The sequence below is a fragment of the Paraburkholderia strydomiana genome, assembly GCF_031456815.1.
Lineage (GTDB): Bacteria > Pseudomonadota > Gammaproteobacteria > Burkholderiales > Burkholderiaceae > Paraburkholderia > Paraburkholderia caledonica.
Genome location: NZ_JAVDVL010000020.1, coordinates 1 through 97,285 on the forward strand (window position 1 = coordinate 1; position 97,285 = coordinate 97,285).

Annotated in this window: 87 protein-coding genes and 5 pseudogenes; 45 read left to right on the forward strand and 47 right to left on the reverse strand. The window is 58.6% G+C overall.

Going from position 1 to position 97,285, the window contains the following annotated elements; genetic code table 11:
- Positions 1–157: 157 nt before the first annotated feature.
- From J2W46_RS31890 to J2W46_RS34455, 4 genes are all read right to left on the reverse strand, one after another.
- Positions 158–697, reverse strand: a complete 540-nt coding sequence (locus J2W46_RS31890; RefSeq protein WP_310359716.1) for an isochorismatase family protein — start codon at positions 695–697, stop codon at positions 158–160.
- Positions 630–1,055 (reverse strand): hypothetical protein, encoded by a 426-nt coding sequence (locus J2W46_RS31895; RefSeq protein ID WP_310359731.1) that lies wholly within the window; start codon positions 1,053–1,055, stop codon positions 630–632. Before J2W46_RS31895 ends, J2W46_RS31890 begins: the two co-directional genes overlap by 68 nt.
- A 78-nt stretch (positions 1,056–1,133) precedes the next feature.
- Positions 1,134–1,460, reverse strand: coding sequence for a TniB family NTP-binding protein (locus tag J2W46_RS31900; protein WP_310359512.1), 327 nt, complete (start codon positions 1,458–1,460; stop codon positions 1,134–1,136).
- Between the two features lie 29 nt (positions 1,461–1,489).
- Positions 1,490–1,555: a hypothetical protein gene (locus J2W46_RS34455; protein WP_374726905.1), complete on the reverse strand. Its 66-nt coding sequence runs from the start codon at positions 1,553–1,555 to the stop codon at positions 1,490–1,492.
- A 266-nt stretch (positions 1,556–1,821) separates the two neighbouring features.
- On the opposite strand from J2W46_RS34455, the gene J2W46_RS31905 reads away from it, so the two are divergent.
- Positions 1,822–2,217 carry an acyl-CoA thioesterase gene (locus J2W46_RS31905; protein WP_310359515.1) on the forward strand — a complete coding sequence of 132 codons (396 nt, stop codon included), beginning with the start codon at positions 1,822–1,824 and terminating at the stop codon, positions 2,215–2,217.
- Positions 2,211–2,474, forward strand: coding sequence for a hypothetical protein (locus tag J2W46_RS31910; RefSeq protein WP_310359517.1), 264 nt, complete (start codon positions 2,211–2,213; stop codon positions 2,472–2,474). The genes J2W46_RS31905 and J2W46_RS31910 overlap by 7 nt, the downstream gene beginning before the upstream one ends.
- Here the strand turns inward: J2W46_RS31910 and J2W46_RS31915 are convergent.
- Positions 2,455–2,985, reverse strand: a complete 531-nt coding sequence (locus tag J2W46_RS31915; RefSeq protein WP_310359520.1) for a hypothetical protein — start codon at positions 2,983–2,985, stop codon at positions 2,455–2,457. The genes J2W46_RS31910 and J2W46_RS31915 overlap by 20 nt on opposite strands.
- Here J2W46_RS31915 and J2W46_RS31920 point away from each other — a divergent pair.
- The gene (locus J2W46_RS31920) at positions 2,984–3,310 is read left to right on the forward strand and encodes an SH3 domain-containing protein (RefSeq protein WP_310359521.1); all 327 of its coding nucleotides are present in this window, start codon (positions 2,984–2,986) and stop codon (positions 3,308–3,310) included. The genes J2W46_RS31915 and J2W46_RS31920 overlap by 2 nt on opposite strands.
- Positions 3,311–3,367: 57 nt before the next feature.
- On the opposite strand, the gene J2W46_RS31925 is transcribed toward J2W46_RS31920, so the two are convergent.
- Complete coding sequence (locus J2W46_RS31925; protein WP_310359523.1) at positions 3,368–3,919, reverse strand: hypothetical protein; 552 nt, start codon at positions 3,917–3,919, stop codon at positions 3,368–3,370.
- 395 nt (positions 3,920–4,314) lie between these two features.
- Positions 4,315–4,593, reverse strand: coding sequence for an HU family DNA-binding protein (locus J2W46_RS31930; protein ID WP_310359525.1), 279 nt, complete (start codon positions 4,591–4,593; stop codon positions 4,315–4,317).
- Positions 4,594–5,015: 422 nt separating this feature from the next.
- Between J2W46_RS31930 and J2W46_RS31935 the strand changes: the two genes are divergently transcribed.
- Positions 5,016–5,189, forward strand: a complete 174-nt coding sequence (locus J2W46_RS31935) for a hypothetical protein (RefSeq protein WP_310359527.1) — start codon at positions 5,016–5,018, stop codon at positions 5,187–5,189.
- 257 nt (positions 5,190–5,446) lie between these two features.
- Here the strand turns inward: J2W46_RS31935 and J2W46_RS31940 are convergent, their stop codons facing one another.
- Together J2W46_RS31940 and J2W46_RS34460 are read right to left on the reverse strand one after the other, a co-directional pair.
- Positions 5,447–5,725, reverse strand: a complete 279-nt coding sequence (locus J2W46_RS31940) for an HU family DNA-binding protein (protein ID WP_310359534.1) — start codon at positions 5,723–5,725, stop codon at positions 5,447–5,449.
- A gap of 431 nt (positions 5,726–6,156) precedes the next feature.
- Positions 6,157–6,387, reverse strand: coding sequence for an SET domain-containing protein-lysine N-methyltransferase (locus J2W46_RS34460; protein ID WP_374726906.1), 231 nt, complete (start codon positions 6,385–6,387; stop codon positions 6,157–6,159).
- A 1,070-nt stretch (positions 6,388–7,457) separates the two neighbouring features.
- Between J2W46_RS34460 and J2W46_RS31945 the strand changes: the two genes are divergently transcribed.
- Positions 7,458–7,616 carry a hypothetical protein gene (locus tag J2W46_RS31945; protein WP_310359537.1) on the forward strand — a complete coding sequence of 53 codons (159 nt, stop codon included), beginning with the start codon at positions 7,458–7,460 and terminating at the stop codon, positions 7,614–7,616.
- Positions 7,617–9,094: 1,478 nt separating this feature from the next.
- Here J2W46_RS31945 and J2W46_RS31950 read toward each other — a convergent pair.
- Positions 9,095–10,075, reverse strand: a complete 981-nt coding sequence (locus tag J2W46_RS31950) for a ParB/RepB/Spo0J family partition protein (RefSeq protein WP_310359540.1) — start codon at positions 10,073–10,075, stop codon at positions 9,095–9,097.
- The gene (locus J2W46_RS31955; protein WP_310359542.1) at positions 10,072–11,280 is read right to left on the reverse strand and encodes a ParA family protein; all 1,209 of its coding nucleotides are present in this window, start codon (positions 11,278–11,280) and stop codon (positions 10,072–10,074) included. Before J2W46_RS31955 ends, J2W46_RS31950 begins: the two co-directional genes overlap by 4 nt.
- 803 nt (positions 11,281–12,083) lie before the next feature.
- On the opposite strand from J2W46_RS31955, the gene J2W46_RS31960 reads away from it, so the two are divergent.
- The 3 genes and pseudogenes from J2W46_RS31960 to J2W46_RS34465 all read left to right on the forward strand — a co-directional run.
- Entirely contained in the window at positions 12,084–13,460 is a 1,377-nt protein-coding gene (locus J2W46_RS31960; protein ID WP_310359543.1) for a replication initiation protein, read from the forward strand.
- 271 nt (positions 13,461–13,731) lie between these two features.
- A complete protein-coding gene (locus J2W46_RS31965; protein WP_310359544.1) occupies positions 13,732–14,340 on the forward strand; it encodes a replication initiation protein in 609 nt (202 codons plus the stop codon).
- A gap of 42 nt (positions 14,341–14,382) precedes the next feature.
- Positions 14,383–14,457 (forward strand): annotated as a pseudogene (locus tag J2W46_RS34465) (transposase domain-containing protein); the annotation flags it as partial.
- Between the two features lie 185 nt (positions 14,458–14,642).
- Here J2W46_RS34465 and J2W46_RS31975 read toward each other — a convergent pair.
- Positions 14,643–15,182: a hypothetical protein gene (locus tag J2W46_RS31975; RefSeq protein ID WP_310359546.1), complete on the reverse strand. Its 540-nt coding sequence runs from the start codon at positions 15,180–15,182 to the stop codon at positions 14,643–14,645.
- 274 nt (positions 15,183–15,456) lie between these two features.
- Here J2W46_RS31975 and J2W46_RS31980 point away from each other — a divergent pair, with 274 nt between their 5' ends.
- Entirely contained in the window at positions 15,457–16,482 is a 1,026-nt protein-coding gene (locus J2W46_RS31980; protein WP_310359549.1) for a hypothetical protein, read from the forward strand.
- 90 nt (positions 16,483–16,572) lie between these two features.
- On the opposite strand, the gene J2W46_RS31985 is transcribed toward J2W46_RS31980, so the two are convergent.
- Complete coding sequence (locus tag J2W46_RS31985; protein ID WP_310359551.1) at positions 16,573–18,816, reverse strand: two-partner secretion domain-containing protein; 2,244 nt, start codon at positions 18,814–18,816, stop codon at positions 16,573–16,575.
- A gap of 465 nt (positions 18,817–19,281) precedes the next feature.
- Between J2W46_RS31985 and J2W46_RS31990 the strand changes: the two genes are divergently transcribed.
- Positions 19,282–19,926, forward strand: coding sequence for a hypothetical protein (locus J2W46_RS31990; protein WP_310359554.1), 645 nt, complete (start codon positions 19,282–19,284; stop codon positions 19,924–19,926).
- Between the two features lie 76 nt (positions 19,927–20,002).
- Here the strand turns inward: J2W46_RS31990 and J2W46_RS31995 are convergent, their stop codons facing one another.
- The 3 genes from J2W46_RS31995 to J2W46_RS32005 form a co-directional block, all read right to left on the reverse strand.
- On the reverse strand, positions 20,003–20,269 hold the full coding sequence (locus J2W46_RS31995) for a hypothetical protein (protein WP_310359557.1): 267 nt from the start codon (positions 20,267–20,269) through the stop codon (positions 20,003–20,005).
- A 404-nt stretch (positions 20,270–20,673) separates the two neighbouring features.
- Positions 20,674–20,982 (reverse strand): 4-fold beta flower protein, encoded by a 309-nt coding sequence (locus J2W46_RS32000; protein ID WP_310359559.1) that lies wholly within the window; start codon positions 20,980–20,982, stop codon positions 20,674–20,676.
- A 23-nt stretch (positions 20,983–21,005) separates the two neighbouring features.
- On the reverse strand, positions 21,006–21,521 hold the full coding sequence (locus tag J2W46_RS32005) for a hypothetical protein (RefSeq protein WP_310359562.1): 516 nt from the start codon (positions 21,519–21,521) through the stop codon (positions 21,006–21,008).
- A 514-nt stretch (positions 21,522–22,035) separates the two neighbouring features.
- On the opposite strand from J2W46_RS32005, the gene J2W46_RS32010 reads away from it, so the two are divergent.
- Both J2W46_RS32010 and J2W46_RS32015 read left to right on the forward strand, forming a co-directional pair.
- Complete coding sequence (locus J2W46_RS32010) at positions 22,036–22,536, forward strand: hypothetical protein (protein ID WP_310359565.1); 501 nt, start codon at positions 22,036–22,038, stop codon at positions 22,534–22,536.
- 112 nt (positions 22,537–22,648) lie between these two features.
- Positions 22,649–22,996, forward strand: a complete 348-nt coding sequence (locus tag J2W46_RS32015; RefSeq protein WP_310359567.1) for a hypothetical protein — start codon at positions 22,649–22,651, stop codon at positions 22,994–22,996.
- Positions 22,997–23,233: 237 nt separating this feature from the next.
- On the opposite strand, the gene J2W46_RS32020 is transcribed toward J2W46_RS32015, so the two are convergent.
- The 5 genes from J2W46_RS32020 to imuA all read right to left on the reverse strand — a co-directional run bounded on the left by J2W46_RS32020 (position 23,234) and on the right by imuA (position 29,134).
- On the reverse strand, positions 23,234–23,377 hold the full coding sequence (locus J2W46_RS32020) for a hypothetical protein (protein WP_310359569.1): 144 nt from the start codon (positions 23,375–23,377) through the stop codon (positions 23,234–23,236).
- Positions 23,378–23,564: 187 nt separating this feature from the next.
- Positions 23,565–23,864, reverse strand: a complete 300-nt coding sequence (locus tag J2W46_RS32025; RefSeq protein ID WP_310359571.1) for a DUF2471 family protein — start codon at positions 23,862–23,864, stop codon at positions 23,565–23,567.
- Positions 23,865–23,883: 19 nt separating this feature from the next.
- Positions 23,884–27,027 carry an error-prone DNA polymerase gene (locus J2W46_RS32030; protein ID WP_310359573.1) on the reverse strand — a complete coding sequence of 1,048 codons (3,144 nt, stop codon included), beginning with the start codon at positions 27,025–27,027 and terminating at the stop codon, positions 23,884–23,886.
- 3 nt (positions 27,028–27,030) lie between these two features.
- Positions 27,031–28,509: a Y-family DNA polymerase gene (locus J2W46_RS32035; RefSeq protein WP_310359576.1), complete on the reverse strand. Its 1,479-nt coding sequence runs from the start codon at positions 28,507–28,509 to the stop codon at positions 27,031–27,033.
- Positions 28,439–29,134: a translesion DNA synthesis-associated protein ImuA gene (imuA, locus tag J2W46_RS32040; protein WP_310359723.1), complete on the reverse strand. Its 696-nt coding sequence runs from the start codon at positions 29,132–29,134 to the stop codon at positions 28,439–28,441. Before imuA ends, J2W46_RS32035 begins: the two co-directional genes overlap by 71 nt.
- Before the next feature lie 1,002 nt (positions 29,135–30,136).
- Here imuA and J2W46_RS32045 point away from each other — a divergent pair.
- Entirely contained in the window at positions 30,137–30,655 is a 519-nt protein-coding gene (locus tag J2W46_RS32045) for an alpha/beta fold hydrolase (protein ID WP_310359579.1), read from the forward strand.
- Positions 30,656–30,958: 303 nt separating this feature from the next.
- The gene (locus J2W46_RS32050) at positions 30,959–31,498 is read left to right on the forward strand and encodes a hypothetical protein (RefSeq protein ID WP_310359581.1); all 540 of its coding nucleotides are present in this window, start codon (positions 30,959–30,961) and stop codon (positions 31,496–31,498) included.
- A 301-nt stretch (positions 31,499–31,799) separates the two neighbouring features.
- Here J2W46_RS32050 and J2W46_RS32055 read toward each other — a convergent pair.
- From J2W46_RS32055 to J2W46_RS32075, 5 genes and pseudogenes are all read right to left on the reverse strand, one after another.
- Positions 31,800–31,940, reverse strand: a pseudogene (locus tag J2W46_RS32055) (phage integrase family protein); the annotation flags it as partial.
- Between the two features lie 769 nt (positions 31,941–32,709).
- Positions 32,710–33,012, reverse strand: coding sequence for a hypothetical protein (locus tag J2W46_RS32060; protein ID WP_310359584.1), 303 nt, complete (start codon positions 33,010–33,012; stop codon positions 32,710–32,712).
- Between the two features lie 285 nt (positions 33,013–33,297).
- Positions 33,298–34,557, reverse strand: coding sequence for an MFS transporter (locus J2W46_RS32065; protein WP_310359587.1), 1,260 nt, complete (start codon positions 34,555–34,557; stop codon positions 33,298–33,300).
- On the reverse strand, positions 34,558–35,151 hold the full coding sequence (locus J2W46_RS32070) for a porin (protein WP_310359590.1): 594 nt from the start codon (positions 35,149–35,151) through the stop codon (positions 34,558–34,560).
- A 26-nt stretch (positions 35,152–35,177) separates the two neighbouring features.
- Positions 35,178–35,771, reverse strand: coding sequence for a porin (locus J2W46_RS32075; protein ID WP_310359594.1), 594 nt, complete (start codon positions 35,769–35,771; stop codon positions 35,178–35,180).
- 726 nt (positions 35,772–36,497) lie between these two features.
- Between J2W46_RS32075 and J2W46_RS34470 the strand changes: the two genes are divergently transcribed.
- Positions 36,498–37,082 carry a GMC oxidoreductase gene (locus tag J2W46_RS34470; RefSeq protein ID WP_374726899.1) on the forward strand — a complete coding sequence of 195 codons (585 nt, stop codon included), beginning with the start codon at positions 36,498–36,500 and terminating at the stop codon, positions 37,080–37,082.
- Between the two features lie 489 nt (positions 37,083–37,571).
- Here the strand turns inward: J2W46_RS34470 and J2W46_RS32085 are convergent, their stop codons facing one another.
- Together J2W46_RS32085 and J2W46_RS32090 are read right to left on the reverse strand one after the other, a co-directional pair.
- A complete protein-coding gene (locus tag J2W46_RS32085) occupies positions 37,572–37,952 on the reverse strand; it encodes a BON domain-containing protein (RefSeq protein WP_310359597.1) in 381 nt (126 codons plus the stop codon).
- 100 nt (positions 37,953–38,052) lie between these two features.
- A complete protein-coding gene (locus J2W46_RS32090) occupies positions 38,053–39,309 on the reverse strand; it encodes a porin (protein WP_310359600.1) in 1,257 nt (418 codons plus the stop codon).
- A gap of 292 nt (positions 39,310–39,601) precedes the next feature.
- Between J2W46_RS32090 and J2W46_RS32095 the strand changes: the two genes are divergently transcribed.
- From J2W46_RS32095 to J2W46_RS32120, 6 genes are all read left to right on the forward strand, one after another.
- Complete coding sequence (locus tag J2W46_RS32095; RefSeq protein WP_374726900.1) at positions 39,602–40,834, forward strand: MFS transporter; 1,233 nt, start codon at positions 39,602–39,604, stop codon at positions 40,832–40,834.
- A 10-nt stretch (positions 40,835–40,844) separates the two neighbouring features.
- Positions 40,845–42,389: an amidase gene (locus J2W46_RS32100; RefSeq protein WP_310359606.1), complete on the forward strand. Its 1,545-nt coding sequence runs from the start codon at positions 40,845–40,847 to the stop codon at positions 42,387–42,389.
- Between the two features lie 48 nt (positions 42,390–42,437).
- The gene (locus J2W46_RS32105; protein ID WP_310359608.1) at positions 42,438–43,730 is read left to right on the forward strand and encodes a D-amino acid dehydrogenase; all 1,293 of its coding nucleotides are present in this window, start codon (positions 42,438–42,440) and stop codon (positions 43,728–43,730) included.
- Positions 43,727–45,199 (forward strand): M81 family metallopeptidase, encoded by a 1,473-nt coding sequence (locus J2W46_RS32110; protein ID WP_310359611.1) that lies wholly within the window; start codon positions 43,727–43,729, stop codon positions 45,197–45,199. Before J2W46_RS32105 ends, J2W46_RS32110 begins: the two co-directional genes overlap by 4 nt.
- 76 nt (positions 45,200–45,275) lie before the next feature.
- Positions 45,276–46,160: a LysR family transcriptional regulator gene (locus tag J2W46_RS32115; protein ID WP_310359613.1), complete on the forward strand. Its 885-nt coding sequence runs from the start codon at positions 45,276–45,278 to the stop codon at positions 46,158–46,160.
- Between the two features lie 237 nt (positions 46,161–46,397).
- Positions 46,398–47,852: a CapA family protein gene (locus tag J2W46_RS32120; protein WP_310359616.1), complete on the forward strand. Its 1,455-nt coding sequence runs from the start codon at positions 46,398–46,400 to the stop codon at positions 47,850–47,852.
- Positions 47,853–48,018: 166 nt separating this feature from the next.
- Here J2W46_RS32120 and J2W46_RS32125 read toward each other — a convergent pair whose 3' ends face one another.
- On the reverse strand, positions 48,019–48,636 hold the full coding sequence (locus J2W46_RS32125) for a hypothetical protein (RefSeq protein ID WP_310359618.1): 618 nt from the start codon (positions 48,634–48,636) through the stop codon (positions 48,019–48,021).
- 142 nt (positions 48,637–48,778) lie between these two features.
- Between J2W46_RS32125 and J2W46_RS32130 the strand changes: the two genes are divergently transcribed.
- The 7 genes from J2W46_RS32130 to J2W46_RS32160 all read left to right on the forward strand — a co-directional run bounded on the left by J2W46_RS32130 (position 48,779) and on the right by J2W46_RS32160 (position 55,958).
- The gene (locus J2W46_RS32130) at positions 48,779–49,066 is read left to right on the forward strand and encodes a YciI family protein (protein ID WP_310359621.1); all 288 of its coding nucleotides are present in this window, start codon (positions 48,779–48,781) and stop codon (positions 49,064–49,066) included.
- A gap of 96 nt (positions 49,067–49,162) precedes the next feature.
- The gene (locus J2W46_RS32135; RefSeq protein ID WP_310359623.1) at positions 49,163–50,041 is read left to right on the forward strand and encodes an NAD(P)-dependent oxidoreductase; all 879 of its coding nucleotides are present in this window, start codon (positions 49,163–49,165) and stop codon (positions 50,039–50,041) included.
- A gap of 96 nt (positions 50,042–50,137) precedes the next feature.
- Positions 50,138–51,319 (forward strand): alpha/beta hydrolase family protein, encoded by a 1,182-nt coding sequence (locus J2W46_RS32140; RefSeq protein WP_310359625.1) that lies wholly within the window; start codon positions 50,138–50,140, stop codon positions 51,317–51,319.
- Between the two features lie 191 nt (positions 51,320–51,510).
- Positions 51,511–51,834 (forward strand): Dabb family protein, encoded by a 324-nt coding sequence (locus J2W46_RS32145; protein ID WP_310359725.1) that lies wholly within the window; start codon positions 51,511–51,513, stop codon positions 51,832–51,834.
- Between the two features lie 1,001 nt (positions 51,835–52,835).
- Complete coding sequence (locus J2W46_RS32150; protein ID WP_310359629.1) at positions 52,836–53,894, forward strand: maleylacetate reductase; 1,059 nt, start codon at positions 52,836–52,838, stop codon at positions 53,892–53,894.
- Between the two features lie 41 nt (positions 53,895–53,935).
- On the forward strand, positions 53,936–54,778 hold the full coding sequence (locus tag J2W46_RS32155; protein ID WP_310359632.1) for an intradiol ring-cleavage dioxygenase: 843 nt from the start codon (positions 53,936–53,938) through the stop codon (positions 54,776–54,778).
- Between the two features lie 154 nt (positions 54,779–54,932).
- Positions 54,933–55,958 carry an isopenicillin N synthase family dioxygenase gene (locus tag J2W46_RS32160; protein WP_310359728.1) on the forward strand — a complete coding sequence of 342 codons (1,026 nt, stop codon included), beginning with the start codon at positions 54,933–54,935 and terminating at the stop codon, positions 55,956–55,958.
- Between the two features lie 120 nt (positions 55,959–56,078).
- Here J2W46_RS32160 and J2W46_RS34580 read toward each other — a convergent pair.
- The 3 genes and pseudogenes from J2W46_RS34580 to J2W46_RS32175 form a co-directional block, all read right to left on the reverse strand.
- Positions 56,079–56,213, reverse strand: a pseudogene (locus tag J2W46_RS34580) (transposase domain-containing protein); the annotation flags it as partial.
- Between the two features lie 165 nt (positions 56,214–56,378).
- Entirely contained in the window at positions 56,379–57,341 is a 963-nt protein-coding gene (locus tag J2W46_RS32170; RefSeq protein WP_310359635.1) for a hypothetical protein, read from the reverse strand.
- A gap of 160 nt (positions 57,342–57,501) precedes the next feature.
- A complete protein-coding gene (locus J2W46_RS32175) occupies positions 57,502–58,137 on the reverse strand; it encodes a TetR/AcrR family transcriptional regulator (protein WP_310359638.1) in 636 nt (211 codons plus the stop codon).
- A gap of 226 nt (positions 58,138–58,363) precedes the next feature.
- Here J2W46_RS32175 and J2W46_RS32180 point away from each other — a divergent pair, with 226 nt between their 5' ends.
- The 7 genes from J2W46_RS32180 (at position 58,364) to J2W46_RS32205 (ending at position 67,684) form a co-directional block, all read left to right on the forward strand.
- Positions 58,364–60,064 (forward strand): extracellular solute-binding protein, encoded by a 1,701-nt coding sequence (locus tag J2W46_RS32180; RefSeq protein ID WP_310359641.1) that lies wholly within the window; start codon positions 58,364–58,366, stop codon positions 60,062–60,064.
- Positions 60,065–60,590: 526 nt separating this feature from the next.
- Positions 60,591–61,589, forward strand: a complete 999-nt coding sequence (locus J2W46_RS32185; RefSeq protein WP_310359644.1) for a Gfo/Idh/MocA family protein — start codon at positions 60,591–60,593, stop codon at positions 61,587–61,589.
- Between the two features lie 194 nt (positions 61,590–61,783).
- The gene (locus J2W46_RS32190) at positions 61,784–63,049 is read left to right on the forward strand and encodes an MFS transporter (protein ID WP_310359647.1); all 1,266 of its coding nucleotides are present in this window, start codon (positions 61,784–61,786) and stop codon (positions 63,047–63,049) included.
- A gap of 493 nt (positions 63,050–63,542) precedes the next feature.
- On the forward strand, positions 63,543–63,971 hold the full coding sequence (locus J2W46_RS32195; RefSeq protein ID WP_310359650.1) for a transposase: 429 nt from the start codon (positions 63,543–63,545) through the stop codon (positions 63,969–63,971).
- Positions 63,972–64,097: 126 nt separating this feature from the next.
- Positions 64,098–64,238, forward strand: a complete 141-nt coding sequence (gene tnpB, locus J2W46_RS34480) for an IS66 family insertion sequence element accessory protein TnpB (protein ID WP_374726907.1) — start codon at positions 64,098–64,100, stop codon at positions 64,236–64,238.
- Between the two features lie 165 nt (positions 64,239–64,403).
- Positions 64,404–66,764 (forward strand): hybrid sensor histidine kinase/response regulator, encoded by a 2,361-nt coding sequence (locus J2W46_RS32200; protein WP_310359652.1) that lies wholly within the window; start codon positions 64,404–64,406, stop codon positions 66,762–66,764.
- A 320-nt stretch (positions 66,765–67,084) separates the two neighbouring features.
- Entirely contained in the window at positions 67,085–67,684 is a 600-nt protein-coding gene (locus J2W46_RS32205; RefSeq protein ID WP_310359654.1) for a hypothetical protein, read from the forward strand.
- An 8-nt stretch (positions 67,685–67,692) separates the two neighbouring features.
- On the opposite strand, the gene J2W46_RS32210 is transcribed toward J2W46_RS32205, so the two are convergent.
- Complete coding sequence (locus tag J2W46_RS32210; protein WP_310359660.1) at positions 67,693–68,217, reverse strand: hypothetical protein; 525 nt, start codon at positions 68,215–68,217, stop codon at positions 67,693–67,695.
- Positions 68,218–68,664: 447 nt separating this feature from the next.
- On the opposite strand from J2W46_RS32210, the gene J2W46_RS32215 reads away from it, so the two are divergent.
- Positions 68,665–69,132, forward strand: a complete 468-nt coding sequence (locus J2W46_RS32215; protein ID WP_310359663.1) for a hypothetical protein — start codon at positions 68,665–68,667, stop codon at positions 69,130–69,132.
- 1,040 nt (positions 69,133–70,172) lie between these two features.
- On the opposite strand, the gene J2W46_RS32220 is transcribed toward J2W46_RS32215, so the two are convergent.
- From J2W46_RS32220 to J2W46_RS32230, 3 genes are all read right to left on the reverse strand, one after another.
- Positions 70,173–71,615 carry an MATE family efflux transporter gene (locus J2W46_RS32220; RefSeq protein ID WP_310359665.1) on the reverse strand — a complete coding sequence of 481 codons (1,443 nt, stop codon included), beginning with the start codon at positions 71,613–71,615 and terminating at the stop codon, positions 70,173–70,175.
- Positions 71,616–71,864: 249 nt separating this feature from the next.
- Positions 71,865–73,196 (reverse strand): protein kinase domain-containing protein, encoded by a 1,332-nt coding sequence (locus tag J2W46_RS32225; RefSeq protein ID WP_310359668.1) that lies wholly within the window; start codon positions 73,194–73,196, stop codon positions 71,865–71,867.
- Between the two features lie 594 nt (positions 73,197–73,790).
- Positions 73,791–74,483, reverse strand: a complete 693-nt coding sequence (locus J2W46_RS32230) for an alpha/beta hydrolase family protein (RefSeq protein ID WP_310359671.1) — start codon at positions 74,481–74,483, stop codon at positions 73,791–73,793.
- A gap of 563 nt (positions 74,484–75,046) precedes the next feature.
- Between J2W46_RS32230 and J2W46_RS32235 the strand changes: the two genes are divergently transcribed.
- The gene (locus J2W46_RS32235; RefSeq protein WP_310359674.1) at positions 75,047–75,472 is read left to right on the forward strand and encodes a response regulator transcription factor; all 426 of its coding nucleotides are present in this window, start codon (positions 75,047–75,049) and stop codon (positions 75,470–75,472) included.
- Between the two features lie 151 nt (positions 75,473–75,623).
- Here J2W46_RS32235 and J2W46_RS32240 read toward each other — a convergent pair whose 3' ends face one another.
- Positions 75,624–75,812, reverse strand: coding sequence for a hypothetical protein (locus J2W46_RS32240; RefSeq protein ID WP_310359677.1), 189 nt, complete (start codon positions 75,810–75,812; stop codon positions 75,624–75,626).
- 491 nt (positions 75,813–76,303) lie between these two features.
- On the opposite strand from J2W46_RS32240, the gene J2W46_RS32245 reads away from it, so the two are divergent.
- Positions 76,304–76,672: a hypothetical protein gene (locus J2W46_RS32245; protein ID WP_310359680.1), complete on the forward strand. Its 369-nt coding sequence runs from the start codon at positions 76,304–76,306 to the stop codon at positions 76,670–76,672.
- Between the two features lie 577 nt (positions 76,673–77,249).
- Here the strand turns inward: J2W46_RS32245 and J2W46_RS32250 are convergent.
- Entirely contained in the window at positions 77,250–79,049 is a 1,800-nt protein-coding gene (locus J2W46_RS32250) for a hypothetical protein (protein ID WP_310359683.1), read from the reverse strand.
- A gap of 1,205 nt (positions 79,050–80,254) precedes the next feature.
- Here J2W46_RS32250 and J2W46_RS34485 point away from each other — a divergent pair.
- Positions 80,255–80,359, forward strand: a complete 105-nt coding sequence (locus J2W46_RS34485; protein ID WP_374726902.1) for a TraB/GumN family protein — start codon at positions 80,255–80,257, stop codon at positions 80,357–80,359.
- Positions 80,360–80,612: 253 nt separating this feature from the next.
- On the opposite strand, the gene J2W46_RS32255 is transcribed toward J2W46_RS34485, so the two are convergent.
- Both J2W46_RS32255 and J2W46_RS32260 read right to left on the reverse strand, forming a co-directional pair.
- Complete coding sequence (locus J2W46_RS32255) at positions 80,613–81,344, reverse strand: RES domain-containing protein (protein WP_310359686.1); 732 nt, start codon at positions 81,342–81,344, stop codon at positions 80,613–80,615.
- Positions 81,341–82,021: a hypothetical protein gene (locus J2W46_RS32260; protein ID WP_310359689.1), complete on the reverse strand. Its 681-nt coding sequence runs from the start codon at positions 82,019–82,021 to the stop codon at positions 81,341–81,343. Before J2W46_RS32260 ends, J2W46_RS32255 begins: the two co-directional genes overlap by 4 nt.
- Positions 82,022–82,630: 609 nt before the next feature.
- On the opposite strand from J2W46_RS32260, the gene J2W46_RS32265 reads away from it, so the two are divergent.
- Positions 82,631–82,924: a hypothetical protein gene (locus tag J2W46_RS32265; protein ID WP_310359692.1), complete on the forward strand. Its 294-nt coding sequence runs from the start codon at positions 82,631–82,633 to the stop codon at positions 82,922–82,924.
- A gap of 689 nt (positions 82,925–83,613) precedes the next feature.
- On the opposite strand, the gene J2W46_RS32270 is transcribed toward J2W46_RS32265, so the two are convergent.
- Positions 83,614–83,847 carry a hypothetical protein gene (locus tag J2W46_RS32270; protein WP_310359695.1) on the reverse strand — a complete coding sequence of 78 codons (234 nt, stop codon included), beginning with the start codon at positions 83,845–83,847 and terminating at the stop codon, positions 83,614–83,616.
- 667 nt (positions 83,848–84,514) lie between these two features.
- Here J2W46_RS32270 and J2W46_RS32275 point away from each other — a divergent pair.
- Positions 84,515–85,867 carry a dicarboxylate/amino acid:cation symporter gene (locus J2W46_RS32275; protein WP_310359698.1) on the forward strand — a complete coding sequence of 451 codons (1,353 nt, stop codon included), beginning with the start codon at positions 84,515–84,517 and terminating at the stop codon, positions 85,865–85,867.
- Here J2W46_RS32275 and J2W46_RS34490 read toward each other — a convergent pair.
- From J2W46_RS34490 to J2W46_RS34500, 3 genes are all read right to left on the reverse strand, one after another.
- Positions 85,836–86,318, reverse strand: a complete 483-nt coding sequence (locus tag J2W46_RS34490) for a universal stress protein (RefSeq protein WP_374726908.1) — start codon at positions 86,316–86,318, stop codon at positions 85,836–85,838. The genes J2W46_RS32275 and J2W46_RS34490 overlap by 32 nt on opposite strands.
- A 106-nt stretch (positions 86,319–86,424) precedes the next feature.
- Positions 86,425–86,727 (reverse strand): hypothetical protein, encoded by a 303-nt coding sequence (locus tag J2W46_RS34495; RefSeq protein WP_374726903.1) that lies wholly within the window; start codon positions 86,725–86,727, stop codon positions 86,425–86,427.
- 16 nt (positions 86,728–86,743) lie between these two features.
- Complete coding sequence (locus J2W46_RS34500; RefSeq protein ID WP_374726904.1) at positions 86,744–87,112, reverse strand: alpha/beta fold hydrolase; 369 nt, start codon at positions 87,110–87,112, stop codon at positions 86,744–86,746.
- 1,405 nt (positions 87,113–88,517) lie between these two features.
- Between J2W46_RS34500 and J2W46_RS32285 the strand changes: the two genes are divergently transcribed.
- Positions 88,518–90,332 carry an L-lactate permease gene (locus J2W46_RS32285; protein WP_310359704.1) on the forward strand — a complete coding sequence of 605 codons (1,815 nt, stop codon included), beginning with the start codon at positions 88,518–88,520 and terminating at the stop codon, positions 90,330–90,332.
- Positions 90,333–90,866: 534 nt separating this feature from the next.
- Here J2W46_RS32285 and J2W46_RS32290 read toward each other — a convergent pair.
- Positions 90,867–91,975: pseudogene (locus J2W46_RS32290) on the reverse strand (IS110 family RNA-guided transposase).
- Positions 91,976–92,380: 405 nt separating this feature from the next.
- Positions 92,381–92,662: a YbdD/YjiX family protein gene (locus J2W46_RS32295; protein WP_310359707.1), complete on the reverse strand. Its 282-nt coding sequence runs from the start codon at positions 92,660–92,662 to the stop codon at positions 92,381–92,383.
- A gap of 196 nt (positions 92,663–92,858) precedes the next feature.
- Here J2W46_RS32295 and J2W46_RS32300 point away from each other — a divergent pair, with 196 nt between their 5' ends.
- The 3 genes and pseudogenes from J2W46_RS32300 (at position 92,859) to J2W46_RS32310 (ending at position 95,214) form a co-directional block, all read left to right on the forward strand.
- A complete protein-coding gene (locus J2W46_RS32300) occupies positions 92,859–94,517 on the forward strand; it encodes a methyl-accepting chemotaxis protein (RefSeq protein ID WP_310359710.1) in 1,659 nt (552 codons plus the stop codon).
- A 103-nt stretch (positions 94,518–94,620) separates the two neighbouring features.
- Positions 94,621–95,025: pseudogene (locus tag J2W46_RS32305) on the forward strand (hypothetical protein).
- Positions 95,026–95,046: 21 nt separating this feature from the next.
- On the forward strand, positions 95,047–95,214 hold the full coding sequence (locus J2W46_RS32310; protein WP_310359713.1) for a hypothetical protein: 168 nt from the start codon (positions 95,047–95,049) through the stop codon (positions 95,212–95,214).
- A 585-nt stretch (positions 95,215–95,799) separates the two neighbouring features.
- Here the strand turns inward: J2W46_RS32310 and J2W46_RS32315 are convergent.
- Positions 95,800–96,930, reverse strand: a complete 1,131-nt coding sequence (locus tag J2W46_RS32315; protein WP_310359714.1) for a sensor histidine kinase — start codon at positions 96,928–96,930, stop codon at positions 95,800–95,802.
- Between the last annotated feature and the right edge of the window lie 355 nt (positions 96,931–97,285).

The following is a 97,285-nucleotide window of genomic DNA, read 5'->3' on the forward strand; positions in this document are numbered from 1 at the left end:
ATCAAGGGCTCGCTTGGCTATCTCAGCCCCATCGAGTACCGTGAAAGCCTCGGGCTAACGACGTAAATCAGTCCAGGATTTTGTCCGCATCCCCACTGGGTCAGTTTCGCGCGGAAATCAACAGGCCATGTAAGCGGAGCCTCTACGCGATGCTTCATCATGCTGATTGGAACTCCGTTTGCAGAACGTCCGCAAGCGGGAGCACTCTGACACGTCTACCAGACATCGACGAATTCGCCCAAACGAAGTTCTGGTGTCCCACGATTTTGTCGGCGGCTAGATGCGGCTTGTCATGGGTTCTGTGAAGGTCGGACACTACCGTGGTGCGCAGGGCAAGGAGTTCCGCCCGACGAGCTGTGGCGTTGACGCAGAACTCCGATGCATACCCACATAGGAGCACGCTATCAATGTCCTTTCGCCTGAGTTGCTCCGCAAGCGAGGTGTTCTGAAACGAATCGCCGACAGTCTTGAAGATAGTCCCGTCGTTCTGCTCGCGGACCAAGCCGGCGGGTGATTGCCACGCGTCGCTGCCGTGCGCCAGTGGCCCATTCGCATCGCTCTCGTGCTGTTGGCGCCCACAACTAACGCTAGCAGTGTTCACATAGGCGCTAGCAAGTTCAGTAACGCTGCTAGCGTAGCCGAATGTTTCCGGTAAATCGGGGAGTTCGATAGCAGGACATCGCCCGGAGCGCCGCACCGAAGTTGGCGGATTCTTCAAATATTGATGCAGGGACAGTTTGCAGCAGGCTGTGATGCGCCGTGCAGTATTCGGCTTCGGGATTGAGCCATTCCCTTTTCCAGCGTGGGGCCGACACGTCGGCATCGTTGAGCACGAGACATCTGAAGCAATAAACAAGGTAACGTCGGTCGACCATCCATTCGGGTGGCATCTGAATCGCTGCCAACCTCCCCTCACCCACTCGAGCCAAGCTGGAGACTTGATGCAGCGCCGATGCGCAGACTGGAGGAAATAAAATCCATCCCGTTTTTCCAAGATTCGGCAGATCCAGCCCCGTGCTCGTTTCCCACAGCGTGCCCACGCTGATCTGTAACACGTCGCCACCCGACCTAGCCAACTGCCAAATGCCTCTTCGAAAAACGGTCGCGGCGCAACAGGCCATGGCTTCCCAAGATCAGGCATGTTCGCGAGCGACGCGCTGGAGATGTGAGATGCCGATAAATTCGTCGCTGTTTCGGATAGAAAGCTCCGCTGCATCGTTTAGGATTGTCGAAATGGCGCCGGTCAGCCCACCGCTCGCTTTCAACACGTACTGGACAATCTCACGCCGGGAAAGATCGGACGGTTTCCTCAGCGGTAACACCCTTTCGAATGCGGCGAGAAGCCGCCGAAGCCTATCGCTCTCCCTCCACCGCGGTATCTTGAATGGCCGGTATCGGCTCACCATCTGCGGATCGGTTTGAAGCGCAAGAACTACGTCTCGCGTGCCCACGAGGACCATGCTGATCTGCAGATCGTTTGCAAGGAACTTCAGCAGATTAAGTGAAGCACCTGCTCACGATACGTTCCCGCAAGTAGGTGATGCGCCTCATCCACGATCAAGATCTGCGGCGACAGCCTCCTTTGCAATTCAGCGCCATGAAGCTACCAGCGGCTGAGATGCTCGAACCATACGGTGCGAGTCCGGCGACGTGGCAAGACCGTCGCTATTGAGCAGCGCTAATGGCAGCGGCTCTCACTCCCACGGAACCTGTCGATTCCGGACAACGTGGGGAGCCGCGCCAGCCCTCCGCACTTCCCCGCCAAAATTGCTAAAAGGTGCATGATGACAGAACCGCTTCACCTTCCTCCTGAAATCATGCGTGCTGCGAGTACCGCTTCCTGCAGACGCGAACTTTTACGGAGATGTCTTCGGCGGCTGGATCATGTCGCAGGTGTGTATAGCCGGCTCGGTGCCAGCATGCCGTCGCGCAAACGGTCGTGTCGTAACAGTCGCCGTCAACTCGTTCGTGTTCACGCAGCCTGTGTTCGTTGGTGATCTGCTGAGCTTCTACGCCAGCATTGCGAAAACAGGGAATAGTTCGGTTACCGTGTCAGTTGAGGTCTACGCACAGCGCATGCGCTATGCGGCGGAAGTAGTGAAGGTGACCGACGCGGTGCTAACCTATGTCGCTACCGACGACAATCCGCGTCCGCGGCCACTGCCGCCCATCGCTAACTTGCAGACTGGCACCGCGGCGCAAGAAGCCGTATGTTGAAAGGTGTCACTTCAGAGCCTGAGGATTCCTTTGGTCAAGTGTATGGTGCTTTGCCGTCTTCCAAGAAGCCGCGATTTATTGCGTCTGCCACTGCGACTGTATTTGCAGCAACGCGACTGCCACAAAACGTCTTTGATCCGATCCGCAGCCTGTTCAGCGACCAAAGCATGGGCGAATCCAGTGTGCTTACCAGACGAGTCATTTTCTTCGCCGCCGTCACTTTGTTGGTGGCAGCCGTTACGGTTTTCGCAATTTGACGTAGAGGTTCGGCTCGTCACCCTTGTGCTTGATTGAAAACGCTTCCGCCGAGGACGCCAGGAGCATGCTGCTATCCTCCTCGGCACGCATCTGTATCTCGCCCTGCTGTCCGCACGCTTGGGATTGCGCTGTCGGTGTCATTGCCGCCCAGAAACCGTCCGTGCCCAGGGCCGCCAAGTTAGGGATCGGTATATGCCATTGTTGCGGTCCGGCCCACAGAACCTCCAAACGACTCCATACCGGAGAAATCATGAAAAGACAGGTAATAATCGCACTTGCTATGCTACCGCTGTCGGTGTGGGCGCAAGCAAGTGGGCCGACACTAGGGGCAACGCAGGCAAATCTCGCGCGAGATTTGGAGGACTTGCAGAAGTCGATAGAGGCTGTCCAGAGCTCCACAACTACTTCCACACCGACAAAGGACGGGGTGTCCGGCATCACAAGCGTGGACATTACCAAGTCAGAAGCGCCGGTGAAAGCCGGAGCTTCTAAGTCGGCGGAAACAATCATGACCGTTTCCAAGGGAGGCAAGTACCGTGTTGTCGATAAAGTGGGAGATTGGTATGCGGTCGAGCTCAACGGGCCGCTGGCCCGCGTCAACACCGGTTGGGTTAACGCGGCAGACGTCTCGCCGATTAAAATGGCAGCGGGGATCGATGTCCCAGTGAACTCACCGGCTGCGCCTTCAACAGCAGCGGTGTATGACGTCATCGTTCAAAAGGCTTCACAATTGAAAGAGAAGTATCGAAACAACCCGTATCTTTCGGTAACTGGCTTTACGGTCAACGTTGGGATCCCGCCATCAGTGGGGATGAATTTTGAGTTTAGGAAGTGACATGCGGCAGAAAGCCTTCGATCGCTCGGGCGTCCACGAAAGTAGGCGCGGCGATACCTATCGCCCTACTCCGCGAGGCGAAAAAACCCACCAAGAAGGCATAGCGAGACATTCGGTCCAGCCCGTGGCGGTATCTGTCATCACGAAGCTATGTACAAAGTCACCGTCAATCTTGGTGCCCCCGCAATGCTCAACGAAATCTACCTCCAGATAACCGGGTAGCCGGTTGTTCCGATCGGTGAACGTCCGAATGGGCACTGCGCGGCGAATCGCATTGCCGATTCCACCAGCTCGGCGGCGCTGGTCGCTGAAAGCTGCTCGCGCACATCCACGCAGAAGCCGATCAATGGTAGCGGCGCTGATCTGCTCGAGCCGCTGGCGCAGGTCCTTCGATAGCGACAGATGACCATGTCGTGTCATCGAGTCGATCAGCGTTGGGATGAGCGCCTTCAGGCGCCTGCCGCAGATCCGGTCGGCGGCCTCCCATAGCACGATCAGCGCGGCATGAACGTCATCGTCATAGCGTCGCTGTGGGCCCGACTTCGCCTTCACCGGCTGCTGCTCCCGGCAAAGCACTCGAATTGCGTGCTTACGATGATAGCCCGTCAATTCAAAAAGTTCGTCTTAGATCTGCCGCTTGCCGTTCTGTTCAGAACACCGGTACCACTCGCCGACTGCCTCGATCAATTCCCGTCTTGTTGTCATGCTGAGCCGCCTCGTCATAAGTCGCCCTCGCCAGCTGTCTGACAGGTAGCAAAATACTTGAGGCAACGAGCCTAGCTCGCGTAGAGCGAAGTAAAGTTGTCACCGGAAACGAAGTAATCTTGTCAACATCTGCTTTTTGCGTATTTTCCGGACTAGCTTAAGCGCATCGCAGCTTTTCGCTCACGACGTATTCGCCTTGCCCATGTGACTAGACTCAGACTGATATCATCCTTCCCCGAGCCGAAAGCTGGCCGACGTTGCATGGAGATCTAGGAACCCGGTGCGCCCTCTGCAAAACTTCAGGCGCCGTTCACCGCATCTTTGAATGCTTTGCCCGCAGCGAACTTGACTGTCTTCGCCGCAGCGATATGAATCTCGGCTCCCGTCGCAGGGTTACGGCCGGTCCGCGCGGCTCGTTGGCCTTTTGAAAATGAGCCGAAGCCGATCAGCTGCACCGTGTCGCCTTGCGTAACGACGGTGGTGATGGTGCCAATCAGTGCATCCAGCGCTTCGGCGGTCTTGGCCTTCGTCGAGCCCGTCTTCGAGGCGACGGCATCGATCAAATCCTGCTTGTTCATTGGCTTGCCCGTGAGGAGTGAATTGGAAGTTGCCACCCTAACCGATCCACAGGCATCCGCGCAATCGGTGGGTACGGAACCGGAGCCGGGACTGTTTCCGTGGACCGGCGCCTCGTTCGCAAGTGCACGCGGACGACCGCTTCCGGTAATCACTGCCGGGCTCAGTGGAACAGATCAGCCCGCCTCCAAACGTTGCTTCCAAACGCCGCCGGCCCCCGCACCAGCGGGTCGGCTACGGTCGCGTCGAGGAAACCCCTGCCCCAGCCGCAGCAATAGAGCTACGGGAAGCTAACAAGTGACCTGAAATGAAGGTCGGCAAGCCACAACTATCCGCTCCTCCACTGCCGGCCAGTTCTCCTCGCTTGTCTCGCTGAGCCGCCTATATTGCTAAAAGACGCCGTCCGTCACCTTAGGAGCCCAGTATGTCTACCGATCCTTCCCATACCGTCCCCGATCCCGCACGGCCATCGCCCGGCGCGACGGGCGAAGCGCCACCCAGCACTGCACCCGCATCTTCTGACGACCACGTTCCCGACGCCGACGCCGCCGAGCCCGCTCCGCACGAGCACCTTCCGCCCCGGTCGGACGATAACTGACCGCCCTCTAAGCCAGCGAGGGGCATCCTGCAAAACCAGTGAGCAACACTGATCGGGCGCGCCTAGCTGCCGCTTGCACGAAGGCCCACACGGTGCCCCCTCTTAAAAAGCATCTGTCTGGAAATGGAGGGCTTGAAAGCCACAACTCTGTTTCCTCCATTTTCGCCCAGCTGCTAGCGACAGTCCGCGTTGACTCGTTCTCGTGCCTCATGTGGCGCTATGGACCCGCATGAAGATCCAGCGCGATCCCGAACTTGTCACCTCGCGTTCACCGCATCCTTGAATGCCTTGCCCGCGGTGAACTTGACGGTTTTCGCCGCGGGGATCTGGATCTCGGCGCCGGTAGAAGGATTACGTCCCACGCGCGCAGCGCGTGCCCCCGTCGAAAACGAGCCAAAGCCGACCAGCTGAACGGCGTCCCCTTTCGTGACCACCTTCGTCACGGTCCCGATGAAGGCGTCGATCGCCTCCAACGCGGCCGCCTTGCTCTGTCCCGTTGCGGCGGCGACGGCGTCCACCAGTTCCTGCTTGTTCATGTTTCGTCCTTTTCCTAGTTTGCGATGCCGCCACCCTACCCCATCGGTCCATCGGCGTGCAACCCGAACGGCATCCGGCTGCGTCCGGTGCAAACGCGCAGGACGTCGCGGCCGGTGCCGGTAGTGGTCGCCAGGAAGACAGAGAGCGAGGCTGCCGCCTTCCAGTGTTGATAACTGTTATTGTCATCACTATGTTTAATGCCTTAAATCGGGGTCCTCGTACGTAATCACAGACCACGTGGGTCCTCCAGTCACTTGTCTCCGCTTTCTATTGCCGCATGGCCAACCGGTCGCGAGCTACCATCCTCACTGGCGTCTAAAGCAGCACCGTGCATTGAAGGAAAAGTAGCAGCGGTACGGAAGTAAAAGTAGAACCGGCTATCGTGAACGCATCCGGAAGGGCGCTTGCTATTCGCCCACTAACGCCGGCATCAAACCGGTACACCACTTCGTTCCACAGCGGCATGAATAACCAGCGGCCAATTCCGCCGTAACCGCCCATCGACAGTCAGTCGGTAGGCGGTGGAAAGCTCGTCGCCCCGCACCACGTCCCTGAGCATTCCGATGAAACCCCGTCGCCGCTCGTCGTCGATCGCCTGCCTGTTCGGCCGGCAAAAGTGGTTTAGCCAGCGGGCGCTGTTGCCTCCGACGCTGCCGTCAATCGCACGCCGTCAGCAAGCCCGAACGGAATCTGTGGCCCGGCACTTTCGATCGTCGGTATGGGGCTGAGGCCCGTCGCCACGCGCCCAAAGGCCAGTAACCGGGTTAGCTCGACTCCGTATTGTTTGATACGATTTACGTATCTGCCAATACAAACAACGTCAGTCGGTCCGGGAGGAGCCTGCTTCAAGCAGAAAATATGCTTCCGAAACGCTTCTCGTCGGCGAAGTGCCCTTATTCTCGTGAAACATTCCCTTTTTAATTTCCCGTAATCCTTACTGCGCACGGGTTCTCGACCGAACCAGATTCAGCGCCAGATGTTTCACGGCAGCCTTCTGCCTGCGCCGCTAGAGGGTCATAGCCAAAGTTTGATTCAAGATCGGCAGCGTGGCTGCGGATCCGCCATCACCGACGTTTCCGGCAATTAATTCAGTTGTCCGAATGAATGCGGAAGGATCGAGCAGCGAACGCCGAGAATTCAGGAGTTGGGTCTCAGGCGGTACTGTCATTTTTGCCTCAGTAGACGTCTGTCAATTATGAGCGCTACCGCTGCCAGGCTAGGGACGATCGTCGATGCGCGTGCTGCGAGCGAACGGTTAAGCCCCACAGGAGGTCAGCGATGCCGATGCCTTTTGCCCGCTTGGCCCGTCTGCTAGTGGGCGGCATGCGCGATTTGCGTGGTAGCCCCGCCCCTGAATCGTCTCTTGTGTCCTTGGATAACAGGCAATAGCCAATTGGCCACAGAAACCCGTCCGAACGCGAGCTTACATACCTATTTGACATCGTCGCGTTGCGCGCATACGTGCAGCGCGTGTCAGCCGCCACGATCGCGCGGCTCTATTTCACAGAGGACGAGAACTGGTGGGTGCTCGGTCCGGGTAGGGCTGAGGCAAAAAACCTTTGCCGGTGGCGGCCGACCTAATGAGCCTCGCCATCGAGCACGGCTCGGCCGTCCTCACCGATCATCTGAGGGCCTCAGCTAAGGCGGGTAGTAGCGCGCGCCTCGGTGGCTTCCGTCGGGCTGAAAGCTGCTCGCAAGAGCGGTCGCTGGCAGCCGCTTGCGGCAGAGTACATGAATTCGAATGGTCGGAAATATGCGGTCAGCGTGTTGCTGCAGCCGTCAGGCGTCCGGTATCTGCCGGGTCAGCCATGGCAGGCCGTAAATGATGCTGTTGTCGTCGAGCCCGCCGATGACCCGCAGATCGATCCCGCGTTACCGCTTACCTTCTGAAGCAAAGTCCGCCCTCCGTCGACACCCGATGCGAGCGGGCAGACGGAATCTACTGGCGCGCCGTGCGCGTTGTGCCGTTGCAACTCGGGTTTGCGGCGCGCGACGGCCGGTGCAAGCCCGTCGCGAAAAAGCGCTCCGCAGTCCGTTTCGACCACGGCAGACTGCGTGGCAGCTTAAGGTGCTAGGAAAGCGGAACGGCAGCGTTTCGTATCTGTCAGTCTCGCTACTGGTTGTTGCGTTTAAAGTTCACAGGCGCGATCGCGGCCTCGACCTTCGAGAGTACCGACGGACCGCTATCGGCCGCGCCTCGCCCTCCAACAGGAGGGGCGCTAAAAAAGCATTGGCGAAGGCACTCCCCTCGCCTACCATTGTGACGTCATAAATTCGGTGGTTGAATGGGCAATGGAAGGTCCCATTGCAGGAATGCCGGGATAGCGCCGGAGGAATGAAGATCTTGGCTGGCATGTCGTAGCACGGGCTTAGACGCATGCTCGCCCCGCAGGTGGTGGCCGAGGGAGTACCACTCGATATTGCCCAGCGAATTTTGCGCCATGCTCCCCAGCAAAACCCGATGGCCGGACCGGCAGAGAGGCAACGAATGTTGCGCGAAGCCTCCAGTCTTACGGGAAGCCGAAATGACTCTCTAGGGTAACTGGGCTCGCCCGCAACTTGGCTGCCAGGACTTGCCCCTCCGCAGCGGCGAGCGAGAAGCGCTTGGTCGGGCGGCTGTCGACCGCCAGTTGATCCAACGTCCCGAGAGTCGCGTCGCCGCCGCCCACCTACCGGCTGATGAGACTTTGTGCGTTTGCACGGCTCAGGCGTCGTCGCACGCCGCCTTGCTCGCCGGTCGAAGCTTGCGCCTAGGGAGGCCCTTTCATCGTGAAAGCAAACTACCGCGACAGCGAATATGGAAGCTAGGGGAGGTTCAGTATATAAGCTCGCTAGCCAGACGTCCCGATTCAGATAGTGTCCCCATTGGGGACACTATCTGAATGCAGTATTCACTGTGCCACGCGACCGCGTTGCGGCGTCGGACGGTCGACGTCCAAAACCGACGATCACCTCTTAGGGAAGCTGATGGCAGAGTCATATGAATAACGAGGAGGGGGCGCCCTTTCTCATCGAATCGACACAGGCAAGGAGCACACCTGACGCGATGATCAGACGGTGTCGAGCGGCGGCAAAGCGCGTTTTACTCCCGTTGATCTGACGCACGTACGTAAGAAAAACGCTGGTCGAGAGACTTCCGTACTGGGATGCTGATGGCGCGCGGGCGCATCATGAGAGGCATATCGATGCCTCTGTGCCCAGCCACTAGAACTTCGAGGAACTCGGCATGCGGGTCGAGCGGGAAGTACGGACAAGGGCAGGGGCATGGTAAGCGCGTCGCCTGAGGTCGCTCCTACCGGTGTCTCGTGTCCCCATTGGGGACACGCCGATACCAAGCGCCTATGATGCCCGCCGAGACACCAACCGTTTCAGTGGGAGTCGCTTTGACCACTCGAAAACAGTTCCGCAATCAGAGTTCGGATGCGGTGCTCCTTGTCAGGAGAGAGCATCCCGGCTTTAATCTTCACTGTAAAACCGACCGCGTCTTTAGTGATTGAGCCAGCCTGGTTTTTGCCCGCGAAAATCTTCTCGATGCTCCGATCACTGACAGCTGTGACTTCGGAACCGTCCCCTTCAATGGCTACTTTGAGCGCTCGAGCCAGTTTCGTCTGGTCAAGCTCGCCGCTTACCACCTTTTTCCATAGGCTCCTTGCGATCTCAAACGCACGTGAATTCTTGTCTCGGAGCACCGATACAACCGCCTCTGCGGCGTGCGACCCGATAAGGCGTGGCTGCACATCCAGGTCTTCAATCACAAAATCTGGCAACTCTCCAAACGCTAAGAATCGGTACAGTTCGGAACGAGACATTCCCAAAGCCTCAGCCATCCGCTTCCTGTTTGGAAATTCCTTTTCCGCACGACGTATGGAACGCGCCACCTCATAGTCCGACAAGTCCTCTCTAGCAACGTTTTCGACCAAAGCTAACATTGCCATCTCTTCATCCGATAGCTCAATGACGACGACCTTGATCACCTCCTTGCCAATCATTCGATGCGCCCGCCAGCGGCGCTCGCCAGCAACGATTTGGTAACCAGATTCGGCGCGACGAACAACAATGGGCTGGACTAGCCCTGCCTCCCGTATCGATTCGGCGAGCTGTCCGAGTTTTGCCTCGTTGAACACCTGCCTCGGCTGCCACGGATTGGGCACAATGTCCTTGACCGGCAACTCCGAAGGTGACCCCGATTTCTCCAGCTCAACTATTCGTTGCTGCGCAGCGGCCAGCGCGCCCGCCATTCCGGGCGCAGTACGGGGGCTAGACGGTTTCTCTTGCGGTTCAATAGTGATGTCCTTTGCCGCCCGGACGTCAGCCGTCTTACTCATCATGCGGTCGCGTAAACTGCTCATTGTCCGGCCCTCCATTGAGCTACATATTGGTCGTCGATCCACTTGCAATAATCCATTAGCGGGGACTTCACTCGTGCGAGAGTTTTGGCCACAGAATCAGCCCGTGACAAGTCGAACACGGTGGAAAATGCCAATGCGCCGTTGCTCATGACCGAACTTGCAGGTACCTCAGTCGTGTGCAACCAATCTCCGTATGCGCGCTGCGCCCACGAGCGCACCACCGGCGCCGACGATGTGGTCCCGTAGTCCACGCGGGAAAGGAGTACAGAAACGAAGTCATACGTTTTATCGACTTCGTGCTCGACAAACCCGTTCGCTACTTCAGCGAATAGCGACCAGAAAGACACTGACGAAATGAAATCAAGGCTTTCAGGCACCAAAGGCATCACCATTGAGTCAGCAGCCATCAGCCCGTTCAGCGTCATATACGAAAGTGATGGGGCGGTGTCTAAGACTATGTAGTCATACTGAGATCGCAGCGGCTCAATTCCTTTTCGTAGCACGGACCAAAACTCGAACCCCGGGTTGCTTTTCTGCGCGGTAGGAAGATGGAATTCTGCGTCATGCAGATAATTGTGCGCTGGGATGACATCGAGTCCGTCCCAGTAAGTGCTCTGAACTTTAGTAGCGAGTCCTCCTTCGATCGCCGGGTCGTAGATGTAGGGAAGAACCGTGTCCTCCCAGGTAACGTCCTTTTCTGCATATAGACCACAGAGTTCCGAAAGTGACGCTTGGGGATCCAAGTCGATCACCAACACCCTTCGGCCACGCAAGCTGAGGCCTTGCGCGATGCACATTGTTGTCGTGGTCTTGCACGAACCTCCCTTGAAGTTCGCCGTTATGAGGACCCGGCCTCTATGCTCACGAGTACCGGTGACCAATGGCGTCTGATAGATATCAGATACCTGCTGCACCCAGGTACGTACCTCTTTGAGGGAGAAAATCCGAGCGCGCCCTGTGCCGTGCACTTCGCCCGAGGGTAGATCGCCACGATCCTTTGTCGCGAGATAGTTGATCTTCTGACGATCGATTCCACACAATTCCGACAGCTCACCAATTGTGAATACTGGAGGCGTTTTTCGTGGCCGGGGAGCTAATATCTGGTCGCGCAGTTCATTGGTCATTACCGACAGACGTTCGGCAAACTCCCCGAGGTCGGAAAGCTTGACGCTTCGGTCAATGCTGGGCAACTCGCTCAGTTTCATCTAGTTTCCTTTTGGTGGGAGGTGAGCTTCTTTCTTCACACTCAACCCTTGATTCTACGGTTTCGTACAGACATATTGACAAAGCGTAGAATACCGTCAGTCCCGAAGAATAGCTATTGAATCGCAAGCCGTCCCAACGGGATCCCCACAAAAAATCTGGCGCTAATTCAACTACGTAGGCTGACTTCCTCGGTGCTCACGCTAGACCAAGCGCGATCTGCGGGAAGCGGACTGCTTCTGCAATCACAGAAAACCTCACCATTGCGGCCCAGAAAAGGCACCATCCCGCGTCCCTTTCTTCCACTTGCACAATTTACCTCACCACCAATCTCGTCCTGAAGCTACGTCTTTCGCCCTCGCAGTGCGCGGTTGCGCGAAAAGTGGGGCTGTCACAAGCGGCTTTCACATTTACCCCCAGCGCGATCACGAGCGCCTCAAATCAAAGAACGTCCTCTGTGTGGTTGGTGTTTTAAATAGACAAAAACTAACCCACTACAAACGAAGACACGTCTTGTTGCGGAAAATCAATGGGTTACGTCAGCAAGGTGAAGCGTTGTGTGTCAAAGGTGCTGTGAATTGAGAAGTTTGGTGAGGTACTCTGGGCCTCGAAGTGAGGTCGATTGGATGCAATGGTGAAGTTCCCAGATAGCCCGAGGTGAGGAGAAATGTGCAGCGACCCGCATTAGGTGAGGCCTTTTGTGAAGGGCGGACTCGTAAGGTGAGGTAGTCTGTGTTGACATGGCACCTTCGCGCCCGGTAGCGTACCGAACCGTCGGAACCATGTACACGAAAGGGGAGGCCGCATGGCGACAGCAGGACACGTGGCCACGTCCAGGCAACTGGCATTGGCATTATTCGAAGATGCAAACGCTCAAGACCTGCCACTCAACGCTGCACCGTCGGACATCGGATTCGCACGAAAGAACGTCCTCATTCGTATCATCGACCTCGGCGTAGCCGCGCGCCGTCTAATAGACGCAGCGTATTTCATTGTTGCGCAAGAAGAACAACCTCGCGATCTTTACGACGTGGAGTTGGACTATTTCAAATGGCTGATGCGGTATTCAAGCCGGAACAACGCACACCTTGAGCAGGTGATCACCGAGGCACAACGAGCTCTTATCCAAGCTACTACGACGCCTGACGCGGACGGGGACAAGCCGTTCGGATCAGTGCAACTGATTGGGCGAATTTCTTATCAGGGCGGACGCTTCCAGTTCCGTGTCCCGCCAGACCTTATTGGGATCATTAGAGGCCCGGGCAAGTCGCACTGGCTGAGCTTGCGCGTAACTTCATTATTTACGCTCAGTTACGCTAGGGTAATGTACGACCACCTCCTGCCGTACGCTGATGACGGGATCACTGACTGGTTTGACTTGGCCGAGCTGCGCTCATGGCAGGGCACAATGGGCGCGAAGGCGCAAGAGTTCAAATATTTCAAGCGGGACTGGCTGGCACCAGCTGTGCAGCAGATCAACGAAGTTTCTGATCTAAAGATTTCGTTCGAGACTCGCAACGAATCAGGGTCTCGCAAGATCGGTCGCCTACGTTTCCGTCTCGAAAGAAAAGAGCTGGCCGAGCGCGTTTTGCACACCCATGAGCAAGCTCAGGCACTGTATAGGACCCTGAAGCAAGAGTTCGGGCTATCTAGCGCACAACTGAATCAGATCGCGGCGGACCGCGATCAATACACTGATGAGCGTCTTGAGCAGGCCATTGAGCGGACCCGTTTCAGCCTTAAACTCGGCAACATCTCGAAAAGCCCAGCCGGTTTTTTTATGAAAGCGCTGAAGGAACAGTGGATCGTTTCAGACGCTGAACGCCAGATGGTTCAAATACAGGAGAAACTTGCGCAGACAGAGAGACGGGAGTTGGAACATAACCAGCAGGTTCAAACACGTATAGCTTTGCGAGTTGCTGCTCAAGACGTCCACGCACAAGACCGAATGGTGGAGGAACTTCGCCGAGGATGGGAGGCATATGAAGCAGCCACAGCCAAACAGCGGGACGACTGGCGACGGACGTACAAAGGGACGCCGGCGGGAAAACTGACGTTGCGGCGGTTAGGTATCGACCCCGGCGCGGAACTCTCGGAAGCGATGGTCCAGAAATACCCCGATCTCAAAGACGGGTTCGCGGGATTTGTCTTTCATAAGTCAAAGAGCGGCAAAGGGCGCTAGCCCAATCGTGCACCTAGTGCCGCAGAAGTGACTTGTTCACCGCTGACCCCGCATCTGCCGTGAGAGCGCGCAATCCTGCTCTCAAATGCGCTTAGTGACTATGAGATCAATCGATGAGCGATCGCCAGGCCACGGCGCCTGGATACACCGCCCAACGAGCGCATCTGTCAAACGTCCGACAAGATCCGAGCCTGTCGCTACCGAAATGCCGCAACCGGCGCGGCGAAACCGTCTAGCAAGGTAAAAGTACATCAGCCCCAGGCGAACTCTCATGCTCGAGCGCAAGATTGTCAACGCGTTCCTGCTGAACGTATACGGAGCTCTTCACAAAGAAACGCCATACATCGTCGGTAGGAATCCTACATACGATGCTGGGCTTCGACGCAAAAATTACGACACATTGAAGCGCGACTTGCTAAAAGTCATGTCGACGCCAATCTCGTCCGACCTTCTTCTCGACGGCGGAAAAACAGACCGGGAGGCCTCTTCGCTTATCGCCTATGCGAGTATAAAAAGGGGCACTTGTGCCTACGAATACAGTGACTGGCTCGCCGAGAAACTCGCAAACCCTGACATCTACACGCTCATAAACATCAACGTTCAGAGACAGTTTAGCGGCGGCTATGCGTTCGCGTTGTACGAAAACTGCCTGCGCTTCAAACGAACGGGATCAACTGGCTGGATTTCAGTAGAAACTTGGCGACGACTTCTTGGTGCCGACGCGAGCATGTACGATGAGTTCAAGCATTTCTCAAGTGAAGTCATCAAGAAAGCGGTCAAAGAGATAAACCAAGCCTCTAATATCATCGTCACCCTATGCAGGCTCCGCGCACCGCAATTGAGAGTGTGCGGGTGGTTGCTCGAAAACCACTCGCCGTAGTTCGATACACGGCATAAACGCCAAACTGAATCGCCTTCATCCGAGGCCTACCTGCGCCACGTCATCGCTCGCATCGCCGAGCATCCCGTCAATCGCGTCGACGAACTGTTGCCATGAGTCGGTGGCGCCGTGGTGAAGCTGATCGGCGACGTGTCGGAGCCGTATCACGATGAGTAAGCGACTCGCCACGAACCTCTCGGCGGGCCCCCCGTACTGGTCGCGCGGATCGCGCCCGCCTCGACGATTACCCAGCTCATCCTTTGAGCTTGGCCGGAGCTATTCCAGCGTCACCGCCGCGCGGGTCATCGGATCGCCAACAGTGCATTCACGAGCAATTCGATCTCGCGAACGCGCGAGGCAACGCTCGCGAAGTCTGGCGTGTCAATGCGGAGGTAGTGTTTGCCTCCTTTCTTGCCTGTTGCAACGCTGATGCTCACGGCCCTACGCGGAGGACATTGTCCCGTGGTCAGAAAGGCGAAGATGTCCGCCGTCGTGCTTCCAGGCGGAAGACTTGCGGCGCGCTCCGAGATCAGCTTCTCTCCGACCTGCCGCATGAGCGTGTGGAGTGTGGCCACTTGTGCGGCAGACAACGGCTTGTCGGCGATTGCCTCCAACAGGACTTCGGGCAGTCGCGCGACGGCCAACATCCGTGATGTGTGAGCCGTCGAAACGCCGAGTCCAGCGGCCAACTCCTTTTGCGTTACCCAAAGACCGCGCTCAATCATTGCCGAATAGAACCGACCCATAACCACCACGGGCGCCTTCGCGGCACGGAGCCGATTGTGCATGGAGACCGCGGTCAGCCGGTTGGGAATCTGACGCACACTAAAGTCGTACTGCATTTTCGAGGCCTCATGTATCCGTTCTTTACGTCCAGATCTTATCGTGCCGATAGTTCTGTCATGTCAAGGCCGCAATGGCTTGCGAAGCTCGTTACGGAAGGCGCTGAGCGGCTCCGCTGTCAACTGGCCAGTCTGCTCCTTACAGGGTCCGAGCGAAAAATCCTAGCGGCAATTGACAAGGTTGATAGCGGTCATTTGGCTTGAGAACCAAGCGCGCGTACTTGCGGCGGGGAGTAGCTCAAGAACGGTCGAGCGCAACGCGGAGCTTTTTGCCATGCGCTACGGCATCAACGCGCAGGGCCGGACTCTGGCGTCGGTCGCCACGCAGCATGGCATTACCGAGGGCCGTGCGTGCCAGATTCTTAAGTTGATGCGGACGCAAGCCCCTGCTTTGCCGCCCGAATTCCGGGGCGTCTTTCATACGATTGACGCAACCGCGAAGCAACACCTGCCGTGCACACCGGCGCGCCTCGAAGCAGTCCTGCGTCCGCTCTTGGGCGAGGGGCCCAGCATTGAGGACGCCTGGCGCTTCGCGCGAGACCTTCTTGCTACGCATCTTCTCTCGCTCGAAGCATATCTGTTCAATCCGCCTGCCCGGTCGGGCGCCGGGGATGAGCGCGTCAAGGCGGTACACGAGATGGCGCTAGCGATGATCAGTGCTGTCGGGGCGGCTCACGTGGGTGTGCTTATGGGCTATGCCATTGAACTCGGCTGGGAGCTTGACGCCGTCAGATCGATTCGCGAGGTCGTGCAAACCGGTCATGGCTTCGAATGGCTCGATCGACCGGCGAGAGCAGCGCAGGAGTGGTTCTGGTACGGTGAGTCAGCGCGACAAAACCCGATCATCCAGGCGCTTCGGCGAGTCTTCTCAATTACCGACTCGGCTATCTCGCCCGACATGGCGCTAGGGGCAGTGGAGCGCCTGAGGGAGCAGCGACTCAGCCGTGAAGAGCGTTGCTCCACTCAGTATCCGGTTCCACCCGCTTTTGTCACGATCGCTGTCCTGTCCCGCCTCAAGTTCATCGCGGGTGCGCACGGGCGCTATCGGCCGGCAATTCGCCTCGACCCTGAGCGGGAGCTTACCGAGCAGGAGCACCGGCTATTTTTGGTGTTCCGGCGGCTCGGCCCGATCGTGACGTGGAACGTGCTCGCATCGGAGCTGGTGCATACGGGCCAGATGAGTGACTTGACACTTCGAGCGCTCGTCTCGCGCTCGCCGATCCTCTGCACCCAGTCGCCGGGCTCGTGGATATTGCGGGGCGCACGGCTGACGAGTGCAGAACAGCTTGAAGAGGTATGAACTGATCGGCAGAAACGGCCCTTGATCTGCGCTACCTAAGGTCAGTGAGTGTTTCGCGTACCGATCCAATCCCACAGCAACGTGTCCCGCTCAATGCTCAACCTGCCAGCGCAGTACCGGATGCGTGGCGCCAGCCGGCATCGCCCACGCGCCATCGCTGCCGAAGTTCCAGCCCACGAAGCTCTTGGGGTCACTCATCTGCGCAGTGGTTAGTCCGTTCAAAGCGGGCAGATTGCCACCGCTTTCCGCCTGTCCTGTCGTTTCCTTATTCCAGTACACGTCGGGGCTGAGTCCAGTGCAATACACGCAGACCCCACCGTGGCTCTGGGATCCGAAGACGCTGCCTGTTGCGAACGACTCGGAGACGGTCCCGGTGTTGTGATAGATGAGTCCTCCCGACGAGCCGCGCGACGCAACCGAGTACACCGTGCCGGTCGCGTACGACTGCAATATCGTTCCCTGATTGTCATAGACCAGACCGCCACCTCCGCTGCCGTGATAGACCGTGGCACTGCTGCCGGAACGCCCGATCGTTCCATAATTGGTGCCGACGAGGCCGCCCATCGATGTGGTCGAGAAATTAGACTTCGGTCCGATGAAGCCCGACGTAAACGTATTCATGATCTTGCCGTGATTGCTCATGGCAAGAATGCCGGCGAACAGTCCGGACGGTAGCGAATATCCCGCCGACGCAGTGAGGAGACTGACGTCGCGCACTACGGCGTTTGCGGCAATATCACTGATGAACGAGATGTCAGGTTTCAGATACGACACGCTATGCCACATGCCGTCGAACTGTCCGGTGAACGAGGTTTTGCTCGCGAAGCCGAGCGTCTTGAACGCGTAACCCGTCGCGTCGATGTCGTGGCCGAGCGCGTAGTTGCCGCTCATATCGCTCTCGATGTTCTGCAGATCCTGCACCGTATTGACCAGCTTGTAGTCTGTGATCTGCGTAACCAGTCCACTGTAGTCGGGCGCCACCCACGCACTGTTCGCGAGCAGGGCGCCGGGCGAATAACTGCCGTTCATGTCGTAAAGCGCGCTGACCGTGCCGGTGCTCTGCGACCAGTCGATCGTGCCATTGTTCGTGATGCTGCCGCCGTTGTTCACGCTCGCTGCGTCCGCGCGCAGTGTCAGCGCGCCGGTGCCCTGGTTGCTCAACGTGACGCCCGGACTGACCGTCAGGCTATGCGCTGCGTTCAGCGCGAGCGATGCGCCACCGGTCCACTGAATGCTCTGATCCGCAACGAGGTCGCCGCTCTGGCCGCTGGCGCCGGTGGTCGTCATCGAAATGGATGTGCCGTCGTTGAGGCTGCGCGTGAAAGAACGCGACGCGCCGTTGTCGAACGTGTAGGTGGGCAGCCTGACGTTCCACTGGCCCGCGACGACCTTCGCGAAGTCGCCCCAGAACGTGAAGAGACCCGTGTCCATATCGACGGTGCCGCCTTTGCCGTCGGCGTTTTTCGCGGCGATGTTGCCTGCGAGAATCACCTGTCCTTTCGGACCCGCGACGAGCCACACGTGGCCGTCGCGCACCGCGGTGCCGGTCGCGCGTAGCACGTCGGCGTTGCCGGCCAACGCATAGATGTTGCCGTCGACGGCCTGCAGATTCACCTGTGCCGCTTCGATCGCGCCCGTGTTGACGATCGCGCCACCGCTCGCGGTCTGCACGAACATCTGCTGGGAGCTGGACGAGTCCTGCAACAGCACCTTGTTGCCCACCGCGATCTCGGCGGTGCCGTTCGGCGCGCTGATGTTGCCGTAGTTGTCGACTTCACTCGCGGCGATCAGCAGTACGTCGCCGTTCGTCGAGCCGATGTTGCCGAGATTCACCACGCGTTGCGTCGACTGGCCGGAAAACGTGAGCGGGCCGCCGGCCATGAACGACGCGTTGTCGGTGTCGAGTGTGGAGGCAACGAAGCGACCGCCCGTCGTGACCACGCCTTGCGGTCCGACCACTATGCCTTGCGGATTGATCAGGTAGACGCTGCCGGTTGCGTTCAGCTTGCCGAGGATCATCGAGGGCGTGCCGCCTGTCACGCGATTGAGCGTCGCGCCGTTGCCGTTGTCGATGTTGACGGTGTTGTTCCGGCCAATCGAAAAGCGGTTCCAGTCGATCACTCCGCGCGTTGAGCCCGGCTGGGTGACAGTGAGCGTATCGCCGGACGTGGCAATGGAGCCGTTGCCGCTCACATAGGCGCCGCCTTGCGGCAGGATGCCAGCTGCGACCACCGGCGCGGCGCACGAAAGACCGAGAAGGGAGACGATGACGGACACAGCAGGTAGCCTGCGCGCATAGTGCGGCGCGCGCAGTGACAATGTATTGAGCGACATCGTTTCCTCTCCTGTAAAAGGATTGGGATGCCACTCGGCACAGCAGGGTGTTTCCGGTGTGGCCTTCAAAGCATAGACATAAGTGGACCACTTAACTAACAAAAAACCTTCAGCGTTTCGCGACGGCATTCACTTCTTTCGCGCCGTCGCGAAAAACGTTAGGGTCGGGCGATGCGCAGTGCATGGCACTGCCTAGCCCCAGCCTGTCGTGACGTCGGGCGCTGATCGGCCGGCCAACCGGAGACGTTCAGTCTGATGCGACACATGGCCGCTTTGGCGGGCAGTCACTCGATCGAGCGTATAGTGCGCTCACTTGAACGCCCCTATCGCTCTCACTACCACAAAGGAAGCCTTGCATGAGCGATAGGGTCGTGAGTACATTCAATCGCACGTGAGAGGAAGTGGCGCTGATTTTAGGTCACCAGGGGTGGGCGTTAGCGAGACAACTTCGCTGCAGAGAGACCAATGAAGAAAGGAAAGACAAAACTTACCCGCCATGATGCAGAGCGCCTTTTCGAGGGTCTGCCCGACGGCCAGGCCAAAGTGTCGAGCCGGCCCGAAAACCCGTTCGAAGCAGGGGTGTTCGACGTGGTCAAGCGCGTCGACGACGAAACGAAACTCTGGAAAGACAACCTCATTACTCTTCCGATGTCGATCGTGTTGCCGGCCGGCTACGAGTCGGTCTCTCGCATGCGCGAGGCGATGGCGCGGGCATGGCGCGTGAAGTGGGTCAGGGAGGGTAATAACGAGGTTGTCGCGGAGTTTCCAGAAGGATGGACCGCCGTTCGCCCAGAAAGCGGCCCCATAGAGTTGCGAGATCCGTCCGGCGTGGTCCGCGCCTTATACGGGTGGGCCAAGGATGCTGAACTGAGGATTCTGCCACGGTATTTTGTTGAGTCACAGGCGAACAGTACAAGCGGACTAGGCAGCTTGCTTGTCCGTGATCGCGGGAACGGGCAAATTCTTGAGAGGTCGTCGACCTGGTCTGCCAGAACTGGTACTAGCCATCCGGACTGGACCAGACTGTCAGCGTGGCTGAGCTTACGCTATCCACAACACGACGACCCGCTGAGATACTGGGAAGATTGCGAAAAAAACATCCAGGACTGAGCCGTACATGTACTCCGTCAGGTTAGCGATGCTGATTTCCTTCGGTGCGATGGTCGCCCTGGCTGTCCTGCCGTTGTTACTGCTTGACCTCGCCCGTTCGGCCCGGCCCGGACGCTCCCTGCGGCGACAGCGCGTTCGCGCGTTTATCCATCAGCGTCCCTGGTTTGTTGCCGGGCCCGCCCAGCGCCGCGGGCTCCTCGACGGTGCGCCCGGCCTGTCCGGGCTGCGCCTGGGTGCCGCTTTGCGTGCCGCTGGTCGCCGGCGCGTTACCGCTTTGTTGCGCATAGACCGTGCTGCTCACGCACAGCACTAACGCGACACCTGCCACTTTAAACGTATTCATGACTGTCTCCGGATTTCACGGCGCTTGCCGTTTCAAAGGAATCGAGCATGGAGTGTGCCGCAACCCGATTTGCACAGGCACGCCGAACTTGGCAGCGGCGACAAATAGCAGGCTCGCGCCCTCCGCTGTCCATGCGAATCGATTACGGCCCTCCCGGCAACCCGACGGAACAACTGTAGGTGGTCTATAACGGCTAGGGGCGCGCCGGGGAGGTCATCATGTGGATATGCAGCGATTGCCGGATGCTGGTGATCTTGGAGATAGCGGAGCCCGAGATGGGCGATGCAGGGCTTTGCTTTGTATGTCCGGTCTGCCGCTGCCGCAACCCGTTGACCGTGCTGCCGCGTAAGAGCCCTGACGACCCATTGGAACTGGAGCAGGTCCGCGACCCGGCATGAGCTCCGTCAGCCACCGATGTTTTCCGGGGCCGGGAAGTCCTCGAAGCCGTCGTCCATTGGGTAAGCGCTGTAGTCGTACCGCGTGGTGGTGATGGGGCGCGACGCTCGTGGCACAAAGCCGTCGCGCACAAGCCCGATTTTCTTTTGCGAAGTAACGAGGCGGCTGGTGCCCATCATTTCGCCAAGGTACCTGCCGTTCCTGTCAAACACTTCATTGCCGACGAAGCGGCCAACATGGCGGCCGTCATGAGTCCATAAATCGTCACCATCCCGATATCCGAGACTCCTTCCACCGCACGTCCACAGCCTGTCCACGCTGCCATCCCCGATCGATTAACTCAGTTCAAGGGTTTGTCCGTTATTGGACTTTCGAGCCACTCAAGTAGCGACGGGCGATAAGAAAAGGCGGGATGCGCCAGCCACTGTGCGATCGCTGTCCGAGCGGCGGGCAGAAGGTCCTCAAGCTCAACCGGAAGTCCGAGGCCATCTGGCTCGTCATCGGACAGGCTTGCGCCTTGGAGTTTTCCCGCGTCCCAATACAGCACCGCGGCGCGCGAGATGTCGGCGGTCGTGCCGGGCGGGGGGTCGCGAAGCAGCATGCCGATATCTGCGCATGCGTTCTGGAGTTCGAGGTCCAGTCCAGCACTCTTGTACTCGCGACGGCTCAGGCCTGCCGTCACATACGCCAGCCTCACGAACGCAAACGCACGCGAGCCAAGCTCCGCCTCATTGCAGCCTGTTGTGGCGCAGAAATGCTCGAAATCGTCGAGCGGCGTGTGGCCGAGATCATTCTTAGGAAGGGCGTGCCTGCCGATGACAAGCTGCAGGAGTTCGTCGGGATTTCCGTAGCACATGACCTTTCTCCGTTAGCGACAATGAACGCTCAGCAAGGGGGGTTCCAGCCCGCTTGTCGCGTTCCTAACCGGACACTCCAGTCGGGGGATTTACGATAGGGATTTGCGACCGTGTGGCCTGGGCCGACGTGGGTCCAACGGGTAGACGTCGGACGAGCCACTAGGCAGAAGGTTAGGGGCGTGGTGCAATGCGAGTGGGACTGGCGTACCGCCGGCGCCCGGGGTTTGAATGTGAACTTCCGCACTGCACTCGTGGGAGGGCTGCGCCGTAACGGTGGGCTTGCAACTTAGCGCGGACGCCCGACGCGCGGCGAGCCGGGCGGCGTCCGCATCGCGCCGAGCTTGATCAATGTTGAGCCGCGCCCGGCGCGATCGCCTCGGACGGCCTGTCTTCGGCGGCTGATCAAGAGCCTTACCCGTTCCGGACTGGCGATGCGTAGCTCGGTTACCTTAATTGGATTAGCTGTCAGCACCGATCTTCAAGTACTGCAATCGCAGGATGGCCATTTTCGCGATGAACTTGCAACTCTTTTCCCGGACACAAATTTTGGTGAAAAATCGATGGATTGGCGTGGTCTTCGCGCTCTGCAGCGTTAATGCCTGGGCGCAATTTGACGGCGGGAACATAAATGATATTGTGACCGTCTCGGGCCCTTTGCAAATCGTCAAGCTTGCGCGCGCTACGCCGGACGGCGCGAACTTCAGAGCGACTTTGAACGGTGCCCCGTTCGACCAGCTTTACGGTCTCCGCTTCATTTACTACACCGATTCGCCTGCGGAAGGCAAGCCCGCCTCGCGCGTCGTCGTTGAAGACTTTATGAATGGCTTTTCAGACGCGCCGTCGGTCACCCTATACGACTTCCAAAAGAAACCAGCTACCGCGTTGCCCATCAGTGACAGGCTCGATGTCGACGATGTTCGGTGGACCAAAAATTCCGTTGAGCTGAGTGCAAACGGCCAGTGGTTTGCATTCTCAGGCCACAAGTTGATCCGGATTCGCCCTATAGACAAATGACAATGACGCCCGAAGATTTTCGATTCTCGTTTTCTCCGCATGGAGGCCGTATCAGATACGGCCTCCAGCCGATATCAGGGCGCTAATGAGTGGATCCAAAAGACGACCGTACATGAAAATAGCGATCAAGCACATGGCGCGCGCCGTCGGGGCCTGCCTCTTGTTTCTTACAGCTGCGTGGCTTTTCATATCGACCGATATACCTCGCGCGCCAAGTGTGCCGCCCGGGAGCCGTGAGTGGATCGCCTACGTTAGTGACCATTATTTCGACATTTCGGACGGGGAAGGACACGGCCCCGATCCGGGGAGCGAGGAATGGCTGCACAGCGTGGAGAGGCAAGCGAAACTTCAAGACCACAACGATCTTCCATTTATGGAAGGCTGCAAGATGGTCCAACAGCAGCTCGTGCGCCATGTTTTTATCCTCAACCGGCCGCTGGGCTGGATTTTCATGCTTTGAAAGAGACCGATGGAATGGGGTAAGCCGCCGCGAGGCAAAGACTGGAGCCTTTCAGTCTCACGCTCGTCGGCAGGACACTCTCCGCTGGTACGCGACTCGCCGCGCGGGAGAGTGCCGTTTAGCCAGTCATTCAGCGTGGTGGGCCGTGTTTTCGGGCGCGAGACTGCAGCCAATTTCGGGCAGCTTGGGCTCGTCTCCGCGAACAAGCTGTCTCTCGCCCTGACGTGGAACTGGAACTTAGCGCGGACGCCACACGCGCGGCGAGACGAGCGGCGTCACCCGCCACAATTCGCCATCCTGACTAGCCGTCGCGTACGGCGTCCGCATCGCGCCGAGCTTGACCAGTGTTGAGCCGCCCGTGCTCGTTTTCTGGAAGCCCATCCGCGCTAGCGCCTCCCGGCAAAACCGGCGGCGAAGGGTGGCGTAAATCCTGGGTTGTCTGCGATGCATCATTGCCGCCTCTCAGTCTGTGCGTGTTGGTGTATCTCTTGTAACGCAGGCAAACCTCGTGTCAAGGATAGGGCTCTGCGCGGCAGACGGTACCGCAGGCGCACGCTTGGACTCGCCATTAGTGGACCTGCCGCCAGGCCCGCTCCAGCGCGCCAAAGATAATCGGCACAAAATCGTGCCCCTCAAACGACGCGGGCCGGTCGTCGTTCGGATACTCCAGCACAGCAGGCGCACAGATCATCTGCAGCAACCGGTCGCTGAACTTTCCGCCAGCCGTTACCTCGGCCAGCACCTCCTCTTCCATCTGATGAAGCAGCTTCCAGGTGAGGACGCCTTTCGAGCGATGACGCTCGACAACGCGCGGTATGACTTCCTCAGCGGCCGCCTGTGCATCGAACAGAACGTTGTAGTTCGCCATCGTTGCTTTCCTCCGTTTTTCAGTGAAAATTCCGGCTCGCGGTCGGCAGTTCGCCCAGCAGATGCGACATGTCGACGAGCCGTTGCGCGACAAGGTGGGTCACGTCGCCCTCGCGTTGCCACACGCCATACACAGCGAGCAGAGACGCGCCGAGCGCCTCGCGACGTTGCCGCTCGAGCACCGACTGCCAGACGATGACATTGACCGACCCGGTCTCGTCCTCCAGCGTCATGAACATCACGCCGTTCGCGGTGCCGGGGCGCTGCCGCACGGTCACAATCCCGCATCCGCGCGCGAGCTGTCCATTGCGATAACGCATCAGCGCTTCGGCAGGCATCAGCCGCATGGACAGCAGCTTTTCGCGTAGCAACGCAATCGGGTGACGGCCGAGCGTGAGGCCGGTCGAGCGGTAGTCCGCGATCAGGTCCTGTCCTTCGGTTGGCGCCGTCAGTTCCGGTGCTTCTTCCTCGCGTGTCGTTGCGCGTAATAGATCCTTGTCAGGCACCGCGGCCACTGCCGCCCACAGAGCCTGCCGGCGGTCACCGGAGAGCGGCTTCAGCGCGTTCGCGGCCGCCAGCACCTGCAGGTCGTGGCGGTCGAGCTGTGCGCGGTTGGCAAGATCGGCGACGTCGCGAAACGGCCTGACCGCGCGTGCCGCCTCACAATGCGCCGGGCCGTTTCCTCGCGCATGCCGCGAACGACGGACATGCCGAGCCGCACGGGCGCCATACTGCCATCGCCCTCCATAGCCGCAGCCGCTGATGGTCACATCGACCGGCAGCACGCCAACGCCGTGGCGCTTCGCGTCCTGCACAAGCTGTGAAGGCGAGTAGAAGCCCATCGGCTGGCTGTTGAGCATTGCGCAAAGGAACGCCGCAGGTTCGTGACGCTTGAGCCAGCAGCTTGCGTAGACGAGAAGGGCGAAGCTTGCCGCGTGACTTTCAGGGAAGCCGTACTCGCCGAAGCCCTGAATCTGGGCAAAGATGGACTCGGCGAATTCGCGGTCGTAGCCGCGCTGAAGCATGCCTTCGACTATCCGGTCGTGGTAGTGTTGCAGGCCGCCCTTGCGCTTCCATGCCGCCATTGCGCGGCGCAGCTGATCGGCTTCGCCGGCGCTGAAACCCGCCGCGAGCATCGCGACCTGCATGACCTGCTCCTGAAAGATCGGCACGCCGAGAGTGCGTTTCAGCGCCTGCTCGACGTCGGGGCTCGGGTACGAGACGGGTTCAATGCCCTGCCTACGCCGCAGATACGGATGAACCATGCCGCCCTGGACAGGTCCTGGTCTGACGATAGCGACCTCGATCACGAGATCGTAGAACTCGCGCGGCTTCAGGCGCGGCAGCATGCTCATCTGCGCGCGCGACTCAATCTGGAACACACCGACCGTATCAGCCGCGCAGATCATGTCGTAAGTCGCTTCGTCCTCGGGCGGGATGTCCTGCATTTCGAACGGCTCGCCGCGCTGCTGCGATACGAGCTCGAGCGCGCGGCGGATCGCCGACAGCATGCCAAGTGCGAGCACGTCGATCTTCAGCAGGCCGAGCGCTTCCAGATCGTCCTTGTCCCACTGGATCACGGTGCGATCTGGCATCGACGCGTTCTCGACCGGCACGAGACGGGACAACTTGCCGCGCGCGATCACGAACCCGCCCGTGTGCTGCGACAGATGACGCGGAAAGCCGAGCAGCTGCGCGGCAAGCGTTGCCCACTGCTGGATCATCGGCGTTTCGGGGTCGAGGCCGCTGTCCACGAATCGCCGTATCAAATCCGCGCTCGAATCGAACCAGTGATGTTCCTTCGCGACGCGGTCAACGATGACGGGGTCGATGCCCAGCGCCTTGCCTGAATCGCGGATCGCGGAGCGGGGCCGGTAGGTCGTCACCGCGGCCGCGAGCGCCGCACGGGTGCGGGAGTACTTCCGGTAGATGTACTGGATGACCTCTTCGCGGCGCTGGTGCTCGAAGTCCACGTCGATGTCCGGTGGTTCGCCCCGCTCCTTTGAGATGAACCGCTCGAACAGCATGCTGCTGCGGGCAGGGTCGACCTCGGTGACGCCAAGGCAATAGCACACGGCGGAATTGGCAGCGGATCCACGCCCCTGGCACAGGATGCCCTCGTTGCGCGCGAAGCGCACGATGTCATACACCGTCAGGAAATACGGCTCGTATTTCAGGTCCGAAATCAGCGCGAGTTCGTGTTCGATCTGCACTTGCACGCTGTGGGGAATGCCACGTGGATAGCGGCGCTGCGCCCCCAGGTAGGTTTCCCCGCGAAGGTAGGCGGTTGGCGTCGTGCCAGGCGGCACCAGTTCGTCCGGGTATTCATAGCGCAGTTCGTCCAGCACGAACGAGCACCGCGCGGCGATGTTCAGCGTCTGTGCGAGCGCCTCCGCTGGATAGACATTGGCAAGCCGCAAACGCGAGCGCAGATGCTGTTCGGCGTTGGGCGCGAGTTCAAAGCCGCATTCAGTGACCGGGCGGTTAAGCCGGATGGCTGTGAGCGTATCCTGCAGAGGCTTGCGCGATCGCACGTGGATGAGTACCTGACCTGTCGCGACGACATTCAGACCATGTCGATCGGCGACGTCGAGCACGACATTGCGGTGAATGTCATCCAGCGCCCGCGCGTGCAAGGTCAGGCCCATCCAGCAGCGATTTTCGCCAAACGTGCGTGCTGCCCATTCGGCCTGCGCGTCGAGGCGTGCTTCCTTCGCCGGGAATTCGGGCGTCAGGATGATCAGGCAGTCGGGCAGGGCGCGCAGGTGCGAATACGGCGGGTCCGGATGGTCGAGATCGTGCGGATAGAGCAGGTACGTGCCCTTGGCCGTGCGCGTGCGCGCGAGCGTAATCAGTTCGGACAGGTTGCCGTACCCGTCGCGATTCTGTGCGATCGCCGTGAAGGCAAGGGCAGGGGAGCCGTCCGAGTTGATCAGCCGGAAATGCGCGCCGACCAGCAGCTTGATGCCCGCCTCTTTCGCCGCGACGTGCGCGCGCACGATGCCAGCGAGCGAGCATTCGTCGGTGACAGCGATCGCCTCATAACCGAGTTGCGCCGCGCGCGCGGCCAGTTCCTCGGCATGTGACGCGCCGTGAAGGAACGTGAAGTTGGAGAAGCACTGCAACTCGGCGTAGCCGGGCAGGCCGAACGACGGATACGACATGGCTTATCCGAAGAGACCATGGAGATACCAGCGCGGCTCATCCTCGTCGACCGCGCCTATGCGTTCCCGGAAGATCCAGTAGCAGATGTGATCGTCGGCTTCCGCGACGAAGTAGTCACGTGTGACGGGCTCGCCCTGGAACCATCCCGCTTCAACGCGCTCGCCGGACGACACGGTGCGCAGGGGCGTGCCATAGAAGGGTCGTTCGCCCCGCATCAGGAGCTTCAGCGGCTGTTCCAGCAACCATGCCGGGCGCGGCGTATCGCTCGCCGGCGGCACGTACTTTGTTTTGTTGTCCGTCACGGACACCCAGCGTGCGGCGACTTCCGGCCGGTGGTCAGCAACCGGCGCCGGGCGCAGTACGTTTTCGGGCCCAAGGCGCGCAACCAGCAGTTCGAGCAGCCGAGCGTGATCGGACGCGGTACCGCCCGGCTCTGGAAAGAGCGAATCGGACGCCGCTTCCGCCTCCTTCACCTCCTGTACAACCAGTTGCAGGGCAATGACGGCCGCCGAGAGCTCCGCGCGCGCAAGCCGTTCCTTCAGCAGGCGCACAAGGTGATCCTCGCGCCACGTCGGCTCCGCGAGCGAGACTTCGATGGCGGTCGGCTCGATTGCATCGCGACCGCGCTCGTGCTCGAGCAGCAGAACGATGCGCGTCACGGCAAGCTGCTTCTGCGACAGCCAGCCTGTCAGTTGGACCACGAGCCGGCGCGCCGCGAACAGGCAGGCCTCGGCGTGCTCGATGCGATCCGGCAGTTCCACGCGCGCCTGAAAGGTCGGCGGCGTCTCAAACCATTCATACACTTCGGGTGCATCTCCATTGGCGCGGTCGAGCACATCCCGCAACGCTGTCCCGCAACGCTTCTTCAAACCTGCGCGCGGCAGTCGCATCAGTTGTCCAACCGTTTCGCAGCCAATGCCAGTAAGCCAGTCCATATGGCGACGCGCGGGTGGCGGCAGGCCCACCGGTAATCCGGCCAGCATGCGGTGGAGAGAATCGTGCGACAGCGCCACAGCGCCGCGAGCGCGCGCGAGCAGCCATGCCGCCTGTCCCGTTGGTGCAACGCTGACCGTCGCGGTCACGCCGATAGCATCCGCGACCCGGCGCGCCATGCGGCGCAACGAGCGGATGCCGCCAAAGAGCCGCAGGCTTGCTGACACGTCGACGAGCACAGTACTTTCCTCCGCAATGACCACTTGCGGCGAAAGATTCAACAGGCCTGTGGCGACCTCGCGCACCGTGTTGACCTCGGCCGCGCTGTCGCGCTCATGCATGACAGTAGCGGGGGCGAGGGTGAGTACGCCGCCGCGGCGCATGCCCATACAGATGCCTGCCTCGCGCGCCGGCGCGTCCATGGCGATGACGCGCTCTTTCTCGAGCACGGCAATACCGCTGGCTGGGTCCAAGGTTTCACGCGACCACTTCGGCCGGAACACTTCGAGGCACAGCGCCGGGAGATGGACGCCTAACCACAGTTGCATTGCGTTTTACGTTGAGAATCGGGGAGGGCGTCAGCGGGACGAAGAGGGGCTCATCGCGTGCGGGGCCGCGGCGTTTGATGAAGTGGATATCGACGCCGTCCTTCGCGGCCCGGATCGCAAGCCGAAGCGGCGCCGGCGAGGCGTCGCGCGTCGTCGCAAGCGGTCGCAACATGAAAAAGAGCGACTCGGACGCCTGTGCAGCCAGATGCAGTCGACGCAGCGATTCAGGCCGCACGTGGTTCTGCCAGAAAAGCAGAGCACCGCATGTGCCTGCGCGCAGAACCTGCTCCGCGGCCCACAGCGCGTCAGCCGTGCGGGGCGCCTTGACCGTCATGACATTCGAAGGATCGAGTCCCCACCAGGCGAGAGCCGTCGGTTGAAGGTCATGAGGCGGCTGCAGCATGACAACGGGCCTGGACGACAACTGCCAGAACGCAGGACGAAGCAGCCGTAATTCGCCGCAGCCTGTCTGCTGCACAAGCAGATCAGTCAGTGTGCCGCGTGGCCAGCCGCCGCCAGGCAATTCCCGCGCGAGGTTCTCGTCGCCGCAATCAACGACGCGCGACCGAGCGTGCGCCAGTTGATTGCCGCGCCACAGATTTATTCCCCCTGCCTCCGAATACATAGTTGAGTCGAGGACAGCATCGATGGAGTCCGCCCGTTCATCCGGGGCACGTATCTGCTGAGCGGCGCTGCGAGTGCGATTCAAGATTAAGCTCCAAAAAATACTGTATAAATATACAGTAATTCTGGCGCCAAGATTTCAATTGCGGGTGAGCCCGCCAAGATCCGTCACCATGCGGTGGGGCAACGGTCGGGAGTCAGTCCACAGGCTGGCAAGAGAATCTGGGGAGGTGGCAGTCCGGCGATTAGCCGCCGGTCAGGGTCGTCGTTCAGTCTGGCTGGTCGAGCTCTCGTTCGTTCTCGCTCAATGGCCGGTCTTGGGCAATCAAATTGCGCAGGACACTGCCTCGGCTTGGCCGGCCAGAAGCGGTCGGTCGAGGCCGCCATTCAATTTGCATAACCAAGGTCTCGTCCGCCGTCGCTCAATGGCCGATCGCCGGCGAGCAAATTGGCGGTTGCACTGCCTCGACACGGTCACAACCTGTCATTGGATGACGTGTCCTTGGTGGCGACGGCCGTGCGTCTCCTCGGGAGACTAGATCATCGTTTTCATCAATGGTGCGGAATGAACCGCGTAGTTCCGGCTTTCATAGAACGAAACAGCTTCTGGTCTCGCGTACCGGCGAAGTTCCGCGGCGGAGCCGACGCGGACCCCGGCTGTCCGAAACCGGTCGTCTAGGATGCGAATCGTTGCGCCTCGCTAATGAGAGCGGGGACGTGAGTTGACACATTTATTGCCGCAACGTTGACACATTTAATACGGTCTACGTCTGCGGTTCCTGATGTCGACATATGCAGACGCTGGTAACTATGATCGCCGTCTACGACGGCGACGCTCTGGATCTTCTCGAAGCCCACGGGTTCGATCCGCATGTCGCTGGAGCTGCACTTCTCGCACGGGACATCGCGGCTCTCGTCGCACCAGCAATCCGGCCGCTAATTACGGAGGCGTTGGCACCGGGCGAAGCCTACCCGCTGTTTGTTTGGAGAGGAAGTCGAGGCGTTGGCATTGATGGATGCGGGAATCCCGGGAATTACGCTTCCAGAGCTGCTGCCGTCCTCCTCCGACCGATCGTGGAAGACGTGGCACTTCTCTTTCCACGCAGTCCCTGACCTGCCTGAAATTCTTCTCGAAGGTCGTGAGAGAGCTTACCTGGAATGGTTTTTCTGGAGTAAGACGGCAAATCCAGCGTCCTACAGTGCAGAAGATATTGCCGAGTACCTGAGAACTTACTGTGCACCCGGCGGGGTGCGTTCGGGCCTCGCCTTTTATCGCGCTGCCGCGCTTTCGGGCGAACAAAACCGCGCCCTGTCGCAGGCCCGGACTCTGGCGATGCCGGTGCTCGGTCTTAGTGCCGACCAAGGATCGATTCCAGACATGTCCGCAGCTCTCCGCCCGTTTGGGAACGAGGTGAGAGGGGAAACCATCGCGAATTGCGGGCATTTTCAGCCCGAGGAACAGCCAGAAGCCGTGGCTGAAGCCTTGGCGCGGTTCTTCGATTCCATTCCCAGCATGAGTTGAGGTCGCTAGTTGCAATCGCCCGGGCGTGGGTTGCGCCTCCAGTCATTCCGCTTCGACGACTGTGGAAGACTGCCTTTTTAGTCTCGGTCTGAACCTCGGGAGGACGCTCAGTCGTAGACCGTAATAAAAGCGTCAACGCCCCGAACTAGCAATGACGCGGCGTGGCGCTCGCCGGTTGACACTTTTATATTGCGTTGAATCGTAATAAAAGCGTCAATTGGCGCATGTCCGTATTAAATTCGTCAGTTCGCCTCCTACACTTCGAATTCCGTCCGTAAGCTGTTGATCTTGTGCGCACGCCGGATGACGTTTTATCGGCGCGCCCTGGTTGCGCAGTGGGTGTTGCTCGAAGCCGATCCGTCGGTCATCGCCTTCTGTGAACGGCCGGGTTACATACAGATTGACCGGCACAAGCGACTCGCAGACTTTCTGGCTCGTTACGTTGATCGGAATGAATTAGTTATCCTTGATGATCGATTTTCCGAAGTCGATGTGACGAAGCCAGATCGGGTTCTCGACGCGGACACCTGTACGATTCGGCGGGTTGCGCAGGCCGAACTGGCTGCCGCGCGAATCTGGATTGAGAATTGGCAGCGCATGTTGCCGTGCCTGGTTGCCAACCGGGATCTCGTTCCGTCGACGTTGCCGCAGGCGATCGCGCGCTTCGTGAAGGAGCCTCGAAGGTTGCTCGACATCGAGCGAGAGTTTTCGACCGGAGATCCGGTACTGGTACGCACGGCCGTGTTTGGCCTGCTGCACAACGGACGTGTCGGTGCACCGGAGCTTCGGACACAACCGCTGTCTCTGCTCACGTCGTTCACGGCTTTGGACGCGCAGCCATGAACCGCCGCCGACCCGGTTTTCAGTCGATCCACGTCGGCACTTGGCCGACCGTTACCAGCGCGGAACTCGATGAAGCCGCACGGCGCGATTTCGAAGCGCGTCGACAGGCCGTGGTGCGTTTCGCGGCCGGGGAGTCAGTTGCGACAATCGAACAGGCGACCGGTGTGAATCGCCGGCAACTCTACCGCTGCATCGAAAGGGCAATGCTGCCGCATCCGGACGGCAGGCCCTTCGGTTTTCGTGCGCTGGTTCCCTACATGCGTATCGCGGAATACGTGCGGATACACCACGTGCGCGTGCATGGCGAGGGCGGTAGCCGTGGCGCGGCGGGTGCCTTGTCGTGCAGAAAGCCGCGGTACGCGATCGCATCGTCGGTGGTGAGCGATGACAGTGCGCAGTCACGCTCGACAATTGCCCACAGGGTCAGGCGCTCCGCTTGCTCAAGCTAGGTAGTGCTTCCGGCAAGTTAGATTCGATACTTACGATTCCGTCTTCAACCCTTAGGTCGATTCCAAACGGCAGCAGAAACGCTCGGTTCTTATCCATTCTTCCGATCTCGACGTTGGCCACAGCCGGCATTGTCAACGATCCAGCCAGCGATGTCGACCGACCGGTTGTGGCCGCGTTGAGGCATTACCTCTGGTAATTCGCTCGCCGGAAACCGGTCATTGAGCGAGGGCGGACGAAACCTTGACTATTCACGTTGGATGGAGGCCTCGACCGGCGGCTCCTGGCCGATTGGGTGAGGTCGCCAACGGCCGCTTGCGGGCCGCTGATTCCAGTGACCGCTTCCGAGCGATGAGTCTCGGGAGTGGACTGACGCGGTCCGACCGATTCTGTTGCAAGGACTTCCTCGGAGGGTCAAGCTCCGGGTTCGATTTTCGGCGCCCTAGAGATGCGCAGCGTCGGCAATCCGTGCGTGACGCTGGTGGACTCATATATCTCTCCTGTTGGTGACTTCTGCTCTTACAGTTCGAAGCAATACCAGGAACAGACTGCGTCTTTGCAAACGGCCTTGTTGCCCGAAGCGGATCGGGCGGGCCACGATATGAGCCGCGCAGGAGAACCCTATTTGAAAACCGGCGAACTGGCATAGGACGTTGAGCCTTATGCGGTAATGACTCGCCAACAGAATCGTCGGGTTCTTCTCCCGTTCGGTCCGACCTCGTCTTGCTATCGCGTCGAGCAGTAGTGAATTGCAGGTCAATCGGTCATACGGCAGCGGGCGGTAACCGTGGATGCAGCGAGTAGCGCTGCCATGCATCGGCATCGTAACGCTCGCCTTTGGCGAGCATCGCCCACAACATGCGGGCGTGTTTGTTTGCAATCGCAATCAGCGTCTTGTGATAGCCCTTGCGTTCATGGAGCTGCCTGGTCCATCGTAGCAGGCGGCTCGCGTGCGCGGGGTCCGTACGCAGTGCCGACTGCAACGTACTTCGGGTGCCCTGAACGAGCAGCGTGCGCAGATAGACATCGCCTCTCAGGCTGATGTGTCCCAGCCGCGATCTTTGCATCCGGAACGGTCGCAGCCAGCGCGCTGGAGGTCACCGGACCGATGCCGAGCAGTTCGCTGGCGCGTCTCGCGACGTCACTGCTTCTGTCGTCAGTGGGCGATCTGCTTGTCGCAGCGCGCAAGCCGCAGGTTCAGCGCCGCCAGTTGCTGATGTCGCCGTTCGCCGGCGAGAGAGCCAACCTTGCGATGTACGACGGCGCAGAACTCCAAGGCAAATGTGACTTCCCGCGACATCCAGTCTGCGCTGAACCTCGCTGTATGATTCAGCGTGCTTGATGTGCCGTCATCAATACCGATTTTCTTTCAAGCCTGTCTTGGCGAGGTCAGCGATGGGCGTGAGGCGCTTATCCTCCGAAGGCGCAGGAAAGCGATACTTCCCAATCGTCAGCATGAGCGCCGCGGCACAAAGCATAAGTATGGAAAAGCCGACCAGTGCAGGGTGATAGGTGTGGAAGTAGGTGTATGAATAGCCCATCGTGAGCGGGCCGACCATGCCTGTGCCCAGAACGAACGCCATGTATGCATATCCGACCAGCTCGCCGTAAGCGCGCATGCCGACGTATCGACTGATGATGAATGGCAAGAGGTCATATTCAATGCCGATAGAGACACCGCACAGAAACGTGCCAAGAATGATCATCCACAGTCCGGACGACCAGGCAAAGAGAGATATGCCGATACCGGCGCTCACAAAGCACACGGCAGCAACGAAGGGGGCGAAAAAATAGTCTAGAATCGCGCCGCCGAAAATTCGCGCCACGGCACTGCCCGTCGCGAAGACCGCCAGCATGCGTGTTGCCGACTGGGCGTCGAAGCCGCGATCGACGAGTAACGGGACGATCTGGGTGACGGTACCTGATGCGCCCGAGACAGCCAGCAGGAACGCGAGACAGATCGCCCATAAACGCCATTGCCGACGTCCCTCAGCGGCGCTGTAACCGACGGTGACCTGGTCTAGGCCAGGTGCAGCTGTCGGCACTCCGTCACTCAGTAAGAAAAACGCCGGCACGAATCCGATGACAAGGACCGCAACGGCAGACGCGAGGTACGCTTCGCGCCAACCGTGAGTGTCAATGACGTGTTGGACCACTTGAGGAACGATCGCCGCCCCGACTGACCCGCCGAAGGTCGCAATTCCTAGTGCCAACCCGCGCCGCTTTTCGAAGTGGTTTGAGATCGCCTTGCTGTAGGGGAGAGCGGTAAGTGGGACCGTAAGGGCGCCGGAGAGAGTATAAAGAACAAAAAGAAGGAGCGAAGTTCCGTTATTCAATGCCAAGGCTGCTATTGCGGCGGCGGCAATGCATATTCCCGGCAAAGTGATACGCCGGATACCGAATCGATCAATCAGGTAACCGAATATCGGAGTCGTGACGACCATCGAGATTGCGGAGACTGAGTATGCTGCAGAAATCAGTCCTCTGGACCAGCCAAATTCAGCGCCCCAGGCACGCATGTAGTTTCCGAGGGTGAAAACCAATAGGGATGAAGCGCCGACAAAGAGACACAGAAAAGTAGCCGAAACCACCGACCAATGTGAGCGACTCATTCACGTCTCCATATGGATGACTTTTACGCCAGCTTTGTTCTGACCTGAGCTGCGCTTGATTTGAAAGTAGCGGGCCGCTGGTCTCGACCAGAGACCTCTGGCGAACGATTGGAATAACTCGAGAGTTAGAAGGTATGCCAGACGCCGACGCTGGTTGCGTAAGTGTTTCCGGCCTGGTTGGGGTAGTTTATTGATGACCGTCAACCCGCCGTTTTCTGTGCCGTGATTGTCGATGAAGCCAAGTTGCGCATAGAGGGTTGTACGTTTCGAGAGGAAATAGCTTGCACCCAGCTCGGTCGTGACCGAATGATTGTTCGAGTCGTTTTTGTCTCTGATGTAGTAAGCGCCGGTACTGGGGTCGAGTTGCGGAAGTGCCTGATCATCGAGTCTGGCCGCATAGACGTAGTTGTTGTGCGGATCAAGGCCGAGCGCAAGATTTCCGGGCGACGCGGCCACCTTGTATGTCGCGGACGCCTTCACAGTGACCGGGCCAGTCTTGTAGGATGCACCAATCATTCGGCCCAGGAAGTCAACCGTCGTCGATATCGATGTATCGACATTCCTGCCGTTATTGCCATTGTGATAGGCGGCCATGAGCATCAGCGTCCCGTTGTCATACTTCAGGCTCGCAGAAATTGACGTCCGGTCTGGAAGTCCTCGGCAGTGCCGCCGAGCGCGACCGTGACGCTGCCTTGCAGACCCCAGAGCTTTGGGGTCGTGTACGACAAGGCATTTGAATTGGCGAAGCCCGTGCCATAGACGTTGTCGATGTAGGGCATGACGGCGCTACCGAACTGAACGGCACTGCGTGGGTCGGTCTCGTACATCCTGAGGAAGAACGGCGAATACTGGAGACTGGCTAGGGCGGTACCGAAATTGCCTTCAAGTCCCACGTAGGCATTACGGGCAAGGAAGTGTTCGTTCGAATGGGCGAAGCCGCCATAGGTTGCGCTGAAGCCGCCCTCAAGCCTGAATACAGGCTTGAGACCACCACCCAGATCCTCCTTACCCGTGAGGCCGAATAGCGACGGCGAAAGACCGCTGTCGTTTGCTTGAATTGCCCCCTTGTAACCCGGTGACTTGGTGTATATGAGGCCGGAGTCCACCACGCCGTAAAGCGTTACGCTGCTTTGTGCGTGAGCGATTCCTCCGCTGAGCAGAACACCCGTAGCGATAGCAATCAGTTTCGGAATTAAAGTTCCATTTTTGTACATCAAACCGTCTCCTTGGTTGATGGCCTTCTATAGGCATCACAAAATTTTATTTATTGATTGGTGCACCGAAGTACTTGTCAAATTTAGTTATTCAAAAGACGATGCTATCTACAAGACGTTCCGACCGAGAAATGATGCTGCGAATCGATAAGTTGTTCCCTGCTGCTGCCAGGAGGCTTATCAGCGCAGCCCCTTATCCGCACGACTCGTTGATGCCCTGTTCGCCATTGAGAGACCGTTTCCTTTTGTATGGCGTAGATTAGTCGCTGTCGTAGGTGGTACCAATGGCCCAAAGATCCAGATCGGACATTTAAGGGTGCTCACTGCCACGATTGGTGCAAAAGTGACAGATAGGTAGGGAAAGCACCGAGGGGGCCAAAAGCATGGTCGAGGCCAGGCGATGGTTGTTGCCGCTCTGGCGGCCTTCAGGAGGGCGACCTGAGCACGACATCGCAGCGTATGCCGATCTAATGGTGTGGTACCGAGTCCAAACGATCCGGAACTTCGGCTTAAGCAGTGCGCAATGCCTGATCATGCGAGATTCGTCCCGAAAGGGCGTCAAGAATCTCTCTGCCCAGAATGTCTTCAATACAGCTATATGCAGGTGTAAGGCGCATCGTATTGCAGATCAGTTCGCTTCGCGCCAGTTCGTCGACAAACTGACGATGGGCGAAATAATCGTCAGTCCGGATCGGAACTGGCGCTAAAGCGCGGCGCGATCTTTCCATGAAGCAGTTCAACGGTCCCGGGCTCGCTGGAAAAGTGCTGGCGATGGCAGCGGAAATGGCCGCCAATTCACCCGGCCCCGTCCGACGAGCGATATTTGGGGTCGCGCGTTCAACAGCGGGAAGCCCGCTGTGTATACCCGTGGTGGGTGGCAAATCTCGGATGGACGAGCTTCTGTCGTCGATCTGCCCGATGGGCCACCCGGTCGGCACGTGTTCGATGGGCAATGCAGATGACCCCATGGCGGTGGTCGATGACGAGTTTCGCGTGCACGGGATTCGAAACCTCTTTGTGGTCGATGCATCCGTGATGCCTGCCATTACGAGCGCAAACACCAATCTCCCCACGCTGATGCTCGCCGAACTTGCGGCGCATCGCATCAGGGTTCGGGGCTCCGTAATTGAAGGTCCGACGGCATCGTATCGAAGCCGCAAGCAACCACTTTACCCGAGGGGAGCGCCACTCTGGCACATCGACGCCGCATCGGGTGGGGGCGTCCATCCCATTAAGTTGATACAGCTTCAGACGCAAACTGTATCAATTTACAACTGCGCGCAACAGTCGTCATCTACGATCCCGAATTGACTGTCCGGTTGCCGGTGGCGATGAGCGTGCCGACCAGCCACGCGGCAATGCCGATATGAGGACTGCTCTGAGCATACGACGGCATAGTGGGGGACAATCTCCGCTCTTGGGGATCCACCTGAAAAGGTCGTTGCTTTGAACGACCAATTCGATCGGAACTTTTTTAGAATTGAATCCGATATCGCACAGGATGTTGAGAAGATTGACATGTTCGACAGACCGGCCGGTTCACAGCATTATGCTGGTTTTATCAATCACGATTCCCGAGGCGACGTTTATACGAGAGGAGCTTGGACGCCTGAGATTCCGTCCTTGCCGTCGCAAGCCATCCGATCGGGGTGCACTCGGAATAGCGACGAAACGGGGCCTTGCCGACTCTGTATGGGATAGCACCGTAACCGAATTCGCGATCTCCGAGCGGTAGAAACAAGGGACGGCCGATGCTGCGCCGCTCGAACTCGCCGGAAATATGGAGTCTGTATCGTGCCCTTACTGATTGTCCTTCAATGGCGCAACATTCCTGACAACCAGTTTCGACCTGACGTCGGTAACCCCTTTGACACCGCTAGCGGCCTGCTTCGCAAGATCGATTTGCTGCGGATCGCGGACCACGCCGGTCAACGTTACGACACCGTGTGTCACGCGCACCCGTAAATATGTCGATTTGAGTCCGTGCTGACGTGCGCTTTTCAAGGCACTCTTTACCGAAGCGCGCAGTTGCTGGTCCGTTAACGTCTTGTCTTTCACGACCAGAGCAGACGACATGCCGGGCGCGGCATCCGAGACGTTCTTCTCCACCGCGTGGAGATAGCAACTGAAAAGAACAATTAGCGGAGCGAGTGTCAAGCTCTTAAGTTTAGTCGCTTTCATTTCATTTTCCCTTTCTCTAACAAGGTCGCCGCCGAAACGATGGAAAGAAATTTGTATCCCGACTAAATTGGCCAGCCTCAGGCGCTGTTCGGAACCGCTTTCAGAACTTGTGGTAAAGGCCGACTAGCACAACATGCGGAGCCTGATAGTTTTCCGTCACGCCGTTCTCCCCAACATAAGAGTTGTTGATGTTATTGACCGTCGGCTGCATGCCAAGGTAACGACCATAACCCGACACAGAGCCCGTATTGCGGATTACGGAGCCACGCACGTATACAGCGGTGCGTTTAGAGAGGTTGTAGTCGTACCCGAGCGTCACCCCAAGGGAGCGATCGGAGTATCCGCCAACTGTGCGATAGGCCAGTTCGGCACGAAAGTCGTTACGTTGCTGATAGCGATACAGGGCACCGGCCGTGTACAGCGATGCGACCCGGTCGCCGGCAAGGCGGGGAGCCAAAAAGCTATAACCCGCCGACAGCACATAGTTTTTTGCGTCGTAGAGGACGCCGGCCGCAAAATTATCCGTGCGCACATAAGATGAAGTCGTCAACGCGTTGAGACCATAGTTGCCGACGTAGGCCAGTGTTCCGAGAAGATGGCCGTCATAGTAGTTGAGCGCGATGGAGCGGGTCGTAACCGTCGGCGCGGCCGTCCCTGCGCCAGCCAGTGATATAGCTAGTTGCGCATTGAGCGGTCCGAACCAGGGCGTCGAGTAACTGACCGCATTGGATAGACGGCTCGGTTGATAACTTGCGCCTGGACCGAGATCATATGTCCACGCAGTCAGATAAGCGACTGCGGACACAGACCCCACCTGCCCGAATACGTCGACGAATAGCGGAACACCGACATCGTCTTGAAGGCCAAACTTCAGTTCGCCGGTACCGCGCGAGCCGATTGCAACCCAAGCCTCGCGATTGAAAATCGTATTGGCGGTTCCCAACTGACCGTTGGCCGCGTTAAAGCCGTTCTCGAGGGCGAATCTAACGGTATATTGCCCGCCGAGATCCTCGACTCCGTAGAGACCGAACTTCGAGGTCCACTCGCCGCTGCTTTGCTGCACAAACGATGTTTGCCCGCCCTTCATATAACCGATCGCCTCATCGACGACGCCATACAACGTCAAGCCTGGCGTGTAGGCAGCAGAGGTCGCGTAGGGTACGCCGACAAAATAATCCGAGAGAAACGTATCGGCGGCCCAACCGGGATGCGCCGACGTACCGAGGGCGAGAGACGCTGCGACCTTGACGGCGACCCTCGCGGTACATAGGCGCGGCGTCTCGAAACGAAAGGGACGAAAAGCTGAAACCAGTCGATCAATATGTCGACTTGGGAAACGATCATTGCGTGCGGGCATGGATGGATTCTATGAATAGGATGAAAACGGTTCGATGCTTTCCGAAAAAAGCACGACACCACTATCCGAACCCCAAAAATAGCCCGCAATCGAATTGTTTTTGCTCCCCTTAGCTTCCGGTGCGTTGGTCAAACGCTAGTTAACCAAAAGTTGAGCCCCCGTATATCGTTTCGATACCCGGACTTTTTTCCTTGACTCATATTGGTGGCTTCATATCAATCAGGTCAGCGGCGCTTTGTCCGGGTTCATCCAGGGGATCTCGCGCGCTTGCCGCGTTTTGGACAGATTCTCCATGCAGGCGCAGATTTCACGCACTCGTCAGTCAGCTGTTCTCGTCGCGCTTTTTATCGCGTGGTTCGTTGCCTACGCCGATCGCATCGTCATTGGAACGGCCATCATTCCCATCGCGAAAGAGTTTGCTTTGAGTGACACGGAAAAAGGCTATGTACTTGGAGCTTTCTACGTTACGTATGCGCTCATGCAATTGGGCGGCGGCTGGCTGGCCGACCGTCACGGTTCGCGCAAGGTACTCGTCGGTTGCCTACTCGTCTGGTCGGTGTTTACCGCGCTGACCGGGACGGCATGGTCTCTCGCGTCGCTCGTTGCGTTCCGGATGTTGTTCGGCGTCGGCGAAGGGAGCTTCTCGCCGGCCAATGCCAGCGCGGTCGCCGAGACGTTCCCGCAGGAAGTACGGGGCAGGGCGCAGTCGCTAATGTCCAGCACGGCGTTTCTTGGCAGTGCGGTTGGCACCGCGCTGGTTGGATGGACGATCTATCACTACGGCTGGCGCCTTACGTTTCCGTTGCTCGGTGCGCTTGGCTTGCTCGTGGCGGTCTCGCTGTTCTTTGCGCTTCCCTCGCGGTCGCGCGCGGAAGCGGGCTCAGTTGCCGCCGGCGGCAGGTCGACATGGCGCGAGATCGCTGGCTCGACGCTGCTGTGGCGCATCGCCGCTATCTGGTTCGGCTCGTGCATCATCTCGCTCGGCTTGCAATCGTGGATGCCGTCGTATCTGTTGCGTGTGCACGGAATCGACATCCTGCACATCGGCATGGTATCGGCAGTCCCGTTCGCCGCGGCCTTTCTAGGCACGATTGCGACTGGCTATCTTATTGACCGCAGCGGTCCCCGCGTGCTCAAACCCTTCCTTGCGGGCGGAGCGCTGCTGAGCGCACTGTTCCTCGCGCTGATGACGACGACCACCTCGCTGCCGGCGCTCATTGTTTTTTGGACTTTGTGCATGGTTTCGTATGTCGTGGTGTATGCAACGGTATTTGCAATTCCGCTCAAACAATTTCCTCGTGAAAACGTCGGCCGAACCATCGGGATCATCAATTTCGGTGGCCAGATTGCGGGTGCCGTTGCGCCGGTTGCGATGGGACACCTCATCACGCTGAATCATGGATCGTACCTGTCCGCGTTTTATTTGTTGATTGGCGCCGGCGTCATGGCGTTCATCGTTGCGCTTACCTGCAATTTCGACACGAAGCAACAGCCCGCTTCCACTACGATCCAGAACCACGTTTAAAGCAGACGCTATGACCGTAACGTTTTGTCCCCTCGAAAAAAACCTGGCTGAGATCGCTTCCGCGCTCGACAGCGGAGCTACCTCGTCAGTGGAACTCGTCCGCTACTATCAGCGACGCATCGCCGAACTCGATCACGCGGGTCCCCGCGTCAACGCGGTGAGCACGCTCACCGCCGGCGCGCTCGATGACGCGGCAGCGCTTGACCGCGAGCGCGCGACGCACGGCGCGCGCGGGCGGCTGCATGGCGTACCGCTACTGGTCAAGGACAACATCGATGTTGCCGGGCTCACAACGACGGCGGGATCGGTAGCACTCGAAAGGTGTTTACCCGAGCGCGATGCTGACGTGGTCGCGGCGCTGAGGCGCGCAGGGGCAATCGTGCTCGGTAAGACCAATATGTCGGAGTTCGCCAGTTCCAACGGCCGCCCGGGTTACAGCTCGGCAGCGGGACTGACGGTGAATCCCTATGACCTGGGTCGCGATGCAAGCGGATCGAGCAGCGGCAGTGCCGCCGCGGTTACGACATGCTTCGCCGCGGCCGCGTTGGGCACCGACACGTTCGGTTCGGTGCGTGGCCCAGCCAGTGTGACCGGTATCGCCGCGCTGAGGCCGACACATGGGCTGCTCAGCTGCAACGGCGTGGTGCCGCTCGCTTCGATCTTCGATACCGTAGGACCAATGAGCCGATGGGTCGAAGACCTGCCGCTCCTGATGAATGCGCTCGTCGCATGCGAAAATACTGCTCACCACGCACAGCCTGTCGTACGGCCAACTCACGTAAGCTATCGCGAAGCGCTGGATGCGTCGGCGATCAAGGATGCCCGTATCGGCGTACTCGACGGATTGCCTGTCGGCCATCCCGATGTCGCTTCAACGTTCAATTCGGCAATTGCGACGCTTCGCGCCGCGGGCGCGATTATCGAACGGGTGACGTTGAGCACCGACTTGGCCACTCTGATGCGCGATACCCTCGCACCGTTGGCCGGCGCGCAATTTGCCGCAGAGATTGCACGGTACCTCGAGAAATGTCCGGCGGATTCTCCGAAGTCGCTGAGCGACATCATCGCCCGTCTGGCGGCGCATGATTCGGCCACGAACGGACGTGACGTCAACCCCGCGACGTTCGAAAAGCTGCTGTACCCCGCGCTCCAGCTTGCGCAGCTCGATGCCACCGTGTTAGCCGCACTGATCCAACGTCTCGAGGCGTTCCGCGCGTCGGTGCGCGACTGGTTCGATGGGGGGATTTCGGCACTGTTCTTTCCCACGCACCTGTCCGTCGCGGCGCCACGCTTCGACCAATTCAATCCGAGCGCGCTCCAATTCGACGGTAATCCGATGGTGCCGTCCTATCTCGCCACCGCAGCGGGCCTGCCAGAGTTGACGATGCCAGCAGGATTTTGCAGGGGCGGTTTGCCAATCGGAGTGTCGTTCGTTGGTGCACCGTTCGCCGAGCAGACGTTGATGGATCTCAGCTATTCATTCCAGACGCGGCAAAACGCACGAGTTGCACCGTCACTGACAGAGTGTCCCGCGTCACCCGCCATTCCAGGTTAATTGCCCCCAATGGGCGAATTCACATGATCTGATCGAAGACGAACCGCAATGAAGGTTTTCATCCTAGGTGCTGGAATAACCGGCATCACAACCGCGTATTTTTTCGCCCGTGAAGGGCACGATGTTACGGTCATCGAACGGCACGCCGAGGCTGGCGCTGAGACGAGCTTCGCCAACGGCGGCCAGCTCAGTTACAGCTATGTTGCGCCGCTCGCAGAGCCTTCTGTCATCGGTAAGCTTCCATCGTTGCTGATGGATCGTCATTCGCCGTTGCGGTTCAAGCCAGCGTTGGATCCCGTGCAATGGCGCTGGTGTCTCGCATTCCTCGCGGCGTGCACCTCGCGGGCAAGTCTACAGACCACCGTCGATCTGTTGCGGCTCGGCGTCTATAGTCGACAGCTCGTCAACGAAATAGCCGAAGCCGAGCGGATCGCTTTCGACCACGAGCACACCGGCAAGCTGGTGCTCTATCGCGACTCCAATGGATTTGCCGCAGCCCGTCGGCAAATGGAGTTTCAGAACGCGCATGGGTGCGAGCAACATGCCGTGTCCCCAGCGGAATGCGCCGCGATCGAACCTGCACTGCGCGAACAGGTTCGCCATCTCGCGGGCGGAATTTTTACACCATCAGAGGAATCCGGTGACTGCCGCACATTTTGCGTGGCGTTGGCCGGCGTTCTGAAGGACCGATACGGCGTAGAGTTTTTGTTCGATACGAGCATTCGTTCGTTCGTTACGCGGCGCGCGGCCACCGACTCGGTCGATGCGGTTGATACGTCGCGCGGAAGGATAGACGGCGAGCTCTTCGTGGCATGCCTCGGCGCGGGCGGCGTCCGCCTGCTCGATCTGCCCGGCTTGCGGGTGCCAGTCTATCCGCTGGGCGGCTATAGCCTGACGGCGCCTTCGGTGGCAGGCGCTGCGCCGCGGGTTAGTATCACTGACACGCATCATAAGATGGTCTATGCGACGCTCGGCGAGCGCTTGCGGATTGCTGGCATGGTTGACATCGGCCCGATCGCGGCGCGTTCCCAACGCGCACGAGTAGAAGTGCTCAGGCGTCAGGCCGAAGCGTTTCTTCCTCATGCCGCGCGTTACGACGAAGCTGAGGTGTGGACCGGCATGCGACCGGCTACCCCATCGGGAAAGCCCATCATCGGACCTACGCGTTACCGCAATCTGTGGCTCAACACCGGCCATGGCGCGCTCGGCTTCACGCTTGCGTGCGGCACCGGCGCGCTGGTTGCCAGCCTCGCGCTGTCACGGCAACAGGCTATCGACGTCCTCCCCTTTGCGCTTCACAACGTTACAGTTCACAGCCATCCGAATCGAGTTTATTCATGAAAGTATTTGTTGCCGGTCTGTTAACCGAGACCAATTCCTTCGTCAATCTGCCCACCAGTATCGAAACCTTCCGGCAGGGGCATGTGCGCCCGGGCCAAGGCCCCACCGCCGCGCCGATCGCGGGTGCCGAATTGAAATGGGCCAGTCAGCGCCGCGCCGCGGCCGGTGAATTCGAACTAGTCGAGGGAAGCTGCTTTCGCGCGACGCCTGCCGGCTTGACCAGCCGTCAAGCCTACGAAGAACTGCGCGACGAAATTCTCGGGCAACTCGCCGCCGCGCTACCCGTCGATGCGGTGTTGCTAGCTTTGCATGGAGGCATGATTGCATTCGGCTATCCCGACACAGAAGGCGACCTGATCGAGCGCGTGCGCCAGTTGGTGGGCGAGCAATGCGTGATTGGCGTCGAATTCGATCCGCATTGCCTCATCACAGAAAAGCGTCTCGCGAATAGCGACGTGATCGTGCTATACAAGGAGTATCCGCATACAGATATCGTCGAACAGGCCGACCGTCTGATCGACATTGTCACCGGCATCGTGAAGCGGGGGCTGCGACCCGTCGCTTCGCTTTATGACTGTCGTCAGATCGATTCGTATCCGACTAGCGCGCCTCACATGCGTGCGTTCATCGACCGCGTCAAGTCGATCGAGGTCAGCCGGTCAGACCAAGTGATCTCAATCTCCGTCGTGCATGGCTTTGTCTACAGCGACTCCCCCGATCTCAGTACCCGCATCCTCGTCTACACGAACGACGCGAAGCCGCTCGGCGACGAGCTTGCCACGACGTTGGGCAACGAACTGGTTGCGATGCGCGGCAAGACCGCACCGTCCCTGCTCGGCATCGACGCGGCAATCGATGCCGGCCTCGCCTCGGCCGCGTTCCCAGTGGTGATCGCCGATCCCACGGACAACGCGGGAGGCGGCGCTCCGTCCGATAACACCGAAGTGCTTGCACGACTTCTCGCGCGGCAGACCGGCAAGGTGGCATTCGGACCGGTGTGGGACCCCGTTGCGGTGCGACTCTGCTTCGACGCGGGCATCGGTGCAACCCTCCCGCTGCGCATTGGGGGCAAGGTCGCACCGACCTCGGGTACGCCAGTCGATTGCGTAGCCGAAGTCATCGGTCTGAAACGCGGCGCGTGGCAGCTCTTCGGCGATAGCCGGGTCGAGTGCGGAGACGCGGCTGCCATTCGGATCGGGGAGGTAGAGGTCGCGCTTACTACGGGTAGAACCCAAGCCTTCAGTCTGGAGGCGTTCACGCAGGTCGGTATCGACCCGCTTGCAAAGCAAATGGTTTTTGTCAAGTCGGTCAATCATTTCATGGCGCATTTCGGCCCGATCGCCGCCGAGGTGCTGTTCGTCGATGGCGGCGGCCCACTACAGCGCGACTATTCGGCCATGCGTTACCAGTACGTGCGCCGGCCGATCTGGCCGATCGATGCGGAGGCCGCCCCACTTCTGCTGATCTAATTTGAACGTAGCCAATACAGGGTAATCTTCTTCAGCTGCGAACGCTCCGCGGCCCCTCGCTTACTCAGGATGCCGTATGAAAAATCATCAACTTCGCGCTTTTCTCGCCTTGGCGGAAGGCGGCAGTCTCGTCAAGGCTGCGGAGCGGCTCAACAAGACCACCGCCGCGATTTCAAAGACCATCCGTGAACTTGAGGAAAGCTTCGAAGTTTCGCTTTTTCAGCGCACGCCGTACGGCATGCCGTTGACGGCTGCGGGACGTATTTTGCTGCCCAGAGCGCAGTCGATCCAGGCCGAAATGGTCCGCGCCGACGAAGAACTCCGCACTCATCGGGGCCTTCATCAGGAACGCTTGCGGGTGGGACTCACGCCGGCCGTCTCAGTCCTGCTCGGCCCGAAGGTGATCGAGCAGTTCGTCGCCGAGATGCCTCAGATCCGTCTGGAGGTATTCGAATATCAGCGGGAGCAGATGTCGCATCGCCTCGACGATGGGTCGCTCGACGTCGCGCTCTGTGCGATTCCCTCGTTCATGAACCGGAGCGCCGAGCCGGTCGGCGAGTTGCTCTTTTCGACCGAATTTTCGCTCGCAGTGCATCGTGACGGAAAACTCGCGGCCGCAGGCTCGCTGGCCGATTTGCAGGGCGCCCTATGGGTCTATACCGACCCGAGCGGATCGCAGGAAAGCTTTATTGGTCAGGCATTTCTCGACGCCGACCTTCAACCTCCGTTGCGGGCACTCCTATGCACAGCGTCCGGGCTCGGCGTCGCGCTCACGCTAAAAACCGATGCGGTTGTCCTTGTTGCACGGCAGATCGCAGAAACGAATGCTCGGGTCACCATTCTGCCATTCCTGCGGACCACGCCGACGCTCAGTGTGTATAGCCTTGTTAGACATTCCGAATCGTCATCGTTTCTGGTTGATTCGTTTTTGCGGATCGTCCGCGCATCACTTCCGGAATAATAAGGCGGCAACGCTAGTGGAGTGCGTTGCCGACGAGCTGCACTCCTCGGTATTTCCAATTCTGTACTCTGGTTCGCCGCGGTTACGGAATGCGACGATGCGTTGTGAGCGGACGAGCGCCTCGCAGTTCTTGGTCATGCTAATTGAATTGACCGAATTGATCGAGCTCTTAACTTAATGTTGCTATGAGACTCGGATGTCGTGACCTAACCTGTTTCTATCATCACAGGAGGGGTTATGCCGGACACAAAGGTTATCAATCCGCCGAAGCGTGGTCTGCCACCGGGCAACGTCAGTATTGCTGCTGTGGGCGACATCATAATTACGGTCGATTTTCTTGAGCAAATGGGAACCGACCGCGACTGCAGGCAGCTCCAGGAACTTCTCCACACCGCTGATCTCGTAGTTGGAAATTACGAGGGCTCCATCATCGACATGAACTCCTTTCAGGGCTACCCAGCGGCCTTGTCAGGATTTGGCTGGCTAATTACAAATCCCGACGCGGTGCGCGGCCTTCGCGCACTTAATCTCCGAATGCTTTCCCGAGCGAACAATCATGCTACAGACTGGGGCAGGGATGGGATGGAGATGACCAATCAATACCTTCGAAACGCAGGCTTTGCCATTTCCGGAACTGGTTCGTCGCGCCTCTCTTCGCGGGAGCCCGCGCAGGTGCCCAGTGACATTGTAGAATTGGGCGGTAGAGCCATTGCAATGACGTCGTGGACGACCGAGGTGGTTACCGACTCGACCGCGAGCAATCCGCTTGGTGTCATCCGTGCGCGACCGGGCGTGAGCACCTTGCGTCGGCGTACGTTTGTCCGCGCCGGTCCTGAAGCATACAACGTAGTCAAAGAACTGGCAGAGGCACTTGGAATCGCCAATCCACTTGAGTTTCAGATAGACGGTGTACCGGTTATCAATATTCTCGGCAACCTCGTCGAGATTGATCCCAACCTTTCGCCACCGTGGGCGATCATACCGACAGGTGAATTCGACGAACATGACTACCGTGAGCTGACAACTTCTATTTCGTCATGGAGCCACTTCACGGACTTCTTGATCGGCTCGCAGCATCATCACGGCTTATATAACAACACTACGCACGTAGATGAATACTCGCGGGAATTCGCCCGGGAAGTCGTAGACCGTGGCGTGCGGCTTCTGTTTGGGCATGGTCCTCACCGGCTTCGGGGCGTGGAGGTGCACAACGGCGCCCCAATTTTCCACTCACTCGGCAATTTCTTTTATACAAACAATACACAGGAATACGTCACTCCTGATGAATGGGAGCGCTATATCTGGCGTGTTCTAAATCGACATTTGCCGGAAGACCAGCGAATTGTTTTAGACCCTAAGGTCACTTCCGACGCCGATTTCCTTGACTGGATACGACTGAGGATCTTCTGGTCGGAACAGAACTTTCGTAGTGTAGTCGCATTCTCTGACTATCAGGACGGAGCGCTTACAGGGGTCCGGTTTTATCCCATCGAGCTATTTTTCGACAGACCGGAAAATCCACGTCAATGGCGAGGGATCCCGCGGCTTACCAATGAAGTCGTTGGAACAGAGATTCTTGATTTCCTCAACGAAGCCTGCAAGCAGGTCGGGACATCAGTGGAAATCGAAATCTATGACGAGCCAACCGGCCGTCAAAGACGCGCGATGGGACACCTCAAATGGACCGAGTGATGTGTGCAAGGAGCCTGTTGGCCGTGAGGCGTTCATTCATTGTCGACGAATATCGTCGCGTAGCCGGCAAGCATTTCCCTGGCGCAGGGAAAGTTTCCTAGAGCTTGAGTTGCGCGCTTCACAACGTGAATCGCTCCGAATCGCGTAAGCCGACAACCCCATGAACTCAATTTCTCTCACGATTGTGGCAATGCATTGGACGGCGGCAACGGCAAAGTTTTTCCGGGCGCATGGGAACCATAGTTGTCGTCGTGAAACAGGAACCGCAGTCGCTTGCCGCGATTGCCTGGAAAAGCGACAAGCTCCGATGGGGGAAGTAACTGCTCAAGGGATTGCCGTGGTTCGCCGAAGTAATACTGCTCCGAGCTTTGGCTGTCTTCGCGATGGCCAACCAAGGTCGCGACCAGAGACTTAACGTGTAGCGCCAGTCCTTCAAATCCTTGCAGAAGCCTGCTGGAAGGTAACAGTATCTGTGCCTTGCTACCCGGCGACGCATGCAGACGTCAATCAGGCTATCGTCAATCAAGGTATTGATGCGCCGGTGAGCGGTTCCGTAAGTCAGCCCGGAGGCTTTGATTCGCTGAGAGATTGAGATGCCTTGTTGCCTCAGTTTCGCCCGAACCAGGGTGCTGGTCAGCGCCCAGTCCGGGTCCGGCGCCATACCGGCGATCCGCTCTGTCAACGGTGCCCTGGTGCTGTCTATGAACTCGATGACCATCGGAAGCTCTTGCTCGTTTGCCATCTGGACGTCAGTGTTCTCCCTTAATTTTTTGGTGATTGTCACCGGCAGCGCGCATTGAGCGCACCAAATGTCCATTTTGGACGCCCGGGCCGTTGGTGTCCGGACCGCGACCGCTTAACCTTCCCCTAAAGGTAGTTGCCGCCCGCAATCCGCGTGGCCTCGCTACTCAACCGAGGAGAGAAGAGTGCATTTCATCGTTCATTGTCTCGACCATGAGGGCGCGGTGGAGCGCCGGCTGGCCAATTACGAGGCACACAAGGCATATCTCGCCAGCGCAAAAGTGAAATCGGTCATTTCCGGACCGCTGATCTCTGACGATGGCGAGACGGCGATCGGCAGCTTCTTTTTAGTTGAAGCAGGCAGCAAGCAGGAAGTGATCGAGTTCAACAGGAATGATCCGTTTAACGCGGCCCAGGTCTGGCAGCGGGTGGTCATCAACGCCTTTCTCAAGCGGGTGGATAACCGTGGCTAGTGGCCGCTTCGTTTGCCGCGATCCGTTCGCGTCTGAACACTGCAAGCCGTGCACGAAATAGAGGACTATCGCGAAATTGCGCCCGAGAAAATGATCATGGGAAACAGCGTTGCTTTTATCGGCCTGGGAAAGATGGGACTTCCCATGGCCAGACATATCGAGAGGAATGGTCACGAAATTGTCGGTTTCGATACTTCGCGGGAGCGGATCACTGGCGCGCGCGAGGCGGGGCTAATGGTGGCGCCCCGGCCTGAAGATATTCTTAGGTCCAGCGGTATTCTCATTTCATCGTTGCCCAATGACGCCGCCCTTCTCAACGTCAGCGAGCTGATCTGCGACTGCGCCGTTGGCGGCTCCATTTACATCGATACCAGTACGGTATCCGTTGAAGCATCCGCGACGGTTGCGGAACAGATGAAACGTGCCGGGATCACTTACCTTCGTTGCACAGTTTCCGGGAACAATCTGATGGCGGAAGCCGCAAAGCTTACTGTCATGGTGTCAGGCGATCCCACGGCGTTCCAAACCTGTAAACACCTGTTCCGGTGTTGGGGCGAAGTGTGCTTCTACCTTGGCGATGCGGAGCAGGCGAAGCTCATGAAGCTCTCTATCAATCTCATGATCAACCTGACGTCAGGCATGCTCGCCGAGGCACTGTCTCTCGGGCAAAAAGGCGGACTAACATGGTCCGACATGTGGCCGGTCATCGAAGCGAGTGCAGTCGGTTCACCCATTGTGAAAGCAAAGGCCGGCGCTCTAGCGAAGCGGGATTTTACGGCGACCTTCACCGTCGAGCAGATGCGCAAGGACGTTGGCCTCGTGCTGGATGCAGGAAAATCGCTCAATGTTCCCCTAGGGTTGACAGCACTGGCTGCACAATGGCTGTCCAGTGCGTCCGCATGCGGCTATGGCAACGAAGACTATGCGGCAATTATCAAGGTGGTGGAGACGGCGTCGGGCATTGGGTTGAACTGAACACATCTATCGGCTTGAAATATAGATCGTCCCCCGCTCTCTGGACATTCCGAAAGACACTGGGCTCTCCCTTTCGATCATCTGTTCGAGGTAAAAATGCTCGAGTATTTCAGCGATTACGCGTGGAACCTAGGCCTCGGGATGGCTCTCGATATGGGTGCCAACATGGACGAGATCGATCGCGCCTCTCGCCAGCTCAGAGATCCGGGGTGTGCGAGATCCGACCCGGCAAAGACATTCTTCCATGCTTGGGTGAATGCCGCCGAGCAGCTCGTTGACAAGGCAGAGCGGGACGAGCAGAGCGCAAACGGTCTAAGTGCGTCCGAGAAGTATCGGCGCGCTACCGTCATGTACATCACGGCGGAGCGCATGCCGCCGCACGACTACGCTCCGCGGACCGTCGCTTACGATCGCCTGCTAGAGTGCTTCGACAAGTACGTCGCGTTGGGAAACGTCAATTGCAAACGCGTGCTTGTGCCATACGAGGGGTCCGTCCTGCCGGCACTGTTCGTCCGTGCTGACGGCGACGTTCCTGCCCCATGCATGGTTCATTTCAACGGTCTCGACGGGTTGAAGGAATTTTTGTTCCTGTCCGGTTTTCCCGAAGCGCTCGCACGGCGCGGAGTCTCGACACTTGTCGTTGATAATCCTGGCGTTGGCGAAGCGTTGAGAAAACACGGCTTGCATAATTTCGCAGAAGCGGAAAAACCCGCCGGCGCCTGCATCGACTACCTCGAAACGCGTAAGGATGTCGATCCCGCGAGGATCGGAATGATTGCACTCAGCATGGGCGGCCATCACGCGCCTCGCGCAACGGCTTTCGAGCCTCGATTCAACTGCTGTGTGGCATGGGGAGCAAACTATGCCTTCGGCGAGCGCTTCCGGAAGCGGGTTGCCGACGCAGCAGCCTCCATCCAGGATCCGACGCTCGCGCCGTCTGTGCCACATTTGCTGGAGCATATCCTTTGGGTATTGGGGGCAACATCGATCAGCGAAGTATTGCCCATCGCCGATCGCTTCACGCTCAAAGGCGTCCTCGACCGTATTCGTGTGCCCATCCTCATCACACACGGCGAATTTGACCGTCAGATTTCCGTAAATGATGCATACCTGACGTACGAAGATTGCATTAACAGTCCGCGGAGAGAGTTGCGGATCTTCACGCAGCGGGAAGGAGGCGAGCAGCACTGCAGCATTGGTAACATGAGCCTTGCGACGGACTACATGGCGGACTGGATCGGAGAAGTGCTTGGAGGAAATCCATATCCGGTTTTGTGAGGCGTTCGCTCAGGTGACCAGAACCGGCCGATTCTCCGGGCCGGGGGCGGACCAAGCTCTCTTTTGCCAAAGTTGCGATGCTTTGTCGAGCAGATATGGCACAAAAGAAAGAGACCTCGGGGTCGGCCCCCCGCGACATGCAAGAACGAACAATTCCGGTCGTGAAGCAACATGCGGGAGAGGAGGAATCGATGATCAAACACATCGTGATGTGGAACGTGCGAGGCGATACGCCGAATGAGAAAGCGGACGCGGTTGACCGAGTCAAGGCCGCCTTTGAAGGTTTAATGGGCAAGATACCGGGGCTTCTGCATCTTGAAATAGGGGTAGACGTCAGTCGTGTCGATTACGCATGCGACGTCGTCCTCTATTCGGAATTCGACTCGGCAGAATCACTGGCTCAATATGCCGTTCATGCTGAACACCTGCGCGTGAAAGACGAACTGGGTGATCTACGTGTCGCAAGACACCAGGTGGACTATGTATGTAGCTTCTTCGGAGTGACCGTGGGCTGAGACGATCGAACGTACTGCGCTGCTTCGTCGTAAAACGGGACTTGGTGCACCCGCAACATTGGCCTACTGACGGCAACCGACGGACGAGAGATCCGTTGATCGACTTTGCGACGCCACGCCGCTGCTTGTGTTTCTGCCTGGACGCAGGATAGTTTCAACGCTCTGGGTGATGGTTGCATCGGCGTCATGTTAAACCTGGAATATCCGATAATCCGGAGACGAAGTTAAAACAATTCGTAGTACATAGGAGACAGATCGTGTTGAATGAATCGCACGAAGGAGACCGGAATCGCTGGCACGTGCTGACCGCGTGTTTTCTCGCCTACACGTTTGATGCCACGGATTTCGTGTTACTGGCAATGGCGATGCCAGTGGTCATTCGCGAGTTTCCTCCTCCACTAGCGAGGGCTGGCTTGATTGGTACGGCTACATTGATCGGCGCAGCTCCGGGGGTTTCGCACTGGCGGCCGTGTTCACGGTTGCACTGGCCATAACGAGGCGCCGCACTTCAGAGCGCTTCAGAGCGCTTCGACATCACTGGTGGCTCCACGTTTCCGGGGATCCTTAGGCCGCCGTCATTGCCATGGGCATGGAACCGATGGATTCGGTTTCTTGGTGATCGGCGGCGGCACGGCCGGTTCCCTCATGACATAGCGTCTTTCAGAAAGTCGTGACTGTCGTGGTCTCCTCGTGGCGTACAGGAAAGATGTTTCACCCAGAGTCGTAGCGTTCGATAGTCGGAACCGGTTCGACGGTAAAGGAGGATGACCCTATGGCGGTGGGCCAAAGGTTTCTCGTGTATTGGACCCGAGACCTCTACTTGGTCGGTGCGTCCGTGATGCCTGTCATTACCCGCGGGAACACCAGTCTGCCGTACTGATGCTCGCAAAACCGACGGCGAACCGTATCAGCGCACAGTTGTTGCGCCATTGAACATCTGGCATCCGACTACTGCAGCCGCGCCGCTTATGAAACATGTTCACCCGCTTAGGAGGACAAATATGCCAAACCAATTTAACTATGATATTAACCCGGGCCGAATAATTTTCGGGGCCGGTAAACTGCATGTCGTCGCCGATGAGGTTCGCCGCCTGGGTAGAGCGCGAGCGCTAATTTTGGCCACACCGTATCAGCTTTCCGATGCGTGGAAGCTAGCCGAGAATCTTGGACCACTCGCAGCAGGGGTATTCGGTCAGGCAGCGATGCATACGCCGCTTGCGGTGACGATGAAGGCGATGGAAGCCTACGATGCCTTGGACGCCGATTGCGTCGTGGCGTACGGCGGCGGCTCGACCATCGGCCTCGGCAAGGCGATCGCCTACCGCAATGACGCGCCGCAGATTGTCGTCGCGACGACGTATGCGGGTTCGGAGGTAACTCCGATCCTTGGGCAGACAGAGCGTGGGGTCAAGACCACGGTCCGGGATTGGAAAATCCTGCCAGAGGTCGTCATCTACGATCCGGAATTGACGGTCGGGCTGCCTGTGAAGATGAGTGTCACAAGTGGCCTGAATGCAATGGCGCATGCAATAGAGGGCGTGTACGCGCGAGACCGGAACCCTGTATCGTCGCTGATGGCGATTGAAGGCGTGCGGGCGTTGCGCGATGCGCTGCCAATCATCGTCAATCAGCCGACCGACCTGGGCGCACGGAGCAACGCGCTCTATGGGTCGTGGCTCTGTGGCTCGGTGTTGGGGACGGTCGGGATGTCGCTGCACCACAAGCTTTGTCATACGCTTGGCGGCAGATTCGACCTTCCTCATGCGGAAACACACGCGATTGTCTTGCCCCACTCAGCTGCGTACAACGCGCAGGCCGCAGCAGAGGAACTGAGTCCGTTTGCGGAGTTCTTCGGCGACTCCATCGGGGGAGGGCTATACGACTTCGCACATTCTCTCGGCGCGCCGCTCGCGCTGAACGACCTCGGTCTGGAGGAGGCGCACCTCGATGAGGCTGCCGATCTGGCGGTAAAGAGCCCGTACTGGAATCCGCGCCGGGTCGAGCGGGATGCAGTTCGATTGCTGTTACAGCGAGCCTGGGAAGGATCGCGGCCGCAATGATCGCGGCAAGATCGAATTAACGTTTTGGAGGAATATCGACCATGTCGAAGTTTTTTTCAGAGGAGACCTCTGCCGAGGCTGTCAATTCCCGTATGGGAGACCGCGCCAATCCCCGCCTAAAGCAGGTCATGTCTTCACTGGTTGTGCATTTACATGCGTTCATCAAGGACGTTCAGCTTACTCAGAGCGAATGGGAGACGGCGATCGACTTTCTGACGCAAACCGGGCAGGTCTGCAGCAGTGAGCGGCAGGAGTTTATTCTGCTGAGTGATACCCTGGGCGCATCGATGCTCGTCGACGCGATTAACAATCGGCGTCCTTCTGGGGCGACCGAGAACACAGTGCTGGGGCCGTTTCATGTCAAGGGCGCGCCCGAACGTGAAATGGGCGCGGCCATTTCTTTCGACGGAAAGGGGGAAAGCTGCTTGTTTGAGGGGCGTGTTACGGACGTTGAAGGTAGAGGCATTTCGGGCGCCAGGATCGACGTCTGGTCGGACAATGCCGAGGGATTTTATGATGTCCAGCAGCCGGATATCCAGCCCAAATGGAATAACCGCGGGACATTCACCACCGGTGCTGACGGCAGTTATAGCTTTATCGGCATCAAACCAGTGTCCTATCCGATTCCGCATGACGGTCCGGTCGGCCAGATGCTTAGAAAGCTCGGGAGACACCCTTATCGGCCAGCTCATATGCATTTCATAGTGACAGCGCCGGATTTCCAGAAGCTGGTGACTCATACGTTCGTCGCCGATGATGGCTACATGACGTCCGATGCGGTATTTGGGGTCAAGGAAACATTGATTGCGCCTTATGAGCGTTTGCAGGATGCCGCCACACTCTGGCGTTCATCGTTCAATTTCGTACTTGCGCCTTCGAGCTAAGGTCGCCCGTCGGAGGAAAGCGGTAATCAAACGCTATCTGCGATCGCATGCTCTAACGGTCGTCGACTGGTACACCGCTCTCAGAAAAATCCATCTGTCTCGATTAAGAAGTGTCTGTTTTCTCCTACCTTCAAAAGGATCTGACGTGAATAGCATGCCTCGTAGAAAGGAGGTTAGTTCCGTTGTGGTTGGTGGTCAAAGGTCGCAGGCCATCACCGACGAAGTGGCGGTCATCGATGTCGGCCGCTGTTTTTCCGGTGATTCTGGCGCTCTCGAAGCGGTCGCCCAGCAAATTCACAAGGCTTGCACGGAGATAGGTTTTTTCTACATCGTGAACCATGGGTCTTCGGAGCCGGTGGTGCAGCGAGCGTTCAAGGCGATGGAAAATTTTTTCGCCTTGCCTGCGTCAGAAAAGAGCAAGGTTCGGATGAACGAGCATCAGGCAGGTTGGCAGGCATCCAATGTTGCAATCCATGGAGACAGTTTCGACAAGGTCGTCAAGCCTCAGGCCACGGAGGCCTTCAAATTTGGCGCCGAGCTCGAACCGACAGATCCGGACTTTCGGGGCAGCAAGCGCTTCCGCGGGCACAATCAATGGCCCGAAGCGCTTTTGGCAGAGGACAAGCAAGCGCTTCTTGCATACCACGCGCATTTCAACGATATTGCAAAACGGCTCCTAGCGCCGGTCGCCGTTGCTTTAGGCGCGGCAGCCGATTTTTTCGACGATGCGTTTCGCCGAACCGACTCGGTCATGCGCTGTGCCTATTATCCCGTGGTCCAACCCGAGGAGAATCAGTTCGGCTTGCCCGGGCATACCGATCTGAGTTTCCTCACGCTCATTCCACCCGCTACTGCGCCAGGGTTGCAGATCTTGACGGCCGCTGGTACGTGGATAGATCAGCCCCTTGTGGAAGACGGCATTCTGGTGAATACGGGAGATACCTTGCGAACTTGGTCGAATGATCAGTTCATCGCTACGCCACATCGTGTTTTGGCCTCAACCCGGGAGAACCGTTATTCCGCAATCTTTTTCCTCTACCCCGATCTCGACGCAACCATATCGTGCGTGCCCACATGCTCGAATGCGGACCACCCGAAACAGTATATGGACAGAATGTTCTCTGATTTCTATGCCGGGTACGCAGCGAGAAATTTCGGATACGCAGAGAAGAAAGAATAGGGCAATGACGCGCGGTTGCTACCAGCAATGATCGAGATGGACGGCGCGATGTTCGTAACCGTCCGACTGCGACCGTTCTCGAGAGCGTAATATCGAACAGTTTCACGGAGCGCGTTGAGTTTAGACGGCGTCGGAATGAAGCTGATCGACGACGACGCATGGCAGCAATTCGTCGACGCGATTGAGGGGATGTTCCGCGTTGAGAGCGATGACACAGCGCACGTAGGCTTCGGGATCGAGGCCATTCCGTTTCGCGAAAAAAGCTCGACGCCTTGGTTCAGGCGAAACGGCGAATTCGAAATTAGCGCGGCAGGAAGCAGCCCAAATCGTGCGTGAACTAAGGCAGCGTTACCCGCTCGCGGGCCCCCGCTTGCCTCTGAACACAAACATGTGGCCACATAAAGCGTTACGGCTGGGCGTTCAGGCGTTCACTTGTCCGACATATGCGGTGATCCAATTGGAGAACTCACATGCTAAATGCCAACGGTGTTCTGCCACAAACCAAAATGGAAGCGTCGCAGGAAAGAACACGGCCGGGCGGGCAATGAATCCTCCCGAATCGACAGTGCGAAACTGATGCAAGACGCCTCCGACCAACTCGGAGCTTGTTGTGCTTGCTGCAGACCCTGTCAGCCTGACCGGAAAATCCGGATCAACTGCATAGGGTAGCTTACCGCCGAGCGAGTAATCGATTGTAAAATGGCTAGCCATTAGGGCGCCGCCTGTTTCCTCGATGACATTCTGGCCCTTCGCGCCAATTGCACGAATGACATAGTGATCTGGGCAGGCCAGCAGCATTGCTCGCTCGTTATCTACATCTGTCGCTTGGGACGTGAACCAATCTGCAAAACCTTCGGCTGTTCCCATGCTGCTAACGATTTCGATCTGACAAACTGACCACTGACCTGACAACGCTGCCATTTCCATCGCGGGTCCGCTGACCAGAAGATCGTCTTCAACGAGATGCATCATGGCGACGTCTCCAGCCATGATCTTCGCATCAGTGAGCTGCTCCCGCTCTGCATCGATATTTGAAATCGAGGTAGGAGACCTAAAGATTAACGCCCCGAGATCTAGAATCCTTGAAGCCAGCAGGTTGTTATGCATCCGCTGGGCGACAACCTGCAGCCGTCGCGCCTCCCACATTAGAACTTGTTCTCGGGTGACGGACTGTCCGGCGATGTTCGTGTTGAGAAGCAAGTTCGATGGGGGGCGCGATGACGTAGCCGCTCTCGAAGCCGCGTTAGGTGCCTTGTTGTCGGCGCTGCTTTGCGATCCGCTGCCAGAGCCGCCACAAGCGCTAAGGCTCATGGGGACAGCGGCGGCAAAGCTAAGTATCGCCGCGCGGGTGAGAAATTCGCGCCTTGGAGAGACAAAGGACATAGAGATCACCTTAAAGCAACTGTAGTTGCGTTACAATGTGATGGATCTCGGCGTGGTGGTCAAGGGAGGGAAAGTACGGAGCAAGCGCGGCGCATATGGGCGAACTGGAGGTGCTCGCAAACCCAACCTTGATATGGTCGGGGGCATCGCGCTTCGCCGGTTAACGACGTGGCGTCGGTGCTGGCGCTGCGCCGAATGCCCGAGACACTTGATGGGCGAAGCGTGCGATATCCGAGTCCGTCACCGCTTCGCTCGTCACCAGGGCCCGGAAGTACAAGGGTGCTGCAGCAAGTTCGAGAAGTTGTCGAGCATCTGTGTACTTTGGGAGGTCGCCCCGGCAGATCGCTCGGTCCACTACGGCTGCACCTGCGGCAAAGCGCGTGTCCCAAAAAGCGGTGCGGGCTGTGACTAGATCTTCGTCGAGCGGTCCTTGATTGATGAATGCACCAAGCAATCCCTTTGCGAATGGAGTCGCGAGAATCGCGGCGATACCACGCAAAAGGACAACTAGGTCACTCTCGAGGCTTCCCGTATCGGGTATTGGCACTTCCGAGCCTACTCGGGCTAGGGCGATTTCGAGGATAAGTTCTCGCTTGCTGGGCCACCGGCGATAAATCGAGGTTTTATTAACGTGAGCGCGCTCGGCGATTTCAGGGATTTCGAGACGCTCATAGCCTCGTTCTTCCAGCAACTCCAGTGCTGCTGCGTACACCGCGCTGAGGACCTTGGTCGCCCGCGCACCACCCCGCCGTATCTTTGGCTGTTCCTTTTGTTCGTCGGTTTTACATGTAGACATCACCAGCAGCCCCTTTTTCCTCGATCAAGCAGATGCACCTTGCCACACATGGCGCGGCGTCATATCGTGCGTGCGACGAGACATCTTCATGTCTCGGAACGCAGCTCCCGCGACCTTCTCGAACACGAATTTCGTATACTAAGTCAGTAACCGCTGGCAGGGCCTTTGCCGGTTCGCCCATGGGACTAGATACGGATGGTCTATTGCTTCATGGAGCCGCGACGATATGAACGATTACGAGATACTGAGAATCATCGAATTTGTTGAGCGATCGCGGACATCCTTCCGTGACTCGATCTTGGGCGTCGATCCCGATGCTGACTGGCTGATCCTAAGCCATCTGGTTCGCGCTGGGCTGCGAGGCGAAAAGGTCAGCATCTCCGAGTTAATCAGCATTAGTCGCTTGCCGTACGGGACGGCGAATCGGAGGATCCAACGAATGATCAATGAGGGTCTTATTGCAAAGCAAGCGATCGAGGGATCAAAGCGATTCGACCTTATTCCGACGGCCGGTCTGCACGACAGCTTTCTGTCCTTCGCTCAAGAGATAAAGGTACTTGTCGCGCGGACATTAGGCATGCGTGGGGATGCAGAACGGGCAGACGATTATTTTTTTGGCGATCCACGCGCAAACATTGCGGAAATGCTCCCGCCGCCGACGCTTCGCGGAGGTCTAGGCGGGCAGATCCCAGTTGCAAATCTCAGATTTCTCTTTCACGACGATAACTATTTCGCTTCACTGCGTAATCTTTGGACCGACATTCGTGCGAGCGCGGGAAGAGGCGCTGACTTCGCGATGGCAACCCTGCCGCATCTCTATGAGGCTTTGGTTCGCAATGCAACTCGTGAAGTTTCGGAATTTGATGTGGTGACAGCGAATCTTCCATGGGTTCCAGAATTAATTAGCAAAGAGATCGTGAAGCCAGTTGCCGAGGTCGAGGCATTCTCCGGGTTGCGGTCATTTCATCCTGCGCTTTGGGATTGCACCTCTTGGGGCGGCCATCAGGCAGGGGTGCCGCTGTATGTGACTGTAGAAGCGCTTGCCGCGCGCTCCGATTTGTTTGAAACGGCTCGGCTCGCATTTCCCAGAACGCCTGAAGACGTCATCGCGTCTGCGCGGCACCTCCATGACCCAAAACAAGGCATTGCGGGCGTCGCATGGAACGGGGCTCGAGGAACTCCGATTGCCAGCGCATTCATGTTCTTTCTCGGTGATCACGAAGGTGCTGTCGTCCGTCCACCTTCGAGCAGCGATTTGACGCGCTCAGCTTCGAAGGAGCGAACGCGATGGCGTGCAATGCTCCAATGCGCGGAAGCGAAGCAAACGCTCAAGTTTATGCGTGAGCTACTTGCTGTGTCTTCACCAAATGTGCTGTCATTCGACGGTGATCGAACGATGTACGAGTTCATGTCTGGCAAAGCCGGCATGGCGTACGTATGGAGCATGCGGGCTGCACGATTCGAATTTGACCTCGCCTCACGGGTTCGCGGGCGGGTGCGATACCTACCGCATCCTAACGTTCGAGGCATGCGGCAGAAAGTCCCGGTTGGTGGTTTCTTGTTGGCCATTCCTAGTAACCTGCCGGCCGATCGAGCTCATCTCGCAGCGCAGGCCATAGAGTGGATGACCTCCTTCGGCGCTCGAGTTAGTCATAAGCAAAATGGTCTGCCACTGGTGCCGGAATTCAGCGTCGGCACCGACATTGAGTTCGATGCAACGTCGCCGATCGTATCGTTCGTTAAGGGCCAGGCACGAGACAATCTCCTCGACACGTCCACGAGGCCCGCCGTGCCCGTCTATCACTGGATCGAAGAGATTCTCGGGGAAGAGATTCATGCCGCGTTGCGAGGCCAGGTCAGCGACTCCGCGGCCTTGGAACGGGCCAACTCCCGCATCCAGACCTTCCTCGATCGCATGGAGCCCTAGCGGGGTTGCCGAAATATCCGAAATGGATGTTGAGAGCATTGTTCGTCATAGGCTCCGCTTCTAGACTGAAGTCACGCTGCAACCGGGCGCGGAGTTCGGTAGTTGAGCCGATCGAAAATACTAGAGCGGAGACAGGCCATAATGATTTTTCCACCGAGGAAGCAAGACGGCTTGCGACATTTCCGCGAATAATCGGTTTTATTCCATGTGTCGAATATTATGATCAATAACGGCACACATATCGAAAAGCAGTGCCAATGCTAAAACTATTTGGGTCGCACTTTCGCTTTGTTTAGCCGAGAGATTTCTGATGAGGGAACCCTTATTCCTTTTCATCGTAATTCAAAGTTTGCTTTAAGCACTCTTGTTCAGGTTGCGCAGAACGTTGGATCCGGCGCTTTGGCGCGACAGAACCTAAGCTGCCCCCTTGCGGTCTCGCACTCTCCACTGTCAGCGCATGACTGACTAGTTTGCGTAAACGCGACTCAGTATCGGGACAGGGTGATTAACGGAAGTCGGAGACGAAATGTTGAATGTTGCGTTGATTGGTTTGGGTTGGTGGGGACGGAAGATGGCGACTCTGATTCAGTCGCGTAGCAAAGTAATTCGAATCGTTCGCGCCGTAGATCCGAACGACGATGAAAGCAGAATGTTCGCGGTGGAACGGAGCATTGAGTTCAGTACTAACTACGAAGATGCGCTCACCGATGCAATCGTCCAGGCGGTGATATTGGCTACGCCACATTCCCTGCATGAAGAACAAATTGAGAAAGCGGTGCTCGCTGGGAAACACGTATTTTGCGAAAAACCGTTGGCGCTTACCCGATCGGGGGCGGTGCGCGCCGTCGAGCTCTGCCGCGAGGCGGGCCTGGTGCTGGGCATGGGTCACGAGCGACGCTTTGAACCAGCGGTTGCGGAGATGCTTCTGCTCGCAGAGGCAGGTGAACTTGGCCGTTTGACGCAAATTGAGGCGAACTTCAGCCACGACAAATTTCTGTCCCTAAGTCCGGAGAACTGGCGCCTCAAACCCGAGCACGCACCCGCAGCAGGAATGACCGCTACAGGAATTCACTTGACCGACTTGGCGATCAAGCTGATGGGACCAGCGAAGGAAGTCCTCGTAACCTGCGAACAGTTAGCCTCGAAATTGCAGTCTGGCGACACCATGAGTGCGCTGTGTCGCTTCGTCAACGGCGGTACCGCGTATATCAGTGCGAGCCTCGCGACTCCGTTCATATCGCGGTTCGCGGTCTACGGCACGAAAGGCTGGATCGACATTCGTGACCGCGCGCACGTTGAAGCGCCAGATGGATGGGTCGTAACGACGGGACACGCCGGTGGTCCTATCACTACCACCGAGATCGGTAAGGCAGAAGCGGTACTCACCAACTTGGAGGCCTTCGCGAGCGCGGTTATGAATCGCCGCGCGTATCCAATCAACGGTGATGAGCTAATCAATAACATTTCGTTGTTGGAAGCGATCATCAAGGGGTCCCGATCCGGTCTGCTTGAGCAGGTCGCCTGAACAAGTCAACAGCAGATCCCGGGGGTGAGGGAACACCGGTCTTGTGCAGACTAACAGTGGAGCAGCAGGAAGGCGACGGGGCAGGTCGTATCAGAGTCACCAAAGGCGGCTCCATAGCGTACAAAGCGGAACCTGGCAGAGACCAAGGATTTCGTATTCAACTCGGTCCTAGCCAAAAAACATGAAGGAGACAAATGATGTCCACGACGCTCGAAGGAGCTTCACCCAATCGTTGGCATGTGTTGTTTGCGTGCTTCCTTGCCTACACGTTCGATGCAATGGATTTTATGCTCTTGGCGGTGGCAATGCCTGCCATCATGACGGACCTCCATTTGTCGCTTGCCGCAGCGGGACTGATCGGAACCGCTACGCTTGTCGGAGTCGGCTTCAGTAGTGTGCTAATGGGTTGGTACGCGGACAATTACGGACGAAAGCTTGCACTCGTCTTGAGCCTGGTCGTTTTCGGGGCGTTCACAGCCGCGATCGGATTCGCCCAGGACTGGTGGCATTTGATGCTCTTTCGGCTTATTGCTGGCCTAGGACTGGGTGGCGTGTGGGGAGTTGCTGCGGCGTTCATCCGGGAGGTGTTTCCTACGCATCAGCGTGGCCGGGCTATAGCTCTTGTCATAAGTGCGTGGCCGTTTGGCTTCGGTGCGGCAGCGCTGCTGGCGCGAGTCGTCTTACCCTCCCATGGTTGGCGCGTGCTCTTTTTCTGTGGAATCGGTGCTGTGATTGCGGCGATCTACATCGTGTTGTTCGTGCGCGAATCCGAAGCATGGAAGTCAGAACGGGCTTCGACCTCGACTGTCAAGCAATCCGTTTCGATCCTGGAGATATTCTCGGACGAACTCCGTTTGACGACGGTGTTCGGTACGTTGGCAGCGACCTTTGCGCTCGTGGGCTACTGGGCTGCGAATACCTGGATTCCGACTTATCTCGTCAAGGAACGGGGCTTGGGAACCGGGATGATGACAACTTTCTTGATCTTGCTGAATGTCGGAATGTTTGTCGGTCTGCATATCTTTGGCTGGTTGGGCGATCGAATTGGTCGCGATCGCGCGGTTATTCTCTCGTTCATCGGAGCGACGATTGCTCTGCCGGTCTATGCTGTCACTAGAAATAATGAACTATTGTTTTGGATGGGCCCGGTGACAGCACTGTTTTTTCCCTTCGGCGGTCTGTTTGGCGCTTACTTCGGCGAACTCTATCCTGCGCGCGTCCGTAGCCTTGGAGCAGGATTCTGTTTCAATTTCGGACGCGGTCTATCGGCATTTGCTCCCTTCCTGTTGGGCGCGATCGCAGCCAGAAGCAGTTTGTCGACCGGAATCGCGCTTTGCAGCGTCGCATTCGCACTGGCTGCAATGTTCACCATTATCTTGGCCCGTGTTCAACGTCACCGTCAGTACGGTCAATCGACACAGGATGCGCCTAGGATTCAGCTGACAAGCGAACCGCGGTAAAGCGTTGTATTTCGGACCGTGGTTCCGGATAAGGCGAGGCCTGTTTGTGTCGAAGCGCCGTCGATGTGTCGGCGGCAACGAACCCTTCAGACCGCGGGTGTGCTGCAAAATCTACGTTGGTGATCAAGTCTTGCGAATGAGGGTTCTGCGATGTCGCTGAAACAACTCAACGACCTTGTGGCAGACAAATAAGACCAAAGAGTTTCTTAGAACGATTTAATAAGGAGATAGAAAAGCGAATAGACGATGTGGCCTATTGATGAAGGCCTTATGCGTCGCATGCGTGTTCGACGCATCCGCTCAGACCAACGTGACCACCTACGGGATTGTCGATCCAGATGTCATCTATGGGAGCGATGCTCAAACCAATCGTCCAGGCGGTACCGTGCACCGTGTCCATCAGGTATCGATGCAGGATGCGTCGTAAGCGTCATTCCGTGGCCGCATGGATAGAGCTGGAGCCGGTGTCCGCAGTGATGTCGGTCACCTCAAGATGGAAACTACTTTGGACACACGGAATGCGCGATCATCGAACCGCGAGGGCCGACCGAATTACACACCGGAGTACCCACGGCAAGTAGCCGTCGCCGCGCGCGAGCCGGGTTTTTTGGTGGCCAAGCTCGCGCAGGCGCACGGACTGAATCCGAATAGGGTGTTCAAGTGGCGCCGTCAACTTCGGGCGGCCCTGTTTAAAGGGGTGGCGCACAGCCCAGCGGTGTTGCTGCCCGTAGCGCTATGTGATGCACCGACCGGCGAGACCGCAGAACCGGCGTCGCTCGCTCTTCAGCCTGTCGAGCGACATCGCGAGAGCGTAGCCGCAGCGTCGGGCATCGAGATCGAACTGATCGGTCCCCGTGCACGCGTCACGGGCATGAGACCCGTGCAGTTGCGCCTCGTGCTGCGCTGCCTGATGCCAGCATGATTGCGCCGCCAGGCGCTACCCGCGTATGGCTGGCAGCGGGCGTTACCGATATGCGCCGTGGCATGGATGGACTTGCCGCGCTGGGCAGTCAGCACTCGGTCGTGATCCCTTCTCGGGCACATCTTCCTGTTACGTGGGCGTCGCGGTGACGTCATCAAGATTATATTGTGGACCGGCGACGGCATGAACCTGTACGCGAAACGACTTGAGCGTGGATGCTTCGTGTGCGGCAGGCGGACTCGGAAACAGTCGCATGCCTTTCCATGAGGGTATAGTCCCGACGGCGCGCTAACGACGCGTCAGCTCGGTAGGAACGAAACACCGCCGGTCAAGGCGGCTGTTTGAATATAGACCCCTGACGAGCAATCCTTTTATAACCTTTTTCTTCTCCCCACGCGCGGGGAGAGGAAGAGCCCACACAGTTCCAGACAGATGAATGACATTGACCCGCGACCGGCAGAATTCAGCTCCGTCTGGCTCCAGCTATGGGCCGAATCCACCGATGACTACTCCATCTTCGCGCTGTCGCCCGATGGCATCATCCTGACCTGGAACCCCGGCGGCCAACGCATCCAAGGCTATGAGCCGCAAGAAATTATAGGACAGCCATATGCGGTCCTGTTTTCCGAGGCCGATCGCGCTGCGGGTGCACCTGACGCGGCGCTTGGGGTGGCGACGGAGACCGGCCGCTATGAGACGGAGGGCTGGCGTCTTCGCAGGGATGGTACGACCTTCTGGGCGAACGTGGTGATGACGGCGCTCCGCGACAGCGGGGGCCAGCTGATCGGCTTGGGCAAAGTGATTCGCGACGTCAGCGACAAGCGGGCGATTCACGACGCCGTGGTCAGGAGCGAACGGAACTTCCGCCTGCTGGTTCAGGGCGTCACCGACTACGCCATCTTCATGCTCTCGCCTGACGGGCATATCACGAGCTGGAACGCGGGAGCGCGGCGCATCAAGGGGTATACCGAGGGCGAGATCATCGGCTCGCACTTTTCGCGCTTTTACACCCCCGAGGACGTGCGCGCTGGTGTCCCTTTCAGGGGGCTCGAGACAGCGAGGCGGGAGGGCCGGTTCGAGGCCGAGGGCTGGCGGGTGCGGCGCGACGGCAGCCGTTTCTTCGCGCACGTGGTCATCGACGCCATCTACGAGGACGGCGAGCTGGTCGGGTTCGCAAAGATCACGCGGGACATTACCGAGCGACGACGTGCGGGCGAGCTTCTCGAGAAAACGCAGAACGAATTGTTTCAGGCTCAGAAGATGGAAGCGCTCGGGAAACTGACGGGCGGGGTGGCACACGACTTCAACAACGTCCTTCAGGTACTGCGTGGCAACCTGGAACTGCTTGAAAGCAGACATGCCCGTGACCGCTGGAGCGCCGAGCGGCTCGGTAACGCGATCGACGCGGTCGATCGCGGCGCCAAGCTCGCATCGCAGCTGCTGGCCTTCGGTCGGCAGCAGCCTCTGGCCCCGGTCGTCATCAATCCCGCGCGTCAGCTTCGTGCACTTGACGACCTTCTGCGACGGGCGCTGGGTGAGACGATCGCGATCGAGTCTGTTGTTGCCGGGGGCCTCTGGAATACTACGGTCGATCCGCATCAACTGGAAAACGTGATCCTGAATCTGGCAATCAATGCGCGCGACGCCATGCCCGACGGCGGCAAGCTCACTCTTGAGCTATCGAATGCGACGCTCGACGACGAATATGTGCTGGCGTTTCCCGACGTCGCGGCTGGGCAGTATGTGGTGCTGGCCGTGACGGACACCGGAGCCGGCATGAGTCCGGAGGTGATTGAGCGTGCGTTTGACCCGTTCTTCACCACCAAGCCGGAGGGTCAGGGTACCGGACTGGGTCTGAGCATGGCCTACGGCTTTGTCAAGCAGAGCGGTGGCCACATCCGTCTGTACAGCGAGATCGGCGAGGGAACAACCGTCAGGATCTATCTGCCCCGTTCCACCGGTGTGGCGGTTGACACCAGGCCTGGCACGCCCGGTCGACTGAAGCACGGCACCGAGACAATCCTCGTCGTCGAGGACGATCTGAAGGTCCAGTCGACCGCCGTCGAGCTACTCTCCGGTCTCGGCTACGCGGTACTCAAGGCCAACAACGCCGATCAGGCGCTGGCGATCGTTGCGAGCGGCGTACACATCGATCTTCTCTTCACAGACGTGGTGATGCCAGGCGTACTGCGCAGTCCGGAAATGGCTCGAAGGGCCGTCCAGATCTTGCCGGGGCTGAAGGTCCTTTTTACATCGGGCTACACGCAGAACGCGATCGTGCATGGCGGGCGACTCGATCCGGGGGTGGAACTGCTGAGCAAGCCATACAGCCGCCAGCAACTCGCCTCCAAGGTGCGGCAGGTGCTCGACAGCAGCGACGCCAAAGCGGACGAAAGCAGTCCAGGGCACGCCAGCCCGGGCGACGCGCAAGTGTCAGCCGGAGACGGGAACGGCCTGCGGATCCTGGTCGTGGATGACGACGTCGCGGCGCTTGAGGCGACGTGCGAACTGCTGACGCTGATCGGGATGCGTCCGCAGCCTGCAGCCAGCGCGGCGCAGGCGCTCACCACGCTTGCCGGGAATGACTTTGATGTCCTGTTCACTGACGTCGTCATGCCGGACATGTCAGGCACCGAACTGGCGCGACGCGCATCTGCCGTCCGCCCCGAACTCAGGGTCATTTTTGCGTCCGGCAACGCTGTCCCGGAGAAGGAGGCGTTCGGCTTCGAATGGTCGGCGCTGGGTAAGCCCTTTACGCTTGATCAACTGCGCGCTGCGCTGCAAGCCCGCTGAGAGGGAGGAGGCCGGCCGTCGTGCCGGTGACGGCTAGTCCGCTACGACCATCGCGACAAGTAAATGCACAGGCCCCGTTAGCGCGTCGCATCTACGTGTCTGCGGTGCCCGAGGACGATCGATGCATCGACGTGCCACGTGAATTGGCGACTGTACCGCCCTGTCTACGTTGCACCACTGCAATCCTTAATCGCGCTCTGGGGTGAAGACATCTGACTCCGTTGTAATTGGGTCGCTATGCCAACTGGTGCCGGTTATGGCGCGGCGTGATAGATTGCCGATCTCTTGTTCTCCCACCGCCAATTATGCAAATCCGCCTTGTGATCGCCCTTGTCGTTTCGATTGCGGCTGTCTCGTCTCTGACCGCCTGTTCGAACAGGTCAACCGCTAACGAAGAAAACTTCAGCGCGGCCGTAAAGCAGAAACTGGCCTCAAGTCCACAGCGCTGCCTGCCCGCCGTGTCATGGCCGGCCTCTGCAGAGCCGGCGGATCATGGCAACCCATACGCGTTTTACGACGCCGGCGTCGGTTTCGTGAGCGCGGGGCTGGCGACAGTTAAAGAAGCGGGCCCAAATGCATCAACCAATTTCCGTAAGAAAGCGATTTTCTCCCTTACCGATGAGGGCAAGAAGATCCTGGTGCGTGAACCGTATCAGCCATATCCGGATCAACAGACCGGCCGCTTTTGCTACGGAAATACGAAGCTGACGAAGATACTGAAATGGGATTCGCCGGTGACGATCGGAAGCGCGACCGGCACCACCGTCTACTACGCATATGAAATCACCGACGCCCCCAAATGGGCTGCCAACGAGCAGCTGAGGGCCACATACCAGGACCTCGGGAATGACATGGCAGGTAAAGGGCAAGCAACGTTGCCCGTCACCCTAACAAACGAGGGATGGCAGGCGGCCAATTGAGCGGTCTTTCAAACGCCCTCCGCTGTCGCGGCCGGAGTAACGGCAGTGGATTTCGTTTGTCCTTCCACTCGGCGTTCAACACTCTTGAGCCTACATTTGTAAAACCAGGCTGACCCCAGCGACAGCCAGAGCATGAACTGGGTGGTGTCCCCGAGCGCTTGACGATCAATATGCGGCAGCGCTCCTTGGGATACCGCTATGGACGTGTATAAGGTGATACCAGAGGCAATGAGCAACACCACCGCGATAATTAACATCGTGTCTTGATCGTCATGCCCTTTTTTCTGAAGCCGAAGGCTTTTCAATGAGTCTCTGAGCACTTCAAAAAAAGCAATGAAAACAACGAACAGTGCGTCGGGTCCACGGAACGCTTCGTGCAGTGACGCGCCTATCTCCAGATAACAGAAAAAAATTATCACCAAGGGTATGCAAAGATAAATGACCTGAACGAGCCCCCATCCAGCTATTTCCGTATTGAGGGATAGCCAGGATTTGACTCGCGTCCAACGGCTTTTCGCTGAGATATCTTTCATTTGAACCCGATTGTTAAAGGTCGAGTATTTGTTATCGGCATCTTTCACCCCAAGTTAAGCGGTCAACGGCCAAAGTACACATAAGAGCGCGCAACCACCCGCTGTGGCAGCGGCCAGCATCCAGACTCTGGCGACTGTTCCAGCCAGAAATGGACGCTCTGGGTGCCTCGGTTCGCCAGTTCCGTGAGCCGTCCTCGCGGTAGGCGCGACGCTCTCCTTGTGGGGGCGCGTGTGGCAAGAGATAATCGAATCTCCTGGATCGGGTCTCCGCGACTCGGGCGCTTTGGAACAACTGCTTCGGAAGCGGCGCTACTCCACAGGCTACGATTCGCGACTTGCCGGGCGCGGGCCGAGCCGGTGCGCCCCATGTAGGCGCCGCTCTCCGGCGGGCGCGCGGTGAAACCGCTGACTGCAAAGACCAAACCCTTACAGTGCGACCCAACGATCATGGCTGATTCCGAAACTCCCCTCGATTATTTCCTCAACTGGTTTCAGAGCGTCCCGCCAGATCATCAGGTGGACATCGCGACTGTTGCCTCTTTCCTTCCGGGCTTCAAGTCCGCGCAGCACGCCGCGGACCCCAGCGAGATTCCCGATCGATTCGTTGGGATCGTGCGTTCATACACAACAACTGAGTCTAAGTTGAGCGAAAAGGCGATGGCGATCACGCTCCATTACTATATCGGCCCCGAAATCGTGGAAAAGCGAGCGGCGTGTGACTGGCGCGCCGGCCAGGCTGGTCTCCGTGAGGTCATGGACATCCTCGGACACCAAGGCGATCCTGAACTTCAGCCCGGCGTCAATTCTGCTGAGTTCCGTCAACGCCAATGGATTGCGACGCGCGACAAGTGGCGAAGCTTGGTCGCCGGGCCTTTTTCCATTGAGGCCATTCGACGTTTCGCCGAGTCGCGTTGACCGAAAGCGCCATCAAGCGAACCGTTCGAACCCGTCCCTTGACTGGCGTTCGCGCTTTTCGCGTTGACCCATTAGCAAATGCTGTGAACAGCGCTAGCAGAATTAACGGACACTAACAGGCCGCGAGCCTCTCTGGATCGCGGGCCATGACCGCACGGAGTTCCTCGTCGTTCAGGCAGCCCACGACGAGACGATGAGCAGCCGCGAATAAGGAGAACATGTCATGCGATTCATACCCACTGTTTACTCGCGAACTGGCGGCTCCCTCCCGCGCAGTGACGAGCGCGCGAAAGCCGACTTTGTTAGACAGCATGTGCGACATGGGTGGTCTGAAAGCGACGCCATCGCACGCTATGAGCTATGGGTTGTGAAGGCCATTGATACCAATCCCGATATGGGCGTCAATACGCATCAGCAGTTGGCTGACCGCGCCATTACGCGGGCGCGCAACACGTCGCGTCCCTTGGACTAGAAAAACGGGAAATGCCAGCGGTTTCAACCCCGACGAGATATTTTATCGAATTACATGTACATCCGCCTCTGACGAAATTGCTTGGGGTTATGTGGAGCGGATTAAAGCGCAGCCGTTAGACGAAAACAGTTCGGACGCGGTAATCTCGGACGAAGAAAGCCCTAGGGCCTCGTTTGACGATTCTCGCGCCGCCTCGAACTCGTGACGCCATCGCGTCGTTCCGCGGTCCGCTATCCGCTCACTCGCTGTCGTCCGATTCAGAGCTCAGAGCGGCAACACTTGGCCGCCCTGAGGCAATACCACTGGCAATCTGCTGGCACCAAACCGGCCATTGCGCCGGTGACGGACGAGATCTCTGCCATGAAAACTGGATAGACGCTTCGACCGGCGGTCTCTTGGCCGGTCGGGGTGTTGGAGATCGTTGATTTTGCTAGCGGTGTCCATTCGAGCGCTAACGCTGTCCATTAATTCTGCTAGCGCAAGCGGCCGGTGGCCCGAAACAAGCATTTTTCGCGATAGCGACCGACCGCCCGACCTCTTCACCGATTAGTGTTGTCGGAGTTCGGCCTTATGGTAGCGCCGCTGGGACCCGGGCAGTATTCGCTTGTGTCGTGGGGCGGCGTTCTGATCGGCCTTCCGCAACCGTCTGGCGCGTGGCTCGATATAGAAACCAGAGCAGCATGGCCGCGCTTGTGTAGAGGCCCGCGCCGACTCCGATCCAGACACCGGTCGCACCCATCCGGCAGCCCACGCCAAGCCACCAGGCGAGGGGGATGCCAATAAGCCAGTAGCCTACAACGGCACCGTAGATCGTCAGGCGCCCCTGATCGAGACCACGCAGCGCGCCCATTGCAACGTTCTGCGCCCCGTCCGCCGCCATGCAGAGGGCGCCCACCACGATCAGACGCCATGCAAGGGATGCCACCTGGTCGCGGTCGGGGGTGCCCGCCGGCAAGATGGCCGCGATTGCAACGTGGCCAAGTGTGAGCAAAATGACGGTGATCGCGAACATCGCCGCGATCCCAAAGCACACTGCCTCCCAGCCAATGCGTAGCGCCGTGCGGCGAGAGTGTGCGCCGAGAGCTTGGCTCGTCAGCGTCGCGGCCGCTTGCGACATGCCGAACGCGAGCATCAGCGGCAGCAAGGTACATTGATTGGCGACCTGGTGAGCGGCAAGGTCCAGCGCGCTGCATGCGCCGCACACCAACGCGACGAGTGAAAAGAAGCCGGCCTGCAGCGCGGCTGTCAAACCAATGGTGATGCCGCGGCGAAAGATTCGCTGCGCGTCCCGAACTGTGGCAACGGGCGACGCGGCGGGCCGCGACCGCCTCATCGACCGACGCCGCGTTATCCATGCGGCTGCGGCCATTGCGACGAAAGCGGCTGTCGTCGTGACGCCGGAGAGCAGTAAGGCGCCCCTAGCAGAAATGCCGTGCCGGCACAGCCATGCGTACCCAGCGCCGGCAAGAGCAGCCTTCACCGCAACCGTCGCCGCAGCGACGCCGGTCAGACATTTGACGTTCGGTTGTAAGGAGAGGACTCCACGATAGCAGACGGCGACAAGCAGAAAAGGCAGCCCGGGAGCAACGCCATACAGATAGCCGGCGGCATCGTACCCGGCGCTTCCGCCCAGCGCAAATGCCCTCAATAGCCAGCCCGACGCAGCTAGCACGAGGGCCGCAACGACGCCGAGGACGCAGGCGAGTGCGACCCCGCCATGGAGGACGCCGGACATTTCGCTCTGGTCTTTCTTCCCGGCCCGATAGGCGGCTTCATGTCCTACGGACGAAATTATGCTGACGCCGATCGACGCCACAAATATGAACACCGCGGCCCCGATTCCGCCGGCAGCGACCGCGCTCGCGCCTAGCCGGCCAAGTAGGATAGTATCGATCGCGACCGTCGCGGCGACTGGAATTTCCATCGCCGCAAGAGGGATAGACAGGCGGAATAGCTGTGCTGCGCGAGTCAGGAGGCTGGACACTTTTGACGGATCGCTCGATAGGACCATCGGCACTGTGCAGAAAATGTGCCGTGTGCGTGCGGTGCCGGAGTCGCGATTGGCGAATTGGCTGTTCCCGTTGTGTTGCAGACGTACCGTTACCGGCCAAGAACCACCGTTGCGCTTAGATATCGGAGGGCGGCAATCCTGTGTATAACGGTCAGTCGTCAAGTCGACGGTGTATGGTTTCCATTTACTTCGTTGCGCTCACTGGAGCTACTCTCAGGGCGAAGGGAGCAATGGCAAAAGCGCGTGTGGCTACAGTGACTTGCGTTGGATCTTGCGTGTCAGCAAGCGGACGCCGAAGCCAAACGCTTCTCCTGCACGCTTGTGAATTTCCTCGAGCAAGCGCGAAGTGTCAGCGGCCGGACCAGAATACAGAACGAACGTATCATCTGTAATCTGCTCATGAGCCTCGGCCTGCAGTCGTACCGAAATTACGCCAAAATCCTCACCTTCCAAACGTGCGTATATGCCTACAAATACCCGAGGTTCTTCGCTTTTATCGTGAGAGACGCTCCACAACATCTTCGCCTCGCGACCAATGTCGACCATCTTCGCCAGTGGATGCGGGTAAGTTATCTCGTGAGAGCGGGCAATCATTGCGATTTCGTTGATCAGGGTATTCACAGAGTCAATCAGAGATAACTCGACCTCTTTTATTGCCGCATTAACCTGCTCTCGAAGAGCGTTGAATACTTCCAGATCCTTTTCGTACGGCGCTTGTCCGACTTCGAGTTCTGGCGTGTATGCAATTGCTTCGTCCAAACTCTTGATTAAAGTCGCCGCGTCGGGAAACCTAAAGATTCTGGCGATAGAAAAGCCCACATCAAAAATGGATTTGACCCGCTTCCAGCGTGGATCACCTACCGCTTCCGGATTGTGCGCCTCAATCTCTCCACGTTTTTGGGGGGGACGAGCTTGCTCATCGAGCAGGACATTCGGCGCACGCCCGGTGAGCAAAAAGTAAAGGATACCAACGACGTGGGTGACATCCGCACGCTCGTCCCGCTTCTCGCCCCCAGGCCCCAACTCCGGAAGTCGCAGAAAGCGATTACCCAATTCCTGTCTTTGTGGTGTACGAAAGCCCGACTCGTCCTCTTCGGCATAAGCAATCCCAAAATCAACAAGACAAACCTGCGAATCACCGGTGTTTCGCAAAATGATGTTGTCGGGTTTTATATCCCGATGTAAAACACCGCTGTTGTGGCAGTGCATGACAACATCGGCAAGGTCTCTTGCTAAACGCAATGCGGCGAGTAGGGTTGCTGGCTTTCCTCCGGCCACTTCTTGAAGCGTATTCCCGTCAACCCATTCGCACACGAAGTAGAGAGGTATAGCCCCATCCTCAACAGCTTGGACATTACTCTCGAACAATTTCGGAATACCCTTTCCAGCGAGACGCTCAAGGGCGCTTACTTCGCGAGCCATACGTATTCTGCGTTCAGAGATCGCGATGTTTTCTGGATGCATCTCTTTCAACGCACCAACGACCCCCGTATCCTTATTTTTAACCTTTTGGACAGAGCCTTGACCGCCTGATTTTTTCTGGTGCTTCTGATCTAGCTCCCAGTTTTCCCGCCAACTCATAACGTTCGTTCCGTCGTTTCGTTTGTGAACTCAAGCCACATATGGGCAACCGCTGTCATATGTACCACACGTATCCGCCGATGAGCATCGCTTCGTTTGTCGCCGACAGCGCTTTTCCAAGAACCGCATTCTGCAGGTGGCCGGTGGACCGGTGTCGCAATACCGGTGGACCGGTGTCGCAATACATACGTTCGAGCGACTCTTCAGAAATGAGTTGCGGACATTCGCAGATGGTAGCTCAGGGGCCGAAATGGGTCGGTTTCGGGCGACCGCGTCGGGCAGTGACCGGCCAATGCGCGTTGTTCGAGGCTCTGCCAGTCTGGTTCCGGCTGCATTCCTAGTGGTCACTTACGGATCGGCGCCGGCCAAATCAAAGCAGATGCCCTCCGCGATTCCAGGCGCGGATCATCGCAAGCGGATCCTGACAAATTGACCACTCGGCACTGGGAAAACGTCGCCGACGCGACAGGCGTCGCTTATCGTGGCTATTCGACAGACCATCTGCGGGTAGCGAAGCGATTGAGCGGGCGAGTCCAGCACGGCGAGTTCGCCGGCTCCCCGTCCCGACTTAGCTACAAGCATTCCTGCGCTTGCTCAGGTAGCGCGCACGAACTCTCCTTCGGCGAAGAACCACGCCGACATCGTCCGTGCCAGCTCGAGCACGACCTCCGCGTCGGTCCGGCCGGAGGACGCGCGCACGTGGAACGAATGATCTGCGTCGTCTACCACATGCAGCGTGGCGCGTGGCCCGAGCGTCTCGACGACCGACCTCAGCAGGTGAAGCTCGGCCAACTTGTCACGCGTGCCCTGCAGGAAGAGAGTCGGCACCGTGACGTCCGCCAGGTGCTGTGCCCGCTCCACGCCGGGCGCGCCCGCCGGGTGCAGCGGGAACGCGACGAAAGCGAGGCCACGCACGCCGTCGAGCGGGGAGATGGCTTGGGCCTGGGACGTCATGCGGCCGCCGAACGACCTGCCGCCCGCAAAGAGCGGCAGGGCTGGCAGTCGCCGGCGGGCCTCTGCGACGGCTGCCTTCACGGCAGCATGTGCCACGGCCGGCGAGTCCACCCGCTTGGAGCCCCGCTCCATGTACGGAAACTGGAAGCGCAATGTGGCGACATTGGCCGCCGCAAGCGCGTCGGCCAATGACGACATGCCGGTGTGCTGCATGCCCGCCCCGGCACCGTGCGCGAAGACATACAGGGCTCGCGCGTCCTCCGGCACTCGGAGGAGCGCAGAGACCTTAGTGCCGTCGGGCAGTGCCAGGCAAAGCGATTCCGGGTCGTCCATCGTATTCGGGTCGTGTCATCGTGGCCTTTGCGCTCATTCTGCATCAATGAGGCATCGGGGAGCGTTTGTAGCGGCCTCGGCAAGGCGTTGCGCAGGTGGAGTTTGCCGGCCGATCCATGGAGCGCGCGCCCATCGTGAACGGCGCCGCAGTTGCGATGTGTGGGTTGACGACCGCAAGCCAGACCTGCGGGCCGCAACGTGATCCGCGCTTTGAGACATCTGCGTATTAGCACGCCTGCATCATTGTCAGCGAGCTGTTCCGACACTGCAATCAGCGTCAAAGGAAGTTTTCGAAGGGCAGCTCATTTATCTGGCTCTCTGGAAGAGCATGTCCGGCTGCAAAGGGTTCGGGGTCCGGCCATTTACCGCCATTCGGCCAACGCCTGTGACTGTCCGCGGACTTGCCGGAAACGGCCAGTGGCGCGTTCTAATGCTCGTCCCAGACGACGGAAAAAGCCGATCGCCGTGCGGCCTGGTCCGTTAGCCAAAGTCCTATAGCGCATCAACGTATCCCCGGTTACGCTGTAGTCACAACCCAGTCACGAGGCGCTTGACGACTTTCAATGATTAACCTCACTCAAATTGTTGCGGTCGTCGATGATGACGAATCCATTCGGCGGGCCATCAAGCGTTTGTTGCGCTCCTCCGGCCTAGAGGCGGAGACTTTTGCCAGTGGCGAAGCACTCCTGAACACGCTGTCGTCGGCGACCTCGGCCGTATTTTCCTGCGTGATCGCCGACATCCAGATGCCAGGGATCGACGGGCTCGAGCTGCAGCGTCGCATGGTCCAGCGCGGCGTGCCGGTTATCTTCGTTACCGGGAACGAAGATGCCGCCGTCCGCGAGAAGGCTCTCGCGCAAGGTGCCGCAGGCTACCTGAAAAAACCAGTGGACGGAACCATATTGGTCAGGGCGGTGGAAGTAGCGTCAGCGTCACGGGGACACCCGAATGGTTCGCCCCTTAGCTGCTTGACGCTCTCTCAAAGCTGAACCGGCCCTCCTTAGGACAAGCGGACCGGTACATATTTTTAGCCTGAGAAGGGCTGGGAGTCGCGCATGATCCTCTGCCCCGGGCAGTGACATGCTTAACGTCGGACTGCCGGCCAGGGACGACGCATGATTGACGGCAGTATCGCGCCGTCTAAAAGCCGAGCCCCACGCCGACGCCTCCGAAACCGCTCCCACCGAAACTGCCTGCCCCAATCCCAATTCCGAAACTGGGGCGCGGCGCATAATAGCCGGGCGGGTCGCCGTAGCCGTAGGGCGGCTGGGCAGCGACGCAACCCTCAATACCGAACGCTAAAGCCAGGATGCCAAGTAGCTTGATCATGATGCGCTCCCTTCCATTGGCAGGACAGGGATATCTCGAGCAAGATCTGGTCCCTCGCCGGCCGTCCTCGAGGCAGCGAGATTCCGCGCGTGCAACCCCTGCATGCGTCGCCCTAATAGGCGTCCGACCAAACGTCCAAGTGGGATTTTTTCATCGAGCCATCGAGCCAACTTGTTGCGACAATGATTGCACCGCCGTCCGAGAGATCGAGATGCCAGGAAGTCGACGTATGCCGACGTTGCCGCCAGAGTTAGGGATTGCAAGGCATACTTGACTGACCAGAAAATTTCAATGCATCGAGACAGCGCGCTCAATATTCTGTTTCGCGATGCCGAATCGTTGGCGCGGGATTGGGCGGCCGGCGCCGCGTCGGGTGATATTCGTAGGCTGGTGAACACTGCGCACGCAAATCGCATCGTTGAGGCAATTTTGTTGTTACGGGACGAGTGTCGGGAATTCACGAAGCGCTCCGTCGCATCGCAGGCAACAACGTGGATCTCTCAAAGCGGCCTCCATCGCAAGGCAAGGACGCCCTGTGGGAATTGAACCTGCTTGCCTTATTTCGACGTTTGGGCGTGCAGGCAAAACTGTTGGACCCCCCTGACATCGTTGCCAACTTTGGCTTCGGAGAGTACCCGATCGCCTGCAAGAAAATCTATTCAGAGAAAGGCGTTGAAGCGCAAATGCGCAAGGGCGCTAAGCAACTCGCGCCCTATCAAGGTGGCGGGTTGGTCGCTCTCAACATTGACGATTTGATTCCGGAAGACGTCTTGCTCAAAACTGAGAGCGCGGCGACAGCTGGCGGCTATCTGGATCGACTAAATATGAGTTTCATTGAGCGCCATCAAATGGTTTTATAGCGCTCGTCATAGAGGGCAAGTGCGACGGCGTGCTCGTCTCGACTACGAGTTTGTCCGATATAGTGAACGGTAGCCAAACGCGATTCAACACCTTCACGCAGTCTACGTTGTGGACGGTGAATGAAGCTGATCCGAGGGCCATAGCACGGATCCACGCAGTGCGCGAGGTCGTCGCGGCCCATCCAGGACTGTGAGCAAAGGTCGACCTTCGGGAAGTCTCGACGGCGATCTCGATGCTCGGTGTCGTCGCGGCGCACCGCACGGCGCATTTGTGACTCACGCCCCTCGCCATTTTCCTACGGGACTGGTGGGACATGCGGACATGCCGGAGCTTGGCGCTTTGCAAACATTGGGAGCTCTGCCGTAGCAGTCTCATCGGGTCGGAGGGCCGATGTAGGCCGATGTAGGCCGATGAGAGATCGTCGCTGCATCTAACAGCAGAGTCGGAAGACGCCTAATAAACCACACGAGTGCGATTAGAGCCTACCGCCGTGTCGAGTTCAACGGCGAAATCAGGCAACATGCGGTCTGTGCAATCCGGATTAAGTTTCAGCATCATCGAGGTCCATGCCTATTTTTATCCGACGTCGGCCGCGATGTCGCTCGTGCCGCATTTCAGTGGCGATCTTGGCGTATGCTCGCCTGTCGGAGCGTGGACATGGATCAGATGCCACAGGAGGCGGCCCATCGGAAGCCGGTAAATATCGCTATGCGCGCCGCCACCCGAGCCCGGAGTATTGAATTCCGTGATGCCTGCCGATGTGTCGATGTACATGACTTTATTTTCGGCAAGTTTCGCTTCCTCGTCCTCCGATATCGTGCAGTCGGTAATCCCACCAGGACACAGGCGTGACGGACGGTACAGCTTGCTCTTATGTTCGGGTTCGTTCGAGGCATCGGATCCGCTGATATCGCGCGCTGTCCAGCAAGAGAATACGTTCGCGTACTCGGTGTTCGATCCGTCACACGCTTTGCGATAGGAATGGATGGATCCCGCTGCTGGATACCATGAAGGCCACGCTGTGGCCTGATCCTTGTCCGAAGCGGTAAGCACGACGCGTGTACCGGTGAGGTTGGCGAAGTTCCGATACGGCGCACCTTCCTCGCTCGTGGACGGGACGAACCGGTTGATGCTCACGGCTCCCTGGAGTCCCACCGCGAGATCGACGACGGAAGCAGGTGGCTTCCCATTCTCAGTTGAGTCTTGTTCGAGAACCGGCGAACTGAACAATGCCCGAGTTGCGGCACGTGCCCCGAAGCTATGCCCGATCAGCACCGTCCGTAAAGTTATCTTGCCGTTCGCACCGGCAGTGCTCTTCAGAACACAGGGCAAGGTCCTGTACAGCAGAACATTGAGCCACGATAGACCGAGCTCGTCGGCATCGTCTGCCTTGTTCGGATAACTGAAAAAGTTCGCTACACCGCTCGTCCAGAAAGATGGCCACGTGACACCGACGACCAACGGACGAAAGGGTGACGAAACGGGTTTACGGGAAATGTCTTTTTTCCCGGTATCTCCTTTCTTCCCGTCTTTGATCAGTTTCTCCTCGTAGGCCGCATCGACGATGTTTCCCGCAATGTCGTTAAAGTTTCGGATCGCCTCGTCTTGCGAGGTATTCCAGCCCATCACGATCACTAGGATATGAGTGTAGCCATTGGCTTTGACGTCCCGTGTGAGTTGCGTTTCCAGCGGTTTCAGTGCATTAAGCCCATCTGCGTAGAGTGTGCCGATCTCGCGCGCCGGGAAACTGACGGGCAACGAACCCGGGGAGGTCTCTTCGTCGACGCAGTCTTTCCAATTGAATTGTCGAAGATAATCGACGTCGGTCAGCCCATCCTTCGCGACACCTCTCGCTTTATATGCGTTGTAGATGAAGCACTGGTAGACCATCTGATTGGCGCGGCCTTCTTCCGGTGTGTCAATCCCGTACCGTACTATATGCGAGATGAACAGCGCCTTACGGTCACGCGTCTGGAAATGTTTGATGAGTGTCGGCGTGTTGTCGATGAGAAACGTCTTTGTCTCGTGCTGAATGTACGTTGCATCGGCATAAACCAAAGGGTGATCTCCTTTCGGGTCTTCCACCGTATTCGGCTTTACCTTGGGACCCCCTATGATGTCTTGGGGACTCTTTTCAATGGCGACTAGGTAACCGGGGTAGTGCAGCGCCTCACCCTTGGGAAAGTACAGCACCGAATGAAATTGGCGCTCGTTCGGCCCGGCGATTTCGAGGTTTTTTTCGGCCTGTTCCATTGATGTCGGGGTATGACACCCGGCCAGCATCAACGCTGCTGCGATCGCCGTGGTTGTTGCAATGGATACGGCTTTAGACAAGGCTTCTTCGGTGGCGCGCTTTTTACCGAGGAAGTAGTTCATTGTCGTCTCCCAACGCTCTTTGGAATGAATATCATGACGGACTGGCGGATAGCTCCCCGCGCAGAAGCACCATGACCCGCTCCGGAACTACGCAGGTGGAGTTGATAGCTACGTCTTCGGCCGCATCGTATTCATAATTGAGAGCTGCATGACGGACGCGGTTTGGTTCCTGAGTCGTCGTCTTCGTAGAGCGCGGCATTACTGCCGACTGCCTCGGCGATCCCGACCACGCGCGGGCGGATTAACGCGGTCATCTTTGAAGCGCAGCACGATCGCTGCCCTCTAGTTCTTACTTCACCGCGTACATGCCGCTCCGATGCGACTCGAGACATCCAAGCGCCGCTTTTACTGGCGCCTCGTTCATAGTCAGGTAAGCCTCGCCGTGAGTACGGTATAGACTCTGATACCGAGAAATGCGAATGCTTAACTGTTCCCGTATCCCGCAGGAGACTTTCCTTCAACAAGCGAGTTGGGATGGCCGCCTTAGAAAGAGATGTCCTCGACGAAAAAATGACTTTTGGACGCTGTGAATTTTTTTCGGAACCGGACGGGCGAAGACGCGCGAGCGAACGCGTGCGCCCTCGGACGAAGTGGAATTGGTCTGAGCGCAACGAACGCTTAAGCTCACTTGTCGCTGAACTCAGGCAGGCCATGATTACAGCAGCTGCTTACAAATGCGCGGGGCGTTTCTGCCTGGCTGCAAAAACTTGAGGAGCTTGTGGACGAGTTCGAGGATTGACCGTAGGTCGAAGGCGTCTTGGCAGTCGCGGAATCGATGGCCTGTGTACTTCGAGACCGGTCACTGGAACCGCTAGGGCATCAACGACGGTTGAGGGTCGTACTGGGCCTTTCGAGCCGCTCCACACCGGCCATTCAAAGTCGCGAGCCGCAGCAGATGTAGGCGAAACACGACTGGCGTGATAACTCCTCTGATGGCTACAGCGGCGTTTTCAGCCCAAACCGGCTTCAGGCGATTCGCGCCGTCGCTTTGCTGACCTCTCCGCCGCTGCAAGCGATTACTTCCTGCCAGATCAATGGCATGGCGCGCAACCTGGTCTTCGCGACGCGGATTGACGAATTTAATGCGGACACACGCGAATTGACGCCTTTATTGCGATTCAACCGGATATAAAAGTGTCAACCCGCGCGCGCCATGCCGCGTCAGTGCTAGACCGGGGCGTTGACGTTTTTATTACGGCCTACGTTTGGGCCAGATTCTTAACGACGGCGATGCTGTCGTGGTCGTCGGCGCAATGCATTTTCCCGGTCCTTCCGGGCTTATTTCTCTACTGCGCCAAAAGGCGCTATAGGGTAACTGCGGTCGATTTTCCGGCGGCGAGCGCCGGCGGACCGGAATGAGCGTCCCGGATTCGCGCACGAGCCCCGAGGGTGTGCACTTCCGCCCATACTTCGATGGGCCATCGCGTCGTTTTCCATAGGCCGCGTTGATTCTGCCACCGTCGCGACAGCACAAGCGTTACTGCGCGGGAGGGCGCGCCCTCCCGTGGTGCGACTTTCTCCCAGCGTCGGGTCTACTGCGGCCGACACCGGCCCCGACCATCATCAACCTGCAGACGCGTCAGCCGCCGGCGGCGCCACCCGGAGCCGGTCGTCTAGCAGTCGCTCAAAATGCGGGTGTTTAGCGAACGGCGTCTCGGATCGTGCCACGCCGTCCCTCAATCCCGGCAAGACGCGAGAGGAGATAGCTACCGCGGTGTGGCCCCGGTGTCGTCGCGACGGATACACGAACCCATCTGGGCGAATCGCGCCGTCGACAGACTGCATCGCGACATCCATGTGGTACCCAAACCACTGGCACCAGTCATAGTCAGGGCTCGAAAGGTTGTCGTAAATGCCCAGACGACTCGCGACGGAGCCATTGAGATTCCAGAACCGGAGCGGCCGCGGAAAGCGCAGTTCAGCGATGATGCCGTGCTGTACCGCGAACGGGTCCATGTAGAACGTCCCCGGCCGTGTCACGTCATTTTTGCAGAACTGCGCCTCCCAGATCGCCGTTTCGGCCACGTGCGCAGCGTACAACCACCAGAACGGCATTTCGTTGCCACCAGAAAACAGTTCAGGGGGCGGTCCGAAGCGGTACGCTCGCGCCACGCTCTTCGGCAGGACACTCTCAGGCAGGTACGCAGCGCGGTATAGCTGCGCCTCACCGCCGACCGCGGAAGGCTCGTTGGTGAGGCACTCCTTCAGTTGCACCGGCGACGGCAAGTGCTCGCGCAGGTACGACGGTGGTTCGACGGTTAATTTTCTGTTGTCGCTCATTAGATAGCCGTTCAAGCGGCCATGCTTGCTCCCGGCCCGTTGATCAACGCAAGGACCTTGCGCAGACGCTCGTTTGCGGGCAGTTGCAGGAGTCTTTGCTGACTCGGATGCAGGGACGCGCGTGTCTCGAACGGGGCACCAGCCAGTAGCTCTGCCGGCGCCAGTTCGTTCAGCGCGTCCTGCGCCGTAACCAGGAAAGCATGGACCTCAGTTCTCAACGCCCCCCGAAGGGCGAGAAGCACAGGCGGCAACAGTTCGGGCACCGGTCCAGCGAATTGCCACGCGGGAAATTCACGACCGTTACTCTGGCCTGACGGCACGACGCAGTAGAACTTGTTCGCTTCGACATAGCGATACAGGCTCGCGAGCGACATGCGCACCTTGCGCTGCTCGATCACCTCCGAAGGCTTCAGGTTGACAACAGGCAACGAGGAGCGGGCCTCAGATTCGTCAGCGTCACCGGACGCCAGAATCGTCGCGAAGCGCTCTTCCAGGACATGTCGCAGCAAGTCACGGATCGAACTGTCCGCAAGCTCCGGGACTTTCACCCGCAACGTCCCTTCGATATCGGAAGCAAACGACTCGGCGACATCCCGAACCAGCTGACGCGCATCGCCCGCGTAATTGCCGGTAAGCGCAGCACGGATCTTGAGAGCCGACGCTTCGTTTCGTTCTTTCGTTAGCTGTGTCATGAAAGCCTCCTTCAGGCAACGTGCGGGGGGGCGCCCAACGGGGTGAGCCGCTTCGCGATTGCTTTCGCACTACCAGTCCTCGACTCGCCACTAACCGCGGGCGTGGATCTAAGCCCCAAAAGCGCTCGCCCGCGAAGTTCGCCGAGCCACCGTCTGAGGACAGCCGCGCGCAACAGCGATGAGTTACGGCCCCAAGCCGTCCAGGCTTTACTGCCGGGAAGTCCGTCGCGTCCGGCAATTTTTTCGAGGTACCGGTGTAGATGAGCTTCCAGTATCCGCCTGTACACGGTGTCCCCGGACAACTTTCCAACCAGAAGCAGCTTGTTCACCGAGGCGCCTTGCGCTGGCGCAGCGCCCAGCTTGCGAAACGCGCGGGCTTCGGACGGAGTCACCGCGGTAATCTCATCATCCCAATTCAGCATTAGAGCCTTTCCACACAGTCCATCCGACCAGCATACACCACATTTTCTCATTTTTCGCAATTTTCTTATCTGTCGCAAGTTGCCTCGCAATCCCTACGCTCAACGTCTTGACTCCGGCCGCCTTGTAAGTCTCCATGAACCTGTATATATATACAGTATCGGCTCATATGCAGTTCTGGAGAGCGTCATGGAACACCTGGTGCGCGTACAGAATGAACGGGACCGCCGTACACTCGCGTGGCTGCGGGGATACGTCGGCGACGCGGCGATCGAGGCGGCAGCGCAGCGGTATGCCGGTCCGGCGAAGCCGTATCTATCAACGGTGTGCCGCCTGCTTGGGGTGACGGCGCCGCAGTTCGACCGGCCGCGCCCACGGGTAGCGAGCGCGACGGCCGAGCAGTCACTGGCCACGATCCGGCAGATCCTGGCCGCACGACGCGGTCGGCGGCCGCCAAAATCCGAGGCGCTGCAGCGCCCGTGAGAAACCTTGGCCGTCGGCAGCACAGTGACTATCATGTAGAGGTGGTGGGTGCTAACGGCAGGCAACCACACACGGAGCGGACACGGGGCTGGCGGGCAAACTGGCCGCCCGCCGCTGCTCCGCCACGACCGGTCCGCGGCATGCGGGCCGTTTTTTTCGGCCACTCCAATCCTGATAATTCGTATTATCAGGATTGCGTTTAATGCCTTAAAATGGGGGTAGGGCGCTTTGTCCCTCGGCCAGCCGGCCCGCTCCCGACTCTAACCAGCTAGAAAAAGGAGACTGGATGATCCAGCCTGCTGTTGATGTCCGCCAGTTGCTGAGCGCTACTGCCTCGAGTTTGCGGGCGACCTTTCAGGAAAGTGCTGCGAGCGCGCGTCCCGACCACAAAGGCGGCCCACGTGAAGCGCGTGTGCGACAGTTCCTGCGCGAGCGACTGCCTTCCAAATGGGGGGTGACGCGGGGGCACGTCGCTTGACGAGATCCGTATCCTGGCAGTGCAATGCATGACTGAGGGAGAACATCGGAGGATGTTCCAGCCTCATCTGGAATGCGGCGTTTCTGACAAGATCTCTGCTCAGGTGCGCGGTCACGGCCGTGGCCTGCCTGTGCCGCTCTCCATGAACTGCGTACTCAGGTCACCGTAAGCAACACGCCGGACACTCCTGTTCGCGCAGAGTGCGCGGCCATCAGCTCTTGTCCGGTGTTTTCAGTTCGTTCAACAGCCGCTCACAACCACCCTGATCCGGCACCATGCAGCCGAGCACATGTTCACTGTTTGGCATCAGCATCTCGCTGCCCGTCTGAATCGCCGACGTCACTTCGGGATTCTTCTGCCATATGAGGAATCCGAAACATGCAAGTGCCAGCAGCACGACGAGCGAGAACGCGGCCCTCTCCAGCTTCCAATAGATTTTCCGCATGGCTACACCTTCAGCATGGCACAGGGACTGTAAGAGGCACTCGGGGACGCATGAGTAACGGCCGAGGTGCTGACGCCGATCCGAAGCCCGCCATCTGCTCACTGGGCAATCGAGCCCCCATCTATGCCAACGAATTTCGTCCGATTCCGTCACGTTGGCAGTGCGGGAGTCCTCTCGCTCCCTGTGCCGGTCTATTCCACGCGCACCTAACCCCCGGGCGGAATAATATTGACACCGCCAAAAATTACATGTTGCTTACAGTATAGGCGCTGCCTTCATTTGTGAAATATTTTGCTCGCAGTCTTATCAGACCTCCCCGACCCACATAACCGTCCGATTTGAGGGTGCAGCGGTCTTTACAATCATCCGGGACCAAATGCGGCGCCAAACCCAGCAAAAGCCACTGTTACAAGCGGTCTGCTGCAATGCACACTCGGGTTTGCCCGGTTGTCGTCGATGGTTGCGAAGCATAGCCTTTGTAATGGTTTGGTAAGAATTTATTCGCCGGTCGCGGTAAGCCAGCCGCTCGCGCGATCTGTGCAACCTGCACAGGCACGCGACTGCGCCTACCGTGTTCGACCGGATGCTTGCCCGCCGCAATATGGGTCACGTTTGCGTGTCAAACGACGCTCTGAATGACGACTGAAGTGATTGCTTTGGATCTCAAATGGCATCGCACAAACCGCTTTACAGATCACTTTATTTTCAGGTAATCGTCGCGATTGCCGCCGGTATGGCGTTGGGATTTTTCGCCCCGCACACTGGTGAGGCGATGAAGCCGCTCGGCGACGCCTTCATCAAACTGATCAAGATGATCATCGCCCCGATCATCTTCTGCACCGTGGTAGTCGGCATAGCCGGCATGGAAGACATGAAGAAGGTGGGCAAAACCGGGGGATTGGCGTTGCTCTATTTTGAGATCGTTAGCGCTCTCGCGCTGGTGGTCGGACTGGTGATCGTCAACGTGGTGCAACCCGGCGCCGGCATGAACGTGGACCCGAAGACGCTGGACGCGAAGGCGGTGGCTACGGTCGTCAGCGGGCGGAAGATGGAGGGTACTACCGAATTCCTGATGAACATTATCCCCTCGACCATGGTCGACGCGTTCGCCAAGGGCGAGATACTTCAGGTTCTGTTGTTCGCGCTCATGTTCGGCTTTGCGTTGCACTCGTTCGGCGGTAGAGGCACATTGATATTCGACTTTGTCGAGAAGATCTCCCACGTGTTCTTCCGCATCGTCGGCATCATCATGAAAGTGGCGCCGATCGGCGCCTTTGGCGCGATGGCCTTTACCATCGGCAAATACGGCATCGGCAGCATGCTCTCTCTTGGGATGCTGATGCTCACGTTTTATGCGACCTGCCTTTTCTTCATCTTCGTCGTGCTCGGGCTGATTGCCCGGTTCCATGGTTTCAGCGTGTGGAAGTTGATCCGGTACCTCAAGGAAGAACTGTTTATCGTTCTTGGAACCTCCTCATCGGAAGCAGCACTGCCTCGCGTAATGGTGAAGCTGGAGAACCTTGGCGCCAGGAAATCAGTGGTTGGACTAGTCATTCCAACGGGATACTCTTTCAATCTCGATGGCACTTCGATCTACCTCACACTGGCTGCGATCTTTATCGCTCAGGCGACGAATACGCCGCTGGACCTCACGCATCAGCTTACATTGCTAGCCGTATTGCTGTTGACCTCTAAAGGCGCTGCTGGTGTTACGGGCAGCGGGTTCATCGTGCTTGCGGCAACGCTGTCTGCGGTCGGACATGTGCCAGTTGCAGGTCTTGCGCTTATCCTTGGTATCGACCGCTTCATGTCTGAAGCGCGCGCGTTGACGAATTTCATCGGCAATGCGGTGGCTACATTGGTGGTCGCGAGGTGGACCAATGAACTAGATGAACGCAGAATGCGCCGGGTCCTGGATAACGAGACTCCGGAGGAGGCCGACGAGCCGGAAAAGGTATTTGACCGTACGGATGAGAGGATGCCTATCGCTACGGCGGGACCGCGATTACCTCATACCTAAGAAGCATATGGACCCCTAGTCCCGGAATGCTGTGCGCTGTTCTCGCCACCCCAGTTGCAGCACCGGGGGTTTTATCCCGTTCTGGCTTTGTAGCGATTCGTAAGTAGCGAACGATAAGAGTCGGTATGCCGCAGCGCGCCAATATGCCCGCTGCCGCGGACCCAAGAAGGAGATTGGCAGTCGCCGAGTGGCCATGTGATCCCATCATAATGAGGTCCGGTTGCTGCGCCGTGGCGAATGCGGCCACGCACTCTGCAGCATGCCCGATGACATGGTGCGTCGTCAGTGAGAGTGAATGTCGGCTTGCGAAACTCGCGCAGGGGTTCCAGCACCTTTTCCGGTTCCTCCCGATAATACGCTTCGAGTGCCCCTTCTTGGCCGGGATTAGGCCGCAGCCACCTTCTGTTTTGGTGCCGTTTGGTCGTCTTGGACTCTTGAACTTGGCAACCAGATGGCTGCAACCAACTGCGACTGGCGCCGCGTCACCCGAATTTGAACCGTGTCGCTATTTTAAGACGACATAACGGCGCGCGTCCCGCGTGTTGTGCCGGAACCATCTATTTGACGGTTTTGAGAAACGCATCAACGCCACGGTTGAACGAGTCGGGATCTGACCAATGAGACATATGTAGCTTTATCACGAATTCGGACGAGAGGTGCGCATTTTCCTTCAACCAGGCGGCAGCCTTAGGGGCTTCTATCTCGTTGACAACGTTCAACACAGGAACCTTGCCGTCCAAGAATCCGCGAAAGAATGCGTAGGGATCAGCGCTGAGTGTTTCTGCAACTCCATGCATCTCGGCCAAGCCATCGTTCGACAAAGCAAATAAGCCGCCCCATTCACCCGCGGACGGATTCAAAGGCTCTGGCGCTTGGTCAATGCAGATGAACGCCTTGAGGGTCGCCGTTCCGCGAGCGCGGATATGAATAAGCGTCCAGGCACCCCCACGACCATGCCACCAGAATGACGTCTTTGAGTCCGAGCTTATCGACAAAGCCTGCGAGGTCACGACCATGTTGAGCGTGATCATTGTGATCGAGCGTGTGGGTTGACAAACCCTGGCTGCGCGGGTCATATGCCACAACCCTGTAGCGTTTCTCGACGTGCGGAGCCCTCCGTTGAAAGAGAGGTCCTGATGCGGATTGGCTTGATGGCCGCAGTGATTGCTTACGATCTACCCGGCCACCTTGAGTGGCCGTACCTGCCCGAACTTGGAAATCCGCAAACCGGCACAGTGCCGCCATCCAAGGTGGACCGTTGAACTGGCGCGCCCAACGCACCCCGTCTCGCGAAGCCGCGATGCTTCCTCACTGCAGTCGATATCGCCGGCTTGCGCGTTGTCTGTCGTCACACTTAAGCGCCTTTTACAGAAAGGTAACAGTCACCACGCGCGAAAATGACAACATTACAATATCCTTTCCATACTCTACGACCGGAGGGCGTTCAATGGTTCTATTTCACCGTGGCGCAGCGATTCAGGCGTCGACCATAAGGCGCGGAAACACGTTCGTAGCCCGCGCCTGTATTTTGAAGGAAGACGGCGAATCCACCTCATTGGGTGATCTTGGGCAGTTCGCAAGCCAAAACTGTGCATACGAGTTCGCTGTGCGCTGTGCGAGTGCTTTTGTGGATGGTGTACCGATGCCGCGCTCCCCGTTCGGTAGATCACCGACCTTGGGCGACCCAGCAAATAGCTAGCGACACGCTGCCGCATGCGGCAGACGTCCCTGCGGCCGGGAACGACTGCCTCGTCAGCAAAGAGGGCAAACCAGAAGCATCCCAACCTGAGGAAGCGTACTGTACCAACCACTGTTAAGCCGTTTTCAGTACACCCGCAAACATGGCAAGCGACGCACAACGACGTAACGGCGAACATCGTACGAAAGGCTTCCGGTGTTTGCGCGCATGCAGCATGGGTGCAATTCGAAGCCGGATTCAAGGGTTGAGCGTTTATGCCCCCCACTCGTTGCCAACATACCTGATGCCGCCGTACGACAGGCACGGACGCGTGTCCAGAAGGACATCGAGGATCTGGCCGGCATCGTCGAGTAAAGGCAACAACAAGTGCGAGCGTGGTCGGGGTGGAAGACCGTTACCGACGGTGAACCAAAATCCGCGCCCAGGGCAATGTATCCTCCTGCCGGTGGACTAGCGGTAGTGGCGGGGCAGCTAACCTGCGCTGCCGCCCGCCCTCGGTACCGATCCTACTGCGACTTCTGGTTGCGACCCGTTGCCGCCAATCGCTCCTGAAACGCCAACATCGGCTTCGCCGTTGACACGGGCCGTTGACGGCGTCGGGACCGCCAAAGGGACGCTGGCAACGCTTTCAAGCAGTTCGTCTGCAGTCCATACGGCTTCTAAACCGGGGAGGCACTCATTGGGGCGTCTTTGTGTCGCGGTCCGACGTCAGGGGCTTGTGCCATTGATTTCTTGCGCATCGGTATCCGAAATCCTGTACATGTGCATCATAAGCACACGTCGTGGCAGCCGCGAAACTTGAAATCGACGATTGCGCCCGCTATACCTCCAGATATCAGTCGTAAATCTGTAAGGAATTAGTGTTCCTCTCGCGCTCTCGAAGTCACAGTCGCTGTGAAACCTCGAATGGACAGGAGCAGGGCGCGAATCCTCAGATAAAAAAGGAAAACCATGTTCCAGCAGACCTATGACCCGTTGGGCAATCCATTCCTTTCCACGGTCATTGCCGCGATCCCGATTCTGACGCTACTCTATTTCATTGCTTTGCACCGCCACCGCGATGCGCAGGGCAATGTGCATTTGGGTATCTCGGCACCCTACGCGGCTTTTTTCGGTGTTGTCGCCGCTTTCATTATCTCGTGTCTCGTTTTCAGGATGCCAGTGGTGACGGCGGCCTCGGCCTTTGCGCTCGGCTCCCTTTCTGGATTTCTGGGAATCATCTGGATCGTCCTGGCCGCAATGTTTCTGTACACGATGAGCGTCGTGACCGGCAAGTTCGAGATCGTCAAGGAGTCGATCGTCCACATTTCATTCGACCGGCGGCTGCAGTGCGTCTTGATCGCGTTCTCGTTCGGCGCAATCATCGAAGGCACATCGGGATTCGGGACTCCGGTCGCGATCGCTGGGGCTGTGATGGTGGGCCTCGGCTTCAAGCCATTTCAGTCCGCCGTGCTGAACCTGCTCGCCAATACCGCGCCCGTCGCCTGGGGCGCGATCGGCACGCCGATCGTTACGCTGGCGGCCGTGAGCGAACTCGATCAGGTCACGCTTTCCGCGATGGCGGGACATCAGTTACCGTTCGTATCGGTTCTCGTGCCCTTCTGGCTGGTCGCGACGTTCGTGAAGATGGAAGGCGGGTCATGGAAGGAAGTCTTCGAAGTCTGGCCGGCGATGCTGTGCGCGGGTGGATCGTTTGCGCTCATGCAGTTTTACGCTTCCGGGAGCAGCGCGCTCCACCTGATGACCGACGTGGTATCCGGCGTCTTTTCGGTAATCTGCACGGCGCTGTTCCTGCGCTTTATCTGGCACCCGAAGACACGCTTCCTGCTCCGCTCCGAACGTGAGGCACTCGCGCGAGCGGGCAGGAGCACAGCAATAGGAACGACAGAAAGCACGGAGTGGAAGTACAGGTACTCAGCCGCCCAAACCGCCTATGCTTGGATGCCGTGGGTGATTCTGATCGCCTGTTGTGCACTGTGGGGCGTACCGGAGTTCAAGAAGTTCCTCAACAACCTGTTTGCCGAAGTCACATTTTCCACGACGCTGCTCGGCTCGCCGCTCAAGGGTTCGCTGTCGCTGCCTGTCTGGGACATGCCCGCGCTGCATAACCTCGTGCAACGGATGCCGCCCGTCGTACCCGTCAACGCCAAACCGGAGGCGGCCCGATTCACGATCAACTGGTTGTCCGCGGCGGGCACAGGCGTTTTTGTCGCAGCAGTGCTTTCCGGTCTCGTACTCAGGCTAAACGCAACGCAATGGAAGGACGCCTTCATGGAGACCATGCGCAGGATGAAGATCCCGGTGCTGGTGATTGCCCAAGTGCTGGGCCTGGGATTCTTGACGCGCTACTCTGGCACCGATGCAGTCCTCGGTCTTGCATTCACGGGTGCCGGGGTTCTCTATCCGTTCTTCGCGGCGTACCTGGGCTGGCTCGGTGTATTCCTAACGGGCTCCGACACGGCGTCAAACGCCCTCTTCGGCAGCTTGCAGCGCATCACGGCGGAGCAACTCAACCTTAACCCCATCCTGATCGTAGCGACAAACTCGACGGGCGGCGTAATGGGCAAGATGATCGACGCTCAATCCATCATGGTCGCGTGCGCCGCCTGCTACGACGATCCGAAGGAGCGGTCATTTGCGCTTGGACCGATTTTCCGCACTGTGTTCTTTCATTCGATCGGTGGCGCGGCGGTGATCGGTGTGATTGCCATGTTGCAGGCGTATGTCTTCCCGGGAATGATTCCTCTACCACCCGCCGGCAAATGAATGGCCAGAGCCAAGTGTGCGATCGTCTTCATTCTGGAACGATCGCCAGGAGGCGGGCATGGTCGATCCGGCGCTCCGGGAAGTGCCCGAACGGCAGCTTCGGGCGACGCTCCGGCCGTTAGCGCTACTCCGTTGAACGGCGCATTGCGGCCGATACTGTTTGCAAGGACTTCCCCTAAGAGTCAAGGTCGCGGTTCGATTTTTTTCCGCGCCCTCGCGGGTATTGGCGGGCACTTGCAGGTGGCCCTGTTGGTCTGGCCATAGCATTTTTCCTCAAGTCAGCTGCCGCTGTCGTGTCGAAGCAATACCAGGAACAGACTGCGTCTTTGCAAACGGCCTTTTTGCCGAGACGTATCGGGAGGGCCACGATATGACCCGCACAGGAGAACCCTTTTTGAAAACCGGCGAACAGGCGCGCGGTGATAAGCCGCGTGCGATGATGACTCGCCAACAGATCGTCGGGTTCTTCCCCGGTTCGGTCCGACCTCATCTTGCTATTGCGTCGAGCAGTAGTTGAGTCCCAGGCTAACCGGGTCATGCTGTAGCGGGTGGTAACGGCGGATGTACCGGATGGCGTTGCCACGCATCGGCATCGTAACGTTCGTTTTTTGCGAGCATCGCCCACAACATCCGGTATGCTTGTTGGCAATCGCAATCGCAATCGCAATCGCAATCGCAATCGCAATCGCAATCGCAATCAGTGTCTTGTGATAACCCCTGCGTTCGTGGAGCTGTCTGATCCACCGTTGTAGCCGGCTTGCGTGCATGGGGTCCGCACGCAACGCCGACTGCAACGCGATTCGGGCGCCCTGAAGAAGCAGCGTGCGCAGATAGACGTTGCCGCGCAAGCTGATATGTCCAAGCCACGTCCTGCCGCCTGAGCTGTGCTGTTGTGGCGTCAGGCCTAGCCAGGCACCTACCTGTCGGCCGTTCCTGAAGACCTTCGCATCGGGCACCGTAGCGGCCACGGCACTCGAGGTCAACGGACCGACGCCGAACAGTTCGCTGGCGCGTCTTGCGACGTCATTGAATCTGGCGTGCGCGGCGATCTGCTGGTCACAGCCGGCGAGCCGCAGGTTCAACGCGACCAGTTGTTCACGCACTTCGAGCAACATGGCACGCACCGGGTCAGGCAGTCCGGCATCTTCGATCAGTATGGGCAACGCGCTGAGCAAGCGGTCTCCCGAACACGCAATCACCACCCCGAATTCGGCCAGCAGTCCGCGCGTGCGGTTCAGCAGTGCAGTCCGTTCCTGCCATCCTTGACGGACGCTATGCCACGCCAGAATGGCCTGCTGCTCGACAGATTTGATCGCCACAAAGCGCATCGTTTGCTGGCGGGCCGCAACAGCGATCGCCTCGGCATCGGCTGCATCGTTCTTGCCTCCCGGCCTGAACGGCTTGACGAACTCGGCGGGAATGAGCCGGGCGGCATGACCGCACGCGGCAAACCAGCGAGCCCAGTGGTGAGAAGAACCGCAGGCTTCCATTGCGACGCGGCAGGGGGACAACTGTTCGGCCCATCGCATGAACGGTTCGCGTCGCAGTACGCGCCGCTGCAACTCGGTACCGCTAGTATCAAGCACGCAGACCGCGAAGATGTCCTTTGCCAGGTCGATGCCGACGGTAGTGAGCTGGTCCATGGCTTCCCCCGTTCTGTTCCGATTGATGGATGGCACCTCAATCATGGCACTTGATGCCTGCGACTTCAGCGTCGCACCGGGACGGAGAAGTCCCTCGCATTTGAAAAAGTCGGTGACTGCCTATCTCACAGGTTTTCATGGGTCGTTCTTCTCTTAACTGAGGAATGCGAGCGGTGTGCGGGTCGATCAGAGCTCGAATTTCTTGCCTGCGGTGCAAAAACTGCGCAACTCGAGTTTTCAATAGTATCGGCCGGACAGCGCCGTTGGCGATCGGCGATCCGACCAAGCCCCTGCAAAAGCCGATAAGAGGATGCGCCGACCGAAACAATTCGGTCCGGCAGTGTCCGGCGATCAAACTTGTGCTGCTTCTGCCGAAAGACACGATTATGGAGGTCACGAGCGGCGCTAACAGCACCTCGGCCCATTGCGACAGTATTTCCGATCGATGGACCAGATGAAGAACTCACGTCGCGACAGCGGCGGATCGCACGGGTGTCGCGAGGCCATGTGCTCAATATAGCGTTCATAGTCCGGGATGCCGAACATCTGCGCGCAGGCTCCGCGTATGGTGCGGACAAGCTCCGACAGCCGTGTCCCGGGCGAAGAAGAACGGCTGCAAGGTGAGATTGCGGCTCGCAAGGAGCAGATGCAGATCCCCAGGCCCCTCACGCTCGCCGATATCGACATCGTTCCGTTTGACGTGCTCCATTCGGACGCGCGGGGACTTTTGCCGTGGGCGCGGGCTCCCTCTCAAGGTTTCAGACATTTTGCCGTCATATCGTCCGAGAAACGACGGAACGGCAAAAGCCGCGGGTCAGCCGCAACGAAGTGAACTGGGTATAGACGGCCAGGTTTTCTCGCGACAGGGCAAGGAATTAGACACATGAAGATTTCAAATTTAAGAATCGGCGTTCGGTTGGGCTCCGCCTTTGCGTTGATGGTCGCGCTGCTCCTTGCCACGGCCGCCGCCGGTGTTGAGCACTTGGACTCCACAAATGCGAAGACGGATGCGATCGTGACCAATCGCTACGCGCTTATCGCGCTCAGCAATCAGATCAAGAGCAATGGCTACAGGGCGAACGGCATTCTAAGCAATCTCCTGCTGACCATGTCACCCGACAAGGCCAGGCAGTATATGGACGACTACGCGGCCATCCGCAAAGCCAATGCGCAAGCCTACGCCGAACTGGACAAACGTCTGAAGAGCGATGAAACCAAGGCGCTACTGAAGCAGCAGTTGGATGCACGCTCGGCCTACGGGGTGAGCGTGAAAGCTTTCTTCGATCTGGTGAGCAAGAACCAGCAGCAGGAGGCGCGCGACGTCTATCAGGGCGACATGGCGCGGCTTCAGGACGCGTACTACCTGCTTGTCGACAAAATGGTCGACGTGCAGGCGGAGCGGATGGCGCACGACGTGACCGATGCGATTTCCGAAGCGCATCGCGCGAAAATCCAGATGATCCTGCTCGCACTGGTCGCGACACTGATCGCAATCGCAACCGGCATCTTCATCACGCGCACCATCACGCGGCCGATCAATCGCGCGGTCAGCCTCGCGGAAGCGGTCGCGGCGGGCGACCTCACGCATCACCTGCATGTCGATACGACCGACGAAGTGGGGCGCCTGTTGACCGCGCTCGAACGCATGACCCGCAATTTGCACGGCATCGTCGCGCAAGTGCGTCAGGGCACGGACACGATCAGCCAGGCGACGCGCGAAGTGGCGAGCGGCAACATGGACCTGTCGAGCCGCACCGAGCATCAGGCGAGTTCGCTCGAAGAAACCGCGGCTGCCATGGAGCAACTTACGTCGACGGTCAAGCAGAACGCCGACAACGCCCGCGAAGCGAACCAGCTTGCGTCGAGCGCTTCGGACGTCGCAGTGAAGGGGGGCAACGCGGTGAATCAGGTCGTGAGCACGATGAGCGCGATCAACGAATCGTCGCGCAGGATCGTCGAGATCATCGGCGTGATCGACGGCATTGCATTCCAGACGAACATTCTTGCGCTCAACGCTGCGGTCGAAGCAGCGCGTGCAGGCGAGCACGGCCGCGGTTTCGCGGTGGTCGCGAGCGAAGTGCGCGGACTTGCGCAACGCAGCGCCGTCGCGGCGAAGGAAATCAAGGAACTGATCGCGGACTCGGTGAATCAGGTGGGTACCGGCGGCAAAATGGTCGAGGACGCGGGGCAGATCATCAGCGAAGTCGTCAAGAGCATTCGCCACGTGACAGAGATCGTTGCGGAGATCAGCTCCTCCAGCAAGGAACAAAGCGAAGGCATCGAGCAGATCAACCACGCGATCACGCAGATGGACAAGGTGACGCAGGAAAATGCCGCGCTCGTCGAGCAAAGCGCCGCTGCCGCGCAAGCCTTGCAGGACCAGGCGCAACAGCTCACCGATACGGTCAGCACGTTCAAGCTGAACGGCGACACGGCGAAGCAATGGCGCGCCGCGAACGAACTGCACGCGCCCCGCACGAACGGCATGAGCGACGCAGGCGCGTCAGGCGCGTGGCTCAACGCGCGCATGTCTCCGCAGTAGAAGTCGAGGCGGACAACGGACAGAGACACCAGCCGGTCGCGCGGACCGTGGTCATTCGGAACACGATAATTCTGGTCTGACGCGACCGTCGCAACAGGCGGCGATCGCGGCGCACCAGACCGGGCATCAGGGCGAGTTCGACATCATCCATTCACCGCTGACCGAGGAGGCCGTGCTGCGGTTCGAATGCGGCTGCAGCGTTCGGTCCACGTCGTATCTTGCTGTTTGGGAAGCGCGGTTCGGCGACTTCTCGAACGGCATGCAAGCGATCATCGATTAGCACATCGCGGCGGGCGAGTGCAAGTGGGGCCAAACGTCCGGTCTGACGGTGCTGCTGCCGCATGGTCATGAAGGCGTCGGTCCAAAGCATTCCAGTTCGTATCTCAGCCGCTTCCTGCAACTGTGCGCAGGCGGAACCTTGAAGGTCGTGATGCCGTCGACGTCACGCAGTGGTCCCATAGGCTGCGGGAGCAGGCGCTGGGCGCCGAGCCGGAGCCGCTTGTCGTGATGTCGCCGAAGGGGCGACTCCATGTCAATGCGTTCGCATGCGCCGCTTGGCGAGTTGATCGACGGTGCGTTTGCTCGGGTGCTGCAAGACAGTGGTGCTGCCTTGCCCGAAGACGTGACGCGCGTCGCACTGTGCAGCGGCAAGTTTTTCTGTGGCTCGCAGGCGCCGCGCGAACCTTGCGGAGTTTGAGTGGGCCCAGGAAGGGGAAAAGAAGCACGGCGCATGGTATCTCCGTGCGCGACGACTCTAGCACGCGGCTTTGCGAGACTGTCGTGTTATCGATGTGCTGTCGCGAGCGTCGGTCGAGGGCGCACTCGTCGATACGCGTGTAGCGACGAGCAGCACCGTCCTGTCACGGCCGCTTTCGCACATGCGTGAAGCAGCATGTCAAGCTATTTTATCCGGATGCGAAGCAACGAACACGTTAGTGCATCCTTGTTGCCGGGCGAGCTGCATCTGTTCGGCCGGCCATCGGCGGGCGCCTTGCTCGCGTGGCTCACCAACCGTTCCCCAGCGTGCATGCCGTTGTGAAACGTCGACGACACGTCCGTCGCGTCTGCCCTGCGCGGCCTCGAGAAGCGCCGCGGCAGGGGCCCTGCCGGATACGCTCGATGGCGCAACCCGGAGGTTCGTCGGGTGCCAGTGATCGCCGCGGCTCCCTTGACGGGAAACTCCCGCCGGCCGAGCCGTTGCCGCCCCCGAGTAGCCGGTCAGCGCGGAAATGCCCAATTGGCACTACAGTCGAAAGTACTAGTGCTGGTGTGGTGGATCTTCTCAGACGTCGGTAGCTCCGCGAGGTAGTCGAACGGTAAAAACCGTTTCCGAATCGTCAGATCGTGCGGCCACATCGCCGCCGTGAGCATGGGCAATTTCTCTTGCAATGTAGAGCCCCAGACCGAGGCTATCCTCTGAGCCCGGCCGCGTTCCAGCGCCTGGACCGCGCTCAAGAGGTTCAAACACGCGACATAGGAAGGACGGCGGTATGGCCGGTCCGTGGTTCCTGACGGCGATGGATATCTCGCGATCGCCTCCAGTGACCGTCACCTGCACGGCCCCCGCTGGCTCCCCGTACTTGATCGCGTTTCCCACGAGGTTGCCAAGCATCTGCTGGATCCGCCGGCCGTCGCACAGTGCCCCAGTGTCCCCATTCACATTGAGTTCCACCCTCTGTGTCCCGTGCGCCACGCGCACCTGCTCCAGTTCATCGGCAACGAGAGCGGCGACATCGACGGGCGCCGGCGCGACCCTGATGCCCAGACCAAGCTTCGTTCGACTGAAGTCCAGCATGTCGTCGAGTAGCCCCTGCATGCGCGCACCGCTCCTGATCAGCCGGGCTGCAGCCGCAGACACCTGCTTGCCATCGTCGAGCTTTGCAAGGTGTTGCGCGGTCATCTGGATGGTCTGGAGGGGACTGCGCATGTCATGTGCGAGCATACCCAGGAGGAGGTTGCGTGACCGGTCCACCTGGCTGCTGAAGAAACTTACCGATTGTGTCAGCGCCTGATCAATCGCTTCGTTAAAGCGAACGATGTCGTCCGTTCCCGGCGGCTCAGCCCCGCCTTCATCGAGCCAGAGTCGAAGTACAACGGCGCGCAACGCACGGTATTCCGCGCACAGCTGGTTGATATCAAAACCGCGCCGCGCGCGCAGCACCGCATGGGTTTGCGCAGCCGTCTCGGGCGCCTGGTCAGACATCCGCGTCAGACCTCTCGACTGGTCGAGTTGCGCCTGTCTCGTCTGTGATGCCGAGAGGTCTCTCGCGATCGCCTCGAGTATCTGCTGGGCATGGTCGCGCAACTCAAGGGGCGACATTCCGTGCGCTGCAGGCAGCAACGTTGCGGCAAAGGACTCCCATTCGGCAAGAATCGCTTCCATGTTGGCCGGGATAAACAGCGACAGTTGCATGGCTTTCCTGAGGGTATAGTCCCGACCGCGGGCCAACTAACGATGCGTCAGCTTCGTAGGAATGAAACACAGCCTGAGAGGGTGGCTGTTTTCAATATAGACCCGCTCAGGCGCAATCCTTTCAATAACCTTCTTTTTTTCCTCGCGCGCGAGGGAGCAAGAGCCCACACAATTCCAGACAGATGAATGATATTGACCCGCAACCGGCAGGATTCAGCGCTGTCTGGCTCCAGCTATGGGCTGAATCCACCGACGACTATTCCATCTTCGCGCTCTCGCCCGATGGCATTGTCCTGACGTGGAACCCCGGCGGCGAACGCATCCAGGGTTACCGGTCCGAGGAAATTATAGGGCA

Coding starts and splice junctions, on each gene's coding strand:
- J2W46_RS31900 (WP_310359512.1), bottom strand. CDS start 1,460: ATGGTCCTCGTGGGCACGCGAGACGTAGTTCTTGCGCTTCAAACCGAT.
- J2W46_RS31910 (WP_310359517.1), top strand. CDS start 2,211: ATGTTGAAAGGTGTCACTTCAGAGCCTGAGGATTCCTTTGGTCAAGTG.
- J2W46_RS31920 (WP_310359521.1), top strand. CDS start 2,984: ATGACCGTTTCCAAGGGAGGCAAGTACCGTGTTGTCGATAAAGTGGGA.
- J2W46_RS31915 (WP_310359520.1), bottom strand. CDS start 2,985: ATGATTGTTTCCGCCGACTTAGAAGCTCCGGCTTTCACCGGCGCTTCT.
- J2W46_RS31930 (WP_310359525.1), bottom strand. CDS start 4,593: ATGAACAAGCAGGATTTGATCGATGCCGTCGCCTCGAAGACGGGCTCG.
- J2W46_RS31935 (WP_310359527.1), top strand. CDS start 5,016: ATGTCTACCGATCCTTCCCATACCGTCCCCGATCCCGCACGGCCATCG.
- J2W46_RS31940 (WP_310359534.1), bottom strand. CDS start 5,725: ATGAACAAGCAGGAACTGGTGGACGCCGTCGCCGCCGCAACGGGACAG.
- J2W46_RS31945 (WP_310359537.1), top strand. CDS start 7,458: ATGAATTCGAATGGTCGGAAATATGCGGTCAGCGTGTTGCTGCAGCCG.
- J2W46_RS31950 (WP_310359540.1), bottom strand. CDS start 10,075: ATGAGCAGTTTACGCGACCGCATGATGAGTAAGACGGCTGACGTCCGG.
- J2W46_RS31955 (WP_310359542.1), bottom strand. CDS start 11,280: ATGAAACTGAGCGAGTTGCCCAGCATTGACCGAAGCGTCAAGCTTTCC.
- J2W46_RS31960 (WP_310359543.1), top strand. CDS start 12,084: ATGGCGACAGCAGGACACGTGGCCACGTCCAGGCAACTGGCATTGGCA.
- J2W46_RS31965 (WP_310359544.1), top strand. CDS start 13,732: ATGCTCGAGCGCAAGATTGTCAACGCGTTCCTGCTGAACGTATACGGA.
- J2W46_RS31975 (WP_310359546.1), bottom strand. CDS start 15,182: ATGCAGTACGACTTTAGTGTGCGTCAGATTCCCAACCGGCTGACCGCG.
- J2W46_RS31980 (WP_310359549.1), top strand. CDS start 15,457: ATGCGCTACGGCATCAACGCGCAGGGCCGGACTCTGGCGTCGGTCGCC.
- J2W46_RS31985 (WP_310359551.1), bottom strand. CDS start 18,816: ATGTCGCTCAATACATTGTCACTGCGCGCGCCGCACTATGCGCGCAGG.
- J2W46_RS31990 (WP_310359554.1), top strand. CDS start 19,282: ATGAAGAAAGGAAAGACAAAACTTACCCGCCATGATGCAGAGCGCCTT.
- J2W46_RS31995 (WP_310359557.1), bottom strand. CDS start 20,269: ATGAATACGTTTAAAGTGGCAGGTGTCGCGTTAGTGCTGTGCGTGAGC.
- J2W46_RS32005 (WP_310359562.1), bottom strand. CDS start 21,521: ATGTGCTACGGAAATCCCGACGAACTCCTGCAGCTTGTCATCGGCAGG.
- J2W46_RS32010 (WP_310359565.1), top strand. CDS start 22,036: ATGAACTTGCAACTCTTTTCCCGGACACAAATTTTGGTGAAAAATCGA.
- J2W46_RS32015 (WP_310359567.1), top strand. CDS start 22,649: ATGAAAATAGCGATCAAGCACATGGCGCGCGCCGTCGGGGCCTGCCTC.
- J2W46_RS32020 (WP_310359569.1), bottom strand. CDS start 23,377: ATGGGCTTCCAGAAAACGAGCACGGGCGGCTCAACACTGGTCAAGCTC.
- J2W46_RS32025 (WP_310359571.1), bottom strand. CDS start 23,864: ATGGCGAACTACAACGTTCTGTTCGATGCACAGGCGGCCGCTGAGGAA.
- J2W46_RS32030 (WP_310359573.1), bottom strand. CDS start 27,027: ATGTCGTATCCGTCGTTCGGCCTGCCCGGCTACGCCGAGTTGCAGTGC.
- J2W46_RS32035 (WP_310359576.1), bottom strand. CDS start 28,509: ATGCAACTGTGGTTAGGCGTCCATCTCCCGGCGCTGTGCCTCGAAGTG.
- imuA (WP_310359723.1), bottom strand. CDS start 29,134: ATGTATTCGGAGGCAGGGGGAATAAATCTGTGGCGCGGCAATCAACTG.
- J2W46_RS32050 (WP_310359581.1), top strand. CDS start 30,959: ATGACGTTTTATCGGCGCGCCCTGGTTGCGCAGTGGGTGTTGCTCGAA.
- J2W46_RS32060 (WP_310359584.1), bottom strand. CDS start 33,012: ATGCAAAGATCGCGGCTGGGACACATCAGCCTGAGAGGCGATGTCTAT.
- J2W46_RS32065 (WP_310359587.1), bottom strand. CDS start 34,557: ATGAGTCGCTCACATTGGTCGGTGGTTTCGGCTACTTTTCTGTGTCTC.
- J2W46_RS32070 (WP_310359590.1), bottom strand. CDS start 35,151: ATGGCCGCCTATCACAATGGCAATAACGGCAGGAATGTCGATACATCG.
- J2W46_RS32075 (WP_310359594.1), bottom strand. CDS start 35,771: ATGTACAAAAATGGAACTTTAATTCCGAAACTGATTGCTATCGCTACG.
- J2W46_RS34470 (WP_374726899.1), top strand. CDS start 36,498: ATGAAGCAGTTCAACGGTCCCGGGCTCGCTGGAAAAGTGCTGGCGATG.
- J2W46_RS32085 (WP_310359597.1), bottom strand. CDS start 37,952: ATGAAAGCGACTAAACTTAAGAGCTTGACACTCGCTCCGCTAATTGTT.
- J2W46_RS32090 (WP_310359600.1), bottom strand. CDS start 39,309: ATGCCCGCACGCAATGATCGTTTCCCAAGTCGACATATTGATCGACTG.
- J2W46_RS32095 (WP_374726900.1), top strand. CDS start 39,602: ATGCAGGCGCAGATTTCACGCACTCGTCAGTCAGCTGTTCTCGTCGCG.
- J2W46_RS32100 (WP_310359606.1), top strand. CDS start 40,845: ATGACCGTAACGTTTTGTCCCCTCGAAAAAAACCTGGCTGAGATCGCT.
- J2W46_RS32105 (WP_310359608.1), top strand. CDS start 42,438: ATGAAGGTTTTCATCCTAGGTGCTGGAATAACCGGCATCACAACCGCG.
- J2W46_RS32110 (WP_310359611.1), top strand. CDS start 43,727: ATGAAAGTATTTGTTGCCGGTCTGTTAACCGAGACCAATTCCTTCGTC.
- J2W46_RS32115 (WP_310359613.1), top strand. CDS start 45,276: ATGAAAAATCATCAACTTCGCGCTTTTCTCGCCTTGGCGGAAGGCGGC.
- J2W46_RS32120 (WP_310359616.1), top strand. CDS start 46,398: ATGCCGGACACAAAGGTTATCAATCCGCCGAAGCGTGGTCTGCCACCG.
- J2W46_RS32135 (WP_310359623.1), top strand. CDS start 49,163: ATGGGAAACAGCGTTGCTTTTATCGGCCTGGGAAAGATGGGACTTCCC.
- J2W46_RS32140 (WP_310359625.1), top strand. CDS start 50,138: ATGCTCGAGTATTTCAGCGATTACGCGTGGAACCTAGGCCTCGGGATG.
- J2W46_RS32145 (WP_310359725.1), top strand. CDS start 51,511: ATGATCAAACACATCGTGATGTGGAACGTGCGAGGCGATACGCCGAAT.
- J2W46_RS32150 (WP_310359629.1), top strand. CDS start 52,836: ATGCCAAACCAATTTAACTATGATATTAACCCGGGCCGAATAATTTTC.
- J2W46_RS32155 (WP_310359632.1), top strand. CDS start 53,936: ATGTCGAAGTTTTTTTCAGAGGAGACCTCTGCCGAGGCTGTCAATTCC.
- J2W46_RS32160 (WP_310359728.1), top strand. CDS start 54,933: ATGCCTCGTAGAAAGGAGGTTAGTTCCGTTGTGGTTGGTGGTCAAAGG.
- J2W46_RS32170 (WP_310359635.1), bottom strand. CDS start 57,341: ATGTCCTTTGTCTCTCCAAGGCGCGAATTTCTCACCCGCGCGGCGATA.
- J2W46_RS32175 (WP_310359638.1), bottom strand. CDS start 58,137: ATGTCTACATGTAAAACCGACGAACAAAAGGAACAGCCAAAGATACGG.
- J2W46_RS32180 (WP_310359641.1), top strand. CDS start 58,364: ATGAACGATTACGAGATACTGAGAATCATCGAATTTGTTGAGCGATCG.
- J2W46_RS32185 (WP_310359644.1), top strand. CDS start 60,591: ATGTTGAATGTTGCGTTGATTGGTTTGGGTTGGTGGGGACGGAAGATG.
- J2W46_RS32190 (WP_310359647.1), top strand. CDS start 61,784: ATGATGTCCACGACGCTCGAAGGAGCTTCACCCAATCGTTGGCATGTG.
- J2W46_RS32195 (WP_310359650.1), top strand. CDS start 63,543: ATGGAAACTACTTTGGACACACGGAATGCGCGATCATCGAACCGCGAG.
- J2W46_RS32200 (WP_310359652.1), top strand. CDS start 64,404: ATGAATGACATTGACCCGCGACCGGCAGAATTCAGCTCCGTCTGGCTC.
- J2W46_RS32210 (WP_310359660.1), bottom strand. CDS start 68,217: ATGAAAGATATCTCAGCGAAAAGCCGTTGGACGCGAGTCAAATCCTGG.
- J2W46_RS32215 (WP_310359663.1), top strand. CDS start 68,665: ATGGCTGATTCCGAAACTCCCCTCGATTATTTCCTCAACTGGTTTCAG.
- J2W46_RS32220 (WP_310359665.1), bottom strand. CDS start 71,615: ATGGTCCTATCGAGCGATCCGTCAAAAGTGTCCAGCCTCCTGACTCGC.
- J2W46_RS32225 (WP_310359668.1), bottom strand. CDS start 73,196: ATGAGTTGGCGGGAAAACTGGGAGCTAGATCAGAAGCACCAGAAAAAA.
- J2W46_RS32230 (WP_310359671.1), bottom strand. CDS start 74,483: ATGGACGACCCGGAATCGCTTTGCCTGGCACTGCCCGACGGCACTAAG.
- J2W46_RS32235 (WP_310359674.1), top strand. CDS start 75,047: ATGATTAACCTCACTCAAATTGTTGCGGTCGTCGATGATGACGAATCC.
- J2W46_RS32240 (WP_310359677.1), bottom strand. CDS start 75,812: ATGATCAAGCTACTTGGCATCCTGGCTTTAGCGTTCGGTATTGAGGGT.
- J2W46_RS32250 (WP_310359683.1), bottom strand. CDS start 79,049: ATGAACTACTTCCTCGGTAAAAAGCGCGCCACCGAAGAAGCCTTGTCT.
- J2W46_RS32260 (WP_310359689.1), bottom strand. CDS start 82,021: ATGACACAGCTAACGAAAGAACGAAACGAAGCGTCGGCTCTCAAGATC.
- J2W46_RS32265 (WP_310359692.1), top strand. CDS start 82,631: ATGGAACACCTGGTGCGCGTACAGAATGAACGGGACCGCCGTACACTC.
- J2W46_RS32270 (WP_310359695.1), bottom strand. CDS start 83,847: ATGCGGAAAATCTATTGGAAGCTGGAGAGGGCCGCGTTCTCGCTCGTC.
- J2W46_RS32275 (WP_310359698.1), top strand. CDS start 84,515: ATGGCATCGCACAAACCGCTTTACAGATCACTTTATTTTCAGGTAATC.
- J2W46_RS34500 (WP_374726904.1), bottom strand. CDS start 87,112: ATGGCGGCACTGTGCCGGTTTGCGGATTTCCAAGTTCGGGCAGGTACG.
- J2W46_RS32285 (WP_310359704.1), top strand. CDS start 88,518: ATGTTCCAGCAGACCTATGACCCGTTGGGCAATCCATTCCTTTCCACG.
- J2W46_RS32295 (WP_310359707.1), bottom strand. CDS start 92,662: ATGTCGATATCGGCGAGCGTGAGGGGCCTGGGGATCTGCATCTGCTCC.
- J2W46_RS32300 (WP_310359710.1), top strand. CDS start 92,859: ATGAAGATTTCAAATTTAAGAATCGGCGTTCGGTTGGGCTCCGCCTTT.
- J2W46_RS32310 (WP_310359713.1), top strand. CDS start 95,047: ATGTCAATGCGTTCGCATGCGCCGCTTGGCGAGTTGATCGACGGTGCG.
- J2W46_RS32315 (WP_310359714.1), bottom strand. CDS start 96,930: ATGCAACTGTCGCTGTTTATCCCGGCCAACATGGAAGCGATTCTTGCC.